Here is a 115,343-nt window from a genome sequence, read left to right as displayed (position 1 = left end):
ATACCTAATAGGTAGAAGTAAATATATTAACTGTCTAATTATAGCACGAATAAGAGAGTTTTGAACTAGTTATTGAAGGAAATATATCTAGGTTATTAGAGCTGTTGGAAATATGAGAGCGTTGCATAGAAAAAAGACCATGGAAGCTTTAGGGGGCTTCCATGATCCTTTATCTTTTTGGTTCGTAATGAAGTGTTTTGAACAACTTCTTTCGCTCTGCATCTGTTAATTCACGCCATTCACCAATTGGAAGATCACCCAATTCAATAGTAAGGATCCGCACACGTTGCAAGCGGCGTATATGATAGCCGAGCGCTGCGCACATTCTGCGGATTTGACGATTTAAACCTTGTGTCAATATAATAGAAAAAGTTTTAGGTCCGAGTTTTTTCACCGTACAAGGTTTCGTTACGGTATCGAGAATCTTTACTCCATTTTCCATTTGTGAAATAAATGAGGCAGTTAGTGGACTGTCCACGGTCACGATGTATTCCTTTTCATGACCATGTTCTTCCCTTAGGATTTCATTGACGATATCGCCATCGTTCGTTAATAGTAATAAACCATCGGAATCTTTGTCTAAACGTCCGATGTGGAAAATACGTAATGGGTGGTTAACAAAGTCTACAACATTACCTTCAATATGACGTTCTGTTGTACTAGTGATACCTACTGGTTTATTAAGTGCAATATACACTAACTGCTCTTCTTGTTCGACTAGCTTGCCATCGACCTCTACTTGATCGCCTGCCTCGACTTTACTTCCGAGTTCCGCAAGTTGTCCGTTGATTTTCACACGACCGTCAGCAATCCACTGATCTGCACCTCGTCTGGATACAATACCTGCACCACTTAGAAATTTATTGATCCGCATATAGATTCTCCTCCCGCACTTGTTACATTAAGCTAATTATAGCATTTTTCCCGTAAGAAATTGTTGACATTAAAGATTCAGCATATTAAGATAAATATAATAACTAGATGGACAGAAGGTTTCGATAGCGGAATCGTCCCGGCAGATGAGATGAGTTAGCAGAGAAGAGAATAGCGAAAAGATAGGAATAAGAAGAGTAACGATTGCATGTGCTTCCTAGAGAATCAGTGGCTGGTGAAAACTGATACACATCGTTCGTGAATGGACTTATGGCAGCTGTTTTGATAAAAAACAGACGTTTGCCCGCGTTAAGGGCAGTGTGAAAACACATAAAGTGGGAGTGCTTTGGCGCTTCAATTTGAGGTGGCAACGCGGTTACATAATCGTCCTCTGCAACAGGCTAACTGGCTCTGTTTGCAGAGGGCTTTTTCTATTTAACCATACGAATTATACAACAGTCCATAGAGAAGAGGAGAATGATCATGATGAGAGAGCAGAAAAACTTACGGGTAACGACGCGAAAGATTGAAGGAGATTCCTTAACTCCTATTTTGATATTTAGAAGATTGAAAGGAAATCATAAATTCCTGTTGGAGAGTTCTTCGCAAGCAGATGGGTCAGGGCGGTATTCATTCATTGGACTGAATCCCCAAAAAGCCTATCGAGGTCGGGATGGTGTAGTAGAAGAGATCGTCTACTCAACGAATAGAACCTATACGCACGAAGGGGATCTCTATACTTTATTGAAGCGCCTCATGCCTCGTATTACGGAAGATGCAGGATTTCCGTTTACAGGCGGCGCGGTTGGTTATGTAGGATACGGCGCAGCTAGAAATGGTGAACAGCGAACAGCTGATGATCTTCAGGTGCCGGATGTCTACTTTAATATTTATGACACCATCGTCATCTATGACCATCAATTGCACGAAGTGACGTTACTGCATACAGAAATCAATCCGGTATACGAAGCGCCTGACTTGGACGCTATCGAAGACATGATTGTGAATGGTTCCGTCGATAAAGAGGATAGTGTTTCTCTATCTGATTATCGTTGTACCATCTCTAAAGAAGAGTTTGAGCGTCGTGTCCAAATTGTTATTGATGCGATTAAAGAAGGACAGGCGGAACAAGTCGTTTTGTCACGTCGCTTTGAAGCAGATATTACAGGTGACCCATTTGCGTTGTATCGTAAACTGCGCCGCCGCAATCCATCTCCATATATGTATTACATGGAGTTCGAAGATCATACGGTAATCGGAACGTCACCAGAAAGTCTCGTCCGTGTTACTGGAGATAAAGTATTAACAAATCCGATTGCGGGCACACGCAGAAGAGGACGAGATCAAGCGGAAGACAAAGCACTCGAAATAGAATTACGCCATGATCCGAAAGAGCTGTCCGAACACGATATGTTAGTGGAAGTAAGCAAGAAAGAATTGCAAGAAGTCTGTCGTCCCGAAACGATTGAAGTCTCAAATTACTTGGAAACAGTTCGCTATGAACATGTTATGCACTTAGTTTCTGAGGTGACGGGTGACCTTGCACCTGGCTTACATGCGTTGGATGCACTGAAAGCGACAATGCCAGCAGGCACTGTAACAGGTTCCCCTAAGTCGGTTGCTATGGATATGATTGATGAACTAGAAGACCAGCATCGCGGAATTTACGGTGGCGCCATCGGGTACATTGGTCTAAATGGGAATATCGACTTCGCATTGACGATTCGTACAATGCTTGTAAAAGAAGGCAAAGCGTATATTCAGGCAGGTGCCGGGATAGTAGAGGCTTCTGTACCTTCATTAGAATATAAAGAAACGTCCAATAAAGCCCGTTCTTTACTAGAAGCAACGGAAATGACAAAGTGATTGCCTAGGTTCAAGCCGTGCCAAACGATCAAGTGAACATCTAGACGAGAAGGGAAGAGATGAGTATGGAGAAGTTTTTAAGCATAGTAGAGAAGCAACGCCACCTTATGTATGAAGAGATGAAAGAAGCTGCCGAGCTGATGTTCAATGAAGCAACTGATGAAAATCTCATTGCACAGTTTTTGATCGCGTTATCGAAAAAAGGTGAAACTTCACATGAACTAGCGGCATTGGCGTCCGTTATGAAGTCATATGCAAATGACTTAACACCGAAAGAAGCACGTTATCTAGATAACTGCGGAACGGGTGGAGACGGAGTCAATACATTCAATATTAGTACGACGGCTGCATTTGTTTTGGCGGGTGCTGGGGTCCAGGTTGCGAAACATGGTAACCGTAAAATCTCCAGCGCATCGGGAAGTCAGGATGTCCTAGATGCACTTGGCATTCATTCCGACTTTCAGATATCGGATATGCAAAACTTACTGGAACAACAAGGAATTGCATTCTTATTCGCGCCCGCTGTTCATCCGAAAATGAAACGGATTGGCACTATACGCAACAAAATTGGTAAGACAACGATCTTCAATTTGGTTGGACCTTTGACGAATCCCGTATCGCTTGAAACTCAATTTACCGGTATTAATCGTCCGGATTTCATCATGGAATACGCATCAGTACTCCGGATGTTAGGGCGGGAGAGAGCGATTGTTGTAAGTGGGGCAGGCGGAATGGATGAGGCATCTCTTGCGGGCCAGAACGAATTCGTACTTCTCGATCATGGTGATTTAATTCCATTTTCATTGACTGCGGATGACGTAGGGTTAGAATATGCACCGTTGTCGGCTATTAAAGGTGGAGATGCAGTAGAAAATGCTGCAACTACCCGGTCCATTTTAAATGGAGAACGTGGACCAAAATTCGATACAGTCGTGTTAAATGCGGGAATCGGTTTATTTGCAAATGGCCAAGTTTCCACAATTCAAGAAGGTGTGAAAGTAGCTACTGAAAGTATTCTATCAGGTAAGGCGCTAGAAAAACTAGATGCCATCGTCGCATACAGCGAAAAGATTCGGCAAAAGGCGGTTATCCAATGACGATTTTAGATAAGATTATTGCACAGAAGAAAATAGAAGTGGATCATTTGCTAGCAAGTAACGTGACATTTCCAGAACGGGAGATTACACGTCCGTCACTCTATCAGACGTTGGTAAAAGCGAAAAAACTGCAAGTTATTTCTGAGATGAAACGTGCATCGCCCTCTAAAGGTTTGATTGCAGAAGGTGCAAATCCGGTTGAACAAGCGACAGCTTATTATGAAGCGGGTGCTGCGTGTATTTCAGTATTGACTGATAATGAATTCTTCAAAGGATCATTTGAAGACTTGTCTGCAGTAGCCGATGCTGTGCCCATCGCATTGTTATGTAAAGACTTTATCATCCATAAAATTCAGATTGACCAAGCGAAAAGCGCAGGTGCATCCGTTATTTTATTAATAGTGGCTGCACTCGATGACGAAACACTCGGAAGTCTGTATACGTATGCCAACGAAGAAGGTTTGGATGTGCTAGTGGAAGTGCATAACACGGACGAGTTGCAACGCGCATTGTCAATCGATGCGAGAATTATCGGTGTCAACAACCGTGATCTGCACACATTCGAGGTAGATCTAGCGCAGACGGAACGGATTGCGTCACACTTCCCGTTTGATGAAGAGCGTGTGTTCATCAGTGAAAGCGGGATCTGGGGACCTGAGGATGCAGAACGTGCGGCAAAAGCCGGAGCTAGTGCAGTACTTGTCGGAGAATCTTTGATGCGCAGTGATTCAGTAAAAGAAGCCCTGCAAGCATTACAAGTAGAAAAACACGTGAACCGCCCATGACAAAAGTAAAGATTTGCGGACTGATGAAACCGGAACATGTACAAGCGGCTGTAAATGCAGGCGCAGATGCTATAGGTTTTGTCTTTGCACCAAGCCGCAGGGAAGTAACGCTAGAGCAAGCACAGAAATTGGCGAAACTCATTCCACCGTCCGTATTAAAGATCGGAGTCTTTGTTGATGAAACGAAAGAGCAGCTACTTAAGATATTTAATGAAGTGCCATTGGATTACATCCAGTACCATGGAGATGAGACTCCGGCTTTCATTAAACAAGTGGGGTTACCTTCTATAAAAGCACTTGCTATTACAAGTGAAGATGACGTAAAACTCGCTGCTACCTATGACGTGGATTATTATTTATTCGATACACCAGGTATTGAATACAAAGGCGGTAGTGGTAAGACGTTCGACTGGTCATTACTTGAAGATGTAGGGGTATCAAAAGAGCAAATTATTTTAGCCGGTGGACTGCATGCAGGCAATGTGCAGGAAGCGCTCGGGCAAGTGAATCCATATATGGTTGACGTATCAAGTGGAGTGGAGATAGAGAAGCAAAAAGATTCAGAACGCATTCAGACGTTCATTCATACAGCGAAGGGTAGGAGAGATCATCATGACAACAGAAACTAAAGGACGCTACGGTAAATTCGGAGGACAGTTCGTTCCGGAAACCATTATGACTGCATTGCAGGAGTTAGAAACTGCTTACGAAGAAGCACAGCTAGATCCTGCGTTTTCAAAGGAACTGGATTATTATTTGAAAGAGTTTGTAGGTCGTGAAACTCCCCTGTTTTTTGCAGAGCGGTTGACGAAGCATGCTGGTGGTGCAAAAATTTATTTGAAGCGTGAAGATTTGAATCATACAGGTGCACATAAGATTAATAACTCTCTTGGCCAGGCGTTACTAGCGATACGTATGGGCAAGAAAAAAGTTGTAGCAGAAACTGGAGCGGGTCAACACGGTGTGGCGACAGCTACAGCTTGCGCTCTACTCGGCCTTGAATGCGTTGTATTCATGGGTAAAGAAGATATCCGTCGTCAAGAACTAAACGTTTTCCGCATGGAACTACTCGGTACGAAAGTGGTTTCTGTTGACAAAGGTTCAGGTACATTGAAAGATGCGGTCAATGAAGCATTGCGCTACTGGGTTTCCAATGTAGAAGATACACATTATATACTTGGATCAGCATTGGGTCCGCATCCTTTCCCACAAATCGTTCGTGATTTCCAGCGCGTTATTGGTGATGAAACACGTAGGCAAATTGTAGAACATGAGGGACGTCTACCTAATGCAGTCGTAGCTTGCATTGGTGGCGGCAGTAATGCGATTGGTATGTTCCATCCGTTCGTTGATGATCAAGATGTAAAGTTGTACGGAGTAGAAGCTGCTGGTAGCGGAATTTCAACAGGCAAACATGCAGCAGCCATTGCGGGTAAACAAGAAGGCGTTTTACACGGTGCCTACATGTATGTATTGCAGGACGATGACGGATTTATTCAAGAAGCGCACTCCATCTCCGCTGGTCTTGATTATCCTGCAGTAGGACCTGAGCACTGCCATTTGGCTGATATTCAGCGCGTACAGTACGATTCCGTTACGGATCAACAGGCACTTGAAGCGGTGCAATTACTTTCACGTGTAGAAGGAATTATTCCGGCTCTTGAAAGTGCACACGCTGTTTATTATGCAGTGCAGTTAGCGAAAGAAATGAAAGAAGATCAGCTAGTCGTTATCTGTTTATCAGGGCGCGGTGACAAAGATATGCAAACAGTACGTGATGCGCTAGGAGGTCAATCAATATGACAAAAAAACTAGTAACACAAGCGATTATGCAGTGTAATGAACAGGGAAACAAGGCGTTTGTACCGTATATCATGGCAGGAGACGGCGGATTACAGACGTTGAAGAAGAACATATTATTCTTGCAAGAAGCCGGTGCAACTGCTATTGAAGTGGGTATACCTTTTTCCGACCCGGTAGCGGATGGTGATGTTATTCAGCAAGCTGGTGAGCGAGCGTTAGCTGAAGGCGTTACATTACGAAAGATTATGAAAGAACTTGCTTCATTCAAAGAAGAAGTCACGATTCCCTTAGTGATCATGACGTATTTGAATCCTGTGCTTAGCTATGGTTTACAGTCTATAGCAGCAGATTGTGAAGCGAGTGGTATCTACGGTTTAATTATTCCAGATCTCCCGCTTGAAGAAAGTGGCTTACTAAAAGATGCATTGAAAGACACTGAGGTGGCATTGATCCAATTGGTTTCCCTAACTAGCCCTACCGAACGTATAGAAGCTATTGCGAAAGCGGCAGAAGGTTTCATTTACGCAGTGACAGTAAACGGCATCACAGGTGTGCGTTCATCATTTACAGAAGAACTAGAAGGTCACTTGGAGCGTCTAAAGGCAGCAAGTTCCGTTCCGGTTCTCGCTGGATTCGGTATCTCAACTCCAGAACACGTTCGCACCCTTGGTGGACTTGCTGACGGCGTTATCGTTGGAAGTGCCATTGTGACGGCCCTTCATGAAGGAGATTACGAGAAGGTTCAGACGTTAATTAACGCATCCAAAAATCAACTAACCAATAGCTAATCATGTGGCGGACAACTGATACATTTCAGTTGTCCGTTTTTTCATGTAAATAAAACTATCCACAGCAGAGAGTTTGTGAATAACTTATTCTGTTATTTAAGTAACTTTATAGGTAATATGCACAAAAGTCGGGGATTATTTGTTCATAAAGGGGATAACTTAAAAATTACCCACAATCTATTTCCATTGTATTCGAAATCTCGTGATGACGATGGAGTTTCTTGAATATGATAAAGTAGGACGTAGAAAGGGTGATGAGTAGAATGATTCGTCCAGCACATTTAGTACAGGGTGATGTAATTGGGATCGTGGCACCTGCTAGTCCCGTAGAACGTGAATTATTGGAGCGTTCATTTCAATTTTTGGAGCAATTGGGTCTGCGCTATAAGCTAGGACAATCTGTGTATAAGAAAAATGGTTATTTGGCAGGGGCTGATGAGGAACGGCTCGCTGACTTGCACGAGATGTTTAAAGATCCTGAAGTGAAGGGAATTCTTTGTGCGGGTGGTGGTTACGGCTCGGCACGCTACGCAGAGCAACTGGATCTTGATTTAATCCACGACCATCCGAAAGTGTTTTGGGGGTTCAGTGATATTACGTATCTACATACTGCGATTCGTCAAGGAGCTGGACTCGTTACATTCCATGGACCGATGCTTGCATCATGTGTCGCACAAGATGAGTTTCATGAGATGTCGGGCAAAATGTTCGGGCAATTATTTACGCCAGTAGAAATTCATTATTCCGAAGCAATCTCGCCACTTGAAACACTTGTAGGTGGCGTTGCGGAAGGTGAAGTGGTCGGTGGTAATTTGACGCAACTAGTCAACAGTCTAGGTAGTGAGTTTGAGATTAAGACGAATAATCGATTGCTTGTAATTGAGGATGTCGGTGAAGAGCCTTATAAAGTGGATCGTCTACTCAATCAATTACGTCTAGCAGGTAAGCTTCGGGAAGCAGCAGGTATCGTGATAGGTGATTTCGCTAAAGCGACACCGAGCAAGCCAAATGATTCACTCACAATGGATGAAGTGTTTGAACATTACTTCGGAAAATTTGATCAGCCTGTTGTAAAAGGATTCCGTATTGGTCATTGTGAACCGAATATCGCAATTCCATTTGGCGTGAAAGGACGTTTGGATGCAAATAGCAAGACGCTAACTATCTTACCGGGAGTGGAGTAATTGCAAATTCGCACGGTGGAAACATTCCTCGTGTCATCTCTATTACGTAAACCGTTTGTTACGGCATTGCGAACTGTTCATGCCGTGCAATCGGTCATCATCAAAATAACAACTGACGACGGTCTAATCGGCTGGGGGGAAGCGGTGCCAACGCATGTCATAACCGGTGATTCCATCGGCAGCATTCGTTATGTTATTGATGAGGTGTTTGCACCCCTATTGATTGGCCAAGATATCATACAGCGTGAAGTATTATATGAAGGAATACAACAAGCGATTATAGGGAATACGAGTGCAAAGGCTGCAGTTGACATGGCGGTACATGATTTATTCGGGCAGCTTTGCGGTTTACCTTTAGTACAAATGTTAGGTGGCTACCATCAAAGCCTAAAAACAGATTTCACGGTCAGTGTCGGAAAACCTACTGAGATGGCCAAGGAAGCAGCAGAACATGTTGCCAAGGGTTTCGATACGTTAAAAGTGAAAGTCGGTACAGGTAATTTCCAACAGGAAAGAGAAAGGATTCATGCTATTCGTCAAACCGTCGGCCAAGGTATCACGATTCGCCTCGATGCCAATCAAGGCTGGAAACCAAAAGAAGCTATACGCCTTATTCGCCAGTTGGAAGATGACGGAGTTGATTTGGAATTAATAGAACAGCCAGTTGCCGCATATGATGTAGAAGGCTTGAGAGACGTGACAAGACAGACAAGCACGCCAATCATGGCAGATGAATCATTATTTTCAGCAAAAGATGCAAAAAAGTTGCTGGGGATGCGCGCAGTGGATGTGCTGAATATCAAATTGATGAAGTCGGGGGGAATCCGAGAAGCCTTGAAAATCAATGCATTAGCTGAAGTAAATGGGATAGAGTGTATGGTCGGAAGTATGATGGAGACAACAATTGGCGTGACGGCAGCTGCCCACATAGCAGCGAGTCAACCAAATATAACGCGAGTGGATTTAGACGCCCCGCTATTATTGGCAGGAGAATTTTCTGCGGGTGGCGTGCGCTATCACGGATCGCATATGGAATTTAGTAAGGAGTCAGGACTAGGTTTTGATTCGAAACGGATGATGCAATGGGTGAAGGAGCATGCATGTGAATGAGAAATGGATGTGCGCGGTAAGTGTTGCAACAGTATGGACCGATCCCGATTCTCCTCGTGTGGCCGATCTTCCTGCTTTGAATCACCCTGTGCAAATCGATAGATGGCTTTCCCAGTTATCTTATGAAGAACGTTTAGCGCTAAGTGACAATAATCAAATTCAAACGCAGTTATTATACGGCGAATCTGTGATTGTCGAAGAAGTGGTTGGTGACTGGGCGCGTATAATTGCTAGCTCCCAGCCGACCCGCAAAGATCCGCGAGGCTATCCTGGCTGGGTGCCGCTTGTTCAACTTTCCATGAAGAAACGAATACAGACGGAAGAGTTTGTCAGAGTGACTAACCCAAAGGCAGCTTTGTTTGATGAATCAGGTACATTCTTTTTACGTGTTTCTTTCAATACCATTTTTCCTATTGCAGAAAGACGTGGCAAGAAGATCCGCGTCTGGACCCCGCATGGATGGAAACTGTTAAATGCATCTGATGTCGAGCGTGTGGGGGAAGAATCTATTCACCGTCCGCTTACTATAGGAAGACGCTTCATTGGTTTACCCTATTTATGGGGGGGGTTATCCGCCTGGGGCTTTGATTGTTCAGGATTCATCCGTACTATATGGGAAGCATGTGGGATTTGTTTGCCGCGTGATGCAGTGGATCAGGCAGAAGAAGGCAGACCGATCTCGCTCGACACTGCGGATTGGCAAAAAGGTGATTTAATCTTTTTCAAGAATGAAGAGCAGCGTATTCATCATGTAGCGATGTATGTGGGCAACGGGAAAATACTACACGCACCTTCAACTGGAAAATTAATTGAACAAATCGAACTGAGAAAATCCGCATATGCTAAAAATGTGTGTAGTGTGCGTAGAATTATCTAATCGTCTATGCAATACATCAAGCAAGTATTGGCGTTCACTCCCTTCTTTTATGTATACTGAAAAGAGCGTACTAAAAAGGGAGATGTCGCAATGTCGGAACGAAAACCTATGAGCGAGTCAAGAACGATCCAAAGTAAGCTGGTCCTACCGCCGGACACGAACCATATTGAATCAATTTTTGGAGGGAAAGTCCTTTCCTATATAGATGAGATCGCAGCTATTTCAGCTATGAAACACGCGGGTACTAGAGCTGCCGTCACGGCCTCGATCGACTCGGTCGATTTCGTTTCTCCAGCCTTGCTTGGCGATGTCATTGAACTGGAAGCGGTGGTTACTTCCGTTGGTCGCACATCTATGGAAGTGTTTATTTCCGTTCATTCCAAAAACTTAGTTACAGGTGAAGTGAAGTTGACGACGGAATCATTCTGTACGATGGTTGCGGTAGATGACACAAATCGTCCGATACCAGTGGCAGAAGTGTATCCTGAAACAGAGTTAGAAAAGCGCCTTTTTGATACAGCGCCTGCACGACGTGAACTTCGTAAACAGCGGAGATTGATGAAATATTAATAGTAGCGTGAGGTGAGACGGATTTCTCGTTTCTGCCTTGCGCTTTTTATTTAAAGTAATCAACTTGTTATTTTTTGCAAAGTGCACTATATGATTAATACACTGGAATAGAAAGAGTTGATTTTAGTGTATATAAAAACAGCAGTGGATGAAAAGGCCAGAGCCCACTCATTCACTGCTGTTATGTTGTATTAGTTATTACTGCTAAACGTACGGACTAGTCCAAGTATTGTTCCACCCAGAATAAATGCAAACAATGCATACATGATATAGACGAACCACATGAATATCCACTCCTTTGATCAGTATCCTGCCTATAATTGTAACACCTTGACAGACGCGTTGCAATGGACTTTCTAAGACAACTGTGGCGGCTGTACGACCAATTGAGCGAGTGTTCGCTATTTTACCGTTCGCTCTTTAATAAATCACGAATTTCAGTAAGTAATTCTTCTTTCATATCTAATGGTTTTTCTTCCGGTTCTTCTTCAACTATCTCTGCCGGCTTCATTTTCAACTTCATAAGTACTCGTAAGAAGACGAAAATGGAACCTGCTACAATCAAGAAGTCAATGATAGATTGAATGAATAGACCATATTTAATTTTAGCATCGCCAATTGTATAGCTCAATGAAGAAAAGTCCAGACCACCTAATAAAATCCCGATGAGTGGTGTCATAATATTTTCAACTAAAGAAGAAACGATTGTTCCGAAAGCTGCACCAATTACGACACCGATTGCCAAATCAAAAATATTACCTTTAAACGCGAACGCCTTAAAATCCTTCCACATACACATAACCACTTTCTTTATTATGATAGCCCTGTATTACATTGTGATTTAACCCTATTTTTGACGTTGAAATCTCTGGTAGATTAAAATAACTCCAAATAAAAACACTGAACTGGCGAGCGCGCCACCGACAATATCACTTGGGAAATGAACGCCTAAATAGATTCTACTGACTGCAATCATCATAATCATAAAAACCGCAAGAATCGTAATAGCAATTCGGCTTCCTGTAGTCTTTAGATTTCTCCATACGATATAAGCGAGTATTGTATAGAGGCTGAATGCCATCATCGTATGTCCACTAGGAAAGCTATACCCGCCAATGTCGATCAGACGATGAAAGTTAGGGCGTTCCCGTTTGAAGATGAATTTGAGTACTTGATTAAGAATGCCAGTCCCAGCTAGTGCTATAGCAAATAGTACTGCTTGGGCACGGTGTTTCTTCCATAAAAGAACGCTAAGTGTCAGTATGGCTAGTAGAGCAACCGATGTTGTGGAACCAATGGTAGTAAATAGTTTCATCAAAGATGTTAGTCCCTTGGATTCTGCACTTTGTACAAAGTCTATTATAGGTTCATCAAAACTAGAGATCGTTTGCAAATGAATCGATCGTGCAATATAAGCGAAAAATCCGGTAAATAGAATACAAATAATCCAAACGGATAATAAACGAAGTGATAATTCACGCACGGTATACATTCCTTTCTATTGTTGTATATTGTGAACGATTATAAAAAGATTGTACAGCGAAATGTAGAAATACGTGGGGATAAATGTCGGAAGGTCAAAAAAGCGGATACTATCTAACTTTAGCACCCAAAACAAAGTTATATAATGATCTAACTCATGTATCGTGAATGGTTGGGCCTGTCTCAAAACATATGACATTTGTCATCTCAAAGTCATGACATCTAAGTCTACCTCTCCTGCTGTATACAAGTTATTCTTAATGTACTAGCAAACCCAATAGGAGGGAAATTCAAACATGAGTAAAGAACAAACGAAGCAACTGCACAAAGACGTCGCGCCTTTCGCAAAATCTGATTTGAAAAAGAGTATCGTTCAGATGATCAATACAATTCCGCCAATATTTATATTATGGTTCCTGGCTTACCAAAGCTTAAGTGTATCTGTCACATTAACGATTGCGTTGGCAATCGTTGCAGCGTTCTTTGTAGTTCGCACCTTCATCATCTTCCATGACTGCACGCACGGTTCATTCTTCCGCAATAAGAAAGCGAATAATATTGTTGGAACAATCACTGGCGTCTTGACATTATTCCCATACGAAAAATGGAAAAGAGAGCACTCGATTCACCACGCATCTAGTTCAAACTTAGATAAACGGGGTGTTGGAGATATCTGGGTTATGACTGTTGAAGAGTATGAAAATGCTTCCAAGTTCGAGCGTTTCAGTTATCGTGTTTACCGTAACCCTATTGTCTTGTTTGGATTTGGACCTTTATATTTGGTGCTAATCTCAGGTCGTTTTAACCGTAAAGACGCGCGTAAGAAAGAGCGCATGAATACGTATTTAATCAACATCATTTTAGTTGCAGTATATACAGTATTAATCGTAGCGATTGGCTGGAAAGCATTCTTGCTGATTCAAGGTACTATGATGTTCACAGCTGGTGCCCTTGGTATTTGGTTGTTCTACATCCAACATACATTTGAAGATTCTTATTTTGAAGAGGAATCTGATTGGGATTACGTTAAAGCAGCAGTTGAAGGAAGTTCATACTATCAATTACCACGTGCTCTTCAGTGGGCAACAGGCAATATCGGATTCCACCACGTGCACCACTTGGCACCACGTGTACCAAACTATAACTTGGAAATGGCGCATGAATTAACTCCGCCATTGCAAAAAGCTACAACGATTACACTGAAGACAAGTTTTGAATCATTGCGTTACCGTTTGTATGATCCAAATAATAAAAAATTCATCACATTCAAAGAAGCAAAACAATATTCACTAAAAGATAAGTTGTCGATTGATTTAAAACCAAAACGTACACGCTTGTCATAAAATGGCGGGAGAAGGAGCAATCCTTCTCCGCCTTTTTATTTTGTCCTAATATCTTTAAGAAGCTAGTAGAGAAAATATTTGTTACAATGAAACGAAAAGGATGGCGATGAGACCTGATGTATAGCTGGTATAGTATTTTCCCGAAAAGCCCATGGCTGAGTATTTATGCTTGGGTTGTATTTTGTATATTGCCTTTCTTTTTTATTTTACGAAGTGCCTCTCCGTTTAATTTAACAATAGGTATTATATTATTAGTGTTATTTTTTCTATCATATTATTTTTCCGCCAAGTCAAAAAGTGGTCTTATGTATATGTGGATCAGTTTTGAAATTGTCATTACGGTCGTGATGACATTGTTATTTGGCTATGTTTATCTGTCATTGTTCATTGCTTTCTCTATTGGAAATATCAGAAGACCAGTAGGCTTTTTTATTATTTACGGATTACATATAGCGATTTTAATAGGAGCAATCGTTGCGGGGTTCTTTCTTGAAATTGAATTATTTTTACCACAAATACACTTTGTTATTATCTCGGTTATCGGAGTAGTATTACTGCCATTTAATTTGTACAACCGTCAAAAACGAGACTTACTTCAAGATCAGTTGGAAATTGCAAGGGAACGTATATCAGAACTGATGATCATTCAAGAGCGGGAGCGTATTGCGCGAGATCTCCATGATACGCTTGGACAAAAGTTATCCATGATCGGTTTAAAGAGTGACCTAGCTTCTCGATTGATGGATCGGGATATCGAGTCGGCAAAAGCAGAAATTCATGATATACGTCAAATTTCTAGTACGGCATTAAAAGAAGTACGAGATCTTGTTAGTGGTATGCGACGTGTGAAGCTTAAAGATGAACTGGTGCGCGTCCAACAAATGCTGAAGGCGGCTGAAATCGAAGTGGATATAGAAGGTAATCCCAATTTCCCCGACGTGTCGCCTATTGTTGAAAACGTACTTGTAATGTGTCTCAAAGAAGCAATCAATAATGTAGTAAGACACAGCTATGCAAAACAATGTTGTATTATATTTGAACAGACAGAAAAGGCATTTGTAATTAGAATAAACGATAATGGGATTAGTATCGCGCAAAATGGCGTGAATTTACCAGGTAATGGGCTTGATGGCATGAAGGAACGATTGGAGTTCGTCAACGGTAAACTATCGATTAAAGGTGACAAAGGGACTCAACTAACAATTATGGTACCTGCTGTCTTAAAGCAAATAAAGGAGGGGTAACGTATGATCCGCATTGTAATTGCAGAAGACCAAGGAATGCTGCTCGGTGCACTAGGGTCGTTGTTGAACCTGGAAGAAGATATGGAAGTAGTAGGCAAGGCTAAAAATGGTCAGGAGGCTGTAGACTTGGTGAAAAGTCTACAGCCAGATATTTGTATAATGGATATTGAAATGCCGATTAAAACCGGCTTGGATGCAGCAGAAGAACTACAAGATATGGAATGCCAAATTATTATTCTCACGACGTTTGCTAGGGCAGGTTATTTCGAACGAGCGCGGAATGCAGGAGTTCGTGGATATTTGCTGAAAGATAATCCCATTGAAGAGTTGGTTAAATCGATTCATTCTATTATAGAAGGGCGCCGAATTTATGCACCTGAATTAATTGACATGGCATTTGATATGAAAGAAGAAGAGAAGAATCCATTGACTGAGCGGGAAGTTCAAGTACTTAAGTTGGTATCGGAAGGGAAAACTACGAAACAGATTGCGGCTGAACTGTTTTTATCACCCGGAACTGTCCGTAATTATGTCTCCACCATACTGGATAAACTTGGAGTTCGTAATCGTATTGAAGCGATTACGTTATTCAATGAAAAAGGCTGGTTCGAGTGAAATCTACACGGACGTACATTCATAACGAGGGAGTGAGTGATAAGTGAATAAGATTACGCAAAGTGAATGGCTTGTAAAGCTACCCTTATTACAAAGCGTGATGGAGCAGAAGGAAGTGTTATGGAAAAATCCTTCTGTCGAATTGGTAGCAGCTGGCCTGTTGAAGACACGTTTATCAAAAGTTGATATAGTAGACGCCAGCGAACGTCTGGAGAGATTCGCTCCCTATTTGGCGAAAGTCTTTCCAGATACGGATAAAGGTATTATTGAATCCCCATTAACCCCAATTCCAAAGATGAAGCAAGAACTCGAAAAAGCGTATGCTATCCATATTCCGGGAAAGCTTTTATTAAAACAGGATAATGCGTTGCCGATCTCAGGTTCAATCAAGGCTCGTGGTGGTATTTATGAAGTTTTGAAGCATGCAGAGACGCTTGCGGTAGATAGTCAATTGCTAGATCCTACAAAAGACTACAGCCAATTCGATACGCCGAGATTCCGAGAGTTGTTTGCGAAGCACAAAATTGCTGTAGGCTCGACAGGGAATCTGGGATTGAGTATTGGTATTATGAGTGCAAAGCTTGGCTTCAATGTCACGGTGCATATGTCAGCCGATGCCAAACAGTGGAAAAAGGATTTACTGCGCTCCAAAGGCGTTCAGGTGGTGGAGTATATCGATGATTACAGTAAAGCAGTAGAAGAAGGCCGGCGTCAGGCAGAGGCTGATCCGTCTTGTCATTTTGTGGATGATGAAAACTCTACGGATTTATTCATGGGATATGCAGTGGCAGGGGAACGTGTTGCGGCACAATTGAAAGAGCAGAATATTACTGTCGATGAAGCGCACCCTCTATTCGTCTATTTACCTTGCGGCGTAGGCGGGGGACCAGGCGGCGTGGCATTCGGATTAAAATTGGCTTTAGGTGATCATGTGCATTGCTTCTTTGCTGAACCGACACACTCACCGTGCATGATGATTGGTATGATGACAGGAATGCACGACCAAGTCTCGGTTGCAGATTTTGGCTTGGACAATAAAACTGCGGCTGATGGTTTAGCAGTCGGTACAGCTTCTGCATTTGTTGGAAAAACGATGGAACCATTCCTCACAGGATGCTATACGGTAGAAGATCAGACATTATTTACGCTTCTTAAAGAGCTGGCGGATAGTGAAGACATCTGGCTGGAACCTTCAGCACTTGCTGGTATGACAGGACCTGTACAAGTTATTAAGTCTACATTACCGTTAGCAGACTCCAAAAACGCAACGCACCTTGTATGGGGAACGGGCGGAAATATGGTGCCTGCGGACGAAATGAAGAGTTATTATCATTATACGAGGAAATAATACACTCTATTTCCCGGGAAATCGACAAAAGATCCGCAGAGACTATTCTCTGCGGATCTTACTTTTTAGAATAGATGATTTGGAAGCTAGAAAACATCGTTGATCAACGTTCCCGGACACAAGTTTGTCCTCATTACGCTTGCCCACCATTTTGTCCTACATCATGGTCTTACTGCAAATCTCTAAAAATCTTTAATTTCAAGAGTCTTGGAGCTAATAATAGACCGATAATTGTCCCACTCACCGTCGATACAAGAAAAGGGGGTAGGAAAAATAAAGCGGTTACGGTCGTGCCCATCAAGATTTTGGCATAAGGCACTGCAAACAATGGTGCTATCAAACCGGTACCGATAACCTCCCCGATGCCTGTACTCCAATTCTTTTTGAAACGCCGGTATAATACGCCAGCTAAAAACGCACCGATCATCCCGCCAGGAAATGCGAGCAGTGAACCTGTCCCTGTCAGTATACGTACGAGTCCTGTCATAAACGCTACCACGACAGCGGCCCCCGGACCCATTACGATCGCCACTATGACATTTACAGTATGCTGTATGGGATACGCTCTGGCGATACCAGCAGGGAATGAAACGAATGCAGAGCCGGCAACTGCAATTGCGACAAACATTGTCATGAAAATCATTTTCCGTGTATTCATACGATCCCCATTCATGCCAACAAAGAGTGTATAGTGTTTGATAAATCGCTTGCTGCGTACTGCGGATCTTTAGCCGATGCGATAGCGGAGACCACAGCTATACCGTCTGCCCCGGCTTGGATAACAGAGCCGGTAGTAGCCAGTGTAATGCCGCCTATAGCGACGATCGGCATGTCAGGGAACGCAGTATGGATTTCTTCTACTAGAGTGGTACCTACAACTGCCGAAGCATCGAGTTTGGTTGACGTCGGATAGATCGGACCCAGACCTACATAATTCGCCCCGATTGATTGTGCAATTTGTACCTCATGTGCATTGTGAGTTGAAACTCCAAGCCACTTATCCCGACCAATTCGCTGACGCACGCTGTCTGCCTGTTCATCATCTTGTCCTACATGAACCCCGTCTGCATTAATGGCCAATGCCAAATCCACATCGTCATTGATGATGAAAGGAACACGATACAATCTGCAAAGTGCCTGACACTTTCTAGCGAATCCGAGCAAAGCCTCGCCTTCAAGCGCATTAGATCCCTTTTCACGCAACTGGAAACATGTGACACCACCGCGAAGAGCCGCTTCTACTATTGCTAACGGATCCTGACTCTGAGCGTTTGGTGTACCCATTACAAAATATAAGCCTAATGCTTTCCTCACTTCCATGTTTGACATCAGTGCATCTCCTTTTTCAGTTCACCGTATGCCCAGTGATTGGTTGGTCCGTGCCCTGAACCAATCTTCAGGCCATTTTCAATCGCGGCCTGTATGAATTGCTTCGCTTCGGCAACTGCATCCGTCAAAGAATAGCCCTTAGCCAGAAAACTCGTCAAAGCCGCTGCGAATGTGCATCCGGTCCCGTGTGTATCTTTGGTTTGAATCCAAGGTGTTGTTACAGTGAATGACTGCCCTTCTTCGTCCGCGTAATAATCCTTTGCATCCAGTACATCATTGCGGTGACCGCCTTTCATAACGACGGCTCTTGCTCCCATTTTGATAAAAGCGGCTGCAGCTTGCCGAATGTCTTCGTCTGTTCGTATTTTCATTCCGGTTAGCACTTCCGCTTCAGGAATATTTGGAGTGACAATGGTAGCTAGCGGTAGTAAATGCTCTTTTAATGCTTCAATCGCCTGTTGCTGCAATAAAGCCTGTCCTCCCTTTGCAATCATGACAGGGTCAATGACTAAAGGAAACGGAGGGTATTCCTTTAATAGCGCAGCTACTTCAGTAATGATTTCCGCCGAAAACAGCATCCCAGTTTTACATGCTTTTACATCAAAATCATCCAGTACTGCACGAATTTGTGCTATTACTCCATCTGTCTGTATTGGATAAACACTGTGAACACCGTGTGTGTTCTGAGCAGTCACTGCAGTTATGGCAGAAGTGCCGTATACACCTAGCTCCTGAAACGTCTTTAAGTCGGCCTGAATTCCTGCGCCTCCTCCGCTATCTGAACCGGCAATGGTCAATGCTACTTGTACTGTCAATCGAAAAACCTCCTGTCTAGTATACTGAAATTGTTTTCCGTTCGTTATCCAATGTATGTAAGGTATTTAAGAAGTTTACAGCAAAGTCGCCAGGACCATGTGAAACCTTTGCAGTTTGTTCACCAGCCCGTTTATAAAATGAAAGTGCATCTGCTACGGCTTCCAGGGGATGTTCCATTCCTACGGAGAGAAATGCACCCGTGACAGAACTGAGTAAACAACCCGTGCCGGTTATGGTGGTCATCATCGGGTGGCCGCCCGTAATGGATAATGTGGAATGGCCGTCCGTGACTAAATCGACTTCGCCTGAAACCGCCACGAGACAGTTGTACTTAAGGGCAGTCTTTTTCGCTATACTTTCGATGTCGGCAGAACCTTCTCCTGCGTCAACACCCTTAGCGGCCCATGGAACATCTGCAATCGCAGCAAGTTCCCCTGTATTACAGCGGATTAGTGTGATATCTACCTCGTCCAACACTTTTAGAACGCTAGCTTTACGAAAAGCCGTAGCACCTGCACCAACTGGATCTAGTACTACAGGTTTTCCTGCTGCGCGGGCACTTTTTCCCGCCAAAATCATTGCGTCTACTGTTTGTTGCTTCAATGTACCAATATTTAAAATACTGCAAGCGGCAATTTTTGCAATGTCTTCTGCCTCCTCCACTGCATCCGCCATAACGGGAGAAGCGCCTATTGCAAGTAACCCATTTGCCTGGAAATTCGCGACTACAAAGTTTGTCATGCAATGAACGAGCGGTTGCTTTTGACGAAGTTCTTGAATAAGCTGCATGTTTCTTTTCCTCCTTAAAAAGGTATATATACAAAAAGCCCATGCATAGGTGGGCGGTTGGGTATGAAAACTACCCACTTTCCTCCGCTAGTATGTACTAGATCAGGTTCAAAGGGTTTGCGTAATTGCATCTCAGCCAATAAAAGGCGCCCCTAGTGGTGGCTATGTATTAGACAGGCTGATTATATCATATACATGAAAAAGGTTAAAATAATACTGGCATTATAGGATCAAAGTAATTGGAAATGAGTGATTGTGCATAGATGAAAAGGTATAACGATATGCTGAATGTTACATAATTATCTGAAGGCGTATAACTGTTTCAGATGAAATAGATAAAAGGGAGCAGATCGCAAATGGAGAAATTATTCGAAATTCAACAGATGAATCATTCATTGGATGATATATCATTCACGTGGAGTGACACAGGTGGTTATTACCGTGTCTATAAAAATGACCGACAAGTATATGAAGGAACGGCTCCAAAGTTTACGGATGGAGAGCTAGATCCGTCATATCCTTTTCAATATACAGTGGAACGAGTGGAGGAAGGACGGGTTCGAGATGTAATTGTTATCCAGACATCACCTCTGACAGAAGTACAGGAAGATGAACATCCTTTACAACGCTTGGTGATCACAACGATTGCCGCCCCATCACAAATTGCTCTGTCATGGGAGTGGATTAAGGATGTAGAGAAGTTTGATGTTTTCCGGAATGGACAATACATCGAGACAATTACGGATAATCGTTTTATTGATCGCGAGACAAGTTCTTCTGAGGCGGTAGTATATAGTGTCGTGGCAACACGCCCATTACTTGATAGCAATCAGAAAATGAATGTCAGTAAATCAATCGCATCAAAAGTGTATGAAGTGATTATGCCTCCAGATCCTAATAATAAACCAACAGAAGAAGTCTATACATTTTCCGTGCGAGTAAAGCAACGGGATCGATTACTCATTCCAGTGGCTGACAGGAAAAAGTTAAATGAAGTGAAGCAATGGAAGTTCCGCTACACGACTTTTTTAAAGGAAGATATCATAAAAAACCCGAATCTTTTTTCGTCGATTCCATACTTTACAGGAGACGATCGGGACTTTAACCCTGAAGGAAAGAGCTTCCGTACCCGTGTAGATATAGAAGGAGAGTTCATCGGAGGAGACAGCAATCTGCGGTTTACGAAAGCAACAGGGCCGTCAATTGGCTTAAATACTATGAAACGGTATAAGCGTCATGCCCATGCTTCTGTAGAGGGTATAGAAATCGATCGGTTGGAGGAGAAATCGACAGAAGTTCATTTTACAATCAATCATGATGTAGGCAATCCATTAACCGCTTCACCGTCTATTCACTATGAAATGAAAGCTCATTTGGATCAGCAAGGTAACTTAGATCTAGTTGGCTATCATAATGATGCGCCTCATCATGAAATTTATTTAGCGATTGATGGCGAGAACTGGCGTCCTGTGCATCGTACTGAAAGTGAAGGATTGGCGTATTTGACGGGTGTGCTAGGAGATAACTATTGGCGCTATATGACGTGTAATTAACAATGAACCGCCGCAATCCATAGTGAATTGCGGCGGTTCATTTAACTATGCTTTACTAGTTGATCGTTTCTTGAAAACTCCTCCGTTCCGAATTAAGCTTTCTGACTCGGACGTTCAACTTTCCAATTGACTCTGCTGTCAGTTCAATTTTTCCATTTTGCTTATGTTTTTTCCATATCTCCAATTTTTCACTTATTTCTTTTGTGTTTTATCTATTGGCTGCAATACTTCCGGCCTTTCATTCTATTACTCGACAACAAGTCACCGAGGTGCCATTTGCTGGATCGAACTTTATAGGCTTGGAACTTCAAAAACCTTTTCATTGTTTTATAATGGCATTTTGTTGAAAGCGCTTACTGAATAGTTTAAAATAATAGATAGCTTATAAAAGCGTACACATTAGGAATAATGTGAAACTATGTTTCGTATAATAGCTTTGCGTGCATAACGATTGCGCTGGGATACAAGCAAATTAATGAGAACAGGGAGTGTGACGCAGTATGGTACAAGCTTCAGAAAATCTAGTTTATGCAAATCCGAATACACAAGGTTCAAAGGTTCAGTTCAAAGAACGCTATGATAATTTCATCGGTGGCAAGTGGACAGCACCAGTAAAAGGCCAGTATTTTGATAATTCCACGCCAGTTACAGGTAAGGTATTTACCCAAGTAGCTAGATCTACAGAAGAAGACATTGAACTGGCTCTAGATGCAGCTCATGCAGCAAAAGATGCATGGGGAAAAACATCAGTCACTGAACGTTCGAATATTTTGCTGAAGATAGCGGATCGTATTGAAAAGAACTTGGAAATGCTAGCTGTAGCTGAAACGTGGGATAACGGGAAAGCTATCCGTGAAACATTGAATGCCGATCTTCCGCTTGCAGTGGATCATTTTAGATACTTTGCTTCTGCAATTCGTGCGCAAGAAGGCGGAGTTAGTCAAATTGATAACGATACAGTAGCCTACCATTTCCACGAGCCGTTAGGAGTCGTCGGGCAAATTATTCCGTGGAACTTCCCGATTCTGATGGCGGTATGGAAACTTGCTCCGGCATTGGCTGCAGGAAACTGTATCGTGTTAAAACCAGCTGAGCAAACACCTGCTTCCATTTTGGTATTGGTTGAATTAATCGAAGACTTACTACCAGCGGGTGTTCTGAATATAGTCAACGGTTTCGGGCTGGAAGCAGGAAAACCACTAGCATCCAATCCGCGCATCAATAAAGTTGCCTTTACGGGGGAGACGACAACAGGTCGTCTAATTATGCAGTACGCTTCTCAAAACTTGATTCCGGTTACATTGGAACTGGGCGGAAAATCTCCGAATATTTTCTTCGAGGATGTCATGGCGCAAGACGATGCATTCCTTGATAAGGCTGTTGAAGGTTTTGTTATGTTTGCATTGAACCAAGGTGAGGTCTGTACATGTCCGTCCCGTGCATTGATTCAGGAATCCATTTATGACAAGTTCATGGAACGCGCACTTGAGCGTGTTAAAGCGATCAAAGTAGGAAATCCCTTGGATCCGACGGTTATGATGGGTGCTCAGGCATCCACTGAACAACTAGAGAAAATTCTTTCTTACTTAGACATTGGAAAACAAGAAGGCGCAGAATGTCTGACGGGCGGTGAGCAAAACAAACTTGAAGGTGATCTTGCAGAGGGGTATTATGTGCAACCGACTGTATTTAAAGGACATAATAAAATGAGGATCTTCCAAGAAGAAATCTTTGGTCCTGTAGTAGCGGTTACGACATTCAAAGATAAAGAAGAAGCACTAGAAATTGCGAATGACACATTATATGGACTAGGTTCAGGTGTATGGACGCGCGATATGAATACAGCGTATCGTTTCGGTCGTGGTATTCAGGCAGGACGTGTATGGACGAACTGCTATCATGCATATCCGGCACACGCTGCATTTGGTGGCTACAAAGCATCAGGAATCGGACGTGAAAACCACTTGCAAATGCTGGCACATTATCAGCAGACGAAGAACATGCTAGTTAGCTACGACGAAAGCAAACTAGGATTCTTTTGATTGAATCTATCTGGAGGATCCGAAGTGAATGGAGGAATTCCTATGCCAGATCGAGTAGTCGCAACAGAAGAAGCGTTGGCCCTTATAGAATGGTTAAAAGATAAGCACGGCCCTTTGATGTTTCACCAGTCTGGCGGTTGCTGTGATGGATCTTCTCCGATGTGTTACGAAGATGGAGACTTGATTATTGGTAATCAGGATATCTTGCTTGGGCATATTGGCGGCATGCCATTCTATATGATGAAGAGCCAGTTTGAATACTGGAAGCATACACAACTGATTATTGACGTAGTCGACGGACGTGGAGGGATGTTTTCGCTTGAAGGAGTGGAAGGGAAACGTTTCTTAACCAGATCTCGTGCTTTCACTGACGGAGAGTATAAGGAATTAACTTCATATAAAAAGCCTTCCAAAGAATAGGAAGGCTAGGACTGAAAGCAACTCTCAACACATGGGACCTTGCTTTCAGTTTTTTATTTACTGTATTCAATTTTTGTCATGGGTAAAATCTTCATGCCATAAAACGTTGGCGATCCTCAGGTGAAGGCAACATGCAGGATAATTCCTTTTTACCGAACCATTTATATCGGTTTTTTGCAACATAGTCGTAGACGACGTCGCGGATTGCTGGCGGGATAACTACGAATAGAAATGCCAAGTGCCATAAACCATCCAGTTTTTTGGCGATACGTAAAGCTGCGCCTGACTTTGTATAGGCTTTACCGTTTTCAATCAATACTAAGCTATCTACGTCATCAGAAATTTGGTAGTCTTTACGAAGTTTTCTACCTACATCGTCTTGTAACGAAGCGAATGAAAAGTGTTTGTACGGGTCACGTTTAATGATAAATTGAACGCTTGCATCACAGAAGTTACATTCGCCGTCAAATAGTATAATTCTATCTCGTTTCATAGTTACTCTCTCCTTCAAAAATAGATGATATCGTACTATACCCACATAGCTTTGACTTCACTCACGCGCAGTAAACAGAATAGTGTTAATTTGTTTGTGTATAGTATATAATAGAAGATAATAAGCTCGCTTTGTCTTGTGAATCATATAAAAAAAAGAAGGAGTGAAAAAGTATGGAGCGTCAATACATCCATCCAGCTGAGCTGGAGTTGCGTCGTGACTCTGACTTTTTACGTTCTGAGAATATGGTAGGCGAAGGTGCTCCGGTCCATGGCGCATTAAATGAGTGTAAATTTATTGTGAAGAAACTAGAATTAATTGAAAATAGTCTAGGTTATGAGAAGCCTTCTACGCCTAGAAGCTGTGAGTTATAAATAGTTTATTAACAATATAGCAATGATCTTTATCTCTATTGATAAAGATCATTGCTATTTATTTTTCACTATACTATGGCGGCAGCCCGTAACAAAATTATTGGCTCGCATGTAATAAGGTATAAGGAGGTGGAGAAATGAATCAAGGACATTGTGGAATGTCAGGCGGACATGGTCAGCAGGGATGGGGACACCATCAGCATCATCAAGGAATGCATGGTCATCAAGGTTTTCAACCCGTTTTTTGCCCGCCACAATATCGCTTTAACGATTGCTTCACTAAACAGGAAATGCCATTTATTCATCCGATCGTGAATGTGAATCGACACCACGTAGTCGGCGTGCCACAGCACTATTACACAGAAACTACGGAAAATGTTATGGGCTCTACTATCATGCCAGGAAGAGGGCCAGGATATGGACCAGGATCTGGAGGTATGTGGGGTGGCGAAGGTTGTCACCGCCGTAGAAGATGCCGCTGATCATTTTTTAATATGAAGAATCCGCCATCTCTAGTATTTCAGAGATGGCGGATTGTTTTATTTTCTCAAGCGCCAGACTCTCGGGACGTTTCGGAATTACCAAAAAGGCAAAGAACGCCTTTGTGGTAGTTCCTCCAACGCCTGTCGAGTCTAAACGGCGCTTTCAGCATTAGGGTTATGCGTTAAAGTATCTTGCGTCGGGATGGGCGAAGACGATGGCGGATACGGATGCTTCTGGTTCCATCATGAATTCTTCGGTTAGCACGACGCCGTGGTCTTCCGGTTTGATGAGGCGGAAGAGTTTAGCTTGATCTTCTAGATTTGGACAAGCTGGGTAGCCGAATGAGAAACGTTGGCCTTGGTATTTGGCCGCGAAACGTTCGAGCATTGTAAAGTCTGTTGGATCAGGGAATCCCCATTGGTCACGGATTTCTTGGTGAATCCGTTCAGCGAAGCCTTCTGCCAACTCCAATGCAGTCGCTTGGAACGCATGGCTTTCAAGGAATTTGCCTTCTTCCTTCAGTTTGTTTGCATAATCACGGACCCCTTTACCAGCAGTCACTTGCATGAATGCCACGTAATCCATTTCACCACTTTGCACTGTTTTCAAGTAATCAGCCAAGCACAGGAAAGGCTCTTTTTCTTGACGCGGGAACGTAAATCGTTCAATTTCAGTTTTTGAATCTTCCGGATCATAAATGATTACGTCATCCCCGTCTGCCTGGGCAGGGAAGAATTGATAAATACCGGAAGCTTTCATCTTGTCGGACTTCAAGAACTCCGTTACCATTTCATGAAGTTGTACTGCGCGTTCTTCTTTTCTTTCAAGCATTTTATCGACATTTCCTCGTAGACCTAAGTGGTGACCGATAAGTGTACGCATATTTACGTAAGGATGTAAGTGAGCAACCGAGTAATCTTTCACGACCCGTCTACGTAAATCGGTTGGTGTGAATACAGGAACGTCAGTGCGTACCGTTTTTACGGGACGTGGCTTCACTGCAACTGCTGACGTGCCTCGACTTGCTTTAATCGCATCATTGGTTTCGCGTTTCTCGATACTATCTGCTAATTCTTCGAGTAACGCTCCTTTGTCATTACTTTGTAGACGGTTTGCTAAGTCAAGACCTTGCATCGCATCTTTTGCAAATATAACCGGGCCATCATACTCAGGTGCGATTTTCGTTTCAGTAAAGCGCCTTGTTAATGCGGCTCCACCTACCATTACTGGCGTGTCGATTCCTGCTGCCTTAAAGTCCTGTGCTGTTAACACCATTTGCTGTGCAGACTTTACGAGAAGTCCAGATAGTCCTACAATGTCTGGTTTTTCTTTACGAATCACTTCAATTAATGTAGCTGGAGTAACTTTAATACCGATATCTATGACTTTAAAACCGTTATTACTTAAGATAATTTCCACGAGGTTTTTTCCGATATCATGTACGTCACCTTTTACTGTTGCCAGAATGATCTTGCCTTTCCCGCTATCGTCTTCTTTCTTTTCCATGAACTGTTCAAGGTATGAAACAGAAGCTTTCATGACTTCAGCACTTTGAAGAACTTCCGCTACGATCAGCTGGTTGTCATTGAATAGACGTCCAACTTCAGCCATTCCTTTCATTAAAGGACCATTGATAATATCAAGTGGTGCGTCGTATGTCTTTAAAGCCGTTTCCAAATCAGGAATTAAGCCTTCTTTTGTACCTTCCACCACATAGTACGCAAGACGATCAGGCACGGTTTTCGGAATATCATCTTCTGATTTCTCTTTTTTCTTCCCACGGTAGAAGTCCGTAAACTCCGCTAATGTTTCATCTGTAGTATTAAACAGTAAGTCGTTCGCCAGTTTGATTTCTGCTTCTGGAATCGAAGCAAAGCGCTCAAGTTTCTCGGTATTTACAATCGCATAATCCAGACCTGCTTGTGTACAGTGATACAAGTACACAGCATTCAACACTTCACGACCAACAGGGGGCAACCCGAATGATACGTTGCTGACACCGAGAGTCGTTAAAGTACGCGGAAGTTTTTCTTTAATTAATCGAATTCCTTCAATCGTTTCTACTGCCGATCCAATGTATTGTGCGTCACCTGTGCCAACAGGGAAGACGAGTGGATCAAAAATAATATCTTCCGGTGGGATCTCCCATTTATTAACGAGTAATTCATAAGAACGCAACGCAACTTCTAGCTTACGTTCTCTCGTTACTGCCATTCCGATTTCATCAATCGTTCCTACAACGACGGCCGCTCCATATTTTTTTACTAAAGGAAGTACGGCATCAAAGCGTTCTTCACCATCTTCTAAGTTAATAGAGTTGATGATTGCTTTGCCCTGCGAGAATTTCAAGGCCTCTGCAATGACGTTTTCATCAGTAGAGTCGATGACGAGAGGAACTTTGACTTTTTTTACGACTTCTTTCATGAAGCGAGTCATATCGTACAATTCATCACGGTCAGGGTTCGCAAGACAAATATCCAATACATGCGCACCACGTTTTACTTGTGCACGTGCGATTTCTGCAGCTTCCTCAAACTTTTCCTCTACAATTAGTTGTTTGAATTTACGTGAACCGATAACGTTCGTACGTTCCCCGATTAATAATGGACGTAATGTATCGTCGTAGAGCAAAGGCTCAATCCCTGAAATGGCATGACCATGAGGATTTTCTGGCATCTTGCGTGGAGCCTTATCTTTAACTACCTCACGAATTGCGCGAATGTGATCAGGCGTTGTTCCGCAGCAACCGCCAACCATGTTCAACCAACCTTTTTCAGCGAAGCCTTCCAGTTTTTTCGATAATGATTCAGGAGATTCATGATAATGTCCTTCTTCATCCGGTAATCCGGCATTTGGATAACAGGTTACGTAGCTTGTCGCCAATTCGGACAATGAACGCAAATGGTCAGTCATGAATTCAGGACCTGTCGCACAGTTTAAACCGACCGAAAGTGGATGGACGTGTTCAATAGAAATATAGAATGCTTCTATACTTTGTCCAGCAAGCGTTGTACCCATCGGTTCGATCGTACCTGAAATCATGATAGGAATTTCGCGTCCAAGCTCTTCAAACGCCTTCTTAATACCAATTGTTCCAGCTTTCACATTCAGCATATCCTGACTTGTTTCCATCAGTATCAAATCACTGCCTGCTTCTATAAGCGCTCTTGCCTGTACATAGAAATCATTAGATAGTTCATCGAACGTAATACCGCCCGTTACCGAAAGCGTCTTTGTCGTGGGCCCGATCGCACCCGCGACAAAACGTGGCCATTCTGGTGTAGAAAACTTCGCTGCACTCTTTTTCGCGATTTCTACAGACTTTGCATTAATTTCATCTGCACGATGACCAAGTGAAAATTCATTCAATACAAGGGGAGTACCGCCAAATGTATTCGTACAAATGATATCAGCACCGGCTTCTAAATATTCATCGTGAATTTTCTCCAAAACATCAGGGCGTAACACACTCATGTATTCATTACATCCATCGTATTCTTCTCCGCCGAAGTCTTCCGTTGAGAAATCTTCCGCTTGCAGCATCGTCCCCATCGCACCATCAATGATAAGGATTCTTTTATCTAGTTGTTCTTCAATAGGATGTCTCTGCATGTGTTAATTCCCTCTCCTTCTGCTGGTCTATTTTCTTAATATATTCATACAACTCTAATGTCATATCGTAACGCAGGAATGGTGTGATGAGATACAGTCCATTAAAATACTGAGCCGCTGTATCTATCAATTCTTTTGCAATTTCAAGCCCCGTTTCAGTTGATTTTTCACGGTCTTCTCCGCATTCACGCATTCTTTCCAACACATCTTCCGAAAGCTTGATACCTGGTACCTCGTGATGCAGGAACTCTGCATTTCGTATATTCGTCAATGGCATGATCCCAATAAAGATCGGTGTATCCAGGTGTTTTGTTGCTTCATATACATCGATAATCTTTTCTTTCGTGTAAACTGGCTGAGTGATGAAATAGTCCGCACCCGCTTCAATCTTCTTCTCGAGCCGTTGTACAGCACGATCGATGACGCGGACGTTCGGATTGAAAGCTGCAGAAATAGAGAAGCTGGCTTTCTTGCGCAATGGCTTACCGGAGAATGAAATTCCTTCATTCAATTTCTTGATTAACTGCAATAACTCCATGCTAGATACATCGTAGACGCTTGTAGCACCGGGGAAGTCCCCAACCTTTGTCGGGTCGCCTGTCACGGCTAGGATATCGTGAATGCCTAATGCATCAAGCCCCATCAAATGTGATTGTAAGCCAATGAGATTGTGATCGCGACACGTTAAATGTACAAGCGGGCGGATATTATGTTGCATCTTGATGATCGAGCCCATCGCCATGTTGCTGATGCGTGGAGAAGCAAGTGAATTATCTGCCATTGTTATAGCGTCAACTCCCGCGTCATATAACAAATTTGCACCTTTGATATAATCTTCTGTTTCCAAGTGGCGCGGTGTATCTAGTTCTACAATTACCGTACGCTCTGTTTTCGCTTTTTCGTGAAGAGGTTGATGTTTTGCCGGGTCCGCTTCATGAATCACGATAGGTTTCGCCGGTTGTACGACCTTTTCCGTGATAGGTGTCAGTCGCGCTAACTGTGTTTTCGCCGCTTTAATATGCTTAGGTGTTGTCCCGCAACATCCTCCAATCAAGCGAGCGCCTTGATCACGAAGTAATACGGCTGCGCGTCCAAAGTATTCTGCTTCTGATTCATAGACAATACGTCCATCTTCTACATCTAATAGACTGGCGTTTGGATATGCGGATAAAAATGCTTTCTCTGGTAATGTCACATTATCGAATGCTTGAATCGTGTGGTAAGGACCTAATCGACAGTTAACACCTACGATATCCGCCCCGAGGGACTCAAGCTGATGAAGTGCATCGTTTAATGAAAGTCCGTTCTGTAATACGCCTGGATCATGCATTGAAACTTGTGCAATCAATGGAACATCCGTGATTTTCTTTAATGTTGTAACTACGGATGATAGCTCTTCGAAGTCATAATACGTCTCTAATAGAAGACCGTCAGGATCACCTGTTAATAAAGCATTGGCTTGTTCAAGTACGACTTTTTCAATTTCATCCAATGTCGCATCGCTTTTACGTATACCTCGCAAGCCGCCTATTGTTCCAAGTACAAATTGCCCCCCAGGCGCCGCTGCGCGTTTGGCAATTTGAATGGCTGCTTTATTGAAATCCGTGACATGACTTTCCAAGCCGTAGCGAGCTAATTTGATTGCGTTCGCACTGTAAGTGTTAGTCTGGATTATATCTGCACCAGCTGAGATGTAGTCTTGGTGAATTTGCTCTATAATTTCAGGCTTTTCTATATTTAGTTCTTCATAACAGTAATCAATTCCGTAAGAATATAAAATCGTCCCCATTGCACCATCTGCCGTTAGGACATTTGTTTGTAGTTTCTCGAGCAATGACATAAATCCATCTCCCCTTTAGCCTTTTTTAATCAAAAAAAGCCTTCAAGTATATTAGAAGGCTTTGTAATCCCAATGACTAGTTCCCTCTCATCTTTTCAGAGTGTCAATTTGACAGACTGCTGGAAGTAGCACCTTGCCTAAATGGCTGGTTGCTGAAGCGTCGACGGGCCAGTCCCTCGGCTTCTCTTGATAAGATATGTTTCTTATTCAATTATTTAGATTATTCTAACCACATCATAGCGGCTTTGTTGGATATCGTCAAGTGAACGTTTGGTGAAGTTCAAAGCGCAGAGTTAGTGCATAGAGAAATTGCGGTATATATGCTAAAATTAATGATATTAACTCGAAAAGGTGAGAAATTATGCGATTCTTTAAATACTCATTTCCAATCGCTGTTCTTGTAGGTACACTTGCTTGGATTATGATAGGTAACAGTTACGAAGAAGTTGCTTATGATATGCGTGTGTACATTACAATTGGGGCTGCTATATTCAGTGGTTTAATCTCAAGTGTTTTGTTTCGCAAAGAAAAGGAAGAACAGATTGATGAGAAGAAGTAGGCTGTCAGCGGTATGCTGCAGTCTTTTTTTGTCTACTTTTATGAGTTAACCAAAAAATAAATTGTGTTGACACGAAATAGGTTAACCGATATTATTTATGGGGTAACCAATTTAGAAAGAGGTGTCGTAATGGCAATAGTAACAGAGAGACGACCGGTAAGTAGATTCAGCGCACTAACTATTGTATATAGCGGGATGTTTGCTGCGTTAATGATGATTGGAGCGAATATTACATCCTTCGTGCCGTTTTTAGTAGTTGGTGGAGTACCCATCACATTACAAACTTTTTTCGCTATCTTATCAGGGCTATTACTTGGTAGTCGTCTAGGTGCGTTATCGATGACCGTCTATATGTTAATAGGACTAGCAGGGGCACCGGTCTTCGCTAAATTTTCAGGAGGCTTCGGTCAGATCTTAAGTCCAACGTTTGGTTTTATTCTCACATTTATTCTGATTGCTTATGTAGCTGGAAAGATTGTTGAGCGAAAGCATACTTTGTCTGCTTTTATTATCGCAGCATTTGTCGCTACAGCAGTCAACTATATACTAGGTACAACTTGGATGTATTTTGCGTACAAGATGTGGGCTGCTGCACCCGACGTGTTTACCTACAAGATTGCTTGGCTGTGGATGATGCCGCCACTACCGAAAGATTTAATTCTAGCTGTACTGTCAGGCATATTCGCATTTAGAATATCAAAACACTTGAAAGTGAGGCGGACGTTATAATGACCTATCAAAGGCTGGCTACTCAAGTACTCGAAGGCCATGTACCAACTGATGAGGAATCACTCGCAATATTAAATAGCCCAGATGAAGATTTACTATTATTACTGCACGCGACATACTCGATTCGGTCACATTACTTCGGTAATAAAGTAAAGTTGAATATGATTATCAATACGAAATCGGGACTATGTCCGGAAAACTGTGGGTATTGCGCGCAATCCATCATTTCAAAAGCACCTGTTGAAAAGTATGCAATGATGAAATCAGAAGAAATACTGGAAGGTGCGGAACGTGCTGCCGCTAATAATGCGGGCACCTATTGCATCGTAGCAAGTGGACGAGGACCGCGTGACAGTGAGCTGGACATCGTGATTGATTCTGTTAAACAGATTAAAGAGAAGCACAAGGGCATGACGGTATGTGCTTGTTTAGGTATTTTGAAGCCGGGACAAGCAACACGTTTGAAAGAGGCAGGAGTAGATCGCTATAACCACAACTTGAACACATCTGCAGAGCATCACGAGAGTATAACAACATCGCATACATACGATGATCGTGTAAATACTGTAGGACTTGCCAAAGAAGCGGGCATCTCTCCATGTTCAGGTGTTATCGTCGGCATGCGTGAAACAAAACAAGATATCATCTCCATGGCGCGTAGCCTACGTGAACTGGACGCAGACTCGATACCTGTAAACTTCCTGCACGCAGTGGATGGAACCCCATTGGAAGGAACATCAGAACTGGATCCCCGTTACTGCTTAAAGGTCTTGTGTCTATTCCGCTACATTAATCCTAGCAAGGAAATCCGCATCTCGGGTGGACGTGAAGTGAATCTTAGAAGCCTCCAACCACTAGGCCTCTACGCTGCAAACTCCATCTTTATCGGCGACTACCTCACAACATCCGGTCAAGAAAACGATCAAGATCATAAAATGCTGGAAGATATGGGCTTCGAAGTCGACCTAGAACCTTTGAATAAAGAACCCATCACTTTGTAAATAAAAGAGAAGAAAAATGTTTGTATACTCCGTGACTGAAGACAATCCACTATAAGGATCTGTTCTTCAGTCTTTTCTTATTTATATAAGTTGAATTAAAGATTACAGGATACACTTAGTTGATTTTCGTTACAGGCGGCGACTCCGGCGGGAACAGCACAAGCTGAAAGCCCCGCAGGTAGCGAAAACCGTAACGAAGAACGGTTTTTGCGAGTAAAAGCGAAGCGTTAGGAGCACGTCTTTGCCCGTAGCGGACGAGGAGATTGAGGCCGTGCCCGCGGAACGCGTCCGCCTGGAATGGAAATCAAAGGTTCCCTTGTGAGGACTACTTCTTATGTTCAACTAATATAGTTAGAATTCCATTTAGAAAGATTACAGTAGTACACCGTAAGCGGAAAATACCCGTCTAGAACGTTAGTAAACGGTGCCAAACTATCCACTTTATTTTTTGTCTCATTACTAATTGAATAATCATTAGCCAGATGTGACAACCTAGCACTAGGTTTTCTTTCAACGTAATAAGGTATACATATAAACAAATGAATTGCATCCCACCCAATTACTGCGATACAATTAAGTCAAAGATAGTCAAAGTCAACTAGAAGATTGAGTGAAGCGAGGTGACGAGATGCGTAATATTTCTGACATTATAGAAGGGTATTTGAAGTCGATTATAGAAGAGGAAGATAGTGCTTCTATTGAAATCAAAAGAAATGAGATTGCCGAGAAGTTCCAATGCGTACCATCACAAATCAACTACGTAATCAAAACCCGGTTTACGGTCGAAAGAGGCTATGCCGTGGAGTCTAAGCGAGGGGGCGGGGGCTACATCCGGATTTATAGGGTACGTACCAACTCCCGAAAGGACTTACTTGAACAAGCGTTGGAAATTTTGGAGAGTGAAGCGTCTTCTACTATGGCGGAAGATGTCATCATCCGTTTAATTGAAGAAGAAGTCATTACAGAACGTGAAGCTAAGCTGATGCTTGCTGCGGTGAGCCGCGGTACTCTGCGTTATATGTTGCCTGAGCGGGATGCGTTACGTTCACGTATTCTTCGCGCCATGTTAGTTACGTTAATTTATGAAGAGATAGAATGAGGTGAATCTCCATGCTTTGTGAAAACTGTAAAGAACGATCAGCTACTGTAGTGTTTAAACAGGAAACCTTAAATCATGCAACAGAGCGCCATTTATGTGATAAATGTGCATTTTACTCACAGACATTTTCTTTCAGTCCGGATCAGGAGCCGTTATCCATTCAACAATTCTTAGCGCACTGGTTGGGCGGTTCAGAATTATTTTCAGAACAAAAAGCCGATGAAAGATTACCAGATGGTCCGAAATGTCCGAACTGCAATTTGACCTTTCACCGTTTCCTTGACATCGGAAAGTTTGGCTGTGCTGTATGTTACGAAGCATTCAGCGGGCAACTACCAAGGTTGTTTGCAAAATTGCATAATGGACATACCCAACACCGTGGAAAGATTCCGGTTTCACTTAATGAACGCTTTGCTTTAAAGAGGAAACTTGAAGATATCCGTACGAAAATGCAGCAAGCCGTAGAAAATGAACATTTTGAAGAAGCGGCAACTTTGCGTGATGAGGCGAACCAGTTGAAACAGCAGCTGTCTGACGGGGGTGACGATCAACATGTCATTTGAAAAATTTCTCAAACAAGAACTGACAGGTTGGATGGTGGCGGAAGGTGAGCACGCTGACATTGTCTTATCCACAAGGATCAGGCTAGCCCGTAACTTGCAAGATTATCTATTTCCGATTAGTGCTTCACAGGAAGACGCAAACCGCGTGAGCGAAGCGTTAAATCAAGCAGTCAAGACGATGCAGAATCACCATTTTACAGGCACAGCAATGAAAGATTTGTCACCACTTGAAAGGCAAATCTTAGTCGAGAAACATTTAGTCAGTCCACAGTTGATCAACCCTGAAAAACATGGGTCGGTTTTGCTATCGGAAGACGAAACGATCAGCATTATGGTAAATGAAGAAGATCATATTCGCATTCAATGTATATATCCTGGTTTTCAAATAGACCAGGCATATGAACAGGCTGATCGAGTGGATAGCGAACTGGAAGTGAATTTGAACTATGCTTTCGATGAAACATTCGGCTATTTGACAAGTTGTCCATCCAACACAGGTACAGGAATGCGCGCGTCTGTCATGATGCATTTACCTGCATTGACGATCACTAAGCAAATCGAGCGAATTATTCCCGCGATATCTAGACTTGGAATGGTCGTACGTGGGAGTTACGGAGAGGGCAGTGAAGCGCTCGGCAATATTTATCAAGTTTCCAATCAAATCACACTCGGCAAATCAGAAGAAGAAATCCTCAAAGACTTGGAGAGTATTTCAAAGCGCTTGATAGCGCATGAAAAGAAATCACGTGAATTATTATTGGCTAAATCGGAAGTTCACTTAGAGAATAGGTTATTTAGGGCACTCGGTACCCTGACCTATTCGCGAATATTACCTTCAGCGGAAGCGGCAAAATGTTTGTCTGACGTCCGTTTGGGTATTGATTTAGGTATCATAGAAAATATTGATATGACCATTTTGAATGAATTGATGATTTTCATGCAACCAGGTTTTCTTCAGCAATACGCAGAGGCGGAATTAACATCTGATGAACGAGATATCCTTCGTGCACAATTATTCCGAGATCGGCTAGGTGTAGTGCGATCTGCTGCACAAAAAAAAGACAATGATTCGTTATGAGCAAAGTTTTTGCAAGAAAGTCTCATAGCATTTATAATTAATCAAAGATAGTCAAAGTCAATATGCGAATTAGGTTGTATCGCGAACTGACATGAATATATATAGTTATAGGAAACAAAGCAAGGATGCGTTATTTTGCATAACATAGAATATAGTCCACTGATGAAGGAAAGAGGGGAATGGATATGATGTTTAATCGATTTACACAACGTGCACAAAAAGTTTTACAACTGGCTCAAGAAGAGGCTATTCGTTTAAAACATGAATCTATTGGTACTGAGCATATTCTACTCGGATTGATTCGAGAAGGTGGCGGCATCGCAGCAAAAGCTCTTGAAGCAATTAGCGTGAATGCAGATACTATTGAACGAGAAGTAGAAATTCTGGTAGGTGTAGGCTCTAAAGATGTGGGTCCGATCGTTCATTATACTCCACGCGCAAAACGTGTCATCGAATTATCTGTTGATGAGTCTCGTAAATTAGGACATTCTTATATCGGTACTGAGCATATTTTATTGGCTTTGATTCGAGAAGGGGAAGGTGTGGCAGCGCGCGTTCTGAATAATGCGGGTGTTAGCTTGAATAAAGCTCGCCAGCAAGTACTTCAATTGCTTGGTAATGATGAAAGTTCTGTTGGGAACCCAGCGAATTCTGCATCAGCGGCAACACCAACATTAGATGGCTTAGCGCGTGATTTAACTGAGATCGCACGTGAAGGTACATTAGATCCAGTAATTGGACGAAGCAAAGAAATCACACGTGTTATTGAAGTATTGGCACGTCGTACGAAAAACAACCCCGTGCTGATTGGGGAACCGGGTGTAGGTAAAACAGCGATTGCGGAAGGTTTGGCGCAGCAAGTCGTAAGTAATGAAGTACCTGAAATCTTGCGTGACAAACGCGTGATGACACTGGATATGGGTACAGTCGTTGCGGGCACGAAATACCGCGGTGAGTTTGAAGATAGAATGAAGAAAGTAATGGAAGAAATTCGTCAAGCGGGTAACATCATTTTATTCATCGATGAATTACACACGTTGATCGGTGCAGGTGGAGCAGAAGGTGCTATTGATGCATCCAACATCTTGAAGCCTTCACTTGCACGTGGTGAACTACAATGTATCGGTGCTACAACACTTGACGAATACCGTAAATATATTGAAAAAGATGCAGCGCTTGAACGACGTTTCCAACCGATCCAAGTCGATGAGCCAACTGTAGACGAAACAATTCAGATCATTAAAGGCTTGCGTGACCGGTACGAAGCGCATCACCGAGTAAAGATTACCGATGAAGCAGTTGAAGCCGCGGCGAAGATGTCTGATCGTTATATCTCGGATCGTTTCTTACCAGATAAAGCGATTGACTTAATTGACGAAGCGGGATCGAAAGTACGCTTGCGTTCGTATACAACTCCTCCTAATTTGAAGGAGCTTGAGGTGAAGCTTGAAGCGATCCGTTCTGAGAAGAATGCAGCCGTGCAAAGCCAAGAGTTTGAGAAGGCCGCCTCTTATCGTGATAAAGAGCAGAAAATGAAGGAAGAATTGGAAACAACGAAATCCGCTTGGAAAGAGAAACAAGGGCAGACTGAGTCCGAAGTGACAGTAAATGATATCGCTTCTGTTGTGGCGATGTGGACAGGAATTCCCGTTGACAAAATTGCGGAAACAGAATCTGCTAAACTGCTTAACATGGAAGAAATTCTACATGAACGTGTCATCGGCCAAAATGAATCTGTCGTAGCGATTTCCAAAGCAATCCGCCGTGCGCGTGCGGGGTTAAAAGATCCTAAACGTCCAATTGGTTCATTCATTTTCCTTGGCCCTACTGGTGTAGGTAAAACTGAACTAGCTCGTGCGCTAGCAGAAGTAATGTTCGGTGATGAAGATGCGATGATTCGTATCGACATGTCTGAGTACATGGAGAAGCATGCAACATCTCGTTTAGTTGGATCACCTCCGGGATATGTTGGTTATGAAGAAGGAGGTCAGTTAACGGAGAAAGTTCGCCGTAAGCCTTATTCAGTAGTACTACTTGATGAAATTGAAAAAGCACACCCTGATGTATTCAATATCTTATTGCAAGTATTGGAAGACGGGCGTCTGACGGATTCTAAAGGACGTACAGTTGATTTCCGTAACACGGTAGTCATCATGACTTCTAACGTAGGGGCCACGGAATTGAAGAAAAACCGTTACGTTGGCTTTAATATTCAAGATGGCGAATCCGATTATGATGATATGAAAGAGAAAATGCTTGCTGAGTTGAAAAAAGCATTTAGACCAGAGTTCTTAAACCGTGTAGATGATATGATTGTCTTCCACTCGTTGGAGAAAGAGCACTTGCGTGAAATTGTTAGCTTGATGAGTGATGAGCTGGCAAAACGTTTGGCTGAACAGGACATCGAATTGATGTTAACTGAATCTGCTAAAGATAAGATTACGGATGAGGGATATGATCCTGAATACGGAGCTCGTCCACTACGCCGTGCATTACAGAAACATGTAGAAGATCGTTTATCTGAAGAATTACTTGAAGGTAAAGTTCTAATGGGTGAAAAAGTAATCATTGATGTAGAAAATGATCAGTTTGTCGTGCGTACGGAGAAACAAACAGTAGCAGCAGAAAAATAATAATAGGATAAACCGGATAGCTCGCTCGCTTAGTTTTTTAAAAGCGCAGCGAGCTGTCCTTTTCGTATTTTAAAGTAAGGAGAGAGTATATGGCTAAGCGTAAATCGAAATTCATGTGCCGTTCTTGTGGATATGAATCCGCTAAGTGGATGGGGCGCTGTCCTGGTTGTGGAGAATGGAACACGATGGATGAAGAAGTAGAGATTGTGCAAAAAGGACCGCGTGCCGCATTTCAGCACGGGGAAAGAGTGAAGCAGAAAGCTTTGCCGATCAGTCAAGTGGAAATGGCTGAAGAGCCTCGTGTTAAAACGGAATTAGAGGAATTAAACCGCGTGCTTGGAGGTGGGATTGTTCCGGGCTCGCTCATATTAATCGGTGGCGATCCAGGAATCGGGAAATCTACATTGTTGCTTCAAGTCTCGTCATTACTTGCGAATCAACAGCAACGCGTACTATATATATCGGGAGAGGAATCGATTAAGCAAACTAAGTTACGTGCAGAACGTTTAGGTGTGAAGTCAGATGAGTTATATATTTATGCCGAAACCGATCTTGCAATGATCAATGAAACGGTGGATGAAGTGAAGCCAAGATTTGTTATTGTGGACTCGATTCAGACTGTTCACCATCCTGAAGTATCATCAGCGCCGGGGAGTGTATCACAAGTGCGTGAATGTACCGCAGAACTAATGCGTATAGCAAAGACGCAAAACATTGCCATATTCCTCGTAGGTCACGTAACAAAAGAAGGACAAATTGCAGGACCACGATTGCTTGAGCATATGGTGGATACGGTACTGTATTTTGAAGGAGAACGTCACCATACATATCGTATTTTGCGCAGTGTTAAAAACCGTTTTGGTTCTACCAATGAAATTGCCATTTTTGAAATGTTGCAAGCTGGATTAAAAGAAGTCTTAAATCCTTCTGAAATGTTTTTGCGTGAGCGTTCACAAGGTGGGGCAGGCTCTACCATTGTCGCTTCTATGGAAGGTACACGACCCATACTTGTTGAAATTCAGGCATTGATGACGGCATCAAGTTTTAATTATCCGAAGCGAATGGCGACTGGACTGGATCAAAACCGTGTGCAATTATTGATGGCTGTATTGGAAAAACGTGCAGGAATGCTATTGCAAACACAAGATGCGTATATTAAAGTTGCAGGCGGCGTTAAGTTGGATGAGCCGGCCATTGATTTAGCGGTGTTACTGAGTATTGTTTCTAGTTATCGCGATACAGCTGTAGGGGCGCGGGATTGTTTTGTTGGTGAAGTAGGGTTAACAGGTGAGGTTAGAAGGGTATCTAGAATAGAACAACGCGTTACGGAGGCGGCGAAGCTAGGTTTTGATCGCATTATCATTCCATCGTCGAATCTGGGTGGTTGGGCTGTTCCGAATGGGATTGAAGTAGTAGGAGTTGAAACTATAACGGAGGCATTAGGCGTGGCATTTAGATAATAAATTTTTATATAACGAGATGAATAGAAAGGTAAGAAACTTTCCTGCGATTTAATTAGTCCTAGTAGGGGGAGTGAGGAATTTTCAGAAATTCCTCACTTAACCTAAGCGACCAACCGTAATTCGTTGTATACTATTAGGAAGGAAAAGGAGGTGGAAGAATATGTTGAAAAGAGTAGTCCAAGTTTCATTCTTATTAATCGGAGGAACTCTCGGTGTATTATTTTTACCGTACTTATTCGCTATGTTTGAGTTTACATCTCGCCCCATTATAGAGAACCCTTATGTGGAGGCAATTATAGGAGCCATCATTCTATTTTTATTAAGCTTATTTTTAACTGAACCGATTGTGAATTTCATTAAATGGATTGAAGAAAGACTTCTGAAAGCACCGATTATGGATTTATTATTCGGTACAATTGGATTAGTCGTAGGATTAATCGTTGCGTTTTTATTTAGTTTCGGTCTAAGTGCAATTGGCTTTCCGGTAGTATCTTCTGTTGTACCTGTATTATTGTCTATTCTTCTCGGCTATTTAGGTTTCCAGGTAGGTTTTAAAAAGTGGGAAGAGTTTATCAATGCATTTTCCAATTTACGCATGACAACGGCAAAAAAGAAAGAATCAACAGAACCGGTGGTCACTCCACCACAAAAAGATGTATATAAATTATTGGATACTAGCGTCATTATTGATGGGCGTATTGCGGATATAGTGGCAACGGGATTTTTACAAGGGATTCTAGTTGTACCTCAGTTTGTACTGACGGAACTTCAGCATATAGCAGATTCATCTGACACGTTGAAGCGAACGAAAGGTCGGCGTGGCCTAGACATTCTAAAACGTTTACAAAATGATGACGGACCACAAGTTCTTATTACGGACGAAGATATTCCGAATGTAGCCGAAGTGGACTTGAAGTTAGTTAAACTGGCGAAGAAAATGAATGGTTTAGTTGTAACGAATGATTTCAACTTAAATAAAGTATCGGATTTGCATGGCGTTGCAGTTTTGAACATAAATGATCTTGCTAACGCAGTAAAACCGGTAGTCATTCCGGGTGAAGAAATGCATGTGGTCGTAATTAAGGACGGCAAAGAACACAATCAAGGCGTTGCATACTTGGATGATGGCACCATGATCGTAATTGAAGATGGTCGTTCTCATATCGGGGATGCCATTGACGTTGTAGTAACAAGTGTATTGCAAACATCTGCGGGACGCATGATTTTTGCGAAACCCAAAGGTCGATAACCAGCATAGAAAGCAGAGTGACAAACGTGAACTATACAGTGATGATTCCTGCTGCGGGAAGTGGCAAACGAATGGGTGCTGGACAAAATAAACTCTTCCTGAAAATTGGAGAGCATTCAATTTTGTATCATACAGTAAGTGTGTTTAAAGAAGACCCTAATTGTGAAGAAATCATTATGGCTGTGAAGCCGGAAGAGCAAGCCGTGATTGAAGAGATTCTTCAACCGCATCAACACGTCAAACCTATTACATTTGTAAAGGGTGGTGGTGAGCGTCAAAACAGTGTAGCGGCTTGTATCTCTGCTTATAAAGGGAAAAGTATCGTACTAGTACATGACGCAGCTAGACCTTTCCTAAATTCAGCAATCATTACGAAACTGGTGCATACTGCTAATGAAAAAGGAGCAGCTATAGCGGCAGTCAGGGCGAAGGATACAATCAAGTATGCGGATGGCGGAACTGTGAAAGAAACTTTGAATCGTGAAAAACTATGGCTTGTACAAACACCTCAAGCATTTCAATATGAATTGCTGAAAAAAGCATCTGACTTGGCTATTCAAGAAGGTTTCCTCGGCACGGATGAATCCGCGCTAGTAGAACGAATGGGTTACGAAGTCCAGGTGGTAGAAGGCTCGTATGACAATGTAAAGATGACGACCCAGGAAGATTTGGCTATAGGTGAAATCTTACTGGCAAGAAGAAAGTAGGGGGAATAATTACATGTTTCGAATTGGACAAGGTTTTGATGTACATGCATTTGAAGAAGGTAGACCACTCATAATCGGAGGAGTCACCATACCGCACACAAGGGGGTTAATCGGTCACTCCGATGCGGATGTGTTATTGCACACCGTATCAGACGCTGCACTTGGCGCAATTGGTAAAGTGGATATTGGCACACATTTCCCTGATACGGATGATGCGTTTAAAGACGCTGACTCTGCTGTTTTATTGGAAAAAGTATGGGACATGGTAAAAGAAGAAGGTTACCGTTTAGGTAATATTGATTGTACGATTATTGCGCAGCGGCCGAAAATGGCACCATACATTGGGGACATTCGTCAACGTGTAGCGGAATTGCTTGAAGCGGATATATCGCAAGTGAATGTCAAAGCTACGACTACGGAACGTCTAGGTTTCCCTGGGCGTGAAGAAGGAATCGCGGCGATGGCCACGATTTTACTAATGAAAAACCAGTAACTTTCAAAACGGCTTATAGAGTGCTAAAATAGATAGGAAATTATATAAGAACGTAATCAATTCGAAACGGAGAGGTAAATATTATGACACAAGAAGTACGTGTGCGTTATGCACCGAGTCCAACAGGCCAACTACATATTGGTGGCGCGAGGACCGCGTTATTCAACTATTTGTTCGCTCGTCACTATGAGGGGAAATTCATTGTTCGTATTGAAGATACGGATACAGCGCGAAATATTGAAAGTGGTGAACTGTCACAACTTGAAAACCTAACGTGGCTAGGTATCCATCATGACGAATCAATTGATATTGGTGGAGAATACGGACCGTACCGTCAAATGGATCGTCTGGATTTGTATGAAAAGTATGCAGATGAAATGCTCGAAAAAGGACATGCTTACAAATGTTTCTGTACAACTGAAGAGTTAGAAGCAAAGCGTGACGCACAAAAAGCATCGGGAATCGCAGCGCCTATGTATGATGGCACTTGTCGTCATTTGACAGCGGAACAGGTGGCGGAAAATGAAGCAGCGGGGAAAACTTACACTATTCGTATGCGCGTTCCTGAAGATGTCACGTATACGATTGATGACCTTGTGCGTGGAGAGGTAACATTCGAATCAAAAGATATCGGTGACTGGGTTATGGTTAAAACGAATGGTATTCCTACGTATAACTTTGCTGTAGTCGTTGATGATCATTTGATGAAAATCTCTCATGTTTTCCGCGGGGAAGAGCATTTGACGAATACACCAAAGCAACTAATGGTATTTGATGTATTTGGTTGGGATCATCCGCGATTTGGTCATATGACATTGATCGTCAATGAAGAGCGTAAAAAGCTCTCAAAACGTGATGAATCAATCATTCAATTCATTACACAGTATAAAGACTTAGGTTATTTGCCGGAAGCTATGTTTAATTTCTTCTCTTTACTTGGTTGGTCGCCTGTCGGGGAAGAGGAGATTTTCTCTCATGACGAACTTGTGAAACAATTTGATGAATCTCGCTTGTCAAAATCACCCTCCATGTTCGACACGAATAAGCTGACGTGGATGAATAACCAATATATAAAAAAGCTGTCCTTGGAAGAAGTAATTGAATTAACATTGCCTCATCTACAAGCAGCAGGGTTGGTTTCGGAAAATATGTCTGCTGAAGAACAAACATGGGTTCACGATTTGATCGCGTTATACCATGGTCAATTAAGCTTTGGTGCTGAAATTGTTGAGTTATCCGCCCAGTTTTTCCATGACACACTGGAATATGATGAAGTAGCATCGGAAATTCTAGCTGGTGAACAAGTACCTGAGGTGATGACATCACTTAAAGGGCAGCTTGAAGCATTAGAAACTTTTGATGCTCCATCTATTAAAGCAGCGATTAAAGCGGTGCAAAAAGAAACGGGGCATAAAGGTAAGAACTTATTCATGCCTGTACGTGTCGTGGCGACTGGCCAGACGTCAGGACCAGAATTACCAGATGCAATCGCGCTGATCGGTAAAGAAAAAATCATTCAACGCATTGAAAAATTTGCAAAATAATCAATATTGACAATTCGGTGAATTTATGTAAAATGAACCTAATATGAAATTATCATATCAAAAGCGTTGAGAAGGAAAGTACATAGTGGATACTCTGTAGAGAGGGTCATCTAGGCTGGAAATGACCTGAGTCGTTCACTATCGAAATGCACCTTTGAGCGATGAGCTGAAACTGTTAGTAAGCCATACGTATAGTCTGCGTTAAAGACATTAAGCGGGGGACAATTAGGTTCTCAAGCGGAGTGGAACCACGCATTTAATGCGTCTCTGTCATCATAAGTGACGGGGGCGCTTTTTTTATCTCACGATTTTTAAAAAAGTGTTAACCGCCGTCATGTGAAAGAAGAAAAAAGGGGGAAGTTCATTGTTCAAACGTATGAAAGAAGATATTCGGTGTATTTTCGATCAAGATCCGGCAGCTCGTAGCACAATTGAAGTAATCTTAACATATTCGGGTTTGCATGCAATTTGGATGCATCGTATCGCGCATGTGTTTTATAAGCGTAATCTCCGTTTCTTGGCTCGTGTAGTATCGCAAGTTAGCAGATTCTTTACGGGAATCGAAATTCATCCTGGAGCAGTAATAGGCAGACGTCTATTTATTGATCATGGGATGGGTGTAGTAATAGGGGAAACATGTGAAATTGGCGATGATGTGACACTTTATCAAGGAGTTACACTCGGGGGGACAGGTAAAGAAGGCGGTAAGCGACATCCGACGCTCTGTGATAATGTATTGGTTGCATCGGGTGCCAAAGTACTCGGTTCCATCACGATTGGTGAGAACAGTAAGGTAGGAGCGGGATCGGTCATATTGAAAGAAGTGCCTCCCAACTCTACAGTAGTTGGGATACCAGGGAAAATCGTTATTTCCAATGGGGTACGTGTAAATAGTAAACTGGATCATTCTACGCAAGATCCGATTTCGGATGAAATCAAGCGATTGGAAAAGCAAATTCAGGAGTTAAAGCTACGTACTCAGCAGTTGGAAACCATGAATGAAAAAAAGGGAGATTTACATGAGCATTCAACTTTATAATACATTGACACGTAAGAAAGAAAAATTTATTCCAATAGAAGAAGGAAAAGTTAAAATGTATGTCTGTGGACCGACCGTTTATAACTATATTCATATCGGAAACGCTCGTCCCGTGATTGCTTTTGATACGATTCGTCGCTACTTGGAATATCGTGGATATGAAGTGAATTATGTCTCGAATTTCACGGACGTAGACGACAAAATCATTAAAGCAGCAAATGATTTAAATGAAGAGGTCGGAGAATTAACCGAACGTTTCATTGCGGCATATCACGAAGATGTAAGTGCTCTCGGCTGTGAGGTAGCGACAGCACATCCTCGAGTAACTGAGCATATTCAGGACATTGTGGAATTCATTCAAGTTCTAATCGACAAAGGATTTGCCTACGAGTCCCATGGAGATGTCTATTTCCGTACACGTGAATTCGAAGGCTACGGGAAACTTTCACACCAATCTATTGATGAATTAAAAGTGGGTGCGCGGGTCGAAGAGAACGCAATTAAAACAGATCCTCTTGATTTTGCGCTTTGGAAATCAGCAAAAACGGGAGAGATCTCATGGGATAGTCCGTGGGGTACAGGTCGTCCAGGGTGGCATATCGAATGTTCGGTAATGGCTAAGCAACTTCTTGGGGACACTATCGATATTCACGCAGGTGGGCAAGACTTAACATTCCCGCATCATGAAAATGAGATTGCGCAGTCTGAAGCGGCTACAGGCAAAACTTTCGCCAACTATTGGATGCATAACGGCTATATCAATATTGATAACGAAAAAATGTCAAAGTCATTAGGTAATTTTATTTTGGTACATGATATTCGGAAGCAAATCGACCCGAAGGTGCTGCGTTTCTTCATGCTGTCTGTGCACTATCGTCATCCAGTCAACTTTGCACAGGAACTCGTAGAGAGCGCAGCGAATGGATTGGAACGGATCCAAACTTCGTACAGCAACTTGCAGCATCGTCTATCGATTTCGGCAGACCTGGCAGAAAATTCCGAGTCGTGGTCGAATAAGATCCAAGAACAAATTAACGCATTTGAGAAAGCGATGGATGACGACTTTAATACTGCTAATGCGATTGCGTCAATTTTTGAACTATCTAAACAGGCGAACGTGTACTTGCTTGAGAAAAATACAGACCGCCACATACTTCAGCAATTCATCGATGCGTTGGATCTATTAATGGGTGTACTTGGTTTGCCTTTTGAAAGTACTGATGAATTGATGGATGGTGAAGTGGATAAATTGATCCAAGAACGTCTTGAAGCCCGGAAGAATCGTGATTTTGCACGGTCTGATGAAATTCGCGATGAATTAAAAGTGCGGGGAATCATTTTAGAAGATACAGCGCAAGGTACTCGCTGGAAAAGAGGGTAACAGTGTGGGGAATTTACGTGAAATAGACGTTAAACAACTCAATGCACTAGCACTTGCTTATATGGGAGATGCTGTATATGAAACAGCGGTTAGAGAGCATTTGCTACGCTGTGGCCGTGTAAAACCGCAAATTTTGCATAAGGAAGCTACACGCTTTGTCTCTGCAAAAGCACAGGCACGAATTATCCTGACGATGAGAGATCAACAATTTCTCACGGAAGAAGAATTGGCGGTAATGCGACGTGGTCGCAATGCGAAAGCGGGATCCGTCCCTAAAAACACTGACGTTACTACGTATAATTACAGCTCTGCATTCGAAGCAGTCCTCGGGTATGTACATTTATTGGATCGGCAAGAGCGTCTAGCTGAACTGATCGAGATGGCGATTCGACTAGTGGAGCATCCTGAGGAGGAGAAAGCATGACAGAGCTAGAAGTGGAATTGATTGGTGGAAGAAACCCTGTCGTAGAAGCGTTGCGTTCAGGTAGGCAGTTGAATAAAATCTGGGTGGCGGAAGGTGTAAATAAGAAAAGTATCGGCGAAATTATAAAGCTTGCTAAAGAAGCGGGGGTAGTTGTGCAGACGGCACCGAAGCAGAAATTAGATGGTATGACGGATCTGAGTCACCAAGGAATTCTCGCTTCGGTTGCCGCTTACGATTATGCCGAGCTGGAAGACTTATTTGCAATCGCTAAAGAAAGGCAAGAAGATCCGTTCTTTATCATTCTTGACGAGCTTGAAGATCCACATAATCTTGGATCTATCTTACGGACAGCAGACGCTTCAGGTGTGCATGGCATCATCATCCCAAAAAGACGCGCTGTTGGATTGACAGGCGTAGTAGCAAAAGCATCAACAGGTGCGATTGAACACATACCAGTTGTGCGAGTGAATAATTTATCTCAAACTGTGGATGAGCTAAAGAAACAAGGGGTGTGGATTGCGGGGACAGATGCATCCAATTCCACTGATTACCGCTATATGGATGCTACGTTACCTTTAGCTGTCATTATAGGTAGCGAAGGAAAAGGCATGTCACGCATTTTACGAGAAAGATGCGATTTCCTTTATAGATTGCCGATGGTCGGAGAAGTTACGTCTTTAAATGCTTCGGTAGCAGCGGCATTATTGATGTATGAGGTTCTACGAAAGCGTCAATCCGCTCAGGCTACATCATGAAAAAAGATGTGCTACTCGTTGATGGATACAACATCATCGGTGCGTGGCCTGAACTACAACAACTAAAACAAGAAAATTTTGCGCAAGCGCGTGATCGACTTATTGAGCGGATGGCGGAATTTCAGGCCAACAAGGGATGGCGTGTCATCGTGATATTCGATGCCCACCTAGCACCGGGTATCGAAAAACGAAAAAAACAATACCGCGTGGAAGTCGTCTTTACAAGAGAGAATGAAACGGCGGATGAGCGAATTGAAAAATTGGTTTCCGAATTATCCAATCGCTTGACGCAAATCCATGTAGCAACTTCAGATCTTGTAGAACAATGGGTAGTGTTTGCCCAGGGGGCCCTTCGCATCTCTGCACGGGAGTTGGAAATTGCTATGAAAGAAGTGGATCGCGTAATTGCGCAAAAGTTAAAAGATTCAATAAAACAACGGCCTCTATCAAAGATTCCTCTGACGGATGAAGTGGCAGCGGAATTCGAAAAAATGAGACGTGGTGGAAAATGAGTAGTTGACGTGAAAAAACACCACGTCTATACTGACATATAAAACCAATTAGTACTCTGGGGTGGAGAGGTTGGTGTGGGTCATGGAAAATGTGAAGAGTAAAAACGAGTATTCTAAACTATCTGATGAAGAAATGGTGGAATTGATCCATTTAGGGAATTCGGATGTATTAGAATTTTTAATAACCAAATTTCAACCGGTTGTCCGAATGAAAGCAAGAACGTATTTTATTATTGGTGGAGATCGTGAAGACATCATGCAAGAAGGAATGATCGGACTCTATAAAGCAATACGTGATTTCCGTCCTGATAGATTAAGCTCATTTAAAGTCTTCGCTGAATTGTGTGTGACGCGACAAATTATTACAGCTATTAAAACTGCCACGCGTCAAAAACATATTCCGCTTAATACATCTATTTCGTTGGACAAGCCGATGTTTGATGAAGATCATGAGCGAACGTTGCTGGATATCATATCGGGCTCTACGTTAGATGACCCTGAAGATTTAATCATCCATAAAGAAAACTTCATATTCATGGAAAAAGAGATGAACAAAGTGTTGAGCGGATTGGAAAAAGAAGTTTTAACATTGTACTTAGAAGGTCAATCCTATCGTGAAATTTCCGAAGTGCTAAATCGTCAAGTAAAATCAATAGACAATGCTTTGCAACGGATCAAGCGCAAACTGGAACACTCGATGGCAATGGATCTGGTACGTTAAACATATCGATAGTAAATTGACATATCGTTAGTTAAATGATACTCTTTAGCGAGACTATTGTCTTGAATTAGGTGAATCGAAATGTCGAAAAAAATAACTTTAAGCTGTGAGATATGTGGTTCGCGAAACTATTCTTTGCCCGCTGGCAACAACAGCCGTGAGGGAAGAATGAATATAAAGAAGTTTTGCAGTCATTGCAATGCGCATACATTGCATAAGCAAACCATTTGACCAGTTACATAGAGTTCGAGTGAGAACACTATGTCATTCGGAAGGGTTGGAGAAGAATGGGCAAGATTACCGATTTTTTGAAAAAAGTCGTTTCGGAAATGCGGAAAGTCAGCTGGCCGAAACGTAAAGAATTAACAAAGTATACTGTAGTTGTTATTTCGACGGTCATATTCATGGCTATCTATTTCTTCGTAGTAGATCTAGGCATCTCCGGAGTAATGAAATGGTATACAGGTCTGTAAAAATGAAAGTATGAATAGCGTGAGAATATCCCGTTTTGATGAATGAACGGGTTTTTTCAGCTTTACTTTAAGGGAGGGACGGACGCATAGTCCTCAATGTCATGGAAATGGATAAAAATTGGTATGTTGTGCATACGTACTCAGGTTATGAGAACAAAGTAAAGGCTAATCTTGAAAAGCGTGTTGAGACAATGGGCATGTCAGATAAGATATTTCGTGTCGTCATTCCGGAAGAGGAAGAGACGGATATTAAAGACGGTAAAAAGAAAACAGTTATGCGTAAAACGTTCCCGGGCTATGTTTTGGTTGAATTGATCATGACAGATGACTCTTGGTACGTTGTTCGCAATACACCAGGTGTTACTGGATTTATCGGTTCATCAGGTGGTGGGGCGAAGCCTACACCGTTGTTACCGGAAGAAGTAGAGTTCATCCTGAAGCAGATGGGTATGAAGGAACAGCGCGTAGATATCGATTTTGGTGTTGGAGAAAGTGTAACAGTGCTAGAAGGGCCGTTTGCACACTTTGAAGGTAAAGTGGAAGAGATTGAAATGGACAAAGGTAAAGTTGTCGTAAGTGTCGATATGTTCGGACGCGAAACGAAGATGGAGCTTTCGTTCGACCAAGTAGAAAAAATGGATTGATGGGTAATGGGAATTTCCCTCTTGCAAAATCTGTGTAATGGTGGTATCATTTCAAAGGTCAGACTTAGTCTGTACGGATTAACCAATTCTACCGACATCGTCGGCAGGCACATATTTGAGTGGGAGGGGCAACCCAATTACCACATCACGGACTTAAGGAGGTGTGTCTCGTGGCTAAAAAAGTTACTAAAGTAGTGAAATTGCAAATTCCAGCTGGTAAAGCAAATCCAGCACCACCAGTAGGGCCGGCATTAGGTCAAGCAGGTGTTAACATTATGGGATTCTGTAAAGAATTTAACGCTCGTACAGCAGATCAAGCTGGTCTAATTATTCCAGTTGAAATCTCGGTATTCGAGGACCGTTCATTTACATTCATCACAAAAACTCCGCCGGCAGCAGTATTGCTGAAGGTTGCAGCAAACGTTCAAAAGGGTTCAGGTGAGCCTAATAAAAACAAAGTTGCTACAGTTAAGCGTGATAAAGTTAGAGAAATCGCAGAACAAAAGATGCCGGACTTAAACGCGGCGTCAGTTGAAGCGGCGATGGCAATGGTCGAAGGTACTGCTCGCAGTATGGGATTCAAAATCGAAGACTGATTTTGGTTTTTCATAATACAGCAATTGTTTGAAGGTGAAGGCTGCGGTCGAATGAGATTCGCAGCCTTCATTAAGTGGGAGGTTTAATCCGTTAAAACCACAAATGAGGAGGAAAATTCTGATGGCTAAAAGAGGTAAAAAATTCGTAGATGCAGCGAAGCTTGTAGATCGTACAGCTACATACACTACGAAAGAAGCAATTGAACTTGCTAAAAAGACAACTACTACTAATTTTGATGCAACAGTTGAAGTAGCTTTCCGTCTTGGTATTGATACTCGTAAAAATGATCAGCAAATCCGTGGAGCAGTAGTGCTTCCGAATGGTACTGGTAAAACTCAACGCGTATTAGTATTCGCTAAAGGTGAAAAAGTTAAAGAAGCAGAAGCTGCAGGCGCAGACTACGTAGGCGACGCAGAATTAATTGCTAAAATTCAACAAGGTTGGTTCGAATTCGATGTAATCGTTGCTACACCTGACATGATGGGCGAAGTTGGTAAGATCGGTCGCGTTCTTGGACCAAAAGGTCTTATGCCGAACCCGAAAACAGGTACAGTAACATTCGACGTAACGAAAGCTATTGAAGAAATCAAAGCAGGTAAAGTTGAATACCGTGCGGACAAAGCTGGAATCATCCATGCGCCAATCGGGAAAGCTTCTTTCGATAACGAGAAGTTGGAAGAAAACTTCTTGACTATCTTTGAAACGATTCAAAAAGCTAAACCAGCATCATCAAAAGGAACATTCATGAAATCAGTAAACGTTACGACAACTATGGGTCCTGCTGTAAAAGTAGATCCGTCAAGCGTTACTGTTAAAAAATAATTGACAAGCATAAAGTGATCTGTTAAGATTACGCTTGTTATGATGATAACCATTTGTACCGAAGACAGCAGGTGTGGCTTGCCACTTAATGCTCCTGCCGAGGACAAGACGCTCTTTTTTAAAAGATGACGACTTTTCTGCCCTCATGTCTTAGACATTGAGGGCTTTTTATATCGGTATAAGTGACCCTAATTACCAGGAGGTGTCAACATGAGCAAAATTTTAGAAGCTAAACAAGCGGTCGTATCAGAAGTCGCTGAGAAGTTGCAATCAGCAGCATCTGTAGTAGTTGTCGATTACCGTGGTCTTACGGTTTCACAAGTTACAGAATTGCGTAAACAACTTCGTGAAGCGGGCATCGAGTTCAAAGTTTATAAAAACTCTATGGTGCGTCGTGCAACAGTAGTTGCAGGACTAGAAGGTTTGAATGAAAACTTGACAGGTCCAAACGCTATTGCCTTCTCTACAGAAGACGTAGTGGCGCCAGCTAAAATCTTAAATGATTTCGCTAAAAAGAACGATAAGCTTGAAATTAAAGCGGGTGTAATTGAAGGAAACGTTGCATCAGCTGAAGATGTGAAAGCATTGGCTACTCTACCGTCTCGCGATGGTCTACTATCTATGCTACTCAGCGTTCTTCAAGCGCCAGTACGAAACTTTGCACTTGCTACAAAAGCAGTTGCAGAACAAAAAGAAGAGCAAGGTGCTTAATTTCGCATTTTGACTATGACCGGAACAAACTAGCCGGTTAAATACAACTTTCCAGGAGGAACTTAAAATGACTAATGCACAAATTTTAGACGCAATCAAAGAAATGACAGTTCTTGAACTAAACGACCTTGTTAAAGCAATCGAAGAAGAATTCGGCGTAACAGCAGCAGCACCAGTTGCAGCAGCTGGAGCAGTTGCAGAAGCAGCTGAAGAGCAAACTGAATTCGACGTAATCCTTGCATCAGCTGGAGATCAAAAAATCAAAGTTATCAAAGCTGTTCGTGAAATCACTGGCCTAGGCTTGAAAGAAGCTAAAGCTCTTGTAGACGAAGCTCCTAAAGCTGTTAAAGAAGCAGCAACTAAAGAAGAAGCAGAAGAAATGAAAGCTAAACTTGAAGAAGTTGGCGCATCTGTAGAAGTTAAGTAATTTCTACTTCCCTGAGAAAAGCCCGTCTATCTGACGGGCTTTTTTCTTCATATACAGATAATGTAACTCTACGCAGGAGGTGTATGTATGGGAGAGCATTATTACTCAAAAAGTCCCCAGGTCTCAAGTGCCCCCAAGCAGTGGAAGGCTGAAATTCGCAACAAAGTCTTTTCATTCACAACGGATGCTGGTGTATTCAGTAAAGGTAGTATAGATGAAGGATCGAAATTGCTCGCTGAAACGTTTAAAGTGCCACCCGTCGGGGGAGACTTCTTGGAAATAGGTTGCGGCTATGGACCGATTGCCTTGTCTATTGCGTCAGATTTCCCTGAACGGCTTGTCCATATGGTGGATGTTAACGAGCGGGCATTGGCTCTTTGTAAAATAAATGCCCAGCAAAACAAGATCACCAATATACAAATTTATGAAAGTAGTGGAATCGATCAAGTTCAATCTGATGGTTTTGCTGCAATTATTACAAATCCGCCTATTAGAGCAGGTAAGCAAACAGTCTTTTCATTCTACGATGGTGCTTATGAAAAATTGGCTTCGGGTGGAGAGTTATGGGTTGTCATTCAAAAGAAACAAGGAGCTCCATCCACGATGGATTACTTGAAGAAGTTGTTTGGTAATGTGGATACGGTTGCCAAGAAAAAAGGCTACTTTATTTTGGTGGCGAAAAAAGTTTGACAGGATCGACATCTTGTAGTAGCATTATTGAATGCATAAATATTTATATTGCAGCTGTATGCCCTTTTGTGTGATGTAATAGAGGAATAGGCATATTGATGTTTGGATAAAGATTGTGAAATCGAAAATGAGCTCTTGTCGGAACTCGTTTTCTTTTTGTTTTTTCGAAGTCACAGCGGAATTTCTGATTTTGCAAAAAACTAATATTGTCTTAATGAGGGGTGAATGAGTTGACAGGTCATTTAGTTCAGTATGGTCAACATCGTCAGCGTAGAAGTTTCGCGCGAATCAAAGAAGTACTCGACTTGCCGAATTTGATTGAAATTCAAACGGCATCTTACGAGTGGTTCTTAGAAGAGGGGTTACGTGAAATGTTCCGGGATATTTCTCCTATCCAGGATTTCACAGGTAACTTATCCTTGGAATTTATCGATTACAAACTGGGTGAACCAAAATATCCGGTAGACGAATCAAAAGAGCGCGATGTGACATATGCCGCACCACTTCGTGTAAAAGTACGTCTTCATAACCAAGAAACTGGCGATGTGAAGGAACAAGACGTTTTCATGGGAGATTTCCCACTCATGACAGAAAACGGAACATTCATTATTAACGGAGCTGAGCGTGTTATTGTTTCACAGCTCGTTCGTTCGCCAAGTGTTTACTATAACGATAAGACGGATAAAAATGGTAAGCGTGGATTTGGCGCTACCGTTATTCCGAACCGTGGAGCATGGCTTGAGTATGAAACAGATGCAAAAGACGTAGTACATGTCCGTATCGACCGTACTCGTAAGTTGCCAATCACTGTTTTATTGCGTGCGTTAGGCTTCTCTACTGATCAAGAAATTATCGATTTAATCGGTGATAATGAGTATTTACGAAATTCATTAGAGAAAGATAATACCGAGACTTCAGAAAAAGCGATGCTTGAAATCTATGAGCGACTTCGTCCAGGTGAACCACCAACACTAGACAGCGCAAGAAGTCTTTTGTATTCGCGTTTCTTTGATCCGAAGCGTTACGACTTAGCGAATGTTGGTCGTTATAAAATGAATAAGAAGCTTCACTTGCAGAATCGACTGTTCAATCAAACGGCTGCTGAAACACTTGTTGACCCTGAAACTGGCGAGATTTTAGTGGAAAAAGATCAGCTAATCGATCGACGTACATTAGATAAATTACTACCGTTTTTATCTCAAGGTATCAATACTGAATCGATTGAACATGTAGGGTCTATATTGGAAGAACCAATGGTTATCCAGACGCTAAAGATTTACGCACCGAAAAGTGAAGAAAAGCAAGTGATTAATGTCATTTCTAACGCTGAAGTAGACGAGTCTATTAAACATATTACCCCTTCAGATATCGTTGCTTCTATTAGCTATTTCTTTAACCTCTTGCATGGTGTAGGGAACACGGATGATATTGACCATCTTGGTAATCGTCGTTTGCGTTCTGTTGGTGAATTACTTCAAAACCAATTCCGTATCGGTCTTTCCCGTATGGAGCGTGTGGTTAAAGAGAGAATGTCTATCAATGACACGCAATCTATAGTACCTCAACAATTGATCAATATTCGTCCTGTTATTGCATCAATTAAAGAGTTTTTCGGTAGCTCGCAGCTATCTCAGTTCATGGACCAAACAAATCCATTGGCTGAATTGACACATAAGCGTCGTTTATCTGCACTAGGACCTGGTGGTTTGACTCGTGAGCGAGCAGGAATGGAAGTTCGTGACGTTCACTACTCTCATTATGGTCGTATGTGTCCGATTGAAACGCCAGAGGGACCGAACATTGGACTGATTAACTCGTTGTCTACATTCGCGAAAGTGAATCAATTTGGTTTCATTGAGACTCCTTATCGTAAAGTAGATCCAGAAACGGGTCGCGTTACTTCACAGATTGATTATTTAACAGCAGATATTGAAGATAACTATGTAGTGGCACAAGCAAACGCGTTGCTTGAGGAAGACGGATCATTTACGAATGAAGGCGTCGTAGGACGTTTCCAAGGGGATAACACTGTATTCCGCCGTGAACAAATGGATTATATGGATGTTTCACCTAAGCAAGTTGTGTCAGCGGCTACTGCATGTATTCCTTTCCTAGAAAATGATGACTCTAACCGTGCGTTGATGGGTGCGAACATGCAACGTCAAGCAGTTCCTTTGTTAAATCCGGAAGCGCCATTTGTGGGTACAGGTATGGAGCATATTTCTGCACGTGATTCAGGAGCAGCTGTTGTTTCTAAATATCACGGTATCGTAGAACACGTAGAAGCTAAGGAGATTCGTATTCGCCGTATTGAAGAAGTGGGCGGTAAAGAAGTCAAGGGTGACCTTGTCGTTTGCCGTTTATCTAAATTCATTCGTTCGAACCAAGGAACTTGCTATAACCAACGTCCAATTGTAAAAGTTGGCGACCGTGTCAAACCGCTTGATATTCTTGCGGACGGACCATCAATGGAACAGGGAGAACTCGCGCTTGGACGTAACGTTCTAACTGCGTTCATGACATGGGATGGTTACAACTACGAAGATGCGATTATCATGAGTGAGCGTCTGGTGAAAGATGATGTATTCACGTCTGTTCATATTGAAGAATATGAATCGGAGGCACGTGATACGAAGCTTGGGCCAGAAGAAATCACGCGTGATATTCCAAACGTCGGAGAAGATGCATTACGCAACTTGGATGACAGAGGAATTATTCGTATCGGTGCAGAAGTACGAGATGGAGATATCTTGGTCGGTAAAGTAACGCCTAAGGGAGTTACGGAATTGACTGCGGAAGAACGTCTTCTACATGCAATCTTTGGGGAAAAAGCACGTGAAGTCCGCGATACTTCATTACGTGTCCCTCATGGAGCAGGCGGAATAGTTCTGGATGTCAAAGTCTTCAACCGTGAAGATGGCGATGAGCTATCTCCAGGAGTAAATCAGTTAGTACGAGTATATATCGTACAGAAGCGTAAAATCTCTGTTGGAGATAAGATGGCAGGACGTCACGGTAATAAGGGGGTTATTTCCCGAATCTTACCTGAGTCGGAAATGCCGTTCCTTCCAGATGGTACACCGATCGATGTTATGTTAAATCCACTAGGTGTTCCGTCACGTATGAATATCGGACAGGTTCTTGAAATGCATCTTGGTATGGCTGCGCGTAGTCTAGGTATTCACACTGCATCTCCTGTATTTGACGGTGCAAACGAAGAAGACGTTTGGGCTACAATGGAAGAAGCAGGAATGGACCGTGACGGTAAAACCATGCTATACGATGGTCGTTCAGGTGAACCATTTGATAACCGCGTATCAGTCGGCGTTATGTACTTAATCAAACTTGCCCACATGGTAGATGATAAGTTGCACGCACGATCTACTGGACCATACTCACTCGTTACACAACAACCACTCGGCGGTAAAGCCCAGTTCGGTGGACAGCGTTTCGGGGAAATGGAAGTATGGGCGCTAGAAGCATATGGTGCCGCTTATACATTGCAGGAAATTTTAACAGTCAAATCCGATGATGTCGTAGGACGTGTGAAGACATACGAAGCGATTGTCAAAGGTGATAGCGTACCTCAACCAGGTGTACCGGAATCATTTAAAGTACTAATCAAAGAACTTCAAAGTTTAGGGTTAGATGTGAAGATGTTGACGGAAGACTTCGAAGAAATTGAGTTACGTGATTTAGACGACGAAGAAGACTTGCAACCAACTGACGCATTGAACTTGATTAAAGAAGATCAACCGATCGCCTAAAGCAGATAGTGCTGATCTGAAATGTAAATAAAACAAACAAAAATGAATAGAAGAGGGCTTCGAGCACCCTCTTCTATTTTATTCAGTAAGAAGAATGTCTTACATGAATGTACTACTACAAGTTAAGTTGACTGATAAGCCGTTATGGCGATTAGACTAAAGGGAGGTTGGCTCCTTGATAGATGTTAATAATTTTGAGTATATGAAAATTGGCCTTGCTTCACCTGACAAGATTCGTTCTTGGTCGTATGGAGAAGTAAAAAAACCTGAAACGATCAATTACCGTACATTAAAGCCTGAGAAAGACGGATTATTCTGTGAGAGAATCTTCGGTCCGACGAAAGATTGGGAATGTCACTGTGGTAAATATAAGCGAGTCCGTTATAAGGGCGTTGTTTGTGATCGTTGTGGCGTAGAGGTAACGCGTCAAAAAGTCCGTCGCGAACGAATGGGACATATTGAGCTTGCGGCACCTGTCACACATATTTGGTACTTCAAAGGAATTCCGAGCCGTATGGGCTTGATTTTGGACATGACACCACGCGCATTGGAAGAGATTATCTACTTTGCATCTTACGTAGTTGTAGAACCGGCAGATACGCCACTTGAACGCAAGCAATTGCTTTCTGAGAAAGAGTATCGCTTGTACCGTGAAAAGTATGGTTCCAAATTCCAAGCTGCAATGGGAGCGGAAGCAATCGAGCAACTACTACGTGCAATCGACTTGGATAAGGAAACAGATTCGTTGAAAGAAGAGTTGAAAACAGTACAAGGTCAGCGTCGTACACGCGCAATCCGACGTCTAGAAGTCGTGGAATCTTTCCGTAACTCTGGAAACCGTCCGGAATGGATGGTACTCGAAGTACTTCCAGTTATCCCCCCTGAATTGCGTCCTATGGTACAGCTAGACGGAGGGCGTTTTGCAACATCTGACTTGAATGATCTTTATCGTAGAGTTATTAACCGGAATAACCGTCTAAAGCGTCTATTGGATTTAGGAGCACCCGGCATTATCGTCCAGAACGAGAAGCGTATGCTTCAAGAAGCGGTAGATGCACTTGTAGATAATGGTCGTCGTGGAAGACCTGTAACAGGTCCAGGAAACCGTCCATTGAAATCACTTTCTCATATGCTAAAAGGTAAGCAAGGGCGTTTCCGCCAGAACTTACTTGGTAAACGTGTAGACTATTCTGGTCGTTCGGTTATCGTAGTAGGTCCTAACTTAAAAATGTACCAATGCGGTCTGCCTAAGGAAATGGCGATCGAGCTATTTAAGCCGTTCGTTATGAAAGAATTAGTGGAACGTAACTTGGCGCATAACATCAAAAGTGCTAAACGTAAGATTGAACGTCTTCATTCCGAAGTATGGGATGTATTGGAAGACGTCATCAAAGAACATCCAGTGCTTCTTAACCGAGCACCGACACTTCACCGTCTGGGGATACAGGCGTTCGAACCGATACTGGTCGAGGGGCGTGCGATTACGTTACACCCGCTCGTATGTACAGCTTACAACGCTGACTTCGATGGTGACCAAATGGCTGTTCACGTACCACTATCCGCTGAAGCTCAAGCTGAAGCACGTCTATTGATGCTAGCTGCTCAAAACATTTTGAACCCGAAAGACGGAAAACCAGTTGTAACTCCTTCACAGGATATGGTTCTTGGAAACTATTACTTAACAGTCGAGCGAAAAAATGCGGCTGGAGAAGGTTCTGTGTTTAGTGATCCGAATGAAGCGTTAATCGCCTATCAAACAGGACATGTTCACTTACATTCCCGCATCGCGGTACAGGCTGGCAGTATTAACAACCCAACGTTTACGGATAAACAAAATAGTCAGCTATTGTTAACGACTGTAGGTAAAATCATTTTCAATGAGATTTTACCGGAAACGTTCCCGTACATCAACGAACCGACGAATCATAACTTACAGGTAGAAACACCTGACAAGTACTTCATCGACGGAACAGTAAATGTTAAGGAACACCTGCAAGAAGCAGAACTAATCACGCCGTTCAAAAAAGCAATCCTTGGGGAAATTATCGCGGAAATCTTCCGTCGCTTCCACATTACAGAAACTTCTAGAATGTTGGATAGAATGAAAAACCTAGGATTTAAATATTCTACTCGTGCTGGAATTACAATCGGTATTTCCGATATCGTGGTCTTGCCGAATAAAGCAGAAATTCTTCATGAAGCACAAGAAAAAGTTGATAAAGTCACGCAGCAGTTCCGACGTGGTTTAATTACCGAGGAAGAGCGTTATGATCGTGTCATCTCTTATTGGAGCCATGCGAAGGATATCATTCAGAATAAGCTAATGGATTCATTGGATATTGAAAACCCGATCTTCATGATGAGTGACTCCGGAGCCCGTGGTAACGCATCAAACTTTACACAACTTGCTGGTATGCGTGGACTAATGGCCAACCCGGCTGGACGGATTATCGAACTTCCGATCAAATCTTCCTTCCGTGAAGGTCTGACAGTACTCGAATACTTTATCTCTACACACGGTGCACGTAAAGGTCTTGCCGATACAGCACTGAAGACTGCCGATTCAGGTTACTTGACTCGTCGTCTCGTAGACGTAGCGCAAGATGTTATCGTTCGTGAAGAAGATTGCGGAACAGACCGTGGTCTTGCAATTACTGCATTAACCGAAGGAAATGAAATGATCGAAACATTGTTTGAGCGTATTGAAGGTCGTCACACGAAGAAGACTATCAAACATCCGGAAACGGGTGAAGTCATTCTTGCGAAAAACGGGTTGATTACTGCGGACATAGCGAACATAGTAATTCAAGCTGGTATCGAAGAAGTGACGATTCGTTCTGCATTTACATGTAATACGAAGCACGGCGTATGTAAAAAATGTTACGGTATCAACTTAGCCACTGGAGAAACGGTAGAAGTAGGGGAAGCTGTGGGAATCATTGCAGCGCAATCTATCGGAGAGCCAGGAACACAGTTAACGATGCGTACATTCCACACAGGTGGAGTTGCCGGAGATGATATTACGCAAGGTCTTCCACGTATTCAGGAAATTTTTGAATCTCGTAATCCGAAAGGTGTAGCGGTTATTTCTGAAATTGCAGGTACTGTTATTGAAATTGATGAAATCCGTGAAGGCTTGAAAGAAATTACTATTGAAGGTGAAGTGGAAACACGTAAATATCCTACGTTGTACAATGCGCGCTTGAAGGTAGAAGTAGGCGATGTGGTTGAGCGTGGGCAAACTATTACTGAAGGTTCTATTGACCCTAAACAATTGATCGTTGTAAAAGACGTTTCAACTGTACAAGAGTATCTCTTGAAAGAAGTTCAAAAAGTCTACCGTATGCAAGGGGTAGAGATTGGTGATAAGCACGTTGAAGTAATGGTACGTCAAATGCTTCGAAAAGTTCGAGTAATTGAAGCAGGAGATACTGATCTTCTTCCGGGTTCATTATTGGACATTCACCAATTCTCTGAAGCGAACGAAAAGGTGTTGTTAGCAGGTAAAGTTCCAGCTACCTCACGTCCGGTAATTCTCGGAATTACGAAAGCTTCACTTGAAACAGAATCATTCTTGTCAGCCGCATCATTCCAGGAAACGACAAGAGTTCTTACAGATGCAGCTATTAAAGGTAAAACAGATGAGTTGCTAGGTCTGAAAGAAAACGTTATTATCGGGAAATTGGTCCCTGCAGGTACTGGAATGCAGAGATACCGCCAAATAAAAATGCAACACGATCAAGTAGAAGAGACTATTCCAGCTGAATAAAAATAAACGGGACATCGCTCCCGTTTATTTTCTTAAATTCGTTGACAAGTTATTGTAGAGATGATAATATACAAAAGGTTGATAGTTGTTGACCGTTAACTTTTCAGGAAGAAAAAACTCTTTCGAATAAGTACAAGGCGATAAGCAATCATCATTATAAAATAACAGTAAGCTGAGATCTCTGGTGTTACTGTCACCCGTTTTTGTGTGTGCACGCACAAAAACTTTGTTTTTACTTAAAAATGAACCACCTGGGTGTGTGGTATTATAAAAAACTTGGAAGGAGGAACAACCTGATGCCTACAATTAATCAATTAGTCCGTAAACCTCGTAAATCGAAAACGGAAAATTCTAAGTCTCCGGCTCTAGGAAAAAGCTATAACAGCTTTAAAAAGTCTATGACAAACGTGAACTCACCACAAAAAAGAGGTGTTTGTACACGTGTTGGTACTATGACTCCTAAGAAGCCGAACTCGGCGCTACGTAAGTATGCTCGTGTTCGTTTAACTAATACATTGGAAGTAAACGCATATATTCCAGGTGAAGGCCACAACTTGCAAGAACACAGTGTGGTACTAATCCGCGGAGGACGCGTAAAAGACTTACCGGGTGTTCGTTACCATATCGTACGTGGGGCACTTGATACAGCTGGTGTTACTGGCCGTATGCAAAGCCGTTCAATGTATGGAGCTAAAAAGCCCAAAGTTAAGAAGTAATACAAAACTAACAATATTGAAAGGAGGAACTAATTATGCCTCGTAAAGGTCCAGTAACAAAACGTGATGTACTACCTGATCCGATTTATAATTCCAAGCTTGTAAGCCGCCTTATCAACAAAATGATGGTAGACGGTAAAAAAGGTACTTCTCAAAAGATTCTTTATGGAGCGTTCGAAATTATTAAAGAACGTTCTGGACAAGAACCAATCGAAGTATTCGAAGCAGCTTTAAATAATGTAATGCCAGTTCTTGAAGTGCGTGCTCGCCGCGTAGGTGGAGCTAACTATCAAGTGCCGGTTGAAGTACGCCCTGAACGCCGTTCGACTCTAGGCCTTCGTTACCTTGTGAACTATTCACGTACACGTGGAGAAAAAACAATGGAAGAACGTCTAGCGAATGAAATTCTTGATGCATCAAATAACACAGGTGCTTCTGTTAAACGCCGTGAAGAAATGCATAAAATGGCTGAAGCCAACAGAGCATTCGCTCACTATCGCTGGTAAGGTCGGATAAACAACAGCAGTAATCCGAAACGGAAGGAGATTACAAAATGGCTAGAGAGTTCTCACTAGAGAATACTCGTAACATTGGTATCATGGCTCACATTGACGCTGGTAAGACAACGACAACTGAGCGGATCCTTTTTTACACAGGTAAAATCCACAAGATTGGTGAAACGCACGAAGGTGCATCACAAATGGACTGGATGGAGCAAGAGCAAGAACGTGGAATCACGATTACTTCAGCTGCAACAACTGCAGCATGGAAAGGTCACCGCGTAAACATCATCGATACACCGGGGCACGTAGACTTCACAGTTGAAGTTGAACGTTCACTTCGCGTATTGGATGGTGCTGTAGCGGTACTTGATGCACAATCAGGTGTTGAACCACAAACAGAGACAGTTTGGCGTCAAGCGACAAACTACAAAGTACCACGTCTCGTATTCGTAAACAAAATGGATAAGACGGGTGCTGACTTCCTATATTCAGTAGGAACACTACGTGACCGCCTGCAAGCGAATGCACACCCTATTCAATTGCCAATTGGTGCGGAAGATAACTTCTCAGGAATTATCGACTTAATCGAAATGAAGGCAACTATGTATCCCAATGATCTAGGAACAGATACGACAGTGGAAGAAATTCCTGCTGAACATCTTGAACTAGCTAAAAAATACCGTGAGAGCCTAATTGAAGCTGTTGTAGATTTCGATGAAGATCTTATGGAAAAGTATCTTGGCGGTGAAGAACTTACTATAGAAGAACTTACGACAGCTATTCGTAAAGCTACGTTGGCAGTTGAATTCTATCCTGTAGTTTGTGGAACTGCTTTCAAAAACAAAGGTGTACAACTAGTACTAGATGCGGTAGTAGACTACCTTCCATCACCACTTGATGTGCCTCCAATGATGGGCTTCAACCCTGAGACTGAAGAAGACGAAGTGCGTGAATCATCTGATGAAGCACCATTCTCAGCATTGGCGTTTAAAGTTATGACAGATCCTTATGTAGGTAAACTTACATTCTTCCGTATTTACTCTGGTATTCTTCAAGCTGGTTCTTACGTAGCAAACTCTACAAAAGGCAAGCGCGAGCGCGTAGGACGTATTCTACAAATGCACGCAAACAGCCGTGAAGAAATTTCTGAAGTACACGCGGGTGAAATTGCTGCTGCTGTCGGTTTGAAAGACACAACTACTGGAGACACACTATGTGATGAGAAAGCATTGATCATTCTTGAATCAATGGTATTCCCAGAGCCAGTTATCTCTGTAGCGATTGAACCGAAAACAAAAGCGGACCAGGATAAAATGGGCCAAGCTCTTGCTAAGTTGCAAGAAGAAGATCCAACATTCCGTGCACACACAGATCAAGAAACAGGAGAAGTAATCATCGCGGGTATGGGTGAACTTCACTTGGATATTATCGTCGACCGTTTACGTCGTGAATTTAAAGTGGAAGCAAACGTGGGCGCGCCACAAGTTTCTTACCGCGAAACATTCCGTCAGTCAGCTGAAGTCGAAGGTAAATTCGTTCGTCAATCAGGTGGACGTGGACAGTTCGGTCACGTATGGATTGAATTCGGTCCAAACGAAGAAGGAAAAGGATTCGAGTTCGTTAATAATATTGTTGGTGGTTCTGTTCCTCGTGAATACATCCCAGCAGTTGAAGCAGGAATTCGTGATTCACTGGATAACGGTATTTTAGCTGGATATCCTTTAATTGATGTCAAAGCACGTCTATATGACGGATCTTACCATGACGTTGACTCCAACGAGATGGCATTTAAGATTGCTGCATCAATGGCTTTGAAAAATGCTGCATCAAAATGTAGTCCTGTAATTCTTGAACCAACAATGAAGGTAGAAGTTATTATTCCGGAAGAATACATGGGCGACATTATGGGTGATATTACATCACGCCGTGGCCGTGTAGAAGGTATGGAAGCTCGTGGTAACGCACAAGTAGTTCGTGCAATGGTTCCACTTGCTGAAATGTTCGGTTATGCAACTTCTCTACGTTCAAACACGCAAGGACGCGGAGTATTCTCAATGGTGTTCGATCACTATGAAGAACTTCCAAAGTCTATCGCTGAAGAAGTAATCAAGAAAAACAAAGGTGAATAATACAGTTCATCCTTGTTTCTTTTAATCAATACTTGTAAGATGTGGATAGTCGATGGAATACTTTCGGCTTCCATATTAAAAAACTATTTTTTTAAATAAAGGGAGGATCTCTAAAATGGGTAAAGAAAAATTTGACCGCTCCAAGGAGCACGCGAACGTAGGAACAATTGGTCACGTTGACCATGGTAAAACAACTTTGACTGCTGCAATTGCAACAGTTCTTTCTAAAGCACAAGGTGGAGAAGCAAAGTCATACGCTGACGTTGATAACGCACCTGAAGAAAAAGAGCGTGGAATTACAATCAGTACTTCACACGTTGAGTACGAAACTGACAAGCGTCACTATGCACACGTTGACTGCCCAGGTCACGCTGACTACGTTAAAAACATGATCACTGGTGCTGCACAAATGGACGGCGGAATCCTAGTAGTTTCTGCTGCTGATGGCCCAATGCCACAAACTCGTGAGCACATTCTTCTTTCACGTCAAGTAGGTGTTCCTTACCTAGTTGTCTTCATGAACAAATGTGACATGGTAGATGACGAGGAACTACTTGAATTAGTAGAAATGGAAATCCGTGAACTTCTTTCTGATTACGACTTCCCTGGCGATGATATTCCTGTAATCAAAGGATCAGCTCTTAAAGCTCTTGAAGGAGAGCCAGAGTGGGAAGAAAAAATTCTTGAACTTATGCAAGCAGTAGATGACTATATTCCAACACCAACTCGTGACACTGACAAGCCATTCATGATGCCTGTTGAGGACGTATTCTCAATCACAGGTCGCGGAACTGTAGCAACTGGCCGTGTTGAGCGTGGAGTAGTTAAAGTCGGAGATGTTGTTGACATCATCGGTCTTGCTGAAGAACCAAAAGCTACTACTGTAACTGGTGTAGAGATGTTCCGTAAACTTCTGGACTATGCAGAAGCAGGCGACAACATCGGTGCTCTTCTTCGTGGTGTATCACGTGAAGATATCGAACGTGGACAAGTTCTTGCTAAGCCAGGCACAATCACTCCACACACTCAGTTCAAATCTGAAGTTTATGTTCTATCTAAAGAAGAGGGTGGACGTCACACTCCATTCTTCTCAAACTACCGTCCTCAGTTCTACTTCCGTACAACTGACGTAACTGGTATCATTCAACTTCCTGAAGGCGTAGAAATGGTTATGCCTGGAGATAACGTTGAAATGACAGTTGAACTTATTTCTCCTATCGCGATTGAAGAAGGTACTAAATTCTCAATCCGTGAAGGTGGACGTACAGTTGGAGCTGGCGTTGTAGCAACAATTACAAAATAATTTGTTTGGATCCCGCCATTAAGGCGGGATTTTTTTGTTTTCGTCTACATGAAAGGTTAGCGGCATATATCAAAAATAGTGTTTTGAAACGCCCTTAAGATAATGCGGAAGTAAAGTCTAGCAGCGCACTTCAAATCACGTGCAAATCATGAGGAAAGCTGATAGTATAGTAAACGGATTAAAAGTTAAATTAATTTCTTCAAAAGGGTTGCGCAATCCTTTTATATTATGTATAATGTTGAATGTTGGTCTTTGACTGCGATGAAGCGAGAGGTTACCGATACACCCGGCCGCTTTGCCATGGCGCGTGTAAGGAAAATTTTCGTGGAGAATTGTCTAGAAAATAGGCGAAAGGGAGGGAAAATAATGGCAAAACAAAAGATTCGTATTAGATTGAAAGCTTATGATCACAGAATGATCGATCAGTCAGCTGAAAAGATTGTTGAGACGGCTAAACGTTCTGGAGCTAGTGTTTCAGGTCCAATTCCGTTGCCAACTGAAAGATCAGTTTACACGGTATTGCGTGCTGTTCACGTATATAAAGATTCACGTGAGCAATTTGAAATGCGTACGCACAAACGTTTAATCGACATCGTGAATCCAACGCCACAAACGGTGGATGCACTTATGAAGCTTGATTTACCGTCAGGCGTCGACATCGAAATTAAACTATAAAACATAAAAACAAACAATATTACAGGAGGTGTGACTAATGACCAAAGGAATCTTAGGAAGAAAAGTCGGAATGACGCAAGTATTTGCTGAAAACGGCGATCTAATCCCAGTAACAGTGATTGAAGCTGCTCCAAACGTTGTTCTTCAAAAGAAGACAATAGAAACAGACGGCTACGAGTCAATCCAACTAGGATTTGATGATAAACGTGAAAAGCTTTCAAACAAGCCTGAACAAGGCCATGTTGCAAAAGCTAACACTGCACCTAAGCGCTTCATTCGCGAAGTTCGCGGAGCTGACGTTAGTGCATACGAAGTTGGTCAGGAAGTCAAAGTCGATACATTCGCAGAAGGCGATGTAGTTGACATTACAGGAGTTTCAAAAGGTAAAGGATTCCAAGGTGTTATTAAGCGCCACGGTTACTCACGTGGACCGATGACTCACGGATCACGTTTCCATCGCGCACCAGGATCACTTGGAGCAGTTGATGCACAACGCGTATTTAAAGGAAAAAAACTACCTGGACGTACTGGTGGCAAAACAGTAACGATCCAAAACGTTGAAATCGTTCGAGTTGACGCTGAGCGCAACTTGTTATTAGTAAAAGGTAACGTTCCTGGAGCTCGTAAATCACTTGTACAAGTGAAAAGTGCTATCAAAGGAAACTGAGTAAAACAGAAAGGAGGAAACAGGAATGCCTAAAGTATCTGTAGTAAGTCAAACAGGTTCTGCTGTCGGCGACATCGAACTAAACGATGCGATTTTTGGAATCGAGCCGAATGAAGCAGTATTATTCGAAGCAATTGTTCAACAACAAGCTTCTTTACGCCAAGGTAACCACAAGGTTAAAACTCGCGCGGAAGTAGCAGGCGGCGGTCGTAAACCATGGCGTCAAAAAGGCACAGGTCGTGCTCGTCAGGGTTCAATCAGATCACCACAATGGCGTGGAGGCGGTATCGTATTCGGTCCTTCACCACGTAGTTACAGCTATAAAATGCCTAAGAAAGTTCGTCGTTTAGCACTTCTATCTGCTCTATCTACTAAAGTAGCGGCTGAAGAGCTAATCGTTCTAGATAACTTAGCATTTGATGCACCAAAAACAAAAGGCTTTGTAAAAGTGCTTGAAGATCTTTCAATCACGAAGAAAGCATTATTTGTTACAGCTGACCTAGAAGAATCAGTAGCATTGTCTGCTCGCAACATTCCAGGGATCAGCGTCGTTTCAGCGAACGGTATCAATGTTCTAGACCTAGTCGGACATGACCAGCTTGTAATGACAAAAGCAGCAATAGAAAAAGTCGAGGAGGTGCTTGGTTAATGGAAGCACGTGATATTCTGAAACGTCCGGTCATTACCGAGCGTTCTTCTGAACAAATGGAAGACTTAAGAAAATATACATTCGAAGTTGATACACGCGCGAGCAAAACTCACGTGAAACAAGCTATTGAAGAAATCTTCGGTGTTAAAGTTGAAAAAGTTAACGTTATGAACTACAAAGGTAAGTTCAAGCGTATGGGGAAACATGCTGGTTATACAAACAAGCGTCGTAAGGCAATTGTTACACTGACTACTGATTCCAAAGATATCGAACTTTTTGAAATGTAATTAACTCATAATAAATGAAGGAGGGAACACAAAATGGCGATTAAGAAGTACAAAGCTACCTCCAACGGACGTCGTAACATGACTTCTTCTGACTTTGCTGAGATTACTGCTAGCAAACCAGAAAAATCATTGCTTGAACCAGTCAAGCGTAAAGGCGGACGTAACAACCAAGGTAGAATGACAGTTCGTCACCAAGGTGGAGGACATAAGCGCCAATACCGTGTCATCGATTTCCAACGTCGGAAAGATGGCATTCCAGGACGCGTTGCTACGATCGAATACGATCCAAACCGTTCAGCAAACATCGCATTAATCAATTATGCAGATGGTGAAAAGAGATATATCCTTGCTCCTAAAGGATTGACAGTAGGTTCCACAATCATTTCAGGACCTGAAGCGGATATCCGCGTAGGAAATGCTCTACCACTAGAGAACATCCCTATGGGTTCCACAATTCACAACATTGAAATGAAGCCAGGTAAAGGCGGACAATTAGTTCGTTCTGCAGGAACTTCAGCTCAACTACTAGGACGCGAAGGCAAATACGTCATCATTCGTCTGCAATCAGGAGAAGTTCGTATGATCCTTGCTACTTGCCGTGCTACAATCGGTCAAGTTGGTAACGAGCAACACGAATTGATCAATATTGGTAAAGCAGGTCGTTCACGTTGGTTAGGCAAACGTCCAACTGTTCGTGGATCTGTAATGAACCCTAACGATCACCCACACGGTGGTGGTGAAGGCCGTACACCAATCGGTCGTCCGAGTCCTGTTACTCCATGGGGTAAACCAACTCTTGGATTCAAGACACGTACGAAGAACAATAAATCAGATAAACTTATCGTTCGCCGTCGTAAAAAATAATGTTATTGCACTGCGGTTCAGTAGATGGACCGTAGTACATACTCGGAAGGAGGTTCCAGAATGGGCCGCAGCTTGAAAAAAGGACCTTTTGCAGATGACCATTTACTAAAAAAGGTTGACGCACAAAAAGACGCAGAAAAGAAACAAGTTATTAAAACATGGTCACGCCGTTCAACAATCTTCCCGACTTTCATCGGATTGACGATTGCAGTATATGATGGACGTAAACATGTTCCTGTTTATGTAACAGAAGATATGGTAGGTCACAAACTAGGTGAATTCGTACCTACACGCACATACCGAGGCCATGGTGCCGACGATAAGAAAACAAAACGCTAATTTGAGAGGAGGTTATCCTGATGCAACAAGCTAAAGCATCTGTACGCACAGTCCGTATTGCTTCTCGCAAAGTTCGTTTGGTCGTTGATCTTATCCGCGGCAAGAATATAGGTGAAGCTATGGCTATTCTACGACTTACGCCTAAAGCGGCATCTCCAGTCGTGGAAAAATTATTGAAATCAGCAATTGCAAACGCTGAACATAACTACGAAATGGATACTGAGAACTTAATCGTCAGTGAAGTATTCGTAGATGAAGGACCAACAATGAAACGTTTCCGTCCACGTGCACAAGGTCGTGCAAGTGCGATTAACAAACGTACAAGCCACATCACATTAGTGGTATCTGAAAAGAAGGAGGGGTAATTAGTGGGCCAAAAAGTACATCCTAATGGACTACGTGTAGGCGTCATCCGTGACTGGGACTCAAAATGGTACGCGGAAAAAGATTATGCGTCCTTACTACATGAAGACTTAAAGATCCGTGAATACATCGAAAAACGTCTTGTAGAAGCATCAGTTTCAAAAGTTGAAATTGAGCGTGCTGCTAAGCGTGTTAATATTACAATCCACACTGCAAAGCCAGGTATGGTTATCGGTAAAGGTGGTTCCGAAGTAGAAACACTTCGTAAGCAACTTAACGAAATTACAGGCAAGCGTGTACACATCAACATCGTAGAAATCAAACGTGCTGATTTGGATGCAAGATTAGTTGCAGAATCAATCGCTCGTCAATTGGAAAGTCGTGTATCATTCCGTCGTGCTCAGAAACAAGCGATTCAACGTACGATTCGTTCTGGTGCAAAAGGAATTAAAACACAAGTATCTGGACGTCTCGGCGGAGCGGATATCGCTCGTGCGGAACACTACAGTGAAGGAACTGTCCCTCTTCATACATTACGTGCAGATATAGATTATGCACATGCTGAAGCTGATACTACTTATGGTAAGCTTGGCGTAAAGGTATGGATTTATCGTGGTGAAGTCCTTCCAGTAAAAGTTAAGAAGAACTCTGGGGAAGGAGGCAAATAATATGTTAATGCCTAAACGTGTAAAACATCGTCGTGTATTCCGTGGGAAAATGCGTGGTGAAACAAAAGGTGGCGCTACAGTTCAGTTTGGTGAGTATGGTCTTCAAGCTCTAGAAGCAAGTTGGATCACTAACCGTCAGATTGAATCTGCTCGTATTGCTATGACTCGTTACATGAAACGTGGCGGTAAAGTATGGATCAATATTTTCCCGCACAAACCATATACTAAAAAGCCTCTTGAAGTCCGGATGGGTTCCGGTAAAGGTGCTGTAGAAGGCTGGGTTGCAGTTGTGAAACCTGGTAGAGTAATGTTCGAAATTGCAGGTGTTTCAGAAGAGGTTGCTCGTGAGGCACTTAGACTTGCATCGCACAAACTTCCTGTAACAAGCAAGTTTGTAAAACGACAAGAAATTGGTGGTGAGTCTAATGAAAGCTAATGAAATTCGTGACTTAACAACTGCAGAGATCGAGCAAAAAGTGAAATCACTTAAAGAAGAGCTTTTCAACCTTCGCTTCCAGTTAGCGACAGGTCAATTAGAAAACACTGCACGCATCCGTGAAGTACGCAAATCGATTGCGCGCATGAAAACTGTAATACGACAAAGAGAAATCAGTGCAAATAACTGATGAAGGAGGTTGCAGCCATGACTGAGCGTAATCAGCGCAAAGTATACACAGGCCGTGTGGTTTCCGATAAAATGGATAAAACCGTTACGGTAATGGTAGAAACACACAAAAAACATTCTTTATACGGTAAGCGTGTAAAGTATTCTAAGAAACTTAAAGTTCATGATGAGCTAAACGAAGCGAAAATCGGCGATGTTGTTCGTATTATGGAAACACGTCCATTATCAGCAACTAAGCGTTTCCGTCTTCTAGAAGTCGTTGAAAAAGCGATCATCATCTAATAGGTTTTTAACTCAGATTTCGGAAGGAGGTAACCTCGATGATTCAACAGGAAAGTAGAATGAAAGTTGCTGACAACTCTGGCGCGCGCGAAGTACTTACAATTAAAGTACTAGGCGGATCAGGTCGTAAAGTAGCTAACATCGGTGACGTAGTTGTTGTTACGGTTAAGAAGGCAACACCAGGTGGCGTTGTTAAGAAGGGTGACGTTGTTAAAGCGGTCATCGTTCGTACGAAAAGTGGAGTTCGTCGTAAAGACGGTTCATACATTACATTCGATGAGAATGCTTGCGTTATTATCCGTGATGATAAAGGGCCACGTGGAACACGTATTTTCGGACCAGTTGCTCGCGAACTACGCGACAATAACTTCATGAAAATCATTTCACTTGCTCCAGAAGTTCTTTAATTCTAATGACAGAGCCAGTCAAGGAGGTGCGATAAATGCACGTTAAAAAAGGCGACAAAGTAATGGTGATCTCTGGGAAAGATAAAGGTAAAACAGGTGTGATCCTAACTGCTTATCCGAAAAAAGACCGTGTGCTAGTTGAAGGTATTAATATCGTCAAAAAACACACAAAGCCGAACCAAGAAAACCCACAAGGCGGAATTGTAAGCCAAGAGTCTACAATACACGTCTCCAACGTGATGGTAATCGATCCTAAAACAGGCGAGCCGACTCGTGTAGGTTACAAAATGGAAGACGGTAAAAAAGTACGTATTGCAAAAAAATCCGGTGAATCATTGGATAAGTAAGTATTGCATGAAAGGAGGTCCGACTGATGAGTCGTTTGAAAGAGAAGTTTTCTAAAGAAATCACACCTGCTCTAATGAGCAAGTTTGAATATACATCTGTTATGCAAGTTCCTAAAGTAGACAAAATCGTTATCAACATGGGTGTTGGTGATGCTGTCCAAAATACAAAAGCACTTGATGCAGCTGTTGAGGATCTTGCAACTATTTCAGGTCAAAAACCAGTCATTACTAAAGCGAAAAAATCTATCGCAGGATTCCGTTTACGTGAAGGAATGCCGATCGGAGCTAAAGTAACGCTTCGCGGTGAGCGCATGTATGAGTTCCTCGATAAATTAGTTACAATCTCATTACCACGTGTACGTGACTTCCGTGGCGTTTCTAAAAAAGCGTTCGACGGTCGCGGTAACTATACTCTTGGTGTGAAAGAGCAACTTATTTTCCCTGAAATTGACTTCGATAAAGTATCAAAAGTACGAGGGATGGATATCGTCATCGTGACGACAGCTAACACTGATGAAGAAGCACGTGAGTTGCTTGCACAGTGTGGCATGCCATTCCAAAAGTAAAATAATAGGGAGGCGAAAACGTGGCTAAGAAATCTATGATCGCTAAACAGAAACGTACGCCAAAGTATAAAGTACAAGAATATACACGCTGCGAACGTTGTGGCCGTCCACATTCAGTATATCGCAAATTTAAACTTTGCCGTATTTGTTTCCGCGAACTTGCATACAAGGGACAACTTCCTGGCGTCAAAAAAGCCAGCTGGTAAACCCCTAATTAGGGAAGGAGGTTAATTCAAATGACAATGAGTGATCCGATTGCAGATATGCTTACACGCATCCGTAATGCGAACATGGTTCGCCACGAGAAGCTTGAGGTACCTGCTTCAAACGTAAAGAAAGAAATCGCTGAGATCTTAAAACGAGAAGGTTTCGTCCGTGATGTGGAATACGTGGAAGATAACAAACAAGGCATTATCCGCATTTTCCTAAAATACGGTCAGGATAACGAACGCGTTATCAATGGCTTGAAACGTATTTCTAAACCAGGACTTCGTGTATATGCTAAATCAAATGAAGTTCCTAAAGTACTTAACGGCTTAGGTGTTGCACTTGTTTCTACATCAAACGGTGTATTAACAGACAAAGAAGCCCGCGCTAAACAAGTCGGCGGAGAAGTCGTCGCTTACGTTTGGTAATTAGCTACAATTGAATGGAGGTGCAATAGAATGTCCCGTATTGGTAATCGTCAGATCGAAGTCCCTGAAAACGTTACTGTAACAATTTCAGAGGAAAACTTCGCTACTGTTAAAGGTCCGAAAGGTGAACTTTCGAGACAATTAGATAAAGAAATCACGATCAATCACGAAGGCAACGTAATTACATTTACTCGTCCTTCTGAATCAAAAGCCCACCGTTCAATTCACGGTACTACACGCTCTGTACTTAATAACATGGTAGTGGGAGTATCTACAGGATTTGAACGCACACTTGAATTGGTTGGGGTTGGATATCGTGCTTCTATGCAAGGGAAAAAACTTGTATTGAACGTAGGTTACTCACACCCAGTTGAATTCACGCCAGAAGAAGGTGTAGAAGTTGAAGTTCCAGCGAACACGAAGATAATTGTTCGCGGATACAACAAAGAACACGTAGGTGCTCTTGCTTCTAACATCCGTCAAGTACGTCCACCAGAGCCGTATAAAGGTAAAGGTATCCGTTATGAAGGCGAAATCGTTCGTCGTAAAGAAGGTAAAACAGGTAAATAATACCGCCTGAGGTATTTGGAAGGAGTGACTCCGATGATCACGAAACAAGATAAAAACGCTGTCCGTAAAAAGCGTCACGCACGTGTGCGTACGAAAATCAGCGGAACTGCAGAGCGTCCACGTCTAAACGTTTACCGTTCAAACAAGCACATCTATGCACAATTGATTGATGACTTGAATGGTGTAACAATCGTTAGCGCTTCTACAAGAGATAACGATGTTGAGGCTGGTTCTACTGGCAACACTGAATCTGCAGCTAAAGTTGGCGAGCTTATTGCAAAGAAAGCTGTTGAAAAAGACGTTAAGGCGGTTGTTTTTGACCGCGGCGGATATCTTTTCCATGGCCGTGTAAAAGCATTAGCTGACGCTGCACGCGAAAATGGTCTGGAATTTTAATTAAGAGGGAGGGACATATTTCATGCGTCGTAATGATCAGAACAAAAGTGAGTTTGAAGAACGCGTAGTAACGATCAACCGCGTTGCGAAAGTTGTAAAAGGTGGACGTCGTTTCCGCTTCACTGCACTTGTCGTAGTTGGTGATAAAAACGGTCGTGTCGGTTTTGGTACTGGTAAAGCACAAGAAGTTCCAGATGCAATCCGTAAAGCAATTGAAGATGCGAAGAAAAACTTGATTGTAGTGCCAATGGTCAAAGGTACAACTCCACATGAAGTAATCGGACGCTTTGGTGCAGGACAAATCCTCATCAAACCAGCTGCTCCGGGTACTGGTGTTATCGCAGGTGGACCTGTCCGTGCGGTACTTGAACTTGCAGGCATCACGGATATTCTTTCTAAATCTCTTGGTTCAAGCACACCGATCAACATGGTACGTGCAACAATCGAAGGGTTGCAGAATTTGAAACGCGCAGAAGACATTGCCAAATTGCGTGGTAAATCCGTAGAAGAACTGTTAGGTTAAGGGGGGAAATACAATGACGAACAAACTTGAAGTCACCCTTACGAAAAGTGTTATTGGTTCAAAGCCAACACAGCGTAAAACAATTGAAGCACTAGGCCTTCGAAAGTTAAATCAAACAGTTGAGCATCAAAACAACGATGCCATCCGTGGTATGCTTACAAAAGTTAGCCACTTGGTAACCGTTAAAGAAATTTAAGTACTATTTTACAATAAGGAGGTGCCGATAAGATGAAATTACATGAGCTAAAACCAGCTGAAGGATCTCGTAAAAACCGCAAACGTGTTGGTCGTGGGATTGGATCTGGAACAGGTAAGACTTCTGGTAGAGGTCATGACGGTCAAAACGCTCGTTCAGGCGGCGGTGTACGTCTTGGTTTCGAAGGTGGACAAATTCCTCTTTTCCAACGACTTCCTAAGCGCGGGTTCACGAACATCAATCGTAAAGATTATGCCATCGTTAACCTCGATACATTAAATCGTTTCGAAGAAGGCACGGAAGTAACGCCGGAATTGCTAATTGAAACTGGTGTTGTAAGCAACGCTAAATCTGGTATCAAGATTCTGGGTAACGGAACACTTGATAAGAAGATTACAGTACGTGCTAACAAATTCTCCGCTTCTGCAAAAGAAGCAATTGAAAAAGCAGGCGGGCAAACAGAGGTGGTATAATGTTTCAGACAATCTCTAATTTCATGCGTGTGAAGGAGATCCGGTCTAAAATAATTTTCACCCTCCTAGTGCTCATCGTTTTTAGACTAGGGACATTTGTTCCGGTTCCAAACGTTGATGCAACTGCTTTACAACAATCAGATAACCAGTTTATCGGATTCTTGAACACATTCGGTGGAGGAGCATTATCCAACTTCTCGATCTTTGCAATGGGGATTATGCCGTATATCACGGCGTCCATCATTGTACAACTCTTGCAGATGGATGTTGTTCCGAAGTTTACTGAGTGGTCAAAACAAGGGGACGTCGGAAGACGAAAACTTGCACAATTCACAAGATATTTCACGATTGTTCTTGCCTTTATTCAAGCACTTGCCATGTCATTTGGTTTTAACCAAACATTTGGCGGTACACTGATTCAAGACAACAGCATATCCACTTATATCACAATTGCAATTGTATTGACTGCCGGTACAGCTTTCCTACTATGGCTTGGTGAACAAATTACTGCAAAAGGTGTTGGGAATGGTATTTCCATCATTATCTTTGCAGGGATTGTTGCCGGCATTCCAAATGCTGTTAACCAGTTGTATGTAACGCAAATTCAAGACGCTGGAGATGCACTATTTATTCGAATTGCAACGATGGTCTTATTATTGATTGTGATCGTAGCTATTGTAGTCGGGGTTATTTACTTCCAAGAAGCATTGCGGAAAATTCCGATTCAATATGCGAAGCGTGTCTCAGGACGTAATCAGTCTGTTGCAAGTCAACAAACACACTTACCTTTGAAATTGAATGCTGCAGGAGTTATCCCGGTAATCTTTGCGGTGGCATTCTTCATTACGCCACAACAAATTGCTCCGTTTTTCGGTGAAAACAGTGTAACTAAAACTATTATTCGGATCTTCGATTATACGAATCCGATCGGTATGATTTTGTATGTAACACTTATTATTGCGTTTACATATTTCTACGCATTCATTCAAGTGAATCCAGAAAATATGGCAGACAATCTGAAAAAGCAAGGTGCATATATTCCGGGAATACGCCCAGGAGCAAACACTCAAAAGTACTTAACAAGTACTCTGTATAGACTGACGTTCGTCGGCTCAATTTTCTTGGCCGTCGTAGCGGTTATGCCAATCTTCTTCATTAACTTGGCGAATTTACCTCAATCCGCTCAAATCGGTGGAACGAGCTTGCTCATCGTAGTAGGGGTCGCCCTCGAATCAATGAAGCAATTAGAATCACAATTAGTGAAGAGACATTACAGAGGCTTTATGAAATAAAGAGCAATAGCCTGACCTATTGTAAACAAATGGAGGGCAAGGACGTATGAATATCGTATTAATGGGTCTGCCTGGTGCTGGTAAAGGTACACAAGCAGACAAAATTGTCGAGAAGTACGGAATCCCTCATATTTCTACAGGCGATATGTTCCGTGCTGCCATCAAAGATGGCACGGAACTTGGAGTTAAAGCAAAATCGTTCATGGATCAAGGCGCATTAGTTCCTGATGAAGTTACCATTGGTATCGTGCGTGAGCGGTTAAGCAAAACGGATTGTGACAATGGATTCTTGCTAGATGGTTTCCCTAGAACAGTACCTCAAGCTGAAGCACTAGATGCTTTACTTAAGGACCTAGGAAAAAGCATTGAGTACGTATTGGATATCGAAGTCGATACGGAAGAATTAGTCGCAAGATTATCTGGTCGTCGGATTTGTAAAGTGTGTGGCACATCGTATCACTTGATCTTCAACCCACCAAAGGTAGAAGATGTGTGTGATAAAGATGGCGGCGAACTTTACCAGCGTGCAGATGACAATCCGGATACTGTCATGAATCGTCTGGAAGTAAATATGAATCAGACAGCTCCTTTACTCGACTTTTATGGCGAAAAAGGTGTACTGACTAAAATTAATGGCCAACAGGACATTAATCTTGTATTCAAGGACTTGGATGCAATTTTGCAACAACGTAATAAGTAATCAATCCTTTTCGGGCACATTTTCATCATGGTTCGGAAAGTAATGGATGAAAACGATCTGCAAAAGCTTTAAGTTCCTGTTATAAGATAAATGAGAGTTTATCATTAATTCCTTGGTAGTTCCGACATGCATTCTATTGTCAATGGCAGTATAATATATATTTGGCACTGCAACGAGGGCAATAAAGGATCTCATTCGCAATTTATGCGAAACAGCGAAATGTGGCAGACGTCTTTCGAACATCACTCATGCTAACTGGACATATGTTGAAGGAAGCCTTTTGAAGGCAACTGATGCCGCTCGATGGTGAAAGCCTTTATTGGATATAGAAGGGAGACAGGATTGATGGCGAAGGACGACGTAATTGAGGTAGAAGGAACTGTTCTTGAAACGTTGCCGAATGCGATGTTTAAAGTGGAGTTAGAAAACGGACATACTGTGCTTGCACACGTGTCAGGTAAAATTCGTATGCACTTTATTCGTATTCTGCCAGGCGACAAGGTGACATTGGAACTTTCACCTTACGATTTAACACGTGGTCGTATCACATACCGTTTCAAATAAACTTTTGCACTCCCGAAATATTGAAGGAGGTTGGGTAGGATGAAAGTAAGACCATCTGTAAAACCGATCTGCGAAAAATGTAAAGTTATTCGTAGACGCGGCCGAGTAATGGTAATCTGTGAAAATCCAAAGCACAAACAAAGACAAGGCTAAAACACAAGGAGGTGCACAACTTATATGGCACGTATTGCTGGTGTAGACGTTCCGCGCGATAAGCGCGTTGTCATTTCATTGACATATATATTCGGTATTGGTAAAACAACTGCACAATCAATTTTAACTGCAGCTGACGTTTCACAAGAGACTCGCGTTCGTGATTTAACTGACGCTGAGCTGGATAAGATTCGTGAACAAATTGACGGCTTGAAAGTAGAAGGAGATCTTCGTCGTGAAACTTCTCTAAATATCAAGCGTTTGATGGAAATCGGTAGTAACCGTGGAATCCGTCACCGTCGTGGATTGCCTGTTCGTGGACAAAACACGAAAAACAATGCACGTACGCGTAAGGGTCCTAAACGCACAATGGCTAACAAGAAAAAATAATAGGTAAAGGAGGGTTCTTTCCAACATGGCACGTAAACAACAAACTCGTAAACGTCGTGTAAAAAAGAATATTGAGACTGGTATTGCACATATCCGTTCAACGTTCAATAACACTATCGTAACTATCACGGATAGCCACGGTAATGCACTTTCATGGTCTAGCGCTGGTGCACTTGGCTTTAGAGGTTCCCGTAAATCTACTCCGTTTGCTGCACAAATGGCTGCTGAAACTGCAGCAAAAACAGCAATGGAACATGGTTTGAAATCATTGGAAGTAACAGTTAAAGGGCCAGGTGCTGGTCGTGAAGCGGCTATCCGTTCACTACAGGCTGCAGGTCTTGAAGTTACTGCAATCAGAGACGTAACTCCGGTTCCGCACAATGGTTGTCGCCCGCCAAAACGTCGTCGCGTATAATCGGTTTGAATCTATTGGATTAAGAAAGACATTTTTTGTTAATACTGTTGAAATAGACTATCTATTATCAGTGAATTCAATAAGGTTAAACCAATATAGAGACGTTTTTAGGAGGGTAAATAAATGATCGAGATTGAGAAACCAAAGATTGAAACAGTAACGATCGGTGAAGATTCACAGTTCGGTAAGTTTATTATCGAACCTTTAGAGCGTGGATATGGAAATACCCTAGGGAATTCCTTGCGCCGCATTCTCTTGTCTTCATTACCAGGAGCTGCTGTGACATCTATTCAAATCGATGGTGTACTTCATGAATTCGCTACAATTGAAGGTGTCGTCGAAGACGTATCTACAGTTATTTTGAATGTGAAGAAACTAGCACTCAAAATTTACTCAGATGATGAGAAAGTTATTGAGATCGATGTGAAAGGTGAAGGCGTCGTGACGGCTGCAGACATCACACATGATAGTGATGTCGAAGTATTAAATCCAGATCTCCCGATTGCTACTCTCGGTAAAAATGGACATTTACGTATGCGTATGTATGCTGTACGTGGACGCGGATATGTTCCTTCCGATCAAAACAAACGTGAGGATCTAGCGATTGGTGTGATTCCAATTGACTCGATTTACACTCCTGTATCACGCGTTAACTTCCAAGTTGAAAACACTCGCGTCGGACAAAGTACCAACTTTGATAAGTTGACACTCGATGTATGGACAGATGGAAGCATAGGTCCTAAAGAGGCAGTATCACTTGGAGCTAAAATTCTAACAGAGCATTTAAATATATTCGTTGGTATGACTGACGAAGCACAAACTGCAGAAATCATGGTAGAAAAAGAAGAAGACCAAAAAGAAAAGGTTCTGGAAATGACGATTGAAGAACTTGATCTTTCTGTCCGATCTTATAACTGCTTGAAGCGTGCAGGCATCAATACAGTTTTAGAACTTGCTAACAAGTCCGAAGACGAAATGATGAAAGTGCGTAACTTAGGCCGTAAATCACTTGAAGAAGTGAAGGCTAAATTGGATGAGCTAAACCTTGAGTTACGCTCTGAAGAATAACTGACATATATTGAAGGAGGGTAACTTCAAATGGGATACAGAAAACTTGGACGCACAAGTTCACAACGTAAAGCAATGCTTCGCGACTTAACGACAGATCTTATTATTCATGAGCGCATCCAAACAACTGAAACACGTGCGAAAGAATTACGTAAAGTAGTTGAAAAGATGATCACTCTTGGAAAACGTGGAGATCTTCACGCGCGTCGTCAAGCGGCTGAATATATTCGTCGTGAAAAGGTAGCTGTTGAAAACGCAGAAGGCGAAGAAGCAACAGTGTTTGCACTTCAAAAGCTTTTTGATACAGTAGCACCACGTTATGCAGATCGCCAAGGCGGTTATACACGTATAATGAAAATGGGACCTCGCCGTGGCGATGGCGCACCAGTAGTTATTATCGAACTGGTGTAATTCCAACACTTCGAGGGTGTGTCTGTCACGCACAGCACACCCTTTTATTACAAGTACGAGATTTATACGACATAAAAGCTGAGTGTTATGATCCGCGAGTAATCGACTGGTCTAGCTCTACGTACCTCATCTGAGATGTCGGCATGAGCACCCGGCATTTTCGTTTTCAAAGGCGCATTCCTTAGATGAGGTACGCGCTTTTTTTTTATACATAAGAATAATTCATTACATAAAAACTATATTGATTCATAACAACACCTAAGAGGGGGAGTCCAGATGAAGGAAATAGCGTCGATGCACCATGTTGACTTTTCTTACGACATGGAAGAAGAGGAATCTTCGCGTATGTCAACTAAAGCATTACATGATGTATCTTTCACTTTGTACGAAGGAGAATGGCTGGCAGTTGTAGGACATAACGGTTCTGGTAAATCGACGTTAGCCAAGCTATTGATTGGCTTGATGTTTCCTTCGTCAGGTGAAGTACATCTCTTTTCGAAACGACTATCTGAAGAGAATCTTTGGGAAACTCGTTCGCGTATGGGTATAGTCTTTCAGAACCCTGATAATCAGTTTGTCGGTTCGACTGTGCAGGATGATGTGGCATTTGCACTCGAAAACAATGGCGTACCACACGACATGATGGTAAAACGTGTCCATGAGGCTCTGGAGCAGGTGAAAATGAAAGATTACATCAACCATGAACCACATCATCTTTCGGGGGGGCAGAAGCAGCGTGTGGCGATTGCAGGTGCATTAGCTTTGCATCCCGAACTTCTTATACTAGATGAAGCTACTTCCATGTTGGATCCCCAGGGACGTGAAGAAGTAATCGAGATCGTTAAGAGGTTACGCTCTGAAATCGGATTGACTGTGTTATCTATTACGCATGACTTGGAAGAGGTATTATTGGCAGATCGTATATTGGTAATGAATGAAGGACAAGTATTGATGGTAGGTTCACCGCAAGAAATCTTTCAACAAGGTACTGAACTTGAAAAGGTTGGGCTCGATCTGCCGTTTGCTTTACGTGTTTCTGAGTTATTGAGAATAGCTGGCGTAGAGCTGGTCGGCAATCATATGACAGAAGAAGAGTTGGTGAATGAATTGTGGACATATCACTTCAGCAAGTAGGCTACTTATACGCTAAAGATTCACCGTTTGAGAAACGTGCCCTGCAGGACGTGACAGCTACGATTCCTTCAGGTTCTTATACTTCCATCATTGGGCATACAGGATCAGGGAAATCGACCTTATTGCTTCATTTGAATGGATTGCTAAAGCCGTCTGAGGGTATTGTCAAAATAGGTGACACGGTAATTACTGCCCAGACTAAAGGTAAGCAGATGAAGGAAGTTCGACAGCACGTAGGAATTGTGTTTCAGTTTCCTGAACATCAGTTATTTGAGGAAACAGTTGAAAAAGATATTATGTTCGGCCCTATCAATTTTGGAGTGCCGAAAGAGGTAGCGAGGGCTCGTGCACATGAACTAGTGAAGCTTTTAGGTCTTCCTGAAGACGTGTTGCAGAAGTCACCTTTTGAGCTATCAGGAGGGCAAATGCGGCGTGTTGCGATTGCAGGTATCCTCGCATTCAAACCATCTGTCTTGGTACTTGACGAGCCAACAGCGGGGTTGGATCCTAAAGGACGTAAAGAGATCATGGAGTTGTTCCATCATTTGCATAAGACAGAGAATCTAACGACTATCCTTGTCACCCATAGTATGGAAGACGCTGCACGCTACAGTGATCGGATTCTGGTGATGCATGAGGGAACAGCCGTGATGGAAGGAACGCCTGAAGAAATATATAGTCAAGAAGAGGAACTTCATTCATATCGACTCAGCGTCCCACGGTCCGTGCGTTTTCAGCGTGAGATAGAAAAGATGAGTGGACGACGTTTTGATCATATTGCACTTACGGAAGACGTTTTGGCACAAGAATTAGCAAAAGCTGTCGCGAGAAAAGAGGAGCGACCATGTTAGAAAAAATGATTATCGGTCGTTTTATTCCAGGTACTTCCATTGTGCATCGTATGGATCCCCGTTCCAAATTACTTTTTGTCTTTCTGTTTGTAATAGCGGTGTTCTTGGCCAACAACGTAGTATCTTATGCCATTTTGCTTGGTTTCACAGCGTTTGTCATTGCGCTTGCCAGAATCAGACCTTATTTTTTGATCAATGGATTAAAACCGGTCATCTTTTTGATTATTTTTACACTTCTATTACATATTTTCTTTACACGTGAAGGCCCCCTTCTATTTGAATGGAAGTTTATTAAAGTTTATGAAGAAGGATTGCGAATGGGTATATTCATATCCATCCGATTTTTGGTGCTTGTGTTGATTACGACAGTATTGACGCTAACCACTTCACCGATCTCGATTACGGATGGGTTGGAAACACTACTTAATCCTTTTAAAAAGCTGAAATTACCCGTACACGAATTAGCACTCATGATGTCCATTTCTCTACGTTTCATTCCAACTTTAATGGACGAAACAGATAAAATATTAAAGGCACAACTAGCAAGAGGTTCTGATTTAAGTACCGGTTCCATCAAAGAACGGATACAGGCAGTCATTCCTTTGCTTGTCCCGCTATTTGTTAGTGCATTTAAGCGCGCGGAAGATTTGGCGATTGCAATGGAAGTGCGTGGCTACCGTGGCGGAGAAGGTCGCACAAGGTTCCGACAGCTGTCTTGGCAAATGAGGGATACTGTTGTCTTGATCGCTTTTGTGCTATTGGTAGGTGTATTGCTATGGGTGAGGAAGTGAATAGATTGAAACGAATGAAAGCGACTGTTTCGTATGATGGCACGGATTTTGCTGGCTATCAATCCCAGCCAGGCATGCGGACAGTTCAAGCAGAGATTGATAAGGCGCTTGTGAAATTGCATAAAGATTCGACATCACACGCGGTAGCAAGCGGACGAACTGATGCTGGCGTTCATGCGCTAGGTCAGGTGATCCATTTTGATACACCTCTGGATTTAGGTGATCGCTGGCTGATGGCATTGAATGTGCTACTACCTAAGGACGTACGCATAACTGCGATTGAACAGGTGTCTAAAGAATTTCATGCGCGTTACAGTGCAAAAGGTAAAACGTATCGATATAAATGGTCATATGGAGAATTGCAAAGTCCATTTGAGCGTAATTTTGCAGTCCATTTAGGTAGATGGAATCCGGACGTGGAACGAATGAATGCAGGTGCTGCCTATTTAATCGGTACACATGATTTCACAAGTTTCTGTTCAGCGAAGACCGCTACCTTGAATAAAGTCCGCACAATCCGAAAACTAACACTTGAGCGACATCAGGAGGAACTGATTCTTGAAGTGGAAGGTGATGGATTTCTATACAATATGGTTCGTACGATTGCCGGTGCTTTGCTGGCTGTTGGTATTGGTTGGGACGAGCCGGAAGATGTCCAGAAGATTCTTGAGGCGAAAGATCGTCAAAGGGCAGGGAAGACAGCGGCAGCACACGGTTTGTACTTAATGGAAGTGACCTATTGAGCTCATGGCAACTAATCCTGGCGTTTTCATAAAAACGCTTGACTTTATTGACAATAAAGTATAACATGATAAATGGTATTTCAATAACCCCACAAACAAGCCCCGGAAGTTTATTTGTGTTTAGGGATAGAGAAAACAAGGGAACAGATTCGATATTTTAGGAGGAAATACAATATGCGCACAACATTCATGGCTAAAGGTCACGAAGTCGAACGTAAATGGCTAGTTGTCGACGCTGAAGGACAAACGCTTGGTCGTCTTGCTTCAGAAGTTGCAACTCTTTTACGCGGTAAACACAAACCAACGTTTACACCACATGTTGATACAGGCGATCACGTCATTATCATCAACGCTGAAAAAATCCATTTGACAGGTAATAAATTGAAAGATAAATTATACCACCGTCACTCTGGTTATACAGGTAGTCTTAAGTCACGTACTGCACTTGAGATGCGTACTAACTACCCTGTAAAAATGCTTGAACTAGCGATTAAAGGAATGCTTCCAAACGGTCCTCTAGGTCGTCAAACAATCAAGAAATTACACGTATACGCTGGTCCAGAGCATCAGCATAGCGCACAAAAACCAGAAGCTTTCGAGCTTCGCGGTTAATTAAGAGGAGGAAACCCACTTGGCACAAGTACAATATATCGGCACTGGCCGTCGTAAAAGTTCAGTAGCTCGTGTACGTCTAATTCCTGGCGAAGGTAAAATTGTCGTCAATAATCGTGATGTAGAGGACTACGTACCATTCGAAACACTTCGTGAAATCATTAAACAACCACTAGTAACAACGGAAACACTTGGAAGCTACGATATCCACGTTAACGTTCACGGTGGAGGTTACACAGGTCAAGCAGGCGCAATCCGTCACGGCGTTGCTCGTGCATTGCTTACTGTAGATCCTGATTTCCGTGCAGCACTTAAATCAGCAGGATTCCTAACACGTGATCCACGTATGAAAGAACGTAAAAAATACGGTCTTCGCGGCGCGCGTCGTGCACCACAATTCTCAAAACGATAATTTTTTTCAAAAGTCTTTCTCATTATTTAATGAGAAGGGCTTTTTTGCGTGTAGCATTAGCTATATTTTGGGGATGAACAGTTACTACTGGCTGGTCAGTAAATAGCGCTGACACTAGTAGTATCATTTGCTAATTTACAAATGTTCGCATCACACCTAATTTGCGAAGTTTTGTATACCAGATGATTGTATGATGAGAGGTGATCCAAGCATTTTATCTGCAATAAAATAGCTTTAGCAGTACTTCTGTGAGTAGATATTTTACCAGCTCATTGTGTAAGCGTGAACACTTGATTCTTCGCCACAAAGCTGTACAATAAATTAGTAGCAGTAACTCCCAGCCGTTTCCACTGTTTTTAAATGAGGTAAATGGACACAATCCCCCCATTCCAGTTGTTTCGAATACCTAAGAGATTCACCGATCCTCCCCGGATGTATGAATCACAATCGGATCAACTTGCGATCAAACCATTATATAACACACTTTGTTACATTACACGTATAGTTCGAACTTGCATCCATGACTGCCCATTAGTCATTTACTAGCAAAAACTTTAGGCGTGGCAACGTTTACGCTAACTAACTTAAGGGGATACTGTCGGTATACCGACTTTTTCTTTGCCTTGTTGCTTCGAACAGGACCTTATTTAAAAGAGATAGCTTAAGTTTACCCCGAAAATTCATGTGAGCTACTAATAGCTCGTTAAATACTCGGAATATTTAAAGCCTTCTATTAAAGTGGATTATGAGAGAAGCGCACTAATGGAATATAATACATACTATTATTTTAGGAGGTTGAACAATGCGATTACTACCGCGTGAAATGGATAAACTAATGATTGTTGTTGCTGCAGATGTTGCTAGAAGACGAAGAGAACGAGGACTTAAATTGAACTACCCAGAAGCCATGGCACTCATTACGTATGAGGTGATGGAAGGTGCCAGAGACGGTAAAACTGTGGCAGAACTCATGTCTTATGGTGCAACGATTTTATCTCGTGAAGATGTAATGGATGGCATTCCAGAAATGATCGATGATATTCAAGTAGAGGCGACATTCCCGGATGGAACGAAGTTGGTCACAGTGCATAATCCAATAAGATAAATTGTTTATGGAAAGAAAGGGGACGGAACGATGATACCAGGCGAATATATTTTAAAAGATGAACCGATTACTTGTAATGAAGGCGCGGAAAGTATACATGTACAAGTAATTAATCATGGCGATAGACCTATCCAAATTGGCTCTCATTACCACTTTTATGAAGTGAATCTTGCATTGAAATTTGATCGGGAAGTAACGTACGGTAAACGTCTCAATATACCTGCAGGTGCTGCTGTTCGTTTTGAACCGGGCGATGAAAAAGAAGTGCAGCTAATTGACTATGCTGGAGAAAGAGAAGTTTACGGATTTCATAATAAAGTAGACGGACCATTGGAAGGCGGGAATACGAAATGAGTTTTAACATGGATAGAGAGCAATATGCTCAAATGTTCGGACCGACAACAGGAGACTCTGTTCGATTAGCAGATACCGATTTGTTTATCCAAATTGAAAAAGATTTTACGAAATATGGAGAAGAAGTTGTATTTGGCGGTGGGAAAGTCATTCGTGATGGAATGGGTCAACATCCGCTTATTACGCGTGAAGAAGATGAACGAGTACCTGATACTGTCATTACGAACGTCGTCGTTCTTGACTATACGGGGATATATAAGGCCGACCTAGCGATTCGTGACGGTAAAATTTCGGGTATCGGAAAAGCAGGTAATCCGCTTGTGCAGGATAAAGTAGACATTATTATAGGGGCTTCCACTGAAGTGATTTCGGGGGAAGGTAAAATCATTACGGCTGGCGCAATTGATACGCATGTGCATTTCATTAATCCGGCACAAGTCGATGTTGCACTGACGGCGGGGACAACCACACTAATCGGCGGTGGAGCTGGACCAGGAGATGGTTCTAGGGCTACGACAGCCACACCGGGTGCCTGGCATCTTCACTCCATGCTGAAGGCTTTAGATGGACAACCAATCAATATTGGTTTAACAGGTAAAGGACATGCGGCAGCGGGAGCTCCCTTGGCGGAACAAATAATTGCCGGTGCGATTGGTTTGAAAGTCCATGAAGACTGGGGCGCGACACCGTCCGTTCTTGATCATGCATTACGAATTGCCGATGAATATGATGTACAAGTCGCACTTCACGCGGATACGTTAAACGAATCGGGATTCTTTGAAGATACGATCAAGGCGATTAATGGTCGCGGTATTCATATGTATCATACGGAAGGTGCAGGAGGCGGACACGCTCCGGATTTGATTAAATCGGCTGGTATGATGAATGTGTTGCCGGCTTCTACCAACCCAACCTTGCCGTATACGATCAATACGATTGATGAGCATTTGGATATGGTAATGGTTGCACATAACTTAAATCCTTCCGTGCCAGAAGATATCGCATTCGCAGATTCACGCATTCGCAACGAAACGATTGCAGCGGAGGATGTATTACAAGACTTGGGTGTCTTTAGTATGACAAGCTCCGATTCTCAGGCGATGGGCCGTATCGGTGAAGTTGCTCTTCGTACGTGGCAAGTAGCCCATAAAATGAAAAAGCAACTTGGCGTGATGGAAGGTGATAGTGAGTATTCGGATAATAATCGGGTAAAACGCTATGTTGCTAAATATACGATTAATCCTGCTATTGCTCATGGGGTATCTGAGTATATCGGTTCAATTGAGGTTGGTAAAATGGCTGATCTTGTCCTCTGGGATCCGAAGTTCTTTGGAGTCAAACCGGAGATGATTTTGAAAAGTGGAATGGCGGTATTTAGCTTAATGGGCGATCCGAATGCAACGATTCCTACACCACAACCAATGATTTATCGTCCGATGTATGCAACGCTCGGGAAGGCATTGCCGCAAAGTTCCATTACATTTGTTTCACAGATTGCATATGATCAAGGAATAAAAGAGAAGCTTGGACTTGAAAAAGTAGTACTCCCTGTCCGTAACATACGGAGTCTTACGAAAAAAGATATGAAATTAAATACAGCTACACCACATATTGATGTAGATCCACAAACGTACGAAGTGAAAATCGATGGAAAGCTTATAACATGTGACCCAGTTGACGAGGTGCCAATGGGACAACGCTATTTCCTATTCTGAGGTGAAGAAAATGATTGTAGAAGAAATCGTGATGAATATCAGGGATTTAGATCCAAGTGAGTATGAAAGCCGTCATAAAGAGAAAGTGTACTTAGAAAGTGCACATTTAATGAAGAGAATACAACGCGTAGAAACCGATCACGGACGTGAAATTGGAATTCGATTAAAAACTCCGCGTGATTTGGAAGCGGGAGACATTCTGTTTATGGATGATAAGAATATTATTTTGGTTGATGTCCTTTCTGATGATTTAATTATTATTAGCCCGCGGACAATGCTTGAAATGGGAACGATTGCCCATCAACTTGGAAATCGTCATTTGCCTGCGCAATTTGAAGACGAGGATATGCTTGTGCAATATGATTATTTAGTTGAGGATTTGCTAAAAGAAATGGAGATTCCATTCAAGAGAGAAGAACGAAAAGTTGCAAAGGCTTTCCGTCATATTGGGCATAGTCATGACTAATCATGCGTTATCTTTGTTACAGCTATGCGATTCTAGTTTTCCCATCGGCTCTTTTAGTCAATCATTCGGATTAGAAACCTATATTCAAAAAGACAAGGTCACCGATGCTAACACATTTTCTGAGTGGTTACATGTCTATGTGCATGAACAGCTTGCTTATGCAGACGGCTTGGCTGTAAGACTCTCATATGATGCACTGGATAACGATGACCTGGATAAGGTTTGGGAATTGGACCGCATATTGACTGTACAGAATCTTGCTCGCGAATCACGTGATGGTACACAGCGTATGGGTGATAGAATGTTAAACATTGCAGAAGCCATTTACAAAATACCTGTGTTAACTACTTATGCCCAAAAAATTCGTGATAAACAAGCTTTTGGCCATCCAGCCATTGTTTTTACGATGATCGGACATCATCTTCAAGTAGAAAAGAATACAACGGTTTTATATTACTTATACTCGACGGTTGTTAGTCTTGTGCAAAATGCTGTACGGGCAATCCCGCTTGGACAAACTGCTGGACAGAAAATCATTTACACTTTTCAACAACAACTTCAGCAAACGACAGACAAAATAATGGAATTAGACGAAGAAGAGTTTGGCGTTGTATCGCCAGGCCTTGAGCTTTCACAAATGCAACATGAACGTGTCGGGATACGTATTTTTAGTTCGTAATGAATATAATGAAATTGATAATAAGGATGTGCTTAGAATGGGACCAATTAAAATAGGTGTCGGTGGACCAGTTGGTGCGGGAAAAACCATGCTTGTTGAAAAAATTACACGCGCGTTAGATGGCGAAGTGAGTATGGCGGTTATTACCAATGATATATATACGAAAGAAGATGCCAAATTTTTAGTTGCGAACGGTATTCTTCCGGAAGACCGTATTGTCGGCGTGGAAACAGGAGGCTGTCCACATACGGCAATTCGTGAAGATGCTTCGATGAATTTCGCTGCGATTAATGAATTGAAAGAAAAACATTCCGACCTCGAGTTGATTTTTGTAGAGAGTGGCGGTGATAACCTAGCGGCTACTTTCAGTCCAGAACTCGTAGACTTTTCCATATATATAATTGACGTAGCGCAAGGTGAAAAAATCCCGCGCAAAGGTGGACAAGGAATGATTAAATCTGATTTGTTTATTATTAATAAAACAGATTTGGCACCATACGTTGGGGCGAGTCTTGAAGTAATGGAGTCCGACACAAAAGTATTTAGAGGAAATAAACCTTTCTTTTTCACCAATTTAAAAGATGATCAAGGACTAGATGAAGTGGTTGAATGGGTCAGAAAACACGCTTTGTTAAAAGGACTAGGACAAGATGTCTGAATGGACAGGTGTTCTTGACCTTGTCATGGAAAACCGACAAGGACGCTCCGTGGCGAAAAGCGTTTACTTTCAAGGTGCATTTAAAGTGATGCGTCCCGTTTATTTCAATAAAAATAGTTATCCATGCTATTATTTATTGAATCCTGGCGGTGGCTATTTAGATGGAGATCGGTATCAAATGAAAGTCACGCTTGGTGAACGAGCGATGCTGACGTTGACGACCCAGTCAGCGACGAAAGTATATAGAACACCGACCGAGCAAGTATATCAAGAAACAGTCATTCGTATGAAAAAGGATAGTTATCTAGAGTACTTACCGGATGCACTTATTGCATACAAAGATGCCAGTTGCTATCAAAAAAATAGTATATACATGGAAAAAGGAGCAACTTTGCTGTATGCCGAAATTTTGACTCCGGGCTGGTCGCCGGAAGGAGAAAAATTCAGCTATGACATGCTCCGTTTGAAAACCGAGATTTATATGGAAGGTCAACTTGTTGTCTTTGACCATATAAAACTTCATCCAGCGTCACAAAATATGAATGAGTTAGGCTTTATGGAAGGATACACACATTTGGGTTCCTTAATTGTCGTGGGAGAAAAAACGAATGATGCTCTATTGGATCGATTATATGAAACTCTTCAACAAGAGGCTGGAGAATTTGCATTCGGATTGTCTAAGCTTGCCGTTCCTGGCTTCACTATACGCATCTTGGCAAACTATACACAAGTCATAGAGCGAATTATTTCAGTCTGCCACCACGTAATTAGCGAAGAATGGGATCAAATGAAACCAAGTTTTTTAAGGAAGTACTAGAAAATGCCCGACAATTCAATGAGTTGTTGGGCATTTTCTGTCCGTTATGCTAGTACTGCAGAAATTAATATGCATGGAAAGTAATAAAGAAGGCTAAATTATTCCGTATATATTCTGCAGTTTGTTCAAACAACTTTGTCACTGTTCAAATGATTGAAACACAAAAATTAGGGTATTATTATACATACGTGGTGTGTCATTCGTAGGATTAACCATGTCCGTCAAGTCAATAGAATGTATAGCAGTCTTTGCGTGTATTGGTTCAACACTCACGGTAATTATTAAAGGCTGCAATAAGGTTGTTACACATGTGTGAAGTTAATCTTCTGCCTGGTAGTGAGTGAAGATGTAATAGAGTGTACGGGGAGTAAGTTCGCTACGACTTACGGTGTTTGGACCATATATTCGAATGATATAAAGCATAGTAGAATATTAATGGATTTGACAACAACCTATTGCTAAGTTATATTAGAGTTTAAATTTTTTTAAAGGATTTTATACGTGAGCAGGAATGATGGGTAATTAAACTTCAGGCTAGAAGGCTTGAATTAGTAGTTATGGATAACGTAAGATGAGCCATTTTATAAAAAGAGGCTTTATACTATTTTTGGAGGTGTTCCCTGTGGTAGATGACTTTGAAGCAGAAAAAGTTTTTGAAGACAGGCAGTACGAGCGAATTCAGTTTAAGCTCATCTTAGAAGGTCGTAAGTATAAAGGTGACTATCATGACGGTAAAATTCAATGGCTTAATCCACATCCCAAACATGATGTTGGCGAAGAAGAAATAATTGCCATAGAGGATAAAGTTTTGGAACTTCTATCAGAGCAAGGGATTCGAAGTGAAGCGGATGATATTGAGATCGAACAATCGAATAGCGGAAGTCAAACTCGACCACTTCAGTCATTTAAATTGAAGATTCAAGGCGAAGAATTTAAAGGTACATTCATTAATGGCAAAATTGAATGGTATCATCCTAAACCACGACGTAAATTAGAAGAAGAGCGCGTAAAAAAAATAGAAGAAGATGTTGAGAAAAAGCTAAAAGAACATCTAGAATAACAAATTGACACTGCGTGAAATCTGCCGAATAAACGTATTCGATTGAGTGAGACCAACATAAGGTCTTCTGCCAATCGCTGTGTTGTATGTAGGCTACGTGCAATCTCAATTCGTTTGACCTTTCTGACAAGTTAAGACTACAATGAATATACAAATGAAATAGTTGTTACCGCTAGGGGTGCTCTCTGGAGCTGAGAGAAGCATATGCTTTAACCCTTTAACTTGATCCGGTTCATACCGGCGTAAGGAAGTGGTGTAGATGTTACTTAGCTGATTTCTGTGCTCTGTGATGTCTCTCCGCCACTTCTTGTCAAGAAGTGGCTTTTTCATTTATCACGAAAAAGGAGAGAGTATACATGAAGTTTACAGAACGTTTATTAGAGAAGACATTACCGATTTGGAGACAGAATCATAGTCACCCGTTTGTCCAAGAGATTGGAAATGGTCTGTTGGATCAGGAGAAGTTTCGTTTTTATATGGTGCAAGACTATTTGTATTTAATTGACTACGCGAAAGTGTTTGCTGTGGGCACAATGAAGGCTACGGATGTAGAGACGATGGGTAAATTTGCTGCATTGCTTAACGGTACACTACACACCGAAATGGAACTTCACCGTCAATATGCAGCACGCTTTGGCATTACCGAGGAAGAGCTCGAGAATGCTCAGCCGTCTCCAATTGTCCTAGCGTACACGCACTATATGCTACATGTAAGTCAAAACGGCTCTCTAGCGGAAGTTGTCGCTGCATTATTGCCGTGTGCGTGGAGCTACTGGGAGATCGGCAAAGAGCTTTCGGAATTGCCTGGTGCGCTGGAACATCCATTGTATGGTGACTGGATTCGCATGTATTCATCGGAAGACTTTGGCGAGTTGGCTACTTGGTGCTTAGAATTAATGGACGAAACTGCAGAAGGCAAGCCTGAATCAGAATTAGTGAGGTTAGAGGAGATCTTCCTTAATATGACTCGATATGAGTATATGTTCTGGGACATGGCCTACACGAAGCAAATGTGGCCTGGTATGCATGAAGGACAGATGATTACAAATTAATATATAAGAAACGTCCGACTATTTAAGTTGGATGTTTTTCATTTAGAATTGAATGGATATAAACAGCGCATGCTATTCCTAAAGGAGGTGTGCGCCATCTTTGCAAAAATAGGTTTGGCACTTGGAGTTTTATTGACAAGTGGGTCGGGTACTAGTGATGAGTCAGCTGCTGCACTTAGTAAAGTGGAAGTACCGGCATACGCCAAATGGTCAAGGCTTGCGATCAAACAAACGATGCTCAAATATCCTCATGCAGATATCAAGGATTATTTGCATATCGCAACCGACTCAAAAAAAGTTACGGGCGTGGAGAAATTTCAGCTTTGGTTAAAAGAGGAAGAACGGGAATTCGGTTTAATAGTGACTGTCACCTATTCAGCTGAAACAGGTAAATTTATTCGCATCGATTTTCAAGAAATACCTGTTCAATAAGCCAATGCCCCTAGACCATATAACATGGTGCAGGGGCGTTGGTTTATTCGGGATCTCTTTGATAAAAGAAATTGGGAGTTATAATGTCATTGGCAAACCGTTTGTGATAGACATAGGTAGCGGCGGGTGATAGTGGTGGAATGAGCCATACCCAGTTACCTGTCACTTTTCTTCCTGCACTTTGCTCTTTCTTTTCGAACGATTTGAATTGTTTAGCTGCGGTATGATGATCAACAAGTGTGACGCCTTCTTGCTGGTAGGAATGTAGAACGGCTATATTCAACTCTACAAGTGCTTTGTCTATCCAAAGAGATCGATTGGATTTCGTGTTAAGGCCCATCAGTTTGGCGACAGACGGCAAAAGATTATAACGGTCCGCATCTGCAAGATTACGCGCTCCAATTTCCGTACCCATATACCAGCCGTTAAATGGTGCCATAGGATATTCAATTCCACCGATATCAAGACGCGTATTGGAAATGATCGGAACAGCATACCATTTTGTATGCAACTCAGAAATTCCTTTGATTTCGGGATGACTGATAGGTACCTCTTTTACTAACGACTTTGGCAATTCAAAAAGCCGCGGAGATTTCCCATACTCTTGAATGACAAGCGGTAATACATCAAAAGGTGTTTTGGCTCCTTGCCAACCAAGGCTTTCACATAACTTAGTCATTTCAATGGATGTAGAGTCACCAATGTTGATTTGTTCTTCTCGTGAAAGTCCTAGTTCATCATAACAACTGTGAATAAACTGGACTGCTTCTTGAAATAGCTCTATTCTATTTACAGATAGCACCATAATCATCAATTCCATATACAAAGTGTAGCATCTGGCAAATACGATGAGCTGACATAATTTCGGCAAATTACTGACTTTTCATTTAATCTGAGAGTAACCGGTGTATCATTTCTTGTCCTGCGTCTTTTGGATAGGATCGGTATAGATGTCCTGATAAGCGAACTGGATCACCGAAGAAATACCGTTCATATTGCGTTTGTCTTGTGCCGAACGAACTCATCGTCAAATCCCAAGCCAACCGAAATAGTTGTACACGTTCAAACGCGGTTTTCGTAGCACCTTGTAGGTACTTTGTGAGATCAGGTTGAATAGCCGAATGGAAATCCTTATCGGTAGGTAGCGCAACCATCCCACTTGCTCCAATTAGCTGAATGATTTCACTAAAACGCGGATAGACTTTGGGGAAAATATTGCTAGCTATTTGAAGTGGTATCGCACTTGGACACATATAACCCCATTGATCGGGTAATGCATCGGCTTCGGATTTATCTCGCAAGGCTTTCATCGTTTCGAGCCCTATAATTATTTCAGACAATTTCTCTTGAATGTGGAGATATTCCGCTATATTAATCGTTTGGACGAGTTGCTCTGCCAAATTTAACATGAACTCCGTCTTGACGATCTGTCTCGTGATGACTTGATGGGTAGCAAATGGATGAAATGAACTCATTGAGAAAAATTCTGAAGCTACTTCCTTATTGTGATGAAAGAATACACGCTTCCACGGGACGAGAACATTATCGAAAACAACTATAGCATCCATCTCTTCAAACCGTGAACTCAGTGGGTAATTAAACGTAGAATTCCCGCCTACAAATGATTCCCTGCAAAGAAAACGTAAACCTTCTGTACTGGAAGGAATGGAAAAGGCGAAAGCTTCATCAGGATCCCCAAGAAATGAAGGCGTGCTGAACACCAACACTTCATCCGTCACGCCGCCCTGTGTGGCTAGTAGCTTTGCTCCTTTAATGATGAGCCCTGCAGATGTCTTGCCTACAATCTTTGCGGAGATCGGTTCATCTGACGTATTAAAGGCATTTTGTGATCGATTGACCTGCGGTGTAATAAAGGTGTGAGTAAAAGATAGATCTTCTTCTCGCGCACGTTCATACAGCGCTTGAATATGTTCTGGAAAACAGTTTTCTTTGCCGAGCAAGTGAGGGGAAGAAGAGGCAAAGCTCATGATCACCGTATTGAGGTAATCTGGACTTCTACCAAGTAAGCCACAGGAAAGTCTTGCCCATTCTTCTATCATAACTCTTCGTTTCTGCAAATCCATTTTAGTTTTCGGTTGTAAGTAAGAAAGTCCAATTGGCTCGTTTGTGACTGGTGAGGCGTATGTCATGAGAGCCTTATGTGAAGGTGATAATTGTAAATCATACAGAGAAGCCTTTGTTTCAATAAGCCCTCTAAAGGCTGGATGTTTAGAAATAGGTCCTTTTAATTGCTGTCCATCTAGCCAAATCTCCGCGGCCTGCTCATTTATTCTACGCACAAACTCGTTGCCATTTATAGCACCCATACTATTCCTCCTGAATTTTCTAGTTGGTATAGTATATTATGAAACCTTCAAGGATGATCAAAATGTTCTCAGGCAGAACAATAGGTAATAGTTTTGATACAATACAGAAAGAGTACATAGGGAATGTATCCAGATCAGCGAAAGGCGTGTGTATATTGAATAAAGAAATGGTAATGAAGTATATTGTGGCGTGCACAAATCTATATGGGATTGTGCCTATTGAAAAAGTAGTGGAGATTTACAATGATCAAAATGAAGAGAAGATTCCATTGGATGAAGTGGAAAGATTTTTGCAAACTAAGCGAGTGAAAGATAAACTAGAGGAGAGCTTCGTCTATATTCAATCAAACGAATTTGTAGCTGAAGCGACAAGCGAAGAAGCCGAGAAGGACAACCTAAGACAAAACGCAGCTAGAAAGCCGTATTATATACCTGGAAGAGAAGAATTATTGTGTTTCATTGACGAGGAGTATGTACAAGAAACGCCCGAGCAATTACTGGTGAAAAATATGTTAGAAGAGGATTTCAGTGATCAATTGGATGTAGACGCAGAAGTCTCAGAATTAGTATATAATTTGCAAGTAAGTGGCGGTGACTTCATGATGGAACTGTCCTCATTTATATCCCGTCTGGTGCTGCCTATTAAAGAATCCGAGCGCTATATCCCTGCGATTGTCGCAGTAGCGGATACGACTAGATTATGGGAAAACCGTGGACATACTACGAAAGAATTACAGCAATACTAATTAGTTCATTTAAATAGACAATGGTCAACCTAGCAAGATAGAATAAGGGTACATTAAACGCTTGGGAGGATATCACTCATGACTTTAAAAGAATTAACTGCAAAAGAAGTACAAGAGCAACTAGAAAGTGGTAAAGAATTGAATATCATCGATGTACGCGAGGATGACGAGGTAGCGGAAGGTATGATTCCAGGCGCAGAACACATCGCCCTCGGTAATCTGCCAGTCGAAATGCATAACTTGAATGCTGAAATATCTTACATTCTCGTATGCCGTTCAGGCGGCAGAAGCGGTCGTGCGCAAGAGCTTATGGCTGACGAAGGCTTTGATGTAACAAACATGGTAGGCGGCATGCTAGCGTGGGAAGGTCAAACAAAATAATATACGAATCCAAAGCTGTCGTAAGAAGTGAAAAACTTCTTACGACAGCTTTTTTGTGCGCACTTTCATCTGTACGGAGTAGTGTTTGCTAACTCCATGGTATACACACGCTTATCGCTTTGCTTGTATTTCCAAAAAACGTCATTCGCTAACAGATCTCACAGTTCTAATGTAGGGAAAGAAGCATAAGGAAAGTGGGTATCGGCTAGATCGGATTGAAGTGCTGTGAATCTTCCTAAGCTTAGTGTAACGATGCCTTTGCCCTCGTAGATACCAATTCGTAGCTTAGGTTAATCCAATCAATTATCAACTCTAAACTTCCCGTCATGTACTAGATAGACATAACCTGAAAAGACCAAGCGTATAGTGAAAGAAAAAGGCGGTGTCTGTATGAAAAAGTGGCTTGTGGCAGTGATGCTAATCATTTTCTCATTAGGTGGAGTGTTATACGGCGTCAAAGCATCCGATCGTGGCTTTTTTCTGCCCTCAGAACTCGGTGGGGTAAGCATTCTCATTGATCCTGGACATGGTGGGGAAGACGGAGGTGCTTCGGCAGGTGAACTCATTGAAAAAGATATTACGTTAAACATTTCTCATGAAGTAAGTAAACTATTGAAGAAAAAAGGAGCAACTGTTGAAATGACTAGGGAGAAAAGCGGCGATGCAGTTGCGGAACATGCACCCTCCGAGTCGTTCACTTCGTTGAGAAGCAGAAAGTTTGCAGACTTGAAACTACGTGAAAGCATGGCAGTAGAATCGAAGCCGGACATGTTTATCAGCGTACACGTTAACGCAATTCCAGAAGAACGTTGGAGAGGGGCGCAAGTGTTTTATCATCCGGGCGGCCATCCTGATGGTAAGCAACTAGCGACTTCCATCCAATTTGAACTGCGTGATCAGTTGAAAAATACCGAACGGGAAGCGATGAAAATCACAGGAGTCTACTTGTTGAAGAAAGTGCCGGTTCCGGCTGTATTAGTAGAAACAGGCTTCCTGTCCAATCCGGAAGAAAGAAAGTTGTTGGCAAATAAATCGTACCAGAAAAAAGTAGCCGCAGCGATTGTAGATGGAATTGTAAAATATCAACTTGCTGAAGAGCAATAATGCATATGACGGTTGGGTGAATAGGGAATATGATATACTAAAAAGGAGTGAATGAATTCAGTAAGGAGTGTTACATGTGATTAATGAACAACAAGTTCGTGAACTGATTGGCGCATTGGAAGATCCGTTTTTACATAAAACATTGGCAGAAACGAATGGTATTGTGGGTGTAACCATTAAACCTGAGAAAGAACACGTCAGTGTTAAAGTCGCGATTGCGAAAGTGAATACCGGAGAGCAATTGACGCTACAATCAAAAATAGTTGAAGTGTTGAAAGATGCAGGAGCAGACTCTGTAGGCATACGATTTGAAGAGTTGCCTAAAGAAGTATTAGAGCAATTCCGTGGTACAGTTACGGAAGCGGAAGCACAAGATATTTTATCCCCTGTATCCAATATTGAATTTATTTCGATTGCATCTGGTAAAGGCGGCGTTGGGAAATCTACTGTCTCCGTCAACTTAGCAGTAGCCTTAGCCAGACGTGGCAAAAAAGTTGGTTTGATCGATGCAGATATTTATGGATTCAGTGTTCCGGATATGATGGGGATTACAGCTATGCCTGAAGTCCGAGAAGATCGTATCATGCCAGTGGAACGTTTTGGCGTAAAAGTGATTTCGATGGGTTTCTTTGTTGAAGATAACGCACCAGTTGTATGGCGTGGACCTATGCTTGGAAAAGTGTTGGATCAATTCTTCCGTGATGTGGACTGGGGCGAGTTGGATTACTTGTTGCTCGACTTACCACCAGGGACAGGTGACGTAGCGCTTGATATTCATCAAATGATTCCCGCATCCAAAGAAATTGTTGTGACTACTCCTCACCCAACTGCGGCATTCGTTGCAGCACGTGCGGGAGCGATGGCATTACAGACTGAACATGAACTACTCGGTGTGATTGAAAATATGTCTTGGTTCGCATCGGAAGCAACAGGCGAGAAAGAGTATGTCTTTGGTCAAGGTGGCGGTGTTCGTCTTTCTGAAGAACTTCGTACAGAATTATTAGGACAAATCCCTCTCGGTCAACCTGACTGGAATGAAACGGATTTTGCACCTTCTGTTTATGCGGAAGATCATCCGATAGGGAAAATCTATTTAGACGTTGCCGATACAGTAATCAAAAAAACGAAAAAGTAATAAGTAACAGACGAAGAAAGAATTATTTTCCTTCCTCGTCTGTTTTTTGTCCTTTACCACCGTCCTTAGAAGACCCACCCGCAGCACCTTTACCAGCCTTCATGATGAGTTCTTGCCACTTCGCCTGCATTAAAGGGCTATTTATTGTATCTTCTATGGCCTTCTCCATCTCTTTCTTCAACGTTGCGGAATTCACGATGTTCTCCATTTGTTTCATCATGTCAGGTTGACCAAAAAACTTTTCCAATTCCTTTTGAAAAGAAGCATCTGCCATCAAATCTTTCATGATATCCGCTTGTTGTTTTTTCATGCTCTTTGCGATGGATTCAGTAAATTTAGGATCTTCAAAAGCTGTTTTCCAAAAACGTTCTCCTTCTTTAGAAAGCAATACATTCTCAATGCTCTGTTTGACTTCTGGTTGTTCAAGTACTAATAACTCCCTGAACTCTGGATCAGTCATCAATTTACGAAGTGCTTTTTTTCCGTCTTCCGTCTGGATTGCATCTGTCATCATCTTTTTCATCTCATCATAGCTTGGTGCTGCTTGATGAGTTCCGTTGCAACCCGTTAGGAATAGAAGGAATAGAAAAAGAACTGCAAATTTTTTCATTCCACTCAACCTTCCACTTGTATTTTCATTTATTGTTCACAATATAAGAAGGAATATGCATGAATCGTTCAATGAAATAGATTTTTTTGTCGATCGTTGATACACTAGGTTAGACATGATAAAAAGGGGAACAGTGCTGTGACAATACGAAATTGGGTTAAATTTTTCTTACGCGCAATGGCAATTGGTGGGGCGATTACAGCGATTGTCGGTCTAATTGTACGTTGGGACTTTTTCTATGGATACTTACAGGCAGGCGAGATATGGCAATTTCTTGGTGCCTTTTTATGGATGATTTTCTTAGGGTTTACGATGAGTGTAGTGGCGCAAATGGGCTTCTTCGCCTATTTGACCGTTCATCAGTTTGGCGTGAATATGTTCCGTACCCTGACGTTATGGAACTGGGTTCAACTGTTGATCATAGTAGTCGTGCTGTTTGACTTAGTCTTTTTCCGTTTCCAATTAACGAAAGCAGATACGAGTCGTACGGTTCTGTATATTTTCTTACTGTTTACCTTGATTACAGTATCCGTAGTGACAGCGTACTTCAAAGCACAGTGGACGAAAAAACATGCGTTAATTTCTGCATTATTTTTCATGATTGTTATCACGACGCTTGAATGGTTGCCGGCACTTATGGTTACATCTGGTAACAAAGATGAATGGGTAACAATTCTTTTATTTCCGCTACTCGCAGTGAATGCGTATCAATTACTAGTATTGCCTAAATACAATAAACAATCCGATATTGATAAGGAAAAGCTAGATGAACGCAGAAATGAAAGAAAAAAGACGAAGAAACAAGCAAAGAAATCCCAAAAAAACTGATAGGAGATTTTCTCCTATCAGTTTTTTATTGTGGAATTTTTTTTGTTTTTACAGTTGTTCGAAATAATAGATCCTCTACGGATTGAAAAGTACGACTGGCAAGTAGTCGTTTTACATCTGCCGTGGCGACGTGTTCATTACGAGTGTATGGAACGACAATGATTTCTCCCTTAGAAGCCTTCGGTAGTGTGCCGCCAGACCACTGGATAGTAGATCCCAGGGCGTTTATTTCCGCTTCACTCAATTCTTGCAGCAGTGCCAAGGGGAATTCTTCATCTGTCGTACGGAACCAAAGAGGGCGCGTGTTAAACAACTCTTCAAACGTTTGAAGCTGTTTGCTTAAAAGCCCGGGATTGTTTTCATACTGTTGACCCTCGGTACCAAGTAATGCGACAGGCAAAGATCGCTGTTTAATCTGTTCTGTAATGTGGGGGAAGCGTGAAGCCCAGTCACTATCAATAAACAATAAAGGATAGGGCTGCGACAAATTTTCAAGAAGTTCCTCCACTTCTTTTTCACCAAATGAAATATTAATGGTCAATGCTGAACCTTGTGTACCTTTCACTATTACTGCAGGTTGTTCAGTCAATCGGAAAACTGCCTTCAAAGTTGAAGAAGGCTTGGTCAATTGGGGAATAAAAGCTAGGAATATTGCAGTTAATACAAAAAGGAAGAGAAGTTTTTTTACCATGCCAATCTCCTTCATTATGTGAAATCTAAACTATTATATGAAAAACCCTTGACGTCTATGACTATGACCACTATAATTAAAAAAGCTTGAGTGATTCAAAAGTATTTGTTGCACAGAGTCAGCAATCATGCTATAATGGTTTTTGTCGTCAGGCATACTAAACATATTATTATTCCGCAGTAGCTCAGTGGTAGAGCAATCGGCTGTTAACCGATCGGTCGTAAGTTCGAGTCTTACCTGCGGAGCCATTTTTATGCTTCCATAGCTCAGCAGGTAGAGTGCTTCCATGGTAAGGAAGAAGTCGCCGGTTCGAGTCCGGCTGGAAGCTCCATGAACATTTTCATGGCCCCTTGGTCAAGCGGTTAAGACACCGCCCTTTCACGGCGGTATCACGGGTTCGAATCCCGTAGGGGTCACCATTTACTTATTTAAAGCAAAGCTTAGCAAAAATTTAACACGGTGGGGTAGCGAAGTGGCTAAACGCGGCGGACTGTAAATCCGCTCCCTCCGGGTTCGGCGGTTCGAATCCGTCCCCCACCACCATGTTTTTTTACCTCAAGACAAATACAGTCAGCTATACATTGGGGTATAGCCAAGCGGTAAGGCAACGGACTTTGACTCCGTCACTCGTTGGTTCGAATCCAGCTACCCCAGCCATTGTACCCATGCACTTACAATTTAATAGTAAATATGTCGAATCCTTATTATTTTAAAATGATAAAGGGTTTTTTTTCGTCCAATTACTTAATCATATAGAATAATTGGAATTATCATGTATAATAAATTGTAACATGTATAGGTAATTTATCTTCTATAAGTAATGAAAAAATAACCAGATATAGGGATTGTGATATAGCAATGCAAGAATTTTTAAACGGTATGGATACATTTGTGGAGTCTAGTAGTGAAAAGGAATTACAAAAGGTACTTAGTGATATTGCCTATACACTAGAACAGGCTGCCATTGTCGCAATTACTGACTCAAAAGGAACGATCCAATATGCAAACGAACACTTTGAAAAAATTTCAAAATACTCGAGAAGAGAATTAATTGGTGCTAATCAACGTATTGTAAACTCAGGTCACCATGATGCAGCATTTTTTAAAGACATGTGGTCAACGATTGAGGCGGGCAATACTTGGCGTGGCGATATATGTAATCGTGCGAAGGATGGATCAACGTATTGGGTAGACACAACGATCGTTGCATTTTTAAATGATAAAGGAAAACCTTACCAATACATTGCAATTCGTTATGATATTACCGAGAGAAAGAAAATGGAACTAGAAATACGAAAAAATGCAGATCTTTACGAAATTATTACAGACAATGCATCTGACTATATTGCGATAATTGATCGACAAGGGACGTTTTACTATGTTTCTCCTTCTTTTCAGAAACTTCTTGGACATTCGGTGGATGAACTATACTCCGATTCCTTCTTTTCCTATATCTGTAAGGAAAATCGGCGACAGGTAAAAAAGAAAATTATGCAATTTGGGGGATATCAACGCCAAGCATTAAATGTAGAGTACTCTTTTTTAGATAGTAAAAAAGGTCTACATATTATGGAAGCGAAAATTGATAAAGTGAAAGAAACAGTTGAATATGAAGATAAACTGTTAGTCGTCATGCGAGATGTCACAGAACGTGTGAAATCAGACGAAAAAATCAAATATCTTGTCTACAATGATCAACTAACTTCCTTAATGAATCGAAATTCGTTTAGAGAACAGATGGCACTAGCATTTGAAAGAGCGCGTACACGCAAGCAAGTATTTGCTCTCGTACATATAAATATTGATCGTCTACGCCATGCAAATGATTTACTTGGGCATGAAGCGGGAGACTATTTATTGGCAATGGTTGGAGAACGATTGAAAAAGAGAACCGGTCCTGAAAGTCTATTAGCTCGTATTGCGGGTGATGAATTTGCATTCATTGTATCCGGATTGAAAGACGAAGAGGAGTTCTATAATCATGCGGAAGATATTCGTATCTTTTTGGAACAACCTATTCAAGTCGGAAAACAATTCTACACCTTGTCAATAAGTTGCGGTGTTTCCATCTATCCTAAACACGCCAATCAGCCTTCCGAATTGGTCACTAAAGCTACATTAGCATTAGGTAAGGTCAAGTTACACGGTGGCGGAGATACAGAAATGTACAAGCCGGGTACTTCAAAGATGTCATTAGAGCGAATTTTGTTGGAAAATGAATTACGTAAAAGTGTGCAACAACAACATTTTTATCTTGAGTACCAGCCGAAAGTACTACTGGATACCGGTGAGTTGACTGGCGTAGAAGCACTGGTTCGTTGGAAACATCCTGATTTAGGCGTGATTCCGCCTGATAAATTCATTCCACTCGCTGAGGAAACGAAAATCATCATACCACTTGGAGAATGGATTTTACGGGAAGTGTGTAAACGCGCACAAATAGAACTCGCAGCAGGTGTTAGATGCCGGTTTGCTGTGAATGTCTCAACAGTTCAAATGAGAGAAGAAGACTTTATTGACACCGTTTTGAATATTATTAAAGAATATCGCGTACCGCCGGAGATGCTAGAGCTGGAATTGACAGAAAGCTCATTTATGGATACGGAAGGCATGAAAGAATCCATTCAAAGACTTCGAAGCAAAGGAATTACTGTTGCGATTGACGACTTCGGTACAGGTTATAGTACATTCAGTTATATTAAAGAACTCCCAGCTGATACGTTGAAAATTGATAGATCATTTGTACGAGATATATTGGAAAATGAAAACAGTCAGGCTATAGTGAAAGCGATTGTGACTCTTGCCGATACAGCAGGGTTGAATGTAGTGGCAGAAGGAATAGAATTGCAAGAGCAGGCCAAAATGCTCTACAACTTAGGATGCCGCGAAGGACAAGGCTATTACTTCGGCCGACCGATGTCACTAGAAGATGCGAAAAAAATAGGATAATACCGTTCTAGTCGAAAATATGAAGATTAGGTGGGAGGATTAGCCATGCGCAAATTAAACATTTCTTTAATCGGGGTACCCGTGGATTTAGGTCAGAGTCGACGTGGAGTGGATATGGGACCGAGCGCGATTCGATATGCAGGAGCAGTAGATCGTCTCCAGGCATTGGGTCATCACGTAATGGACGAAGGAAATATTTCTGTTTCTCCTATTCATGATGTATCGTGTAATGAAGTAGGATTGAAGAACTTAACAGAAGTGACTGAAGCGGCTGAAAAGCTTGCCGCGACAGTTTCGGCTATTGTAAAAAACAAGAAGTTTCCATTGGTGCTTGGTGGAGATCATAGTATCGCAATAGGGACACTTGCGGGATTGGCAGAACACTATAAAAACCTTGGCGTTATTTGGTACGATGCGCATGCAGATATGAATACAAGCGAAACATCCCCGTCAGGAAATATCCACGGTATGCCGCTCGCGGTTAGTATGGGACTGGGGCATGAGCAATTGGTGAATGTGCATAGTGAGGGAGCAAAAATCAATCCCCGAAACGTGGTAATTATCGGAGCACGCTCAGTAGATCCTGGTGAAAGACAAATAATTAAAGAAAAAGGCGTAAAAGTATTTACTATGCATGAAATCGACCGTTATGGAATGTCAGCGGTGATACAACAAACACTTGAATATTTTGCTTCAAGACGAGTAGATGGTGTTCATTTGTCATTGGATTTGGACGGTTTGGATCCGTTATATACACCGGGGGTAGGAACGCCTGTGCCAGGAGGGATCACATACCGCGAAAGTCATTTAGCTATGGAATTACTGGAAGATGCAAATGTCATTACATCCGCGGAATTTGTTGAGGTAAATCCTGTGCTTGACGAGTACAATAAGACGGCTGATGTAGCAGTCGGATTGATGGGATCATTATTTGGTGAAAAACTACTATAATTTATTGAAGTGATTAAAGCCTGCAGGTTTTAATCACTTTTTCTATTGTGGAAATGACTATCACTGATGGCGAGATTAATGATAAAGTAGAGATGAGCATACTAAATGAAAAAAGTGAAACTAAATGTAGTTTCTAACGTATATAGAGGGACAGCCGCATAAGAGCGGAGAGTGAAGCCTATTGGACGAATTAATTAACAAACGGGTAAAAGAAGTTTTACACGGTAATCAGGAAGCTTTTGAGGAAATCGTCATTCATTTTCAGCACCGCCTATATCAAGTGTGCTACCGAATGTTAAACAACGCGGCAGAGGCAGAAGATATTGCGCAAGAAGCCTTTGTGCGCGCTTATGTAAACTTGGAAACCTATGACCAAAAGCGGAAATTTTCTACATGGTTGTACCGCATTGCGACCAATTTGTGTATTGATCGCATTCGTAAGAAAAAACCCGATTACTACTTGGATGCTACAATTCCAGGAACTGAAGGCTTGGATATGTATTCACAAATTGCAGCAGTGCAAAAATTACCGGAAGAAGAAGTAGAAAAGATGGAAATGAAAGATCGTATTCAATATGAAGTAAACAGGCTGCCCGATAAATACCGCACGATTATTATTTTACGATATATGGAAGACCTACAGTTGCAGGAAATTGCTGACATTTTGGAGATGCCACTTGGTACAGTGAAAACACGAGTACATCGAGGGCGAGAAGCACTTCGGCAACAAATGGGGAGTATGTAGGAGGTTAGATTCATGGGAAAATGTCCTAAACATGTTGTCCATTATATGCATGCGTTTCTAGATGGTGATATCACCATTGAGGATGAACAAGTCATGAACGAACATTTGAAAATATGTGAAGAGTGCAGAGAAACGTTTGAGGAACTAGGGCAAACTGTTACTTTATTTAAGGGTGTAGATACAGTGGAAGCGCCCCCTGGATTTGTCAATGGCGTGACTGCAAGATTGCCGAAACAGACAATTAAAAAAGGTCCAAGTAAGTGGCTTCGTCAACACCCGTTTATAGTGGCGGCCGCGATGTTTTTATTGCTGATGAGTGCATCTTTCTTCTCGAGTTTTGAAAATGAGCAGCAGTTTTCATTTACGAAACAGCCTAATTTAGTAGTTGAAGGGGAAACGGTTGTGGTACCGGCAGGAGAAACGGTGGTTGGAGATCTTGTTGTGAAAAATGGAGACCTTCGAATTGAAGGAGAAGTCGATGGTAATGTCACAGTCATTAGGGGCTCTAAGTATATGGCTTCAACAGCCGTTATAACGGGATCAAGTGAAGAAATCAATGAGATCTTTGATTGGTTATGGTATAAGATGAAGTCTATGGCAAAAGAAATTATCCCGGCATCGAAGGATCAAAAGCTTGAAAATGAATGATAAAATAGTTTTTCAAAGTGATGCGGCTTGAGAGCTTATGCATCACTTTTTTGGTTTTCATTCAAAGGTACGATACCTTTTAGTTGACCATGTTAGTTGGTAATTATGTTATACTAAATATATAAGAACTTTCTTAAAAGGTAGGGGAAGCACATGCCGGGTTTGGAGCAAGCAACAACGTTAGCACCAATAGAAATACTAAAAAATATTGTGGATGTGCTTCTTGTTTGGTTCGTACTCTATAAATTAATTACCATTATTAAGGGAACAAAAGCTGTCCAATTACTAAAAGGTATTTTTGTGATTTTAATTGGTCGCTATATTACGGAATGGCTCGGTTTGAAGACGCTTCAATGGATGATGGAAGAAGTACTTCGATTTGGTTTTTTGGCCGCGATCATTATATTCCAACCTGAACTTCGTCGAGCATTAGAGCAATTGGGACGGGGCAGACTCTTTGCGCGGACTGCTATGCAGGAAGAAGAAGAACGTGACCGTTTGATTGAAGCATTCGTCAAATCCGTTAGTTATATGGCAAAGCGACGTATTGGTGCGCTTATTACGATTGAGAAGGAAACAGGTCTTAGTGAATATATCGAAACAGGCACCCCGATGAATTCACATATTACTTCCGAACTTCTTATTAATATATTTATTCCAAACACACCACTACATGACGGTGCAGTCATTGTGACGAAAAACCGTATTGCTGCCGCGGGTTGTTATTTACCACTGTCGGAAAGTCCGTTTATTTCCAAAGAGCTAGGGACGCGACATCGTGCTGCGCTTGGAATAAGTGAGGTCACTGATTCGGTAACCATCATCGTATCAGAAGAAACGGGTGCCATAAGTCTGGCTGCAGATGGGGAAATTAACCGGAAGCTGGATATCGAGGAATTCGAAAAATTATTACGTATTTCCTGGTTTGGTAACACCACAGGACAAACGGATACTTCTCTATGGAAGTGGGGGAAGAGAAAAAATGGATAAATTCATGGATAGCCCCTGGTTTCTGCGACTGACTGCCTTGTTTTTAGCAATTATGTTGTTTTTTTCAGTAAAAGCGGAGAATCAATCCAGTCGTAATACAATAGGCGATGTGTTCGATCTTATGCAAGACGTTCCCGTGGAAGTATATTACGATACGGAAAATTTAGTAGTAACCGGAGTACCTGACGTGGTCAATATGACAATTGAAGGACCCGCTCAAATTGTACAGACTACTAAATTGTTAAAGGATTTTACATTGAAATTAGATTTACAAAACTTGACACTTGGTGAACATAGCGTACGTATACAAGCAGAAAATTTATCAGATAAACTGGATGTTCGACTTGATCCTGCAACGGTTACTATAAATATTGAGGAAAAGGTAACTCAATCATTTCGTGTCGATCCGGAGATGAATACGAGATTACTAGCGGAAGGTTATGAAGTGAAAAGCATGGGTGTCCGACCCTCTTCGATTAATGTTACAGGTGCGAAGAGTGTGGTGGATGCGATTAGTTTCGTAAAAGTTTCTATTACCAATGACGGTAGCCTAGATAAACCTTTTGAGCAAAAATCACGTGTTCGGGTATTGGATCGCGACTTGAATAAGCTATCCCTTGCGTTGGATCCTGAGGAAGTCACGGTCAAAGTAGATATTCAGGAATATAGTCGTGAAGTTCCGTTGAAATTGCAACAAAAAGGACAATCTCCAAGTGGAATAACTATTGAAAGTGCAGCACCCGATGTTCAATTCATTCGCATATACGGTCCTAAGAGTATAGTGGATGCAATTAAAGAAATTCCAGTAGAACTAGATATAGATAAAATAGTTAAGTCCGGCAAAGTGGAAGTAGATGTAAAAAGTCCTGAAGGAATTACGAAAGTGACACCTGCCAAATTGAAAATTCAGGTGAAGGTTTCAGGCGATACTTCCGACGTATCGAAAAAGACGGATGATAATAAAAAATCATAAGACTCGTAACAAACGTGATCTACTAAGATGAGATCGAAAGGAAGAATACAACATGACACAGTATTTTGGAACAGATGGCGTCAGAGGTGTAGCGAACGAAGAACTGACACCTGAATTAGCATTTAAATTAGGCAGAATCGGTGGATATTTATTCACTAAAGATGCAGAAGAAAAAGCAGAAGTACTAGTAGGAAGGGATACACGCATTTCTGGTTTAATGCTTGAAAATGCCTTAATAGCAGGCCTATTGTCTGTTGGTGTGGAAGTCATGAAATTAGGCGTAATTAGTACACCGGGCGTAGCCTACTTAACACGTGTCATGAGCGCACAAGCAGGTGTTATGATTTCAGCATCACATAATCCGGTTGAAGATAATGGAATTAAATTCTTTGGAGAAACCGGCTTTAAATTAACGGATGCACAGGAAGAAGAATTCGAACAACTACTAAATGCAGAAGAAGATACATTACCTCGTCCAGTTGGTGGAAATGTTGGAACTATAACGGAATACTTTGAAGGTGGTCAAAAGTATATTCAATATCTGAAACAAATTGTCGATGAGGATTTTGAGAATATCCATGTGGCGCTTGATTGCGCACATGGTGCGACTTCGGTCTTGGCAACCCATGTATTTGCAGATTTGGACGCAGACTTGACTACAATGGGGGCTTCTCCAAATGGATTGAATATCAATGACGGCGTTGGATCTACACACCCTGAAGCACTTGCAGCACTTGTAGTAGAAAAAAGTGCGGATATCGGACTGGCATTCGATGGTGATGGTGATCGTCTTATTGCAGTGGATGAAAAAGGAAATATTGTCGACGGTGACCAAATTATGTTCATTGTGGCCCGATATTTACATAGCAAAGGCAGATTAAAATCAGATACTATCGTCTCTACTGTGATGAGCAATCTAGGTTTCTATAAAGCACTAGAGGAATTTGGCATGAAGAGTGTCCAAACCGCTGTAGGCGATCGGTATGTCGTAGAAGAGATGCGTAAAAATCATTATAATCTTGGCGGTGAGCAATCAGGCCACATTATCTTCATGGATTACAATACAACGGGTGATGGCTTACTGACAGCATTGCAACTTGTGAACATCATGCAGCAAACAGGTAAAAAACTTTCTGAATTAGCTAGCGAAATGAAAGTGTATCCACAGAAACTTGTTAATATTCGTGTAATGGATAAATATGCGGTAATGGATAATATGCGTATTGTCGGAGTTATTAACGAAGTCGAGAAAGAGATGAACGGACAGGGAAGAGTACTTGTACGTCCTTCGGGCACAGAGCCTCTCGTTCGTGTTATGGTCGAATCTGAAACAGAAGCACAATGTGCAGAATATGCAGATCGGATATCACAAGTAGTAAAAGAGGAAATGGGTCTAGAGTAAATATACGTTTGGGCTGGTAATAGGAAATTCTATATTACCAGCTCTCTTTTTATAGAAGTAGAATACCGGGGAATCAGATATACAGGACGAAATGGGAATGCTTCCGCTGAACGGAGAGGAAAACAGTGAGTCAAAATAAATATCAGAAAATGCTTGCACAACGTACAGAGAATATCTTTGAAGAGTGGAAAGCGCGGGGTAGTTTAACGGAAAGGGAGTTATATTACTTTCTTCATAAATTGAAGGGAACATCCGGTACAATTGGATTGCAACAGTTGTCTCTCTTTTGTGCGTCACAATTGGAGATTCTGACGTCTTCCAACGATCAGAAAATACCCGTTTCTTCATTAGAAAATTTGAAGAATCGTATTCGATCGCATTTTGATACTACTATTGCTGTGAAAAAAGAAGAATTTCAATTACCTGATCGCTATGTTAACCGTCTTGATCAAGAAACGTTTGTTTTAATAATTGATCAAGATTTAGAGTTCGTATCCTATCTAAAAGAGTTGCTTGAGAAGCTTGGGGCTCAAGTTATTATTTCATTGAATGGAAAGCGTGGAATTGAACAATTTTACTCTATGAGGCCAAGTATTGTAATCATAGATGCAAAGTTGCCTGATATGACGGGCTTTGAAGTATTGGATCAAATTGCAGAACCCGCGCGGCAAAAAAATACGACATTAGCCATCTCGAGTGAAGAAGTCACGAAAGAAATTCTGATTGAAACGTATCGAAGAGGTGCTATGGATTTGATATCTAAACCTTTTGATATGGATATCTTTTTTCCTTATTTGTTCAATCGACAATTGCGTCAGCATGCGGTTAGTAGCAGTATGATTACAGATAGTTTAACAGGCGTTGGTAATCGACGTTACTTCGACGAGACCATCAATACGTTGGCCAAAAAAGCCGATCAATCTGAAGCGGTTTTCTCGCTGGTCATAATAGACTTGGATCACTTTAAACAAGTAAATGATCTGTATGGTCATCCAGCGGGTGATGAAGTTCTACGGAAGTTTGGCAAAATCATTAAAGAGGAAAAACGCGAGGGCGATTATGTATGCCGTTATGGCGGGGAAGAGTTCGCTTTATTATTTTGTAATAGTAAAGCAGAAGATACTGTGCGTGCCGTTGAGCGGATTCGAGCCAAATTCAATAACGCTATATTCGCATCCGGTGATGAGACATTCCAAGTAACTTTTTCAGCGGGCAGTGCGACGTATGAGGGAAATACTGCAAACATGATATCCGCTGCAGATCAAGCTCTTTATGAGGCGAAGCGTTCAGGGAGAAACCAAACGGTGATTTACGACCAGAGAAAACGGGTAGTAAAACGGAAATTGATTGTCATTATCGTTGACGATGATTCATTCATCAGACAAATACTTCAGCAAACCTTGCTGGAGTTAAAATCCCCAGATATCGATATTACAGTTAAGACATATGCTGATGGTCCTTCGTTTCTGGAGGATGATTGGTACAGCCCGGATGCTTATTTCATCGTATTACTGGATGGTGTCATGCCAAAAATGGACGGTCTAGAAGTGTTGAGCCGATTAAAGAGTGACCATTCCAAAACAAACGTCACAGTCTCCATGATGACAGCTAGAAAAAGTGCGAATGATATTAAAGCAGCGCTTTGGCTTGGAGCAGATGATTATATTATTAAACCTTTTCAACCGTCGGAAGTGCTCGGAAGAATTGACAAGTTAGCGAATCGTTTATTTGATAAAAGAGAATAGAAGAAGGTGCCCACTTTGATATATGTAGGAAAAAAAGTGTTAGTTGTAGATGATGAAGATATTTTACGTATGTTACTTGCGGATACTTTGGAATTTGAAGGATTTCAAGTAGAAGAAGCAGAAGACGGGGTAGAAGCTTTAGAGAAAATTCAAAGCACTTCATATGACGCCATTCTCTTGGATTATATGATGCCACGTATGACAGGTTTAGAATTATTAGAGCGTCTACAACCGCTAGAACTGACAACGCCTATTATCATGCTCACTGCGAAGGCACAGCAAGCAGATCAGGACGTTGCTTTAGCAAAAGGGGCTTCTTACTTCGTACCCAAACCCTTTAGCCCAAATGAACTGGCTGAATTAGTCAAATCATTATTTTAATTACAATCTATCCATACAAAATAAAAGAACGTCTTCTCCGTAAAGGAAAAGACGTTCTTTTTAGTTGTTCTCTGGATACAAAATCAGTCCATCAGAACGCTCCATAGTCTCCATGATAATAGATGATAAATCGCTAAGAGGATAAGGCTTCGTCAAGTATTTACCGACCTGGAATTTCTCCATCAATACAGACTCTTTTTCTAATGAAGAGGATATCACAATTGGGATCGATTTAGTTTTAGTGTGTTCTTTCATTTGGCTTATTAAATCCCAACCATTCTCACCTTCTTCTAATTTTAAATCGACGACGACTGCGGCTGGTTGCATTGCTTCTATACATTCAAATGCCTTGCTAATTTTGGAATGATGAATGACTGAAAATCCATTGCTTGCTAGTTCTTCTCCCAATAATAATGAAATATTTACATCGTCTTCTACAATGACAACCAAAGGTTTGTCGTAGTCAATTTTCTCTTTAGGCAACTGTTGTTTCAGAGGAAGGGAAAAGAAAATGGTGGTCCCTTCATTTTCCTCAGAATGTACCCAAATCTGTCCATTATGATCTTGGATAATCTCTCTGCAAATAGATAAACCAAGACCTGTTCCGCCAATTTTTCTGCTGTAACTATTATCAAATCTGTAGAATTTCTCAAATAGATGTTCAATAGTATCTGATGGAATTCCAATGCCTTCATCCGCTATAGAAACGATAACGGCATCTTGTTGATTTAACAGAGAAATATTCACATTTCCGCCGTCAGGTGAAAATTTAATGGCATTGCCAATTAAATTCATGAATACTTGTAGAATGCGGTCATAGTCCCCTCTGACTATAGATGAATAGGTGAGATCCTGCATCTTTATCGTATGGTGAGGTGATTGAATCCGTAAATAATCTACGGCCTTTTCAGCTACTTTGCCGACGGATAAGTCCTCCATCGTATAGGATTGTCGCCCTGATTCCATTCGCTGTAAATCTAAGAAGTCATTGATGAGCGCCGTTAATCGGTTTGCTTCGCTATGAATAGTTTCAAGATACCGTTTTTTGCGTTGTTCATCCATATCTTTATTGAGTAAAAGCTCAGAGAATCCAAGGATACTAGATAAAGGTGTTCGTAATTCGTGACTAACAGTTGATACCAATTCTGTCTTCATTTTATTGACTTCATGTTCGTGTGTTATATCACGGTGTACGAAGATCGTACCAACTTTTTCATCTTGAATAACAATTGGGACACTATAAACATTCATTACCCGTGACTCTTGAGAGGGCAATGAATGTATATATTCGTTAGTAACGAATTCCGTGGATGTAGACTTGATTGCATTATCAAGAAATGCTTTATATTGAACAGGGTCGTCAATTTGACTGAGGAAATACTCTGTCCATTCCTCTCGTGGCCAAGCTTTATATTCTGTTTCAGGTTCCATCCCAAGTAAATCGAATAAGGCTGTATTGTACTTATCATTCTCACTTGTATTTGAAACGAAACGAATGCCTTCGTTAATGTTATCCAAGATACTCTGATTCAACTGACGTTCATGACTAATGAGTTCGTATTGCTCAATACGATCCACTGCGATCGCAATACGTTTGATCAAACCGTACAAATCTTCTTGGTCGTCTTCTGTAAACGGCTTACCGACACGTGAGAGGACAGACACAACGCTTAACTCGTTAACAACATTGTAGATACCTGTAACAAAATCATAGACGTATGTAATAGTGTCTGCTATTCCTTTTTCATATTCCGCTTCTCTTTTAATAATGAAATAGGGTTCTGTTTCAAGTCGGATTTTTATATACGCTAACCGCTCTTGTTTAATTTCATTGAAAAACTCCTCTGAAATCCCCTTTAACGTATGAATGTCACTTTTAGGAAACCAAAGAAAACTTAAGTCGGATTGATAGATGTGATTTACATAGCGAGAAGTTTGGTCACATACTTCCTGCTTATCTAACGAGAATGATAAGATATGACTCAAACCATTGTATCGTTCCAAACGGACACGGGAAAATCGAGCTTCTGATAAAGCGAATTCCATCTTAGTTTGGCGATTAAATAATTCATCTTGCTGTGTGATCAATTCTTCATTTTGTGAAAGAAGCTCCTGCTCATTCATTTGAATGCGTCCCATCATTTTATGAATGGATTGTGAGAGTGCGCCAATCTCATTCTCTGTCTGAATTGGTTGGAATAGGACAGTGCCTTCAGTTTCATACTGATCTGCTGCGCGCGTGATATCTTCTATCGGCTTGACCACTCGGTTGATAACGCTCCAAAACATAAAGATTGGAATAAGCAAGAAGATAAAGCCGAATAGTGTGATGATCAAAAAGAATGTTTTGGTTTGTTGCATGGTATTATTATATGCATTTTCTAGCTTATCCTTTGAAGAATCTTCATATTCATTAGCATATGTAATGAAGCTATTAACAGCTAAGTTCGTACCACTCTTTGCTAGGGCCTGTAAGCCAGCATAATCGTTCTCTTTTACAAAATGAATAGCATTTGGAAGGGTAACATTTTCATATTCTATTAAGAAATTATCGATTTCGTCAATGATTCGCTGCTCTTCTGCCGTTAATTGGAGGGACTTAAATTCACGGGAATGAGAATGGATGTCCTCAATTGCTTGATAGGCAAAATTTAGTTCCTCTTCTATTTGAAATGCATAGTAACCACGAATCCGAAAGAATAGCTCTTGGATTGAATCGGATATTCCTTCAATCAATATCGACTTTTCTATTGAGGCTTGCTGTTTATCTTCTAGTTGATCCCAAGAGCTACTAGCATAGAAATACATGCTACCCATCCCGATAATCGCAACAACTATTGAAGCGATAAATACTTTTATGTATTGTTGACGAATCCCTTTTTTATGCGCCATCCGATTGCCCCTTCCCACTTCCTCATATACTCCTATTCTATCATTTACCTTTAGTATTTACAGATAGAATTTTCAGTTAAAAAATAATGTTTTGGATACGTGGTAGGTTGAATTGCATGCATGAAAATACTAGCCAAAATACGTTGTGTTTTAAGTAAAAATTAGGACAAATTAGCAGAAAAGAAGAGGACAGACCTATAATTTAATAGGTTTGTCCTCTGGCAAGTAATGTACATGTTTACTCAAAAATATATTTTAATGCTAGAACTGCTTGATCTACCGATTCCACCGTAACATGTGCTTTACGGGATAGTTCTTTTAATGGATGGTGATGGTTTTCCTGACGGATCAAAATGAGTGGCTTCCCAAAAGCGACTGCTGCGCTGGCATCCATTGCAGTATTCCATTGTTTGTACTGTTCACCAAATAACGCAACGACAACATCTGATTTTTTCATTAAAATTTCCGTTCGTAAGTTGTTGAGACTTGAAGCCGCGGCATCTTTGAAGATTTTATCCGGCTGTTGTCCTAGAATCTCTTCTCCGATGTTATCCGAGCGGTCATGGTCTTCCATGGGTCCGACAAAGTCTACGGGTAATTGTAGATCTTTTGCTTGTTGTTTGATTTCATCTCGCCAAGATGTATGAATTTCTCCAGCTAGGTATACTGTTAATCGCATGAATACACCTCCTAGTTTGATAGTCTTTATTGTATCATGTATCATGTCTTCCTTCATCAGATGTACTTAAGCAGAAAGAGATCGTGAATATGATACACTAAATAAAAAAGAGGAGAGATTAGTATATGAATGGACAGAATCGATCAGATATAAAACCTGGTTTACGAGTAGCCGTTATTTTAAAAAAAGATCAACGAAGCGGCGTGAAAACAGAAGGTGTTGTTAAAGATTTATTGACCAACTCCAGTTTTCATCCACACGGTATTAAAGTACGACTTGAAGATGGACAGGTTGGACGTGTGGCAGAAATATTAGGATAAAAAGAGGCTGGGACAAAACCTTAAAAGGTATGAAGGAGAAGACACCTTCATACCTTTTTTAATTCACTAACACTTATTTGTAAAGTTTAATTAGTTAGTAATCAAGAGTGTACTGAAGCGAAAAAAGGTCGACTCCTGCGAGATTCAGCGCGAATGTTGAGACCCCGCAGGTAGCGAGAGCCGTTACGAAGGACGGCTTTTGC

At 41.9% G+C, this 115,343-nt stretch carries 126 protein-coding genes, 5 tRNA genes, 1 pseudogene, 3 riboswitches and 3 other annotated features; of the genes and pseudogenes, 116 read left to right on the top strand and 16 right to left on the bottom strand.

The annotated features are described in order from the left end of the window. Window positions 1-169: 169 nt before the first annotated feature. Window positions 170-874 (bottom strand): pseudouridine synthase, encoded by a 705-nt coding sequence (locus CSV77_RS08395; protein WP_099630483.1) that lies wholly within the window; start codon window positions 872-874, stop codon window positions 170-172. A 174-nt stretch (window positions 875-1,048) separates the two neighbouring features. Continuing rightward, window positions 1,049-1,268, top strand: a binding site (T-box leader). 88 nt (window positions 1,269-1,356) lie between these two features. Here CSV77_RS08395 and CSV77_RS08390 point away from each other — a divergent pair. From CSV77_RS08390 to CSV77_RS08345, 10 genes are all read left to right on the top strand, one after another. Beyond that, the gene (locus CSV77_RS08390) at window positions 1,357-2,739 is read left to right on the top strand and encodes an anthranilate synthase component I family protein (RefSeq protein WP_233212196.1); all 1,383 of its coding nucleotides are present in this window, start codon (window positions 1,357-1,359) and stop codon (window positions 2,737-2,739) included. A 65-nt stretch (window positions 2,740-2,804) separates the two neighbouring features. Next, complete coding sequence (gene trpD, locus CSV77_RS08385) at window positions 2,805-3,836, top strand: anthranilate phosphoribosyltransferase (protein WP_369802746.1); 1,032 nt, start codon at window positions 2,805-2,807, stop codon at window positions 3,834-3,836. After that, the gene (gene trpC, locus CSV77_RS08380; protein WP_099673029.1) at window positions 3,833-4,621 is read left to right on the top strand and encodes an indole-3-glycerol phosphate synthase TrpC; all 789 of its coding nucleotides are present in this window, start codon (window positions 3,833-3,835) and stop codon (window positions 4,619-4,621) included. The genes trpD and trpC overlap by 4 nt, the downstream gene beginning before the upstream one ends. Further along, a complete protein-coding gene (locus tag CSV77_RS08375) occupies window positions 4,618-5,250 on the top strand; it encodes a phosphoribosylanthranilate isomerase (RefSeq protein ID WP_099673028.1) in 633 nt (210 codons plus the stop codon). The genes trpC and CSV77_RS08375 overlap by 4 nt, the downstream gene beginning before the upstream one ends. After that, window positions 5,234-6,424: a tryptophan synthase subunit beta gene (gene trpB / locus CSV77_RS08370; protein WP_099673027.1), complete on the top strand. Its 1,191-nt coding sequence runs from the start codon at window positions 5,234-5,236 to the stop codon at window positions 6,422-6,424. The genes CSV77_RS08375 and trpB overlap by 17 nt, the downstream gene beginning before the upstream one ends. Beyond that, the gene (gene trpA, locus CSV77_RS08365; protein ID WP_099673026.1) at window positions 6,421-7,212 is read left to right on the top strand and encodes a tryptophan synthase subunit alpha; all 792 of its coding nucleotides are present in this window, start codon (window positions 6,421-6,423) and stop codon (window positions 7,210-7,212) included. The genes trpB and trpA overlap by 4 nt, the downstream gene beginning before the upstream one ends. 254 nt (window positions 7,213-7,466) lie before the next feature. After that, window positions 7,467-8,396, top strand: a complete 930-nt coding sequence (locus tag CSV77_RS08360) for a S66 peptidase family protein (RefSeq protein WP_099673115.1) — start codon at window positions 7,467-7,469, stop codon at window positions 8,394-8,396. Then, a complete protein-coding gene (locus CSV77_RS08355; RefSeq protein WP_099673025.1) occupies window positions 8,397-9,506 on the top strand; it encodes a mandelate racemase/muconate lactonizing enzyme family protein in 1,110 nt (369 codons plus the stop codon). It abuts the gene before it with no gap. Continuing rightward, a complete protein-coding gene (locus CSV77_RS08350) occupies window positions 9,499-10,383 on the top strand; it encodes a C40 family peptidase (protein WP_158232046.1) in 885 nt (294 codons plus the stop codon). Before CSV77_RS08355 ends, CSV77_RS08350 begins: the two co-directional genes overlap by 8 nt. A gap of 90 nt (window positions 10,384-10,473) precedes the next feature. After that, window positions 10,474-10,953 (top strand): acyl-CoA thioesterase, encoded by a 480-nt coding sequence (locus CSV77_RS08345; RefSeq protein WP_099673024.1) that lies wholly within the window; start codon window positions 10,474-10,476, stop codon window positions 10,951-10,953. Between the two features lie 406 nt (window positions 10,954-11,359). Here the strand turns inward: CSV77_RS08345 and mscL are convergent, their stop codons facing one another. Together mscL and CSV77_RS08335 are read right to left on the bottom strand one after the other, a co-directional pair. Then, on the bottom strand, window positions 11,360-11,746 hold the full coding sequence (gene mscL, locus CSV77_RS08340; protein WP_099673023.1) for a large conductance mechanosensitive channel protein MscL: 387 nt from the start codon (window positions 11,744-11,746) through the stop codon (window positions 11,360-11,362). 54 nt (window positions 11,747-11,800) lie between these two features. Beyond that, window positions 11,801-12,436, bottom strand: coding sequence for a phosphatase PAP2 family protein (locus CSV77_RS08335; RefSeq protein WP_158231648.1), 636 nt, complete (start codon window positions 12,434-12,436; stop codon window positions 11,801-11,803). Window positions 12,437-12,731: 295 nt separating this feature from the next. Between CSV77_RS08335 and desA the strand changes: the two genes are divergently transcribed. The 4 genes from desA to CSV77_RS08315 all read left to right on the top strand — a co-directional run bounded on the left by desA (window position 12,732) and on the right by CSV77_RS08315 (window position 16,985). Beyond that, the gene (gene desA / locus CSV77_RS08330; protein ID WP_099673021.1) at window positions 12,732-13,778 is read left to right on the top strand and encodes a Delta(5) desaturase DesA; all 1,047 of its coding nucleotides are present in this window, start codon (window positions 12,732-12,734) and stop codon (window positions 13,776-13,778) included. A gap of 116 nt (window positions 13,779-13,894) precedes the next feature. Beyond that, entirely contained in the window at window positions 13,895-15,022 is a 1,128-nt protein-coding gene (locus CSV77_RS08325) for a sensor histidine kinase (RefSeq protein WP_099673020.1), read from the top strand. Between the two features lie 3 nt (window positions 15,023-15,025). Then, window positions 15,026-15,637: a response regulator transcription factor gene (locus CSV77_RS08320; protein WP_099635796.1), complete on the top strand. Its 612-nt coding sequence runs from the start codon at window positions 15,026-15,028 to the stop codon at window positions 15,635-15,637. Window positions 15,638-15,680: 43 nt separating this feature from the next. Further along, window positions 15,681-16,985, top strand: coding sequence for a D-serine ammonia-lyase (locus tag CSV77_RS08315; RefSeq protein WP_099673019.1), 1,305 nt, complete (start codon window positions 15,681-15,683; stop codon window positions 16,983-16,985). Window positions 16,986-17,154: 169 nt separating this feature from the next. Here CSV77_RS08315 and thiW read toward each other — a convergent pair whose 3' ends face one another. Genes thiW through thiM form a run of 4 tightly spaced genes read right to left on the bottom strand, consistent with a single transcriptional unit; the run spans window position 17,155 to window position 19,919 of the window. After that, complete coding sequence (gene thiW, locus CSV77_RS08310; RefSeq protein ID WP_099673018.1) at window positions 17,155-17,643, bottom strand: energy coupling factor transporter S component ThiW; 489 nt, start codon at window positions 17,641-17,643, stop codon at window positions 17,155-17,157. Between the two features lie 11 nt (window positions 17,644-17,654). After that, on the bottom strand, window positions 17,655-18,314 hold the full coding sequence (thiE, locus tag CSV77_RS08305; protein ID WP_099673017.1) for a thiamine phosphate synthase: 660 nt from the start codon (window positions 18,312-18,314) through the stop codon (window positions 17,655-17,657). Further along, window positions 18,314-19,129, bottom strand: coding sequence for a bifunctional hydroxymethylpyrimidine kinase/phosphomethylpyrimidine kinase (thiD, locus tag CSV77_RS08300; protein WP_099673016.1), 816 nt, complete (start codon window positions 19,127-19,129; stop codon window positions 18,314-18,316). Before thiD ends, thiE begins: the two co-directional genes overlap by 1 nt. A gap of 16 nt (window positions 19,130-19,145) precedes the next feature. After that, a complete protein-coding gene (gene thiM, locus CSV77_RS08295) occupies window positions 19,146-19,919 on the bottom strand; it encodes a hydroxyethylthiazole kinase (protein WP_099673015.1) in 774 nt (257 codons plus the stop codon). Window positions 19,920-19,981: 62 nt separating this feature from the next. Further along, window positions 19,982-20,083, bottom strand: a riboswitch (TPP riboswitch). A gap of 192 nt (window positions 20,084-20,275) precedes the next feature. Between thiM and CSV77_RS08290 the strand changes: the two genes are divergently transcribed. The 3 genes from CSV77_RS08290 (at window position 20,276) to CSV77_RS08280 (ending at window position 23,934) form a co-directional block, all read left to right on the top strand. Further along, complete coding sequence (locus tag CSV77_RS08290; RefSeq protein WP_099673014.1) at window positions 20,276-21,472, top strand: DUF3238 domain-containing protein; 1,197 nt, start codon at window positions 20,276-20,278, stop codon at window positions 21,470-21,472. A gap of 500 nt (window positions 21,473-21,972) precedes the next feature. Further along, window positions 21,973-23,514: an aldehyde dehydrogenase gene (adh, locus tag CSV77_RS08285; RefSeq protein ID WP_099673013.1), complete on the top strand. Its 1,542-nt coding sequence runs from the start codon at window positions 21,973-21,975 to the stop codon at window positions 23,512-23,514. Window positions 23,515-23,556: 42 nt separating this feature from the next. Beyond that, window positions 23,557-23,934 carry a DUF779 domain-containing protein gene (locus tag CSV77_RS08280; RefSeq protein ID WP_099673114.1) on the top strand — a complete coding sequence of 126 codons (378 nt, stop codon included), beginning with the start codon at window positions 23,557-23,559 and terminating at the stop codon, window positions 23,932-23,934. A 91-nt stretch (window positions 23,935-24,025) separates the two neighbouring features. Here the strand turns inward: CSV77_RS08280 and CSV77_RS08275 are convergent, their stop codons facing one another. Continuing rightward, window positions 24,026-24,427, bottom strand: a complete 402-nt coding sequence (locus tag CSV77_RS08275; protein WP_099673012.1) for a thiol-disulfide oxidoreductase DCC family protein — start codon at window positions 24,425-24,427, stop codon at window positions 24,026-24,028. A gap of 173 nt (window positions 24,428-24,600) precedes the next feature. On the opposite strand from CSV77_RS08275, the gene CSV77_RS08270 reads away from it, so the two are divergent. Together CSV77_RS08270 and CSV77_RS17010 are read left to right on the top strand one after the other, a co-directional pair. Beyond that, on the top strand, window positions 24,601-24,801 hold the full coding sequence (locus CSV77_RS08270; protein WP_099630506.1) for a hypothetical protein: 201 nt from the start codon (window positions 24,601-24,603) through the stop codon (window positions 24,799-24,801). A 137-nt stretch (window positions 24,802-24,938) separates the two neighbouring features. Further along, window positions 24,939-25,283, top strand: a complete 345-nt coding sequence (locus tag CSV77_RS17010) for a hypothetical protein (RefSeq protein WP_199173134.1) — start codon at window positions 24,939-24,941, stop codon at window positions 25,281-25,283. A 175-nt stretch (window positions 25,284-25,458) separates the two neighbouring features. Here CSV77_RS17010 and metH read toward each other — a convergent pair whose 3' ends face one another. Beyond that, window positions 25,459-28,896: a methionine synthase gene (gene metH / locus CSV77_RS08260; RefSeq protein WP_099673011.1), complete on the bottom strand. Its 3,438-nt coding sequence runs from the start codon at window positions 28,894-28,896 to the stop codon at window positions 25,459-25,461. After that, entirely contained in the window at window positions 28,877-30,736 is a 1,860-nt protein-coding gene (locus CSV77_RS08255) for a bifunctional homocysteine S-methyltransferase/methylenetetrahydrofolate reductase (RefSeq protein WP_099673010.1), read from the bottom strand. The genes metH and CSV77_RS08255 overlap by 20 nt, the downstream gene beginning before the upstream one ends. 84 nt (window positions 30,737-30,820) lie before the next feature. After that, window positions 30,821-30,932: riboswitch (SAM riboswitch) on the bottom strand. 165 nt (window positions 30,933-31,097) lie between these two features. On the opposite strand from CSV77_RS08255, the gene CSV77_RS08250 reads away from it, so the two are divergent. The 77 genes from CSV77_RS08250 (at window position 31,098) to CSV77_RS07870 (ending at window position 92,643) form a co-directional block, all read left to right on the top strand. Further along, the gene (locus tag CSV77_RS08250) at window positions 31,098-31,295 is read left to right on the top strand and encodes a hypothetical protein (protein ID WP_099630509.1); all 198 of its coding nucleotides are present in this window, start codon (window positions 31,098-31,100) and stop codon (window positions 31,293-31,295) included. Between the two features lie 129 nt (window positions 31,296-31,424). Further along, the gene (locus tag CSV77_RS08245; protein ID WP_099673009.1) at window positions 31,425-32,024 is read left to right on the top strand and encodes a biotin transporter BioY; all 600 of its coding nucleotides are present in this window, start codon (window positions 31,425-31,427) and stop codon (window positions 32,022-32,024) included. Beyond that, window positions 32,024-33,025 (top strand): biotin synthase BioB, encoded by a 1,002-nt coding sequence (gene bioB, locus CSV77_RS08240; RefSeq protein ID WP_099673008.1) that lies wholly within the window; start codon window positions 32,024-32,026, stop codon window positions 33,023-33,025. Before CSV77_RS08245 ends, bioB begins: the two co-directional genes overlap by 1 nt. 628 nt (window positions 33,026-33,653) lie before the next feature. Further along, a complete protein-coding gene (locus CSV77_RS08235) occupies window positions 33,654-34,124 on the top strand; it encodes a CtsR family transcriptional regulator (protein ID WP_099630512.1) in 471 nt (156 codons plus the stop codon). An 11-nt stretch (window positions 34,125-34,135) separates the two neighbouring features. Then, window positions 34,136-34,687, top strand: a complete 552-nt coding sequence (locus CSV77_RS08230; protein ID WP_099673007.1) for a UvrB/UvrC motif-containing protein — start codon at window positions 34,136-34,138, stop codon at window positions 34,685-34,687. Further along, complete coding sequence (gene mcsB / locus CSV77_RS08225; RefSeq protein WP_099673006.1) at window positions 34,677-35,765, top strand: protein-arginine kinase McsB; 1,089 nt, start codon at window positions 34,677-34,679, stop codon at window positions 35,763-35,765. The genes CSV77_RS08230 and mcsB overlap by 11 nt, the downstream gene beginning before the upstream one ends. A gap of 185 nt (window positions 35,766-35,950) precedes the next feature. Continuing rightward, window positions 35,951-38,398 carry an ATP-dependent Clp protease ATP-binding subunit gene (locus CSV77_RS08220; protein WP_099635785.1) on the top strand — a complete coding sequence of 816 codons (2,448 nt, stop codon included), beginning with the start codon at window positions 35,951-35,953 and terminating at the stop codon, window positions 38,396-38,398. 89 nt (window positions 38,399-38,487) lie between these two features. Then, on the top strand, window positions 38,488-39,858 hold the full coding sequence (radA, locus tag CSV77_RS08215) for a DNA repair protein RadA (protein WP_099673005.1): 1,371 nt from the start codon (window positions 38,488-38,490) through the stop codon (window positions 39,856-39,858). A gap of 163 nt (window positions 39,859-40,021) precedes the next feature. Then, window positions 40,022-41,110 carry a PIN/TRAM domain-containing protein gene (locus CSV77_RS08210; RefSeq protein ID WP_099673004.1) on the top strand — a complete coding sequence of 363 codons (1,089 nt, stop codon included), beginning with the start codon at window positions 40,022-40,024 and terminating at the stop codon, window positions 41,108-41,110. Between the two features lie 26 nt (window positions 41,111-41,136). Further along, window positions 41,137-41,817, top strand: a complete 681-nt coding sequence (ispD, locus tag CSV77_RS08205; RefSeq protein WP_099673003.1) for a 2-C-methyl-D-erythritol 4-phosphate cytidylyltransferase — start codon at window positions 41,137-41,139, stop codon at window positions 41,815-41,817. Window positions 41,818-41,830: 13 nt separating this feature from the next. Then, window positions 41,831-42,310: a 2-C-methyl-D-erythritol 2,4-cyclodiphosphate synthase gene (ispF, locus tag CSV77_RS08200; RefSeq protein WP_099673002.1), complete on the top strand. Its 480-nt coding sequence runs from the start codon at window positions 41,831-41,833 to the stop codon at window positions 42,308-42,310. An 83-nt stretch (window positions 42,311-42,393) separates the two neighbouring features. After that, complete coding sequence (gene gltX / locus CSV77_RS08195; protein WP_099673001.1) at window positions 42,394-43,854, top strand: glutamate--tRNA ligase; 1,461 nt, start codon at window positions 42,394-42,396, stop codon at window positions 43,852-43,854. A gap of 57 nt (window positions 43,855-43,911) precedes the next feature. Continuing rightward, window positions 43,912-44,126: a binding site (T-box leader), on the top strand. A 92-nt stretch (window positions 44,127-44,218) separates the two neighbouring features. Continuing rightward, window positions 44,219-44,893, top strand: a complete 675-nt coding sequence (gene cysE, locus CSV77_RS08190) for a serine O-acetyltransferase (RefSeq protein WP_099630521.1) — start codon at window positions 44,219-44,221, stop codon at window positions 44,891-44,893. Then, window positions 44,874-46,274, top strand: coding sequence for a cysteine--tRNA ligase (cysS, locus tag CSV77_RS08185; RefSeq protein WP_099630522.1), 1,401 nt, complete (start codon window positions 44,874-44,876; stop codon window positions 46,272-46,274). Before cysE ends, cysS begins: the two co-directional genes overlap by 20 nt. A 4-nt stretch (window positions 46,275-46,278) precedes the next feature. After that, window positions 46,279-46,698, top strand: coding sequence for a Mini-ribonuclease 3 (locus CSV77_RS08180; protein ID WP_099635781.1), 420 nt, complete (start codon window positions 46,279-46,281; stop codon window positions 46,696-46,698). After that, the gene (gene rlmB / locus CSV77_RS08175; protein ID WP_099630524.1) at window positions 46,695-47,453 is read left to right on the top strand and encodes a 23S rRNA (guanosine(2251)-2'-O)-methyltransferase RlmB; all 759 of its coding nucleotides are present in this window, start codon (window positions 46,695-46,697) and stop codon (window positions 47,451-47,453) included. Before CSV77_RS08180 ends, rlmB begins: the two co-directional genes overlap by 4 nt. Beyond that, on the top strand, window positions 47,450-47,965 hold the full coding sequence (locus tag CSV77_RS08170; protein ID WP_099673000.1) for an NYN domain-containing protein: 516 nt from the start codon (window positions 47,450-47,452) through the stop codon (window positions 47,963-47,965). Before rlmB ends, CSV77_RS08170 begins: the two co-directional genes overlap by 4 nt. 82 nt (window positions 47,966-48,047) lie before the next feature. After that, window positions 48,048-48,686 carry an RNA polymerase sporulation sigma factor SigH gene (gene sigH, locus CSV77_RS08165; protein ID WP_099673113.1) on the top strand — a complete coding sequence of 213 codons (639 nt, stop codon included), beginning with the start codon at window positions 48,048-48,050 and terminating at the stop codon, window positions 48,684-48,686. An 81-nt stretch (window positions 48,687-48,767) separates the two neighbouring features. Next, window positions 48,768-48,917 carry a 50S ribosomal protein L33 gene (rpmG, locus tag CSV77_RS08160; RefSeq protein ID WP_099630526.1) on the top strand — a complete coding sequence of 50 codons (150 nt, stop codon included), beginning with the start codon at window positions 48,768-48,770 and terminating at the stop codon, window positions 48,915-48,917. Between the two features lie 56 nt (window positions 48,918-48,973). Further along, on the top strand, window positions 48,974-49,159 hold the full coding sequence (gene secE / locus CSV77_RS08155) for a preprotein translocase subunit SecE (protein ID WP_099630527.1): 186 nt from the start codon (window positions 48,974-48,976) through the stop codon (window positions 49,157-49,159). Window positions 49,160-49,266: 107 nt separating this feature from the next. Further along, entirely contained in the window at window positions 49,267-49,803 is a 537-nt protein-coding gene (nusG, locus tag CSV77_RS08150) for a transcription termination/antitermination protein NusG (RefSeq protein ID WP_099630597.1), read from the top strand. A gap of 170 nt (window positions 49,804-49,973) precedes the next feature. Continuing rightward, window positions 49,974-50,399 (top strand): 50S ribosomal protein L11, encoded by a 426-nt coding sequence (gene rplK, locus CSV77_RS08145; RefSeq protein WP_029053289.1) that lies wholly within the window; start codon window positions 49,974-49,976, stop codon window positions 50,397-50,399. Between the two features lie 121 nt (window positions 50,400-50,520). Continuing rightward, window positions 50,521-51,222 (top strand): 50S ribosomal protein L1, encoded by a 702-nt coding sequence (gene rplA, locus CSV77_RS08140; RefSeq protein ID WP_099672999.1) that lies wholly within the window; start codon window positions 50,521-50,523, stop codon window positions 51,220-51,222. Window positions 51,223-51,262: 40 nt separating this feature from the next. Further along, window positions 51,263-51,402 (top strand) — a sequence feature (ribosomal protein L10 leader region). Window positions 51,403-51,432: 30 nt separating this feature from the next. Then, window positions 51,433-51,933 carry a 50S ribosomal protein L10 gene (gene rplJ, locus CSV77_RS08135; protein WP_099672998.1) on the top strand — a complete coding sequence of 167 codons (501 nt, stop codon included), beginning with the start codon at window positions 51,433-51,435 and terminating at the stop codon, window positions 51,931-51,933. 67 nt (window positions 51,934-52,000) lie between these two features. Beyond that, window positions 52,001-52,360: a 50S ribosomal protein L7/L12 gene (gene rplL / locus CSV77_RS08130; RefSeq protein ID WP_085427471.1), complete on the top strand. Its 360-nt coding sequence runs from the start codon at window positions 52,001-52,003 to the stop codon at window positions 52,358-52,360. 87 nt (window positions 52,361-52,447) lie between these two features. Beyond that, window positions 52,448-53,050 (top strand): class I SAM-dependent methyltransferase, encoded by a 603-nt coding sequence (locus CSV77_RS08125; protein ID WP_099672997.1) that lies wholly within the window; start codon window positions 52,448-52,450, stop codon window positions 53,048-53,050. Window positions 53,051-53,271: 221 nt separating this feature from the next. Continuing rightward, window positions 53,272-56,817 (top strand): DNA-directed RNA polymerase subunit beta, encoded by a 3,546-nt coding sequence (gene rpoB / locus CSV77_RS08120; RefSeq protein ID WP_199203723.1) that lies wholly within the window; start codon window positions 53,272-53,274, stop codon window positions 56,815-56,817. Window positions 56,818-56,992: 175 nt separating this feature from the next. Continuing rightward, window positions 56,993-60,586: a DNA-directed RNA polymerase subunit beta' gene (gene rpoC, locus CSV77_RS08115; RefSeq protein WP_099630533.1), complete on the top strand. Its 3,594-nt coding sequence runs from the start codon at window positions 56,993-56,995 to the stop codon at window positions 60,584-60,586. Window positions 60,587-60,882: 296 nt separating this feature from the next. Then, entirely contained in the window at window positions 60,883-61,302 is a 420-nt protein-coding gene (gene rpsL, locus CSV77_RS08110) for a 30S ribosomal protein S12 (RefSeq protein WP_085132019.1), read from the top strand. A 35-nt stretch (window positions 61,303-61,337) separates the two neighbouring features. After that, on the top strand, window positions 61,338-61,808 hold the full coding sequence (rpsG, locus tag CSV77_RS08105) for a 30S ribosomal protein S7 (protein WP_099630534.1): 471 nt from the start codon (window positions 61,338-61,340) through the stop codon (window positions 61,806-61,808). 47 nt (window positions 61,809-61,855) lie between these two features. Further along, window positions 61,856-63,934 carry an elongation factor G gene (gene fusA / locus CSV77_RS08100; RefSeq protein ID WP_099672995.1) on the top strand — a complete coding sequence of 693 codons (2,079 nt, stop codon included), beginning with the start codon at window positions 61,856-61,858 and terminating at the stop codon, window positions 63,932-63,934. Between the two features lie 115 nt (window positions 63,935-64,049). Continuing rightward, the gene (tuf, locus tag CSV77_RS08095; protein ID WP_085132017.1) at window positions 64,050-65,237 is read left to right on the top strand and encodes an elongation factor Tu; all 1,188 of its coding nucleotides are present in this window, start codon (window positions 64,050-64,052) and stop codon (window positions 65,235-65,237) included. A 366-nt stretch (window positions 65,238-65,603) separates the two neighbouring features. Further along, the gene (gene rpsJ / locus CSV77_RS08090) at window positions 65,604-65,912 is read left to right on the top strand and encodes a 30S ribosomal protein S10 (RefSeq protein WP_085427465.1); all 309 of its coding nucleotides are present in this window, start codon (window positions 65,604-65,606) and stop codon (window positions 65,910-65,912) included. Between the two features lie 37 nt (window positions 65,913-65,949). Continuing rightward, window positions 65,950-66,579, top strand: coding sequence for a 50S ribosomal protein L3 (gene rplC / locus CSV77_RS08085; RefSeq protein WP_099630537.1), 630 nt, complete (start codon window positions 65,950-65,952; stop codon window positions 66,577-66,579). 25 nt (window positions 66,580-66,604) lie between these two features. Then, the gene (gene rplD, locus CSV77_RS08080; protein ID WP_099635778.1) at window positions 66,605-67,228 is read left to right on the top strand and encodes a 50S ribosomal protein L4; all 624 of its coding nucleotides are present in this window, start codon (window positions 66,605-66,607) and stop codon (window positions 67,226-67,228) included. After that, the gene (gene rplW / locus CSV77_RS08075; protein ID WP_085132013.1) at window positions 67,228-67,515 is read left to right on the top strand and encodes a 50S ribosomal protein L23; all 288 of its coding nucleotides are present in this window, start codon (window positions 67,228-67,230) and stop codon (window positions 67,513-67,515) included. Before rplD ends, rplW begins: the two co-directional genes overlap by 1 nt. Before the next feature lie 33 nt (window positions 67,516-67,548). Continuing rightward, window positions 67,549-68,379 (top strand): 50S ribosomal protein L2, encoded by an 831-nt coding sequence (gene rplB, locus CSV77_RS08070; RefSeq protein ID WP_099630539.1) that lies wholly within the window; start codon window positions 67,549-67,551, stop codon window positions 68,377-68,379. Between the two features lie 60 nt (window positions 68,380-68,439). Then, window positions 68,440-68,718, top strand: coding sequence for a 30S ribosomal protein S19 (gene rpsS / locus CSV77_RS08065; RefSeq protein ID WP_099630540.1), 279 nt, complete (start codon window positions 68,440-68,442; stop codon window positions 68,716-68,718). A 20-nt stretch (window positions 68,719-68,738) separates the two neighbouring features. Beyond that, window positions 68,739-69,083: a 50S ribosomal protein L22 gene (gene rplV / locus CSV77_RS08060; protein ID WP_037561627.1), complete on the top strand. Its 345-nt coding sequence runs from the start codon at window positions 68,739-68,741 to the stop codon at window positions 69,081-69,083. Window positions 69,084-69,086: 3 nt separating this feature from the next. Next, window positions 69,087-69,749 (top strand): 30S ribosomal protein S3, encoded by a 663-nt coding sequence (gene rpsC / locus CSV77_RS08055; RefSeq protein ID WP_085132010.1) that lies wholly within the window; start codon window positions 69,087-69,089, stop codon window positions 69,747-69,749. 1 nt (window position 69,750) lies between these two features. Next, window positions 69,751-70,185 carry a 50S ribosomal protein L16 gene (gene rplP, locus CSV77_RS08050; protein WP_029053270.1) on the top strand — a complete coding sequence of 145 codons (435 nt, stop codon included), beginning with the start codon at window positions 69,751-69,753 and terminating at the stop codon, window positions 70,183-70,185. Beyond that, complete coding sequence (gene rpmC, locus CSV77_RS08045) at window positions 70,175-70,375, top strand: 50S ribosomal protein L29 (RefSeq protein ID WP_025783856.1); 201 nt, start codon at window positions 70,175-70,177, stop codon at window positions 70,373-70,375. The genes rplP and rpmC overlap by 11 nt, the downstream gene beginning before the upstream one ends. A gap of 17 nt (window positions 70,376-70,392) precedes the next feature. After that, window positions 70,393-70,656: a 30S ribosomal protein S17 gene (gene rpsQ, locus CSV77_RS08040; protein ID WP_099630541.1), complete on the top strand. Its 264-nt coding sequence runs from the start codon at window positions 70,393-70,395 to the stop codon at window positions 70,654-70,656. Between the two features lie 38 nt (window positions 70,657-70,694). Next, the gene (gene rplN / locus CSV77_RS08035; RefSeq protein ID WP_081243203.1) at window positions 70,695-71,063 is read left to right on the top strand and encodes a 50S ribosomal protein L14; all 369 of its coding nucleotides are present in this window, start codon (window positions 70,695-70,697) and stop codon (window positions 71,061-71,063) included. 35 nt (window positions 71,064-71,098) lie between these two features. Then, the gene (gene rplX / locus CSV77_RS08030) at window positions 71,099-71,410 is read left to right on the top strand and encodes a 50S ribosomal protein L24 (protein ID WP_029053267.1); all 312 of its coding nucleotides are present in this window, start codon (window positions 71,099-71,101) and stop codon (window positions 71,408-71,410) included. A 26-nt stretch (window positions 71,411-71,436) separates the two neighbouring features. Next, window positions 71,437-71,976 (top strand): 50S ribosomal protein L5, encoded by a 540-nt coding sequence (rplE, locus tag CSV77_RS08025; RefSeq protein ID WP_085132008.1) that lies wholly within the window; start codon window positions 71,437-71,439, stop codon window positions 71,974-71,976. 20 nt (window positions 71,977-71,996) lie between these two features. Beyond that, window positions 71,997-72,182, top strand: coding sequence for a type Z 30S ribosomal protein S14 (locus CSV77_RS08020; protein ID WP_008298870.1), 186 nt, complete (start codon window positions 71,997-71,999; stop codon window positions 72,180-72,182). Between the two features lie 30 nt (window positions 72,183-72,212). After that, the gene (gene rpsH / locus CSV77_RS08015; RefSeq protein ID WP_029053265.1) at window positions 72,213-72,611 is read left to right on the top strand and encodes a 30S ribosomal protein S8; all 399 of its coding nucleotides are present in this window, start codon (window positions 72,213-72,215) and stop codon (window positions 72,609-72,611) included. A gap of 30 nt (window positions 72,612-72,641) precedes the next feature. Further along, the gene (gene rplF, locus CSV77_RS08010; protein ID WP_099630542.1) at window positions 72,642-73,181 is read left to right on the top strand and encodes a 50S ribosomal protein L6; all 540 of its coding nucleotides are present in this window, start codon (window positions 72,642-72,644) and stop codon (window positions 73,179-73,181) included. Window positions 73,182-73,214: 33 nt separating this feature from the next. Continuing rightward, window positions 73,215-73,577: a 50S ribosomal protein L18 gene (rplR, locus tag CSV77_RS08005; RefSeq protein ID WP_029053263.1), complete on the top strand. Its 363-nt coding sequence runs from the start codon at window positions 73,215-73,217 to the stop codon at window positions 73,575-73,577. A gap of 22 nt (window positions 73,578-73,599) precedes the next feature. Beyond that, on the top strand, window positions 73,600-74,100 hold the full coding sequence (rpsE, locus tag CSV77_RS08000; RefSeq protein WP_083034251.1) for a 30S ribosomal protein S5: 501 nt from the start codon (window positions 73,600-73,602) through the stop codon (window positions 74,098-74,100). A gap of 13 nt (window positions 74,101-74,113) precedes the next feature. Beyond that, window positions 74,114-74,296, top strand: a complete 183-nt coding sequence (rpmD, locus tag CSV77_RS07995) for a 50S ribosomal protein L30 (protein ID WP_099635777.1) — start codon at window positions 74,114-74,116, stop codon at window positions 74,294-74,296. 32 nt (window positions 74,297-74,328) lie between these two features. Then, window positions 74,329-74,769 carry a 50S ribosomal protein L15 gene (gene rplO / locus CSV77_RS07990; RefSeq protein WP_029053260.1) on the top strand — a complete coding sequence of 147 codons (441 nt, stop codon included), beginning with the start codon at window positions 74,329-74,331 and terminating at the stop codon, window positions 74,767-74,769. Continuing rightward, window positions 74,769-76,061 (top strand): preprotein translocase subunit SecY, encoded by a 1,293-nt coding sequence (gene secY / locus CSV77_RS07985; protein WP_099630544.1) that lies wholly within the window; start codon window positions 74,769-74,771, stop codon window positions 76,059-76,061. Before rplO ends, secY begins: the two co-directional genes overlap by 1 nt. A gap of 46 nt (window positions 76,062-76,107) precedes the next feature. Next, window positions 76,108-76,761: an adenylate kinase gene (locus tag CSV77_RS07980; protein WP_099630545.1), complete on the top strand. Its 654-nt coding sequence runs from the start codon at window positions 76,108-76,110 to the stop codon at window positions 76,759-76,761. Between the two features lie 345 nt (window positions 76,762-77,106). Further along, on the top strand, window positions 77,107-77,325 hold the full coding sequence (gene infA, locus CSV77_RS07975; protein ID WP_029053257.1) for a translation initiation factor IF-1: 219 nt from the start codon (window positions 77,107-77,109) through the stop codon (window positions 77,323-77,325). Window positions 77,326-77,364: 39 nt separating this feature from the next. Further along, window positions 77,365-77,478 carry a 50S ribosomal protein L36 gene (gene rpmJ, locus CSV77_RS07970; RefSeq protein ID WP_076758849.1) on the top strand — a complete coding sequence of 38 codons (114 nt, stop codon included), beginning with the start codon at window positions 77,365-77,367 and terminating at the stop codon, window positions 77,476-77,478. 24 nt (window positions 77,479-77,502) lie between these two features. Then, the gene (gene rpsM, locus CSV77_RS07965; RefSeq protein ID WP_085132003.1) at window positions 77,503-77,868 is read left to right on the top strand and encodes a 30S ribosomal protein S13; all 366 of its coding nucleotides are present in this window, start codon (window positions 77,503-77,505) and stop codon (window positions 77,866-77,868) included. Between the two features lie 25 nt (window positions 77,869-77,893). Further along, window positions 77,894-78,283 carry a 30S ribosomal protein S11 gene (gene rpsK / locus CSV77_RS07960; protein ID WP_009499031.1) on the top strand — a complete coding sequence of 130 codons (390 nt, stop codon included), beginning with the start codon at window positions 77,894-77,896 and terminating at the stop codon, window positions 78,281-78,283. Window positions 78,284-78,406: 123 nt separating this feature from the next. Further along, complete coding sequence (locus CSV77_RS07955) at window positions 78,407-79,351, top strand: DNA-directed RNA polymerase subunit alpha (RefSeq protein ID WP_029053255.1); 945 nt, start codon at window positions 78,407-78,409, stop codon at window positions 79,349-79,351. Window positions 79,352-79,381: 30 nt separating this feature from the next. Next, window positions 79,382-79,762 (top strand): 50S ribosomal protein L17, encoded by a 381-nt coding sequence (rplQ, locus tag CSV77_RS07950; protein ID WP_099630546.1) that lies wholly within the window; start codon window positions 79,382-79,384, stop codon window positions 79,760-79,762. A 276-nt stretch (window positions 79,763-80,038) separates the two neighbouring features. Next, a complete protein-coding gene (locus tag CSV77_RS07945; RefSeq protein WP_099672994.1) occupies window positions 80,039-80,896 on the top strand; it encodes an energy-coupling factor ABC transporter ATP-binding protein in 858 nt (285 codons plus the stop codon). Next, window positions 80,872-81,747, top strand: a complete 876-nt coding sequence (locus CSV77_RS07940; RefSeq protein WP_099672993.1) for an energy-coupling factor ABC transporter ATP-binding protein — start codon at window positions 80,872-80,874, stop codon at window positions 81,745-81,747. The genes CSV77_RS07945 and CSV77_RS07940 overlap by 25 nt, the downstream gene beginning before the upstream one ends. Beyond that, window positions 81,741-82,538, top strand: coding sequence for an energy-coupling factor transporter transmembrane component T family protein (locus CSV77_RS07935; RefSeq protein WP_099672992.1), 798 nt, complete (start codon window positions 81,741-81,743; stop codon window positions 82,536-82,538). The genes CSV77_RS07940 and CSV77_RS07935 overlap by 7 nt, the downstream gene beginning before the upstream one ends. A 5-nt stretch (window positions 82,539-82,543) precedes the next feature. Beyond that, window positions 82,544-83,281, top strand: a complete 738-nt coding sequence (gene truA / locus CSV77_RS07930; protein ID WP_099630598.1) for a tRNA pseudouridine(38-40) synthase TruA — start codon at window positions 82,544-82,546, stop codon at window positions 83,279-83,281. A gap of 174 nt (window positions 83,282-83,455) precedes the next feature. Further along, on the top strand, window positions 83,456-83,893 hold the full coding sequence (gene rplM, locus CSV77_RS07925) for a 50S ribosomal protein L13 (RefSeq protein WP_099630550.1): 438 nt from the start codon (window positions 83,456-83,458) through the stop codon (window positions 83,891-83,893). Window positions 83,894-83,912: 19 nt separating this feature from the next. Further along, window positions 83,913-84,305, top strand: coding sequence for a 30S ribosomal protein S9 (gene rpsI, locus CSV77_RS07920; RefSeq protein ID WP_029053248.1), 393 nt, complete (start codon window positions 83,913-83,915; stop codon window positions 84,303-84,305). Window positions 84,306-85,107: 802 nt separating this feature from the next. Beyond that, window positions 85,108-85,410 carry an urease subunit gamma gene (locus tag CSV77_RS07915; protein ID WP_099630551.1) on the top strand — a complete coding sequence of 101 codons (303 nt, stop codon included), beginning with the start codon at window positions 85,108-85,110 and terminating at the stop codon, window positions 85,408-85,410. A 30-nt stretch (window positions 85,411-85,440) separates the two neighbouring features. Continuing rightward, a complete protein-coding gene (locus tag CSV77_RS07910) occupies window positions 85,441-85,764 on the top strand; it encodes an urease subunit beta (RefSeq protein ID WP_099630552.1) in 324 nt (107 codons plus the stop codon). Continuing rightward, complete coding sequence (ureC, locus tag CSV77_RS07905; RefSeq protein ID WP_099672991.1) at window positions 85,761-87,479, top strand: urease subunit alpha; 1,719 nt, start codon at window positions 85,761-85,763, stop codon at window positions 87,477-87,479. The genes CSV77_RS07910 and ureC overlap by 4 nt, the downstream gene beginning before the upstream one ends. 10 nt (window positions 87,480-87,489) lie before the next feature. Further along, the gene (gene ureE, locus CSV77_RS07900; protein ID WP_099672990.1) at window positions 87,490-87,945 is read left to right on the top strand and encodes an urease accessory protein UreE; all 456 of its coding nucleotides are present in this window, start codon (window positions 87,490-87,492) and stop codon (window positions 87,943-87,945) included. Next, a complete protein-coding gene (locus CSV77_RS07895; protein ID WP_099630599.1) occupies window positions 87,938-88,624 on the top strand; it encodes an urease accessory protein UreF in 687 nt (228 codons plus the stop codon). Before ureE ends, CSV77_RS07895 begins: the two co-directional genes overlap by 8 nt. A gap of 37 nt (window positions 88,625-88,661) precedes the next feature. Then, on the top strand, window positions 88,662-89,282 hold the full coding sequence (gene ureG / locus CSV77_RS07890; protein WP_099672989.1) for an urease accessory protein UreG: 621 nt from the start codon (window positions 88,662-88,664) through the stop codon (window positions 89,280-89,282). After that, complete coding sequence (locus tag CSV77_RS07885; RefSeq protein ID WP_099672988.1) at window positions 89,275-90,099, top strand: urease accessory protein UreD; 825 nt, start codon at window positions 89,275-89,277, stop codon at window positions 90,097-90,099. The genes ureG and CSV77_RS07885 overlap by 8 nt, the downstream gene beginning before the upstream one ends. Before the next feature lie 622 nt (window positions 90,100-90,721). Then, complete coding sequence (locus CSV77_RS07880; RefSeq protein WP_233212195.1) at window positions 90,722-91,159, top strand: YheE family protein; 438 nt, start codon at window positions 90,722-90,724, stop codon at window positions 91,157-91,159. Between the two features lie 164 nt (window positions 91,160-91,323). Next, window positions 91,324-91,425: riboswitch (TPP riboswitch) on the top strand. A gap of 90 nt (window positions 91,426-91,515) precedes the next feature. After that, entirely contained in the window at window positions 91,516-92,211 is a 696-nt protein-coding gene (gene tenA, locus CSV77_RS07875; RefSeq protein WP_099672986.1) for a thiaminase II, read from the top strand. A 48-nt stretch (window positions 92,212-92,259) separates the two neighbouring features. Beyond that, the gene (locus CSV77_RS07870; RefSeq protein ID WP_233212194.1) at window positions 92,260-92,643 is read left to right on the top strand and encodes a DUF3889 domain-containing protein; all 384 of its coding nucleotides are present in this window, start codon (window positions 92,260-92,262) and stop codon (window positions 92,641-92,643) included. A 43-nt stretch (window positions 92,644-92,686) separates the two neighbouring features. Here CSV77_RS07870 and CSV77_RS07865 read toward each other — a convergent pair. Together CSV77_RS07865 and hpaB are read right to left on the bottom strand one after the other, a co-directional pair. Then, window positions 92,687-93,358: pseudogene (locus CSV77_RS07865) on the bottom strand (nitric oxide synthase oxygenase); the annotation flags it as partial. A 172-nt stretch (window positions 93,359-93,530) separates the two neighbouring features. Then, window positions 93,531-94,970 carry a 4-hydroxyphenylacetate 3-monooxygenase, oxygenase component gene (gene hpaB / locus CSV77_RS07860; protein ID WP_099672984.1) on the bottom strand — a complete coding sequence of 480 codons (1,440 nt, stop codon included), beginning with the start codon at window positions 94,968-94,970 and terminating at the stop codon, window positions 93,531-93,533. Between the two features lie 62 nt (window positions 94,971-95,032). Here hpaB and CSV77_RS07855 point away from each other — a divergent pair, with 62 nt between their 5' ends. From CSV77_RS07855 to CSV77_RS07840, 4 genes are all read left to right on the top strand, one after another. Next, a complete protein-coding gene (locus CSV77_RS07855) occupies window positions 95,033-95,716 on the top strand; it encodes a hypothetical protein (protein ID WP_099672983.1) in 684 nt (227 codons plus the stop codon). Between the two features lie 78 nt (window positions 95,717-95,794). Continuing rightward, on the top strand, window positions 95,795-96,097 hold the full coding sequence (locus CSV77_RS07850) for a rhodanese-like domain-containing protein (protein ID WP_099672982.1): 303 nt from the start codon (window positions 95,795-95,797) through the stop codon (window positions 96,095-96,097). 390 nt (window positions 96,098-96,487) lie between these two features. Then, on the top strand, window positions 96,488-97,201 hold the full coding sequence (locus CSV77_RS07845) for an N-acetylmuramoyl-L-alanine amidase (RefSeq protein WP_099672981.1): 714 nt from the start codon (window positions 96,488-96,490) through the stop codon (window positions 97,199-97,201). Between the two features lie 76 nt (window positions 97,202-97,277). Beyond that, window positions 97,278-98,336, top strand: a complete 1,059-nt coding sequence (locus tag CSV77_RS07840; protein WP_099630564.1) for an Mrp/NBP35 family ATP-binding protein — start codon at window positions 97,278-97,280, stop codon at window positions 98,334-98,336. Window positions 98,337-98,358: 22 nt separating this feature from the next. Here CSV77_RS07840 and gerD read toward each other — a convergent pair whose 3' ends face one another. Beyond that, a complete protein-coding gene (gene gerD, locus CSV77_RS07835; protein WP_099672980.1) occupies window positions 98,359-98,946 on the bottom strand; it encodes a spore germination lipoprotein GerD in 588 nt (195 codons plus the stop codon). Window positions 98,947-99,084: 138 nt separating this feature from the next. Here gerD and CSV77_RS07830 point away from each other — a divergent pair, with 138 nt between their 5' ends. Further along, window positions 99,085-99,774 (top strand): KinB-signaling pathway activation protein, encoded by a 690-nt coding sequence (locus CSV77_RS07830; protein WP_099630566.1) that lies wholly within the window; start codon window positions 99,085-99,087, stop codon window positions 99,772-99,774. A gap of 25 nt (window positions 99,775-99,799) precedes the next feature. On the opposite strand, the gene CSV77_RS07825 is transcribed toward CSV77_RS07830, so the two are convergent. Next, window positions 99,800-100,465, bottom strand: a complete 666-nt coding sequence (locus CSV77_RS07825; RefSeq protein ID WP_099672979.1) for a polysaccharide deacetylase family protein — start codon at window positions 100,463-100,465, stop codon at window positions 99,800-99,802. A gap of 173 nt (window positions 100,466-100,638) precedes the next feature. On the opposite strand from CSV77_RS07825, the gene CSV77_RS07820 reads away from it, so the two are divergent. The 14 genes from CSV77_RS07820 to CSV77_RS07755 all read left to right on the top strand — a co-directional run bounded on the left by CSV77_RS07820 (window position 100,639) and on the right by CSV77_RS07755 (window position 111,249). Next, window positions 100,639-100,713: transfer RNA gene (locus CSV77_RS07820), tRNA-Asn, on the top strand. 7 nt (window positions 100,714-100,720) lie between these two features. After that, a tRNA-Thr gene (locus tag CSV77_RS07815) sits at window positions 100,721-100,796 on the top strand. 13 nt (window positions 100,797-100,809) lie between these two features. Further along, window positions 100,810-100,884, top strand: a tRNA-Glu gene (locus CSV77_RS07810). Window positions 100,885-100,923: 39 nt separating this feature from the next. After that, window positions 100,924-101,008 (top strand) — tRNA-Tyr (locus CSV77_RS07805). A 39-nt stretch (window positions 101,009-101,047) separates the two neighbouring features. Continuing rightward, window positions 101,048-101,122, top strand: a tRNA-Gln gene (locus CSV77_RS07800). 201 nt (window positions 101,123-101,323) lie between these two features. After that, window positions 101,324-103,414 (top strand): sensor domain-containing protein, encoded by a 2,091-nt coding sequence (locus CSV77_RS07795; RefSeq protein WP_099672978.1) that lies wholly within the window; start codon window positions 101,324-101,326, stop codon window positions 103,412-103,414. 45 nt (window positions 103,415-103,459) lie between these two features. After that, complete coding sequence (gene rocF / locus CSV77_RS07790; RefSeq protein ID WP_099672977.1) at window positions 103,460-104,365, top strand: arginase; 906 nt, start codon at window positions 103,460-103,462, stop codon at window positions 104,363-104,365. 181 nt (window positions 104,366-104,546) lie between these two features. Beyond that, complete coding sequence (sigW, locus tag CSV77_RS07785; RefSeq protein WP_099630570.1) at window positions 104,547-105,110, top strand: RNA polymerase sigma factor SigW; 564 nt, start codon at window positions 104,547-104,549, stop codon at window positions 105,108-105,110. Window positions 105,111-105,122: 12 nt separating this feature from the next. Further along, window positions 105,123-105,758: an anti-sigma factor family protein gene (locus CSV77_RS07780; protein ID WP_099672976.1), complete on the top strand. Its 636-nt coding sequence runs from the start codon at window positions 105,123-105,125 to the stop codon at window positions 105,756-105,758. A gap of 153 nt (window positions 105,759-105,911) precedes the next feature. Further along, window positions 105,912-106,748 (top strand): diadenylate cyclase CdaA, encoded by an 837-nt coding sequence (gene cdaA, locus CSV77_RS07775; protein ID WP_099630572.1) that lies wholly within the window; start codon window positions 105,912-105,914, stop codon window positions 106,746-106,748. Then, complete coding sequence (locus tag CSV77_RS07770) at window positions 106,741-107,721, top strand: CdaR family protein (RefSeq protein WP_099672975.1); 981 nt, start codon at window positions 106,741-106,743, stop codon at window positions 107,719-107,721. Before cdaA ends, CSV77_RS07770 begins: the two co-directional genes overlap by 8 nt. Before the next feature lie 52 nt (window positions 107,722-107,773). Next, window positions 107,774-109,123: a phosphoglucosamine mutase gene (glmM, locus tag CSV77_RS07765; protein ID WP_099630574.1), complete on the top strand. Its 1,350-nt coding sequence runs from the start codon at window positions 107,774-107,776 to the stop codon at window positions 109,121-109,123. Window positions 109,124-109,248: 125 nt separating this feature from the next. Continuing rightward, the gene (locus CSV77_RS07760) at window positions 109,249-110,868 is read left to right on the top strand and encodes a diguanylate cyclase (RefSeq protein WP_099672974.1); all 1,620 of its coding nucleotides are present in this window, start codon (window positions 109,249-109,251) and stop codon (window positions 110,866-110,868) included. A 15-nt stretch (window positions 110,869-110,883) separates the two neighbouring features. After that, the gene (locus CSV77_RS07755; RefSeq protein ID WP_099672973.1) at window positions 110,884-111,249 is read left to right on the top strand and encodes a response regulator transcription factor; all 366 of its coding nucleotides are present in this window, start codon (window positions 110,884-110,886) and stop codon (window positions 111,247-111,249) included. 60 nt (window positions 111,250-111,309) lie between these two features. Here CSV77_RS07755 and CSV77_RS07750 read toward each other — a convergent pair whose 3' ends face one another. Beyond that, window positions 111,310-114,141 carry an ATP-binding protein gene (locus CSV77_RS07750; RefSeq protein WP_099672972.1) on the bottom strand — a complete coding sequence of 944 codons (2,832 nt, stop codon included), beginning with the start codon at window positions 114,139-114,141 and terminating at the stop codon, window positions 111,310-111,312. 238 nt (window positions 114,142-114,379) lie between these two features. Further along, on the bottom strand, window positions 114,380-114,820 hold the full coding sequence (locus CSV77_RS07745) for a YtoQ family protein (RefSeq protein ID WP_099672971.1): 441 nt from the start codon (window positions 114,818-114,820) through the stop codon (window positions 114,380-114,382). A gap of 125 nt (window positions 114,821-114,945) precedes the next feature. Between CSV77_RS07745 and CSV77_RS07740 the strand changes: the two genes are divergently transcribed. Continuing rightward, complete coding sequence (locus CSV77_RS07740) at window positions 114,946-115,140, top strand: YwbE family protein (protein ID WP_099672970.1); 195 nt, start codon at window positions 114,946-114,948, stop codon at window positions 115,138-115,140. The last annotated feature ends 203 nt before the right edge of the window (window positions 115,141-115,343 follow it).

This window comes from Sporosarcina sp. P16b (genome assembly GCF_002743065.1).
Classification (GTDB): Bacteria; Bacillota; Bacilli; order Bacillales_A; family Planococcaceae; genus Sporosarcina.
Note: the sequence above shows the minus strand (reverse complement) of the source record. Positions and strands in the feature narration are given on the sequence as shown.

Coding starts and splice junctions, on each gene's coding strand:
- thiW (WP_099673018.1), bottom strand. CDS start 17,643: ATGAATACACGGAAAATGATTTTCATGACAATGTTTGTCGCAATTGCA.
- secE (WP_099630527.1), top strand. CDS start 48,974: ATGGGCAAGATTACCGATTTTTTGAAAAAAGTCGTTTCGGAAATGCGG.
- CSV77_RS08390 (WP_233212196.1), top strand. CDS start 1,357: ATGATGAGAGAGCAGAAAAACTTACGGGTAACGACGCGAAAGATTGAA.
- rpmJ (WP_076758849.1), top strand. CDS start 77,365: ATGAAAGTAAGACCATCTGTAAAACCGATCTGCGAAAAATGTAAAGTT.
- CSV77_RS08250 (WP_099630509.1), top strand. CDS start 31,098: ATGCGATTCTTTAAATACTCATTTCCAATCGCTGTTCTTGTAGGTACA.
- CSV77_RS17010 (WP_199173134.1), top strand. CDS start 24,939: ATGAATCAAGGACATTGTGGAATGTCAGGCGGACATGGTCAGCAGGGA.
- CSV77_RS08320 (WP_099635796.1), top strand. CDS start 15,026: ATGATCCGCATTGTAATTGCAGAAGACCAAGGAATGCTGCTCGGTGCA.
- CSV77_RS07885 (WP_099672988.1), top strand. CDS start 89,275: ATGTCTGAATGGACAGGTGTTCTTGACCTTGTCATGGAAAACCGACAA.
- CSV77_RS08230 (WP_099673007.1), top strand. CDS start 34,136: ATGCTTTGTGAAAACTGTAAAGAACGATCAGCTACTGTAGTGTTTAAA.
- rplV (WP_037561627.1), top strand. CDS start 68,739: ATGCAACAAGCTAAAGCATCTGTACGCACAGTCCGTATTGCTTCTCGC.
- fusA (WP_099672995.1), top strand. CDS start 61,856: ATGGCTAGAGAGTTCTCACTAGAGAATACTCGTAACATTGGTATCATG.
- cysS (WP_099630522.1), top strand. CDS start 44,874: ATGAGCATTCAACTTTATAATACATTGACACGTAAGAAAGAAAAATTT.
- trpC (WP_099673029.1), top strand. CDS start 3,833: ATGACGATTTTAGATAAGATTATTGCACAGAAGAAAATAGAAGTGGAT.
- rpsK (WP_009499031.1), top strand. CDS start 77,894: ATGGCACGTAAACAACAAACTCGTAAACGTCGTGTAAAAAAGAATATT.
- CSV77_RS07850 (WP_099672982.1), top strand. CDS start 95,795: ATGACTTTAAAAGAATTAACTGCAAAAGAAGTACAAGAGCAACTAGAA.
- CSV77_RS08345 (WP_099673024.1), top strand. CDS start 10,474: ATGTCGGAACGAAAACCTATGAGCGAGTCAAGAACGATCCAAAGTAAG.
- cdaA (WP_099630572.1), top strand. CDS start 105,912: ATGCCGGGTTTGGAGCAAGCAACAACGTTAGCACCAATAGAAATACTA.
- rpmG (WP_099630526.1), top strand. CDS start 48,768: ATGTCGAAAAAAATAACTTTAAGCTGTGAGATATGTGGTTCGCGAAAC.
- rplQ (WP_099630546.1), top strand. CDS start 79,382: ATGGGATACAGAAAACTTGGACGCACAAGTTCACAACGTAAAGCAATG.
- rpmD (WP_099635777.1), top strand. CDS start 74,114: ATGACGAACAAACTTGAAGTCACCCTTACGAAAAGTGTTATTGGTTCA.
- CSV77_RS07945 (WP_099672994.1), top strand. CDS start 80,039: ATGAAGGAAATAGCGTCGATGCACCATGTTGACTTTTCTTACGACATG.
- rpsL (WP_085132019.1), top strand. CDS start 60,883: ATGCCTACAATTAATCAATTAGTCCGTAAACCTCGTAAATCGAAAACG.
- rplE (WP_085132008.1), top strand. CDS start 71,437: ATGAGTCGTTTGAAAGAGAAGTTTTCTAAAGAAATCACACCTGCTCTA.
- CSV77_RS07855 (WP_099672983.1), top strand. CDS start 95,033: ATGTTCTCAGGCAGAACAATAGGTAATAGTTTTGATACAATACAGAAA.
- CSV77_RS07745 (WP_099672971.1), bottom strand. CDS start 114,820: ATGCGATTAACAGTATACCTAGCTGGAGAAATTCATACATCTTGGCGA.
- thiM (WP_099673015.1), bottom strand. CDS start 19,919: ATGCAGCTTATTCAAGAACTTCGTCAAAAGCAACCGCTCGTTCATTGC.
- bioB (WP_099673008.1), top strand. CDS start 32,024: ATGACCTATCAAAGGCTGGCTACTCAAGTACTCGAAGGCCATGTACCA.
- CSV77_RS07740 (WP_099672970.1), top strand. CDS start 114,946: ATGAATGGACAGAATCGATCAGATATAAAACCTGGTTTACGAGTAGCC.
- CSV77_RS08210 (WP_099673004.1), top strand. CDS start 40,022: ATGTTGAAAAGAGTAGTCCAAGTTTCATTCTTATTAATCGGAGGAACT.
- CSV77_RS08270 (WP_099630506.1), top strand. CDS start 24,601: ATGGAGCGTCAATACATCCATCCAGCTGAGCTGGAGTTGCGTCGTGAC.
- trpD (WP_369802746.1), top strand. CDS start 2,805: ATGGAGAAGTTTTTAAGCATAGTAGAGAAGCAACGCCACCTTATGTAT.
- rocF (WP_099672977.1), top strand. CDS start 103,460: ATGCGCAAATTAAACATTTCTTTAATCGGGGTACCCGTGGATTTAGGT.
- rplJ (WP_099672998.1), top strand. CDS start 51,433: ATGAGCAAAATTTTAGAAGCTAAACAAGCGGTCGTATCAGAAGTCGCT.
- ureE (WP_099672990.1), top strand. CDS start 87,490: ATGATTGTAGAAGAAATCGTGATGAATATCAGGGATTTAGATCCAAGT.
- CSV77_RS08275 (WP_099673012.1), bottom strand. CDS start 24,427: ATGAAACGAGATAGAATTATACTATTTGACGGCGAATGTAACTTCTGT.
- hpaB (WP_099672984.1), bottom strand. CDS start 94,970: ATGGGTGCTATAAATGGCAACGAGTTTGTGCGTAGAATAAATGAGCAG.
- mscL (WP_099673023.1), bottom strand. CDS start 11,746: ATGTGGAAGGATTTTAAGGCGTTCGCGTTTAAAGGTAATATTTTTGAT.
- secY (WP_099630544.1), top strand. CDS start 74,769: ATGTTTCAGACAATCTCTAATTTCATGCGTGTGAAGGAGATCCGGTCT.
- CSV77_RS07845 (WP_099672981.1), top strand. CDS start 96,488: ATGAAAAAGTGGCTTGTGGCAGTGATGCTAATCATTTTCTCATTAGGT.
- thiE (WP_099673017.1), bottom strand. CDS start 18,314: ATGTCAAACATGGAAGTGAGGAAAGCATTAGGCTTATATTTTGTAATG.
- CSV77_RS07795 (WP_099672978.1), top strand. CDS start 101,324: ATGCAAGAATTTTTAAACGGTATGGATACATTTGTGGAGTCTAGTAGT.
- rpsJ (WP_085427465.1), top strand. CDS start 65,604: ATGGCAAAACAAAAGATTCGTATTAGATTGAAAGCTTATGATCACAGA.
- desA (WP_099673021.1), top strand. CDS start 12,732: ATGAGTAAAGAACAAACGAAGCAACTGCACAAAGACGTCGCGCCTTTC.
- CSV77_RS08245 (WP_099673009.1), top strand. CDS start 31,425: ATGGCAATAGTAACAGAGAGACGACCGGTAAGTAGATTCAGCGCACTA.
- CSV77_RS08375 (WP_099673028.1), top strand. CDS start 4,618: ATGACAAAAGTAAAGATTTGCGGACTGATGAAACCGGAACATGTACAA.
- rpmC (WP_025783856.1), top strand. CDS start 70,175: ATGAAAGCTAATGAAATTCGTGACTTAACAACTGCAGAGATCGAGCAA.
- CSV77_RS07770 (WP_099672975.1), top strand. CDS start 106,741: ATGGATAAATTCATGGATAGCCCCTGGTTTCTGCGACTGACTGCCTTG.
- mcsB (WP_099673006.1), top strand. CDS start 34,677: ATGTCATTTGAAAAATTTCTCAAACAAGAACTGACAGGTTGGATGGTG.
- rplL (WP_085427471.1), top strand. CDS start 52,001: ATGACTAATGCACAAATTTTAGACGCAATCAAAGAAATGACAGTTCTT.
- rplB (WP_099630539.1), top strand. CDS start 67,549: ATGGCGATTAAGAAGTACAAAGCTACCTCCAACGGACGTCGTAACATG.
- CSV77_RS08235 (WP_099630512.1), top strand. CDS start 33,654: ATGCGTAATATTTCTGACATTATAGAAGGGTATTTGAAGTCGATTATA.
- tenA (WP_099672986.1), top strand. CDS start 91,516: ATGAAGTTTACAGAACGTTTATTAGAGAAGACATTACCGATTTGGAGA.
- adh (WP_099673013.1), top strand. CDS start 21,973: ATGGTACAAGCTTCAGAAAATCTAGTTTATGCAAATCCGAATACACAA.
- rplP (WP_029053270.1), top strand. CDS start 69,751: ATGTTAATGCCTAAACGTGTAAAACATCGTCGTGTATTCCGTGGGAAA.
- CSV77_RS07910 (WP_099630552.1), top strand. CDS start 85,441: ATGATACCAGGCGAATATATTTTAAAAGATGAACCGATTACTTGTAAT.
- sigH (WP_099673113.1), top strand. CDS start 48,048: ATGGAAAATGTGAAGAGTAAAAACGAGTATTCTAAACTATCTGATGAA.
- CSV77_RS07935 (WP_099672992.1), top strand. CDS start 81,741: ATGTTAGAAAAAATGATTATCGGTCGTTTTATTCCAGGTACTTCCATT.
- gltX (WP_099673001.1), top strand. CDS start 42,394: ATGACACAAGAAGTACGTGTGCGTTATGCACCGAGTCCAACAGGCCAA.
- rpsS (WP_099630540.1), top strand. CDS start 68,440: ATGGGCCGCAGCTTGAAAAAAGGACCTTTTGCAGATGACCATTTACTA.
- rpsQ (WP_099630541.1), top strand. CDS start 70,393: ATGACTGAGCGTAATCAGCGCAAAGTATACACAGGCCGTGTGGTTTCC.
- rplR (WP_029053263.1), top strand. CDS start 73,215: ATGATCACGAAACAAGATAAAAACGCTGTCCGTAAAAAGCGTCACGCA.
- rplA (WP_099672999.1), top strand. CDS start 50,521: ATGGCTAAAAGAGGTAAAAAATTCGTAGATGCAGCGAAGCTTGTAGAT.
- ureC (WP_099672991.1), top strand. CDS start 85,761: ATGAGTTTTAACATGGATAGAGAGCAATATGCTCAAATGTTCGGACCG.
- radA (WP_099673005.1), top strand. CDS start 38,488: ATGGCTAAGCGTAAATCGAAATTCATGTGCCGTTCTTGTGGATATGAA.
- rplD (WP_099635778.1), top strand. CDS start 66,605: ATGCCTAAAGTATCTGTAGTAAGTCAAACAGGTTCTGCTGTCGGCGAC.
- infA (WP_029053257.1), top strand. CDS start 77,107: ATGGCGAAGGACGACGTAATTGAGGTAGAAGGAACTGTTCTTGAAACG.
- CSV77_RS07780 (WP_099672976.1), top strand. CDS start 105,123: ATGGGAAAATGTCCTAAACATGTTGTCCATTATATGCATGCGTTTCTA.
- CSV77_RS08395 (WP_099630483.1), bottom strand. CDS start 874: ATGCGGATCAATAAATTTCTAAGTGGTGCAGGTATTGTATCCAGACGA.
- CSV77_RS07980 (WP_099630545.1), top strand. CDS start 76,108: ATGAATATCGTATTAATGGGTCTGCCTGGTGCTGGTAAAGGTACACAA.
- CSV77_RS07825 (WP_099672979.1), bottom strand. CDS start 100,465: ATGGTAAAAAAACTTCTCTTCCTTTTTGTATTAACTGCAATATTCCTA.
- rplC (WP_099630537.1), top strand. CDS start 65,950: ATGACCAAAGGAATCTTAGGAAGAAAAGTCGGAATGACGCAAGTATTT.
- rplN (WP_081243203.1), top strand. CDS start 70,695: ATGATTCAACAGGAAAGTAGAATGAAAGTTGCTGACAACTCTGGCGCG.
- CSV77_RS08360 (WP_099673115.1), top strand. CDS start 7,467: ATGAGTAGAATGATTCGTCCAGCACATTTAGTACAGGGTGATGTAATT.
- CSV77_RS08290 (WP_099673014.1), top strand. CDS start 20,276: ATGGAGAAATTATTCGAAATTCAACAGATGAATCATTCATTGGATGAT.
- ispF (WP_099673002.1), top strand. CDS start 41,831: ATGTTTCGAATTGGACAAGGTTTTGATGTACATGCATTTGAAGAAGGT.
- rpsM (WP_085132003.1), top strand. CDS start 77,503: ATGGCACGTATTGCTGGTGTAGACGTTCCGCGCGATAAGCGCGTTGTC.
- CSV77_RS08220 (WP_099635785.1), top strand. CDS start 35,951: ATGATGTTTAATCGATTTACACAACGTGCACAAAAAGTTTTACAACTG.
- CSV77_RS08125 (WP_099672997.1), top strand. CDS start 52,448: ATGGGAGAGCATTATTACTCAAAAAGTCCCCAGGTCTCAAGTGCCCCC.
- CSV77_RS08325 (WP_099673020.1), top strand. CDS start 13,895: ATGTATAGCTGGTATAGTATTTTCCCGAAAAGCCCATGGCTGAGTATT.
- glmM (WP_099630574.1), top strand. CDS start 107,774: ATGACACAGTATTTTGGAACAGATGGCGTCAGAGGTGTAGCGAACGAA.
- rlmB (WP_099630524.1), top strand. CDS start 46,695: ATGACAGAGCTAGAAGTGGAATTGATTGGTGGAAGAAACCCTGTCGTA.
- gerD (WP_099672980.1), bottom strand. CDS start 98,946: ATGAAAAAATTTGCAGTTCTTTTTCTATTCCTTCTATTCCTAACGGGT.
- rplO (WP_029053260.1), top strand. CDS start 74,329: ATGAAATTACATGAGCTAAAACCAGCTGAAGGATCTCGTAAAAACCGC.
- CSV77_RS08255 (WP_099673010.1), bottom strand. CDS start 30,736: ATGTCATTGCTCGAGAAACTACAAACAAATGTCCTAACGGCAGATGGT.
- CSV77_RS07915 (WP_099630551.1), top strand. CDS start 85,108: ATGCGATTACTACCGCGTGAAATGGATAAACTAATGATTGTTGTTGCT.
- nusG (WP_099630597.1), top strand. CDS start 49,267: ATGGATAAAAATTGGTATGTTGTGCATACGTACTCAGGTTATGAGAAC.
- rplF (WP_099630542.1), top strand. CDS start 72,642: ATGTCCCGTATTGGTAATCGTCAGATCGAAGTCCCTGAAAACGTTACT.
- trpA (WP_099673026.1), top strand. CDS start 6,421: ATGACAAAAAAACTAGTAACACAAGCGATTATGCAGTGTAATGAACAG.
- CSV77_RS07895 (WP_099630599.1), top strand. CDS start 87,938: ATGACTAATCATGCGTTATCTTTGTTACAGCTATGCGATTCTAGTTTT.
- rpsG (WP_099630534.1), top strand. CDS start 61,338: ATGCCTCGTAAAGGTCCAGTAACAAAACGTGATGTACTACCTGATCCG.
- rpsE (WP_083034251.1), top strand. CDS start 73,600: ATGCGTCGTAATGATCAGAACAAAAGTGAGTTTGAAGAACGCGTAGTA.
- trpB (WP_099673027.1), top strand. CDS start 5,234: ATGACAACAGAAACTAAAGGACGCTACGGTAAATTCGGAGGACAGTTC.
- rplW (WP_085132013.1), top strand. CDS start 67,228: ATGGAAGCACGTGATATTCTGAAACGTCCGGTCATTACCGAGCGTTCT.
- rpsH (WP_029053265.1), top strand. CDS start 72,213: ATGACAATGAGTGATCCGATTGCAGATATGCTTACACGCATCCGTAAT.
- metH (WP_099673011.1), bottom strand. CDS start 28,896: ATGCAGAGACATCCTATTGAAGAACAACTAGATAAAAGAATCCTTATC.
- CSV77_RS08170 (WP_099673000.1), top strand. CDS start 47,450: ATGAAAAAAGATGTGCTACTCGTTGATGGATACAACATCATCGGTGCG.
- tuf (WP_085132017.1), top strand. CDS start 64,050: ATGGGTAAAGAAAAATTTGACCGCTCCAAGGAGCACGCGAACGTAGGA.
- rplM (WP_099630550.1), top strand. CDS start 83,456: ATGCGCACAACATTCATGGCTAAAGGTCACGAAGTCGAACGTAAATGG.
- CSV77_RS07750 (WP_099672972.1), bottom strand. CDS start 114,141: ATGGCGCATAAAAAAGGGATTCGTCAACAATACATAAAAGTATTTATC.
- rplX (WP_029053267.1), top strand. CDS start 71,099: ATGCACGTTAAAAAAGGCGACAAAGTAATGGTGATCTCTGGGAAAGAT.
- CSV77_RS08280 (WP_099673114.1), top strand. CDS start 23,557: ATGCCAGATCGAGTAGTCGCAACAGAAGAAGCGTTGGCCCTTATAGAA.
- CSV77_RS07955 (WP_029053255.1), top strand. CDS start 78,407: ATGATCGAGATTGAGAAACCAAAGATTGAAACAGTAACGATCGGTGAA.
- ureG (WP_099672989.1), top strand. CDS start 88,662: ATGGGACCAATTAAAATAGGTGTCGGTGGACCAGTTGGTGCGGGAAAA.